Genomic DNA, 115,343 nt, shown 5'->3' with positions numbered 1-115,343 from the left:
TTTCTACCTACTTCGGTAGCGGCATGAACCCCCATTCCGATTTCGTTCGAAATGATGATGATGGTAGCATCGATATCCAGTAATTTATTAAACTCTTCTTTGGCTAAGCGCAATGATTCTTCAATATCATTTTTGGTGTCGATAAAGTAATTGGTAAGCCATAGTGTTACACAGTCTATTACAATAGTACCTCCTTTGGGAATCACTGTAGAGATTTCTTTTTCCTCCTCTATAGAAGTCCAACGCTCATCGCGATCTGCAATGTGCCGATCGATACGTTTGCGATGATCTCCGTCCCAAATTCTTGATGTGGCCAGGTAATAAGGGGTGTCGGATAACTGTAGTGCCAGGTTTTGCGCATAGCTGCTCTTGCCAGAACGTTCTCCCCCTGTAATGTAATACAACATTTTTTTGGTTTTAAAGAGAGCAAAGGTAGTTCTATAAATTATTTATTTGTTAAACTGATCACAAATTCCATAAAATATAATACATTCGCGCAGAATTTTGGTTCTGAGGCACTTTTCGAAGTGTTGAGGATTAAAAGGGAATCAGGTGAAAAATTTATGTTGACAATCACTATTAAATTTAGGAATCCTGAGCTGTTCCCGCAACTGTAAGCTAAGCCGATGATCTAGATCGGTGCTTGTTATTACTACTGCAATAGAACCACTGTCGTTTACCAAGGTAACGATGGGAAGGTAAATAACAAGACGCAAGCCAGGAGACCTGCCAATATTCAACAGTATCAAACTTTCGGGATAAAGGTTTGGGTATGGGTAAACTACATACTTTTTTCCCTTAATTTTTTAAAATTAAGATAGTTAAGCAATGAACACAAGAATGTTTTTTGGGGCAGCATTTTTACTGCTGGGTTCTTCTATGGCGATAAGTCAGGAAAGTCAGGAAGACCAAAATGTAAACGAATTAGAGGAAGTCGTGATTTCTGACTCTAAGTTCGGATTAAAAAGAGAGCAAAGTGGTAAAGTAATTACGAAGATTACCACAGAACAATTGGAGCAAAGCAAAGGACAATCGGTAGCAACTGTATTGAACCGTGTTGCGGGTATCGAGATTAATGGAAATACCAGTGCTCCTGGTCAAAGTCTTGGATATTTTATCCGAGGTGGGCGTAATCGACAAGTAGTAATACGAGTAGATGGAGTAACCGTAAGCGATCCTTCTACGATTACTGGTGAGTTTGACTTACGATTGTTATCTGTAAATCAAATTAAAGAGATTGAGATCCTGAAAGGAGCTTCTAGTACATTATATGGATCTGGAGCGTCTACGGCTGTGGTGAATATTATTACAAAAACCGGGAGTAAAGAAAAGATATCTGCAAACTTTCAATCGAGTTTAGGAACCAATCAATCTCAAGACGATCAGGATTATGATATTAATGAGTTTGTAAATCTAGCTTCTATTAATGGAACTGTTGGTAAGGTAACTTACCTGGCAAGTTTTAGCAATCACTTTGCAGAAGGCTTATCTGCAGCAGAAAAATTACCAGATGATACTTCGGACATTACTTTTGAAGATGATGCCTATTCGAAGTTTAATGTGAATGCAAGAGTAGGGTATGAGGTAAACGAACGATTAAAAATTGATCTTTTTGGAAGCTTGGATCAATATAATAATGAGTTTGATGCAGGGGCAGGAGCTGATGCTAATAATGATGCTTTTAGCAGACAGCTACGAGCAGGTGCGGCTGCAGAATATAAGTACAATAAAGGGAGTTTGGTGTTTACCAACAGTTACTCTTTGTTAGATCGTGACTTTTTTGCCAATACGTTTGCTACCAAAAACGAGAGTAGGTTTTATTCTTACGATTTGTATAACAAGTACAACTTCAATAATATGTTTTATACGGTTATAGGGGTGAACGGATCTAACAATGATTATAATGGGTTTAGTGCATCTGCAAGAGGGCAAGAATTTGTGCAAACTATTAATGATGAGGTAGCAGATTTTGATATTATTGACCCTTATGTAAATGTAGTGTATGTATCTGATTTTGGATTAAACGTGAATGCCGGAGCAAGATTAAATATTCATAGTGAGTACGGTACACACCTGGTTTATAGTGTAAACCCGTCGTATACATATAAATTTGATGAGAGTTATATCAAAGCTTTAGCGTCATACTCTACCGCTTACATCACTCCATCCTTATTCCAACTGTACTCGACTAATTTTGGTAACCAGGAGTTAGATCCTGAAGAGAATACTACTCTAGAGGCTGGTTTGGAGTTTTCTTCAAACAAGAAACTACGTATTAGTGCAGTGTATTTTAAGCGTGATGAAGAAAATTTTGTAGACTTTGTAGATACAGGAGGTTTTGTATTTCAATACCAAAATATTGATGCAGACTTTAGCACAAGTGGTTTAGAATTTGAGATTAGCTCTAGATTACTGGAGGATAAATTATCATTGGCAGGTAACTTTACCTATACCGATGTAGATGAAGATCTTTCTCAAATTAGAATCCCTGAGATTAAGGTAAATGCGAATGTTGGATATCAATTTAGCAAAAATACAAGCACGGCTATTAATTTTCAGTACAATGATGAGAGAGACGATAGCTTCTTTAATCTGGCTACTTTTGCTTCAGAACCGATTACTTTGGATTCGTATGTATTAGTTGATTTATCGATCAACCACAGAGTGTCTAAGCATGTAAGTCTGTTTGCAGCTTTAGAAAATATTACCAACGAAGACTATCAGGAAATTTTTGGATTTAGTACTCGTGGTAGAAATGCCAGATTTGGATTGAATTTGGATTTCTAAGGAATAAAAATAACCACAATAAAAAAACGCCATTCTGATCACGAATGGCGTTTTTTGTATTCTATAAGGATTCCTTATTCTTTAGTAGTTGTTCTAGAAAATGGACTTTCATCAAAATTCAGGAACATTTGTTGATAACCAGGAAGCTCTGATTCTGGTTCCCACAAGATATCATTATTAATGAATCCTGTTTTGTTGGTGTCTTCATTCGCAACCGTAGCACCAGTAATTAGATCTAATGCCGTTTTTAAATGAGGTTCATCTACGTCTCCAAGTACTCCAATATCCTCTCCGGCTAATACTCTATTGATTTCAAAATAATTAACATCTGGAAATAAACCAGCAGCATAATCGGTAACATCATTTGCGTTAGCATTTTGTGAAACCAATGGCTGTATAGCATACGTATGATCTGGGTTTAAGTTAGCTCCGCTTCTGAAGAAGTTATCAGTATCATAAAATGTAAGAGATGCTTGATATTTTCCAGAAGTAGTCTGACCAACCTGAATTACGTCTATATAAGGATCTAAGCCATTGATAACTAATTCGCTGGCAGATGCACTAGTACTAGATGTTAAAACATAAACTCTTGTTAAACCTAATGTATTAAGAGGAGTTCCGTCTAAGGTTACATTAGTAAAATTATCAACCAAAAGATTCGGAGCATCCACTTGAAACTGTGCTTGCAATTCTGGGTTCCAGTTCGTCTTGTTAAAAACTTGTCCGTTAAATTGTCCTGTAATTAAACTAGATAATATTACTGCACTAGATACTCGACCACCACGGTTGTATCGCAAATCCAATACTAAATCGGTAATACCATCTGTTTGAAACTGACCAAAAGCATCATTTAGTTGCTCATCAAAAGGTGCACGGAAAGAATTATACATCATATACCCAATTTTTTCTCCATTGTAATCTAAAGTGGCTGAGACAAGAATTGGATTCTCTGTTATTTCTGCTTTTGTTAACGAAATAGTTTGTCCAGTAGAAGTTGCACTGGTACCATTATAGGTAACAATATCAATACTATAAGTAGCAGGACTAAAAACAGCGCCAAAATCACTTGCTGTGGTTAAGTTTACACCATCAACAGCACTAAAATACATTCCTCTAGTCACTCCTTTGGCAGCTGCATCACTTCCTGGAACTATGTAACGCACATATCCTAACACATTATTGGTGTTTGGAATGGCGATAAGACCAAAACTCATACCATTACTGGTTACAATACCTTGATTTTGGTTTTCCCAAACCACATAATCTGGAATGATGAAACTAAAGGGATCTTCATCAAAGACCTGACCATTTGCAGTTATGGTTCTTGTTGATTTTAAAGCATCATAGGTTTCTTCCGGAGAACCAAACCCGTTTAAAAACTGAAATAGCTCTTGCTCATTTGCAAATCGGTCATTGGCTAGATCATTAACGCTTGTTTTGTATAAATACCAAGTATTCATAGCGCGCCATATAAATTCATCCAGATCTTGATCTGGGTTATTAATGACTACTGGTTCTGGTTCAGGGGTCGGATCTCCATCATCACTTGAACAGGAAAAGATCAACAGCAATGAAAATAGATAAAGGGGTAATAATTTGAATTTGATTGTATTCATAGCTTTATGTTAAATTTTTGTAAAAATATGGTTTTATCCAATACAACGCAATACTAACAACTGTTAATTAGTGTGTTAATGCTGAGGATTCGTTAATCATACATTAACTCGTAAACAGGAGAAAACATATTGCTATCTCCTACAATTTTGAGCTGAACAGTCTGATATTTTGCAGCAATTCTTGTGCCAGATATTGCGTCAAGAGCAGCGCTCAAAAGAGGTTCATTGGGATCTCCAAGTACGCCTAGGTTTGCAAAATCTTCTGCGATCTCAACTTCTGGAGCAAAGCCATCAAAATAATCTGTAAACCCTACAGAATTAATGGATCGCAGTACCAAGGGTTGCATGGCATAAGTGTGTCCTAAATTGGCGCCTTGTCTCCCAAAATCTGGAGAATCATAAACAGTAATAGAAGCTTGAAATTTTCCCCTTGTACTTTCTCCCACCTGGATGACTTCTATATACGGGTCCAAGCCATTAATCACCAATTCGCTTGCAGAAGCTGATCTCCCGGTGGTTAAAATATATACTCTGGATAGGTTTAGATTGTTAATAGCTTCTCCGGTTCTTATTTCTTGGTTAAAGCGGTTAATATCTGCAAATCGATCTTGTAATTCGGCATTCCATTCTTCTACAGTAAATACTTCGCCATTAAATTGACCTGTGATCATACTCCCCAAATCTACCGCAGATTCTACAGATCCTCCACCATTATATCTTAGATCTAATACCAAATCTGTAATCCCTGCAGATTTTAAAGCTCCTATTGCTGCATTCAACTCATCGTCAAAGTCTGCCGTAAAGGCATTGTACATGATATATCCAACTAGGTTTCCTCCCACATCAATGGTTTTGGAAATAAAAACGGGATTTTCAATATATTGAGTTTTGGTTAATGATATTGATGTCCCTGTTGGAGTAATATTGGTCCCATCAAATGTTGCCAAACCAATGGTATACGAATCCAGATTGATCAAGGCTCTAAAATTATCCTGAGTAAGTTGTGTGTCATTGATGGTATTAAAAATATGACCCCGTTCTACACCCTTGGATGCTGCATCTGTGTTAGGTAATACGTAACGTACGTATCCAAAAACATTAGAGGAACCATCAGGGTATCTCACCAGACCAAACTCCATCCCATTGTTCATGGTTAATCCGTCAAAAGCCTGTTCTAAGGCAATATAATCTGAAACCAAAAAGCTAAATTCATCTACGCTCGACTGTAAGGCATCGAATATGGCTTCAGGCGTGTCAAAACTGTTTAGGAAATTATTGTATTCTTCTTCTGAAGAAAATCGATTGTTGGCCAAATCAGGAACATCAGCTTTATAGAGATAGAAGGTATTCATCCCTTTCCAAATAAAATCCTTGATTTCTGCAGCACTAGCCACAGGGATAACATCATCATTATCCTCAAAACATCCAGTAGCTATACTTCCGAGAAGAAATACAACCACAAAATATTTGAAGTACTTCATAGTATCTTTTTTATATATAGCGTTAAAAATAGGGACTTTAGTATAAATTAAAAAAAGATTGTAACAAATTAGAGTGATGGTCGTCTCCCTTATATAAAGCTACCAAAAACTGATAGAACAGTACGGAGTTTTACATCAACCAATCAAAAAATGAAAGAAAAGGCATTTATAACGCTTACCAATGGTTTTAAAGATAAGCTATTCCGTTTAGCTAAGCGGTTGCTGGTGAGTAATGAGGAGGCAGAAGATGCTACGCAAGAGGTTTTGCTGAAGTTATGGAAGAACAAAGGTAAGATGTCTGAATATAAAAATGTAGAAGCTTTTGCGATGACGATGACCAAAAATTACTGTTACGATAAGTTGAAAGCCAAAGAAACAGGCAACCTAAAAATTGTACATAGTAATTATAAGGATGAACGACCATCGTTACAAAGACAAGTTGAAGCAAAAGATAGTTTGGATTGGGTAGGTAAAATCTTAAATGGTTTGCCGGAACAACAGCGAATGATTATCCAGCTTAGAGATATAGAACAATATGATAATGCAGAAATCGCAGAGATGTTAGGGATTAATGAAACAGCAGTGAGAGTAGCGTTATCAAGAGGAAGAAAAAAATTAGAGAAGAATTATTAAAAAAACACAATTATGGAGTTGTCTAATATTGAAAAACTACTGGAAAAGTACTTTGAAGGCGAAACGACCATTTCTGAAGAAAAAGAATTAAAGGTTTATTTTACCGGAGAAACTGTGCCGTCGCATTTGGAGAGATACAAAGATTTATTTCAGTTTTTTTCAGCAGAGAGCCATATAACCGCTACCAGGGATATTGATATTCCGGTTCAGAAAACCAATTGGTACAAGTGGGTGGGGGTAGCAGCATCTGTTGCAATTATTGCAGGGCTGTTTTTTACCAAGACACCAACCCAACCAGAGGAGTTAGGAACCTATGAAGATCCTGAAATAGCATTACAAGAAACCAAAAAAATCCTCAATATGGTTTCGCAATTAATGAATGAGGGTAAAAAGGACCTGGTGTACCTTAATGAATTTGAGACTGCCAAACAAAATTTGGTATACCTCAATGAATTTGAAAACACCAAGAACAAATTAATAAAGTAAAATACAAAAATCCATACTCCGGATCAATAACACACAACCGGAATTAAATGTTAGTAATTATGAAAAAGTTAGTAATAGTTTTAGTTTTTGCCATAGCACCCTACATAACAAACGCGCAAGGGGCATTTGATAAGTACGAAAATATGAAAGACGTATCGTCTGTAATCGTAACCAGTAAAATGTTTAAGCTATTAAGCAAAATCGATATAGAGAGTAACGATGCAGAGGTTCAAGAATATATGAACCTTGTAGAAAACATTAAGAATATCAAAGTATTTGCTACTGATAATGATGAAATTGGGAAGAAGATGAGAGCAGATGTTTCTAAATATTTGAAAGGATCTACTCTAGATGAGTTGATGAGAGTGAATTCTGATGGTAAAAATGTGAAATTCTATTCAAAACCTGGTAAGGATGAAGATCACGTAAGCGAATTATTTATGTTCCTTGATGGTATAGAAGAGAATGGTGATGGGCCTGATACAGTGGTGTTAACCATCACAGGAGATATTGACTTGAAACAAGTTTCTAAGATCGCCGATCACTTAAATGTACCTGGTGGAGAAGAACTTAAAAACGTAAAAAAGAATAAGTAATAGGTATTTATATATCCGTTGTCCTTTTGAGTGGTGTTGAATCATTGGTTTGATACCACTCATTATGGCAACATCATCATCAATCAAAAACAATCAACTACTCCGAGTAATCGGAACCAAAAAAATGAAAATCATGATACAATTAATCAGAATCGCTTGCCTTGCAGCCGCAACACTTCTAGTATTTGCTAGCTGTAGCAGCGAAACATCATTACAACAATATTTTGTAGATCACCAGAATGATCAGGATTTTATCGCGGTAGACATTCCTTCTAGTCTATTAGATAAAGATGAGGTAGAACTTTCTGCAGATGAAAAAGAAACTTTAGAAAGTATAAAAAAGGTAAACTTCCTGGCATTAAAACTTACAGATGAGCTACAAGGAAGATATGAAGAAGAAAGTGCTAATATCAACAAGATATTAAGCAATGAAAAATATGAAACGCTGATGCGTATGGGCTCTAACGGTACTAAAGCTACCATTAAGTTTCTAGGGAGTGAAGAAGAAATCGATGAAGTGATCGTATTTGCTACCAATTCTGAAAAAGGATTGGCTCTTGTGCGAGTATTGGGCGATAATATGAAACCTGAAAATATTGCCAAATTAGCAAAGTCCATGGATAAAATGGATCTAAGTGCATTCAAAAAGATAGCAGAGAACTTCGATTAGTGGTCAACTGCCATTCATCACATCAAAAAACAAGAAAAGCTTTGTCATCACCGACAAAGCTTTTTTATTTCGTACACTTCGACTCCGTTTGTCGTACACTGAGCGTAGCCGAAGTGTACATTGTTCATTAAATTGATAATCATCTTGTGGTACACTGAGCACGGCCGAAACGCACTTTTATTTGATAAATGTTACTATACAATATGATAATTGCGGCGGTACACTGAGTGTAGTCGAAACCCATATTTGATTGGTTAATCCTGTATGCAATATGATCATTGCGGCGGTCGCTGAGCGTAGCCGAAACCCTTGTTTGATTGGTGAATCCTGTATGCAATATTATAATTGGGGCGGTCGCTGAGCGTAGCCGAAGCGACTATATCCCCGTATAATTTGCAGGGGTCACCTGTTTCAATTCAGATTTTATGGCGTCAGAAACCTCTAAAGTATCAATAAAACTAGCGATAGAGTTTTGATTGATCGCTTCATTGGTTCTGGTTAGTCCTTTTAAGGCCTCGTATGGATTTGGATACCCTTCTCTACGCAAAATAGTCTGGATAGCCTCAGCTACAACCGCCCAGTTGTTCTCCAGGTCCTCAGCAAACTTTTCTTCATTCAGTAGTAATTTGTTCAATCCCTTTAGCGTGGCTTGAAAAGCAATAATTGTATGCCCAAAAGGAACCCCTACGTTTCTCAGTACTGTGCTATCGGTAAGATCACGTTGCAATCTGCTCACCGGTAGTTTGGCAGAAAGGTGCTCAAACAGGGCATTGGCAATACCCAGGTTTCCTTCACTGTTTTCAAAATCAATAGGATTAACTTTGTGTGGCATAGCCGAAGAACCTACTTCTCCTTTTTTGATCTTTTGTTTGAAATAATCCATAGATACATAGGTCCAAACATCTCGATCCAGATCCAAAAGGATGGTATTAATTCGTTTTAGTCCGTCAAATAAAGCAGCCATATGATCGTAGTGCTCAATTTGTGTGGTAGGGAAAGAGTGATGTAATCCTAATTTCTCTTGCACAAAGTCGGTTCCAAACGCTTTCCAGTCAATATCAGGATAGGCAACTTTATGTGCGTTGTAATTTCCTGTAGCACCACCAAATTTTGCAGCACTTGGGATATCTTTTAGAAGATCAAACTGCGCTTCTAATCGTGTAACGTATACCTGAAACTCTTTTCCTAAACGAGTAGGAGAGGCAGGTTGTCCGTGAGTACGAGCCAACATAGGTACAGCAGCCCACTCATTCATCAACGATTTTAATTTTTCGAGCACCTCAAAATATTGAGGAATATATACATTGCTCATCGCTTCCTTAATACTTAAAGGAATTGCAGTATTATTTACATCTTGTGAGGTTAATCCAAAATGGATAAATTCCTTATACTCCTGTAAACCTAAGGCATCGAATTGCTCTTTGATAAAATACTCTACCGCTTTTACATCGTGATTGGTTACTTTTTCGATGTCTTTGATAGCTAACGCATCTTCACTAGAAAAAGTGGTGTATATTTCTCGTAATTTGTCAAATAGGGTAGTGTCTACATCTTTAAGTTGAGGTAATGGTAGTTCGCATAAAGCAATGAAATATTCGATTTCTACCAATACGCGATACTTGATTAATGCTTCTTCGCTAAAAAATGCACTCAAGGCATTGGTTTTTGATGCATAGCGTCCATCGATAGGAGAGATAGCTTGCAAAGGAAATGTAGACATAATGTTGTGTTTTTTTGAAAGGTGCAAAGATAAAATATAAGATTTGATTTACAGTTGATGACAGAAAAAGAATTTAAAGACTTCTTTGTCAGTTATCTGAGTTTTTTAAGAATCATTCTCGATCGAGCCTTATAAGCAGCACTTCCCGAATTATAATTGTTTTCCAGCGTTGTTTTTAGTTCGGGGTGTACCCAATCAAACTCGGTGCCCAAAAGATAAAGAGAGGTCATAGAATAGGCTTGTGGAGCCACTTTTTGGTCCGTAATCATCCAATCAAAACAAGTTTCGGTTATTTTTTCACGATGATTTTGGGTAAGATGCTGTCTAACCTCAGGTTTTTTGGCTTTGTAATAGGCAAGAATGAGGTACTCATAAATCTTGGCCATAGGTCGCACTGCAGGATGTTTGTAGACTTTTGGGACCAAATCTACCAGTTGATCCAAATGGGGGAGAATGGCAGTCAAATTCTTTTTGCACAAAAACTCCAAACCCCAGGAGGCTCTGCACGAAATCTCTTCGTGTACCTGGGCGCAGATTTGCAACAACTCCGGTAATAACTCTGTGTTGTCCAGGATGAGATGAGCAAAATCGTTTCGTTGTTCTCGTGAGTGGTTGATGGATTGTATATGTTCTTCTAGAGATATCATAATTACCTATATTATAGGATAAGGATTGCAGCAAGAAAAATAGGAAAAAATGAATTGAAAAAGGAGTAGAATAGGAGATAGTTCTTTCAAAAAACATACATTCTAATAATAATTACTTGTTAAAAGCGTTATTGTTGCTGTAACCGAAGACCATCAAATATAGCAATCATGCTCAAGAACTTTTTTATCTTACTACTGCTAGCCCTTGTGATTTCGCAGTTTTTGAGACCCGATAAAAATGAATCGAGTTATGATAGTATTACGGCTTTTGAAGAACAGGTAGCGGTCACTCCAGAAGTTCAAACGATTTTAGAAAGTCAATGTTATGATTGCCATAGCAATGTGACACGTTATCCATGGTATATGGAGGTAAGTCCAGTTTCTCATTGGATGGCATATCAAATTGAAGAAGGAAAAGAACATTTCAATGTTTCTGAATGGGAATCCTATACCGAGAATCAAAAAGATCATAAACTCGAGGAGTTCATCGAAGAGATTGAGAAAAAAGAAATGCCGTTAAAGCCATATACCTGGATTCATGGTGAATTGTCCAATACTGACGCCGAACGGTTAATCAGTTGGGCGAAACAACGTAGAGAAAAGCCCATAATTCCAGAAGAAGATACTACAAATGTTAAAGAAATAGATTCATTACAAGTAGAAACATCCAACACCCTAACCACTAAATAAACAGATACAACAATTTGCTTATTTTGAAAGCGCCTGTCATTCTTAGCCTGCAATAATGCAGGCTTCGAGTGACATTATTTTTATAAGAACAACTCTTTTGATTAATCTTTTAAAAGTTGTTCAATTACTTTGGGTACTCCAGTAGAAGCTTTTTCTGCAATTACCGTCAGTTTCTCTGATGGAGATACCGCCGGGTTAGGATCGATAAAATATACAGGAGTTTGATAGGGAGCATATTGCAATAGGCCAGCAGCAGGATAAACCTGCATCGAGGTCCCAATAATAAGCAATACATCGGCTCTTTCGGTAATGGTGATGGCTTTATCCATCATCGGCACATCTTCGCCAAACCACACGATGTGAGGCCTCAGTTGGGATTGATGTTCGCATAGATCACCTAGGTTAAGGTCTTCTTTCCAATCTAGTACAAGGTTTTCATCAAACTGACTTCTTACTTTTAATAATTCCCCATGCAAATGAACGACTTGTGAACTCCCAGCTTGCTCATGAAGATTGTCAACATTTTGGGTAATGATGGTAACATCATGGGTTTCTTCTAGAGTCACCAAGGCTTTATGGCCTGCATTGGGCGCTACGGTAAGCAATTGCTGCCGTCTTTTGTTATAAAAGTCAAGTACCAATTCGGGATTATTGCGCCAGCCGATAGGGGAGGCGACTTCCATAATGTCGTGTCCTTCCCAAAGACCATTGGCATCTCTAAAGGTGCTAATACCGCTTTCGGCACTAATTCCTGCTCCTGTAAGTACTACTATTTTTTTCTTCATATATAATAGGTATCTGTATAGATAGGATAAAGCTATTTAAAATGTTTTAGAAACCCCGGAAAACCAAGATCATTTTTTAAGACAATTTAATGAGCTATTTGGGGACTTAAAATTGTAAAAAACTAGCTGCATTTGGTATCAGAAAAACGTTGAAAAGGGCAATACTTGTGTTAAAAAACTATAAAATCATACCCTTCGTCTATGATTTTTGCTGCCTCAACCCTTATTTTTGCGTCTTTTTTGAAAATAACATACTTAAACCCTGTTTTTTCCGTTTGAATACCGGTTATTTTTCATCGATAAAAAGCTAATATAACCCGACAAAATACAATTTGTAACTAATTGATTTCAAATGGTTTCCGTATTAATATTACGGTAAAACCGTATCATAAAAAATTCGAAAAATCCTATCTTGTAAGTAGAATAATGCAGTGCTTATTTACCAACGCCAATTTACTAATCTCATACCCTATGAAATATCCCTATGTAATCATTGATAATGATCAAAACGTCGTGGACACTATCCAGATCGCCCTAGAAGAAAAACCGGATTATATTTGCACCGGAATTGCAAAAAATGAGCAAGAAGCACTAGACTTAATTTTGGAAAGAAGACCTCGCTTAGTCTTTCTGGAGCCAGAGGTTCCTGGAGATAATTGCGAGAAGACAAAATATGCTTTAACCACAGAATTGTCTAAGTATATGTCTAGTATGCCGGAGTTTATCGTGGTAACCAAAACGTCTGACTATGCGATCGAGGGAATACGTAATCGTATATTGGATTATATCTTAAAACCATTAAGCAAAAGCCAGATTACCAAAACCTTGATGCGTTTCGAAAAAGATTTCGATCATCGCACAGATACTACTTTATGTTTCAAATCGTATGGGGATTATCGTTTTGTAGACGTAGAAGAGGTGTTGTATTTGAAGGCAGATAACAATACAACGGACTTTATTATGAGTAATGGGAGTAAGGTAGAAGCATTTAAAACATTGAAACATTTTCAGGAATTATTACCTGATCATTTTGTAAGAATTCACAACAGTTATATCATTAATACACGTTATGTTTCTCGTATCCATTTCGGGAAAGCAAAATGTGCGATAAAGAATACAAATGATATGATTCCATTTTCAAAATCCTACAAAAATACGGTAGAAGGGATCAAGGATAATTTGGCAAAGAATAGCTTGGTACAAGTTTGATATTAACATAGCTTTATTATAACATTAACCGATAGATAACTACTTCTATCGGTTTTTTTTGTTAAAACCACTTTTGCTAAAATCTTTTAACAATTGTAGGAAAATACGTATATATTTTCTAATTTTTCAAAATCTGTTCATCTACCCGTATAATCGGTCCATCCACTTCTAACTTCCGTCCATCCACTAAACGTACCTATTTATTCTGGGCGCGCGCGGGATTTTGGCCTACATTTGTAGTGTACAATCAAGGTTATCAAGTAGTTACAATTTTAATTACTATTAATCATAAATTATTTATCACGTGCACAGTGAGCCCCAGAATAAAAATGATTTTTTTAAAATCACCCCCGAAAGCTTAAACAACTTTCGTTTTAAAATACAAGTATTAAACTATAAAAAGACAACAACTATGAAAACTATAAAGACTTTATTCGCAATATTATTTTTAAGTACATTTTTTATCGCATGTGAGGCTGATTCTGTAAATGAGGAAGTTGGAATTGATAATCTAGAAGTATTTGGATCGGAAGATGCGAATGATCAACCATTAGACCCAACGGCTTAATCAATAAAATAAAATTCTCCTAAAAATATAAAAGACTACAATTATGAAAACTATAAAAGCTTTATTCGCGATATTATTTTTAAGTACAATGTTCCTTTCTTGTGAAGCAGAATCCATAAATGATGAAGTAGGTATTGAGTTCAATGAGGAAACCTACAGTAATGAAGATGCTAATGATAATCCGTTACCTCCAACCAAGTAAAAGAAGTAATTTACTATATTATTGTTTGAATGATTTTTAAACAAAAAACTAAAAGATCTAATCAGTTGATTAGATCTTTTAGTTTTTTGTTTAATTTTATATTGTAAATTGAATTCCTTTGTTTAATGAGAAATTGTCTTCAGAAATATTTCTTGATTTTAATATCGATATTGTTATCTGGATCTTGTGTGAAAAATAATGAAAAAATTATTTCCCAAGATGAAACGAATAAGATGACTGAAATGATTTCTAATTATATTATTGAGGCTAAAGAAGAATCTAATTCTAAAGAAGAGAGGATCTCTGCAGCTAAGAATGCTTTTTTCTGGTCATCCAAGTTGCCTGACAATATTCAAAAAAGAGAAAAACAATCTGAAATTGGATTTATATTTTATGGACTCAGGGAGTATGAGCAATATAAAAAGGCGAATCTAGATATACTAGCACTATCCAAAAAGATTAATGATTCTTTTGGGATTGCTAAAAGTTATAGTAATCTGGGTTCTTACTACGATGTAAAAAGTGCCAAAGATAGCGCTTTTTACAATTATGTTAATGCTGATAATATTTATTCTAATTTTAGTAGAAAGTTCCCTGAAGATCACGGTCTTCCTTTGTTTAATATGGCAATTATCCAGAGAAGTTTTAAAGATTATGTGGGAAGCGAATCGAGCATGATTAAAGCTTTAAGGAAATTTGAAGAGGCAAAAAACAATGCTTACATATATTTTGCATATAATTATTTAGGAATAATTTCGAAAGATCTTGGTAGATATCCTGATGCAATTAAATATTACCAGAATGCTTTAGAGTATGCAAAAAAAATGGAAAATGGAAAATATAGGGAAATTCAGGCGTTGAATAATATTGGAGTAGTTTTTAAGAATCAAAAGGATTATGATCAGGCTATTGAAAATTACGAAGAAGCTCTGAGCTACACGGAAATTTTAGATAAGAATAAAAAGTTTTATGCTTTACTTTTAGATAATATTGCTTATGCTAGATTACTGGCTGGTGAAAAGGAGAATGTCTTAGGTTCATTTGAAAAAGCTATGTCTATTAGAGATAGTTTAAATGATAAACAAGGGTTGTTGACAAACAACCTGCATTTAGCTGAGTATTATAGCCTGCAAAATAAAGATACCATAGCTAGGAAATATGCTTTAGATGCAAAAGAAATTGCTAATTCTATTAATTCAAAAAAAGATGTATTAAAATCCTTACTGTTATTAAGTACCGTATCAATGGATACCGAAGCTTTGGGGTATGCTAATACTTACATTAAATTGAATGATAGTTTACAAAACCAAGAAAGATTAAGTAGGGATAAATTTGCTAGAATCCAATTCGAAACAGATCAAATAGAAGAAAAAAACCTAAAAATCAGTAGAGAAAATGAAATCCTTATCATCGCCATTTTAGGATTAACGGCTCTGTTCTTATTAGGATATATCATATTTAGACAGCAGCAAAGTAATAAAGAGCTATTGTTTGCACAAACCCAGCAAGAAGCTAATCAGGAGATCTATCGATTACTGCTCAATCAACAAATCAAACTAGAAGAAGGGCGGCAACTGGAGCAACAACGTATGTCTGAAGAATTACATGATGGAGTATTGGGTCGATTGTTTGGGGTACGTCTTAGTCTGGATGGTATCAACCAGCGGGCCAACGATGGCTTTACCGAAGCTAGAAACAAATATATAGAAGAGCTCAAATCCATAGAAAAGGAGATTCGTTTGATCTCTCATGATTTAGGTACAGAATCTTTACCATCTGATGTGGCCTATATCGATGCCGTGGAAAGTTTGATTAGTGATCTGTGTGATGTGAACAAAATTAATTTCGAATTTAATAATGACGAAAATATCGATTGGGAACATATCGATGATCAGAAAAAGGTCAACTTATTCAGGATTTTACAGGAATCTTTGCAGAATATTTTTAAACATGCACAAGCAGAAAGTATAAAAATTAATTTCGATTATATAGAAGATAAAATAAATCTTACTATCTTGGATGATGGAATAGGATTCAAGAGTGCCAAGGTCAAAAAAGGAATTGGTCTAAAGAATATCACCTCAAGGGTCAGTCAAATGAGTGGAGTAGTTCAGTTTTTAAGCAATACCAATGCAGGAACAACAGTGTCAGTTAGTGTTCCAGTTTAAAAATGTCGAACAACAATTCTTTATGAACCGTTATACTATTTAATTTCTTTTGTAGTTAAATTAGGATAACCTTCGTTTTGAAGACTAATAAACATAAATTTTTGAAATGAAAAAAAAGCTAAAAGTTCTTATGATTGATGATCACCCTATGATCATCGAAGGGTATAAGAATACCTTGTTAGGAGAAAATCAAAAAGAGTATCAAATCAAAATCGATATTGCATCCAACTGTGATGATGCATACGATAGAATTGTAAAGGCCGCAGAAGGTACTCCTTATGATATGCTTTTTGTAGATATTAAATTACCCCCCTCAGAAGATGGACGTATCACTTCTGGAGAAGATCTAGCTAAGCATGCCAAGGAGTTATTGCCAAAAGCCAAGATTATCATATTAACAATGCATCGAGAGGATCATAGAATTCACAATATCCTAAAGAATATTAATCCAGCTGGATTCTTAATTAAGAGTGATCTTACTTCTAGCGAGCTATTGTTAGCCTTTAATAATATTGTAAAGGGAAAAGCGTATTATAGCGCTACAGTGAATGATCATTTCAGAAAAATGATGACCAACAAGTTCTCTTTAGATGAAAAGAACTTAAAAATATTGTATCACTTATCACGTGGGGTAAAAACCAAAAACTTACCTAATTATGTAAGCTTATCTTTAAGTGCTATAGAGAAAAGAAAGAATCAAATCAAAGAGATGTTTTCTATTGCCAAGGCCGATGATCAAAAGTTGTTGGAAGAAGCAAGAAAAAGAGGATTTATATAAATCTGATCTCTCAAAATATAGGAAAAGGCTATCATTTATTGATAGCCTTTTTTGTTTGTTAAGATGTGTTGTTTTTCAATGGTTATACTTCGAAGGGAATTGGCTTAGTTATTAGGATCACCAATAATTTCTTAGTGGATTTCAACCTAATTTTATAGCTTATTTCGTACTTCGTTATGTAAGAAAAAACTGGTTTTGTCAGGGTAACTACGTTAAAACCGTATTTTAAGTAGAACTTTTTTTGCGAATTTCGTAATTATCTATACTTTTACCTCCATAATTAAAACCTAAAACACACATTTTATCAAACTCAATTAAACGCTTATAGAAAAAAATACGCTTGCAACTACAACTTGATTTTCTCCCCCACTCATTACAGATAGTGCATACCCAGTTTATGTCGTTGTAGTCCTTTTCTATGTTTCATGTAAGTTTCCGATAAAATTTTTTAGGTAAAGAAGTTTGAGTACAATGTATTGCTCCCCAAAGATATATTGTATATGTAGCAGATTTTTCCAGTTATTCCTGGAATAGCTGTGATTAAAATGAGTAAGTATTAAATATCATACATAGTAAGGACGTATCAGTACAACTGTATTTGTTGTTATTCTTGGTCATTACTCAAAAAAGATAAAAGACTGCTTTACCAAGTTCAAAGATTGTTGAAGTGATAAAGTAGTTCAATTGAATAGGGAAACAATAATTAAATAGAGCACATTGTCAAAAGGAATTTAAATTTATGGGGGAAATTTACATGACTAAAAATCGACTAGTATTGGTAGTCGCAATACTTTGGGGGGTTACAATGAGTTATGGTCAGACAACCGATACCGATGGGGATACGGTATTGGATACTGTAGACCGAGATGATGATAACGACGGGATTTTGGATACTGCCGAGTGTCCAGCTCAATACGCTACTTACGATAGTTCGGTAATCTCTGGGACTACTGGTCCTGTAGAAACCATTACAGGTATAGATTTACCATCGCTAAATACTTCGGCAACCTTAACTGTTACCGAAGATGGAGGAGATCTTATTGACTTGGCCATTGGATCTCCACCCATTGGAGTGTTTAATGGTGTAGAGCATACACCTATGCCCAATACTACTGTAGAAAGTATATCCATTCGGGCTGATAATCAAAATACAGCAGGCAACGATGTAGATTTTGTATTGACCTTTGATCGGCCGATTTTCGAAATCATATTTCAATTTCGAAGTGTAGAACGATCCAATTATCAATTCACAGGAACCCAACATACCGAAGAATTGGTATCTTCAAATGGATTAATGACCTATGTGGCGGGAACAAGAACACTAGATAACACGAACAACCCTGTACCACCAGAATTTGGAGGTAGTGGAAGTCTCAGAATTACCGCTACAAGTCCCACTGGGATGACACAAATTGAATGGTCTTTTGTAGATAATCCTATCAATCCAAATACAGCAGATATCAGTTTAATAACTTTTTCGGCAGAATGTGATTTTGATGGAGATAATATTGTGAACCGTTTGGATCTGGATAGTGATAATGATGGGATATATGATGTAGTAGAAGCAGGCGGAGTAGATGCCGATAACAATGGAACTCATGATGACAATGACGATAATGCAAATAATACAGCCACCAACGGAATACCTTCTGATGCTAATTTTGGTACAGGGATCAACAATCCTATAGATACGCTAGCCGATGGTAGTGATGACTTTGTGAATTTGGATAGTGATAATGATGGATGTAGCGATGCCAATGAAGCTTATGATAGTGCTACAGCAGATGGGGGAGATACCGGAGTATTTGGAGTAGATCCCGCTAGTGCAACCACCATAGTCAATGCCAGCGGAGTTGTTACTGCAGCACTACCATATGCAGCGCCTGCAGATAGTGATACGAATACAACTTTAGATTTTAGAGAAGATGGTCCCGATAGTGATAGCGATGGAATAGTGGATGCTTGTGATCTGTTTTTGAATGATGTAGATGGCGATGGAGTAGGAGATAGTGTGGATAGAGATGATGATAACGATGGGATTCTGGATGTAACCGAAAATAGCTTATCTATAGATCCGTTAACCGATGCTGATGGTGATGGCGTTCCTGTATATCTGGATGATGACGACTCTGTAGCCACTGGAGCAGGAATTGGAAATGCCAACGGAATTGTAGAACCCGCTTTTGATGCAGATGGAGACAATGTACCGAATCATTTTGATTTGGATTCTGATAACGATGGAATTCCAGATAACGTAGAAGCACAAAGTACCGGAGGCTATATGGCACCTACAGCAACTACACCTGCAGAATTTGTTACCAATAACGGTATCAACAATGCATATGTAGTGGGGCCTGGACTTACTCCGGTAAACTCTGATGATCCAGCAGATATCACACCAGATTATTTGGATACCGATAGTGATAATGATACCGTTCTGGATATTGTTGAAAATGGAGATACAGACAATAGTATTGTTGTCTTTGCCGATGCCGATGGTGATGGGATTGATGATCTTTTCGACACGGTAGATAATAGTGTCGTTTGGGATGTAAATGATGCTGTAACCACAGGAACAATTGCAGATTTACAAACCGTATACGGAGATTTTGATAATGATGCAGCACCAACTCCTGTCGTATTAACAAGTGATCTTTCTTTTAGAGATAATTGTCAGATTAACGCTGGAGTAATTGCGACAGATCAGACCATTTGCGAAGGAGATGATCCTGTGGCTTTTACTGAAACTACAGCAGCGAGCATTGATTTTGGAGCAATAAGTTACCAATGGCAGAGTAGTACTACAAATGCTACCACTGGTTTTACAAATATCGCAGGAGCAAATGGTAACACATTCGATAGTCCTGTCTTAACTCAGGATACCTGGTTCAAACGAATAGATACAAATACCTTAAATGGTGTTTCTTGTGCTGTAGAAACCAATGTAATAGCAGTTACTGTGAATAATATTACAGCTGGTGTTATTGCAGCCGATCAGACCCTTTGTGAAGGAGATGATCCGGTGGCATTTACAGAAACTACAGGTACTATAGCTGATGGTGGTATTAGCTACCAGTGGCAAAGCAGTACCACAGGTGCTACAGGGCCATTTGCCAATATTGCCGGAGCAATCAATCCAGTGTATGATAGCCCAGTGTTGACTCAAGATACCTGGTTCCGAAGAGTGGATACCTCACTTCTAAATACAGTTAGTTGTACGGCCATTACCAATGTAATTGCCGTTACGGTAAATAATTTTACGATAGGGACGATCGCAGGAGATCAAACACTGTGCGAAGGGGATGATCCAGTTGCTTTTACCGAAACTGCAGCTTCTGTAGTCGATGGAACCTTAACCTTTCAGTGGCAGAGCAGTACAACCAATGCTACTACCGGTTTTACAGACATAGCAGGAGCGACAAGCAATACTTACGATAGTCCTGCATTGACACAAGACACTTGGTTTAGACGAGTAGATACTAATACTTTAAATGGAATACCTTGTGTAACAGAAACCAATGTAGTTGCTGTTACGATCAATAACATTATAGCTGGCACAATAGCTGCTGATCAAACCTTTTGTGTAGGTGGAGATCCGGCTGCATTTACGGAGACTAGTGGTGCTGTAGCAGATGGGAGTATTACGTATCAATGGCAAAGCAGTACAGCAGGACCAACCGGGCCTTTTACAGATATTGCTGGAGCTACGGGAGCTACTTATGATAGCCCGGCCTTGACTGAAGATACCTGGTTTCAAAGAGTAGATACATCCACATTTAACACCGTAGCATGTAGTATGGAAACCAATGTGATCGAAGTTCAAATTAATACCATCGTTGCAGGTGTAATAGCAGCGGATCAAAGCGTTATTGCAGGAGGTGATCCTGAGGCATTTACCGAGACAACCCCTACGATTGCGGATGGTGTGTTAACTTATCAATGGCAAGTAAGTACCGTTAGTGCTACTGGTCCTTTTACTGATATCCCTGGTGCAACAAATGCTATATACGACAGTCCCGTATTAACAGTAGATTCATGGTTTAGAAGAATAGATACCAGTACACTTAATGGAGTGGTTTGTACAGAAATCACAAACGTACTTCGTATCATTATTGATAGTGATGGAGATGACGTGCCTGATGCGGTAGATATGGATGACGATAATGATGGAATTACGGATATTGAAGAACAAAATGGAGATCCCGCTTTGGATACTGATAATGATGGTTTGGTAGACCGAGTGGATATCGATGCTGATGGGGATGGTGTAAATGATGTAGCTGAAGCTGGTCATGGACAAATTGATATGGATGGAGACGGAAGATTAGAAGGACCATTTGGAAACGATGGTGTTCCAGATGTGGTGCAGGATGATCCGGATTCGGGATTGGTAAATTATACACTTCAAGATACAGATAATGATACCACTGATGATTTCCAAGATATCGATGATGATGGAGATAACGTAGCTACTATCAATGAGAATCCTAATCCAGATGGAGATGGTAATCCAGATACCGGAGAAACTCAGGATACAGATTTGGATGGTATTTACGATTATTTGGATATCGATGATGATGGGGATGGAATCTATACTGTTTTTGAAGATTACGATAATGATAATAATCCGCTAAATGAAGATACAGACAGAGATGGCGTTCCCGATTTTATAGATGTAGATGATGATGGAGATGGGGTATTTACACAGTTTGAAGGAGTAAATGCAGATGGGGATGGAAATCCGAATACGGGAGAGCTCATGGATACCGATTGTGAGATCGATAACAATTGTGATAATACTCCTGATTATCTGGATAATGATGACGATGGAGATGGTTTGTTAACCAAGGATGAAGATCCAGATCTGAATGGAGATGGAGACCCTGAAGATGCTGTAGATACTGATGGAAATGGTACTCCGGATTATTTACAACCAAATGATAATACGGTTCCTGAAGGTGAAGATGGTATCACGGTATTTACAGGAATGTCGCCCAATGGAGACGGACTTAATGACGTATTTATTATCCAAGGAATTCAAGGTTTGCAAAACAGAGTAGAAATCTTTAATCGTTGGGGAGGAAAAGTGTTTGAATCGGATAACTACGGTAGAAATGATAATTTCTTTAGAGGTATGGCTTCTTCAGGAATAACGGTTAAAGAAAACGATCAATTACCAGTTGGAACCTATTTTTATGTGTTAGAATATGTTCTGGAAACTGGAGAACAAAAAAGCAGAGCAGGATATTTATATATTAATAGATAAGCAATAAAATCACAGCCCTATAATCGAAAAATAGAATATGTGTATGAAAAAAATACTAACTTTAGCTGTACTCCTTTTGACAATTTTTATTGAACAAGTTCAAGGGCAGCAGGATGCACAGTATACGCAGTATATGTACAATACGATTAGTGTAAATCCGGCTTATGCTGGTAGTCGAGGCGTTTTGAGTATTATGGGTCTTCACCGCAGCCAATGGGTTGGATTGGATGGAGCTCCCCGTACTCAGACTCTAACCTTGAATACTCCTATTGGTGATTCAGAACGTTTGGGATTGGGACTCTCGATTGTCAACGACGAGATAGGTCCTACTGATGAGACCTTTATAGGAGTTGATTTTTCATATACGATTCCTACTTCTGAGTATGGAAAGTTGAGTTTTGGATTGAAAGGAGGTGCTCATTTGTTGAATGTTGATTTTCAGGAATTGACTCAGTTCAATCAAAACGATGCTTTGTTTGAGAATAATATTGATAATAAATTTAGTCCTCAGGTAGGAATTGGGGTGTATTATCACACCGATAAGTTTTATCTGGGACTTAGTGCTCCTAATTTGTTAGAGACAGATCATTTTGATGAGAGTACTACAAGTAGCTCTAGTGAAGCGGTTAGTTTTTTGGCCGAGGAGCGTATCAATTACTATTTGATAGCGGGCCATGTTTTCAATATTACGGATGACCTCAAATTTAAACCAGCATTATTGAGTAAATTAGTTTTTGGAGCACCGTTACAGGTTGATGTTTCAGCGAACTTTTTGTTATATGAGCGTTTAACTTTGGGAGTTGCTTATCGCTGGAGTGCTGCAGTGACGGGTCAGGTTGCTTTCCAGATTTCGGATTCGATGATGATTGGTTTTGCTTATGATAGAGAGACCACCGAGTTGGGGCAATCGCAGTTTAATGATGGGAGTTATGAGGTGATGTTACGCTTTGAGTTGTTTAAGAAATACAATAGAATGCTGACTCCAAGATTCTTTTAATAGTAGAGATATTATAACCTAACCATTGATATGAAGAGAGATTTACTTTCAGTTGTTTTAGTTTCCTTAGTTATGCTATCGGTTTCTTTTGGTCAAGAGAAGAAACTAGCCAAGGCGCAGGGTCAATATGATCGATATGAGTATATCGATGCCCAAGAGACCTATCTAAAGATCATAAAGAAAGGCTACAAGGATGCCGATTTGTTAAAGAAGTTGGCCAATAGTTATTATTTCAACAGTGAATATGCAGAGGCACAGAAATGGTATAAGGAGCTAATTGATGATTACAGTAGTGAGGCAGAGGCGGAGTATTATTTTCGATATGCTCAGACCTTAAAAGCTGCTGAGCAATATGATCAGGCCGATGTATACATGAAGAAGTTTACCGAACTGGCAAATGATGATAATCGGGTTAAACTATTTGGAGATCAACCTAATTACTTAGAAAGGATCGATTTTCAATCGGGTAGATTTGATATAGAGAACTCTTCTATCAATTCTTCGTTTACGGATTTTGGTACTGCCTTTTATGATCGTTTTGTAGTTTTTGCTTCCTCCAGAGATACGCTGATATTTAAAAAGACAGTACATCAATGGAATAATGAGGCCTTTTTGGATTTGTTTCAGGCCGAATATGATCCTACCAATGGAGAGTTATCCGAGATCAAGAAGTTTAACGGTACGATCAATTCAGAGTTTCATGAGTCTACCCCGATCTTTACCAAAGATGGGAGTACAGTATATTTTACCAGAAACAACTACGTAAAACGCAAGTACGGTAAGGATAAGAAAGGAACCAATAAGTTAAAGATCTACCGATCGTATAAGAACAGTCAGGGAGGATGGACTACTCCACAGAGTTTATCCTTTAACAGTGATGAATACTCTACAGCCCACCCGGCTTTGAGTATAGATGAACAGACCTTGTATTTTTCATCCGATATGCCAGGAGGTAAAGGATTGTCGGATATCTATAGTGTTGCCATCAATGGAGATGGTAGTTTTGGAGAGCCGAAGAACTTAGGAGATACGATCAATACCGAAGGAAAGGAGACCTTCCCATTCATCAGTAAGAACAATGATCTTTATTTTGCATCAAATGGACATTTAGGATTAGGAGGGTTAGATGTTTTTGTAACTCGTTTAAACCCACAAACCGAAGAAGAAGCTTTGGTGGTTAATATCGGTAAGCCGGTCAATAGTCCCAAGGATGATTTCGCTTTTATTGTAGATGATGAATCCAAGCGAGGTTATTTTTCTTCCAACCGAGCAGGAGGAATAGGTAGTGATGATATCTATAGTTTTTTACAGTTAGAAGACCTGCGTAAGTTTTGTAAGATTGTTATAGCCGGATTAGTGACAGATAAAGATACCAACGAGCCACTTACAGGAGTAAAGGTATCGGTTTATGATAGTGCCAACAACTTGATCGAAAGTATAGAAGTAGGAGAGGGCGGAAAGTACACTACCGATGAGTTAGAATGCAGTACCAAATACTTTGTAAGAGCCGAGAAAGAAGAATATACCACCACAGAAAAGCTGGTTACTACCCCAGATACCAAACAAACCCTTGATGTTCCTTTAGCCTTAGAGAAGAAGATCAAATCAGCAGGAGTTGGGGATGATCTGGCTAAAGTATTATCCTTAAAACCGATCTATTTTGATTTTGATCAATCTTACATCAGAGAAGATGCTAAGATAGAATTGGCCAAAGTGATCGAGGTGATGGCTCAATATCCACAAATGAAGATAGAGGTACGCTCACATACGGATAGTCATGGTAATGATGATTACAACTTGTACTTATCCGAGAAGAGAGCCAAGTCTACGGTTGATTATATGATTGGTAAAGGTATTTCTGCAGATCGTTTGAGTGGCAAAGGATATGGAGAAACCCAACCGGTTAATGACTGCGGCAATGATAGCAACTGTACCAAAGATCAATATCAACTCAACAGAAGAAGTGAATTTATCATTTTGAAATAGCCTCAGCGATAGTATTAATATTGATAATTCAGAATGCACCTATAGGGAATTAAGTAAATGTGGTTTTTCCGTAGAATAGCATAGTACAATAAATAATTTGTACTATATCCCTCTTTTATTTTTGCTTTTTTGTCTGTTAATCAGTTTCTTAAATGTTTTGTTATGGTATAACCGTAATTATTTTGATGCTTAGTAATGTCTATGTTTGAAGTTTTATATATACATTTATATTGTTAAAAAAATGTCATCTAATATTCAATTAATTGCAGTAGTAGATATATCCTCAACATACTTGTTAAAAATATAAGCACCCCTTTGTTTTAGTAAGTAGTTTATTACTGTTAGTATAGTTGTTTTTACATCGTCCAAATGCAGGATCTTAGTGTTTACTTTGATCTTATAGTTTTATATGATTAAGTGATCTTGATTAATATAGGAGGATATGCTGTAGGTGATGTTTGTTTCCTTCCTCAATTTTAGGGTTGATTTACAAATCCTTTAATCAATACTACTTATCGTGTATATAGTACATGCTAATTAACAAATGAATTTTAATTATTAAAAAACAACCTTGTTCATTGCATAATTTTGGCGAGTCTGCAAGCAAGGGTCTGAATAACTATTAGTTCAAACCAAATCAACCATTATGAAGGAAATAGTATCTGCTACAAAACGAAAATCTTATTCTTTTCTCTCTGTAGATGTTTTTGAAATATGTTTTAATAGCAAGATTCTTAAAACCAACTGTAGTAAGTATGTATATAGAAATTTTATCATGCTAACTAGTTTTTTGATATTGCTATTCATATATCTTGGTTTGGCATTTTCTTTTTTACAAGGTTGAAGCAAACCTTGAGATGGATATAAAGGATAGAAATAATTGATATCAGCTATCAAATTGTTCGGCAATACAAAATGAAACAATCCAATCATTATTTTCTTTAATTATTAAATGCTGGACGTGAATTTCACACTTAAAAAAATCGATTTAAACATTTTTTTGAAGGATAAATAACGTTTTTTTAGTTTTTTATATGTGAAATATAAGTATTTTCTTACTTTTTTTGTTAAAGTTTGCTCTATTTATAATAAGACTATTGTTGATTTTTGGTTGTAACCACCTGATTTATATTTGTTTATAAAAAATTTAAGGTTTACCCGTAATTTTTTTGATGTTTTAAAATGCTTATAATCAGTCTTTTATGTATAATTTTATTCCAAGGAAAAAGTACAGATAGTATTTAAAATACGAAGGAAAAATTGGTACCAATAACAATAAAATGATCTTAGTAGATTAAGCATTGTTTTTTTCAAAGATGTACTTAATAAATTGATAATAATGATTTTTTACTGAAATAAAGTTTTGGCGAGCCGGCTTTAGTAAAAAATGTGAATAACGATAGATATAAAGAAGTTAACCAGTATGAAATAAAACTTTCCTAAAATCTGAATGTTTGCTATCACATGTATAGAGAATAAACTTCAGATTGTAATTTAAAATTTTGTTTTTGCGTTGGTAAGCGCACTGTATATTCCAGGAAGTTTTAAAATATAGTTTACTCCTTATTTCACATTTTCACCATCGTTATTCTTGATTATTAATAATTCCATTAGACATATGTCTTGAGTGTCTTTAACTGTTCAAGAATAAACCATTTTAAAAAAATTAAATCATGAAAGAATTATTGAATCTTGAGGGAGTAAAAACTTTAAATCGTAATGCGCAGAAAAATGTTCGCGGAGGTGATTATGTAATGGACAGTTGTTTTGATTTTTGTCCAGGTACAGTTCAAGGAAACATTTTTACTGGACAATGTACATGCATTACAGGATCTTAAAAATATTTGGTATTTAATTGAAAGACCTTTCCTAATTTAGGAAAGGTTTTTAATTTTTGTGCTTTTAGGATTAATCCCAAAAGCATATGTTCTCAATTCTTAAGATGATATCATTTATATAGTACTCTTTTCGATAACAAACCTAGTTTAATTGCTTGGTTGTTAGCTTTTTCGGTTTTTGTATGGTTTTGCCTTATTAATTTTGAGGTTTAAGTTTTGTGATTAAATGAGTATTATACATAAATTTAGGAAAGAAAAGAAATCTTGTTTTTTACAAGTGTTTAAAATTATCGTGCAGTACAAAATATTGTTTTACAGATCTATGTTAGTCCCCTATATAGATTACTTCTTTAACAATTAGAAATATAAATCGCTGCTGGAATATTTTTTAGATAAATGCTACGTCAAAATGTTACCAAATCATGTCGGAGACATGTTTTGGGTTGATAACTATTGATAATCATTGTCTAAAATGTCTTTTATGTTTACTTCAACTTATTACTCATTAAAAAGATGTAAATGGAATTCCATTTACAAGAATCTACTATTGTATGAACATATCGTTATTCAATCAATATCATGTTCTGTCTTCCATAGAACTAGAATAAAGAACATCATGTGATCAATTTGTTAACGTGCTTTAATGATAATTAGTAGTGCGGTGACAACATCTTTTCCCCTATACAGGATTTTACATTGAGAACAAAATTCAAAATATATGCATCGTTTAAATATTTCCTTCTTACTAGTACTTTGTTTCTTTAAATCTTTTGTTTTCGTAGCGCAAAACGATCGTACTAACTTGACCTTAGAACTCTACGAAAATTTTCATCTCCAAGATCAGTTATTTAGCACTAACGGTAATGAATTGTTTTTAAAAAACGTTGATCAAGAACGACAAATATTACCTTCCTTTAGTCTTGCCAAAAGCACATTTAGCACAAAATCACCTTTAGATCCTCCTACATTAGATCTGGATGAAATTACACCAGGCGATGATTACGAATTCTTCTTAGAACCTACAACTGGCAATGTTTTTCGAACTACAAGAGGTAATGTAGCAATCACCTCAGATACAGGGACTATATCAAGTGCAACAATAACTGTTACAGGTAATATTGATGCTAACGAGCTTTTTGCAATTCCTGCAGATGCAGGAGGATTCGATATCTATTTTTTTACAGCAAGTAATACCAATACATATAATCGAGCAGGAGGGTTGGTTATTCAAGTCGCTCAAACAGGAACTAGTTTTACTATTACAGAAACTTCAAATACACCAATACCCAATGCAATTTTAGAAGATTTTTTAGAAATAATTCTCTATGGAGATTTGAATTCTCCATATACAGAGGGGTTGAGAACATTAGATTTTACCCTTAATGATACTACCGGTGGTTCTACAACATCACAAACACTTATTCATGTTGTTGTAGCTCCTGATGCCGTGGATGATGCAAATAGTGTTAATGCAAACTCGGTGACTCCTATTACTGGTAATGTATTGACTAATGATACTGACAATACAACAGGAGGAGATGTGTTAGCAGTATCCGAAATAAACGTTTTTCCTTCTGCTGTAGGGACAACATATAATACACTATATGGTTCTATAACTGTACAATCTGATGGATCATATTCATACTTGGTAGATACAAGTAGTCCAGCAGTAGCGGGATTGACAAGCAGCACATCGCTGGATGATATTATAGCGTATACTGTAGAAGATAGTAGCGGTGCTTTTGATTACGGGATTCTGACCATTACGATTAATGGAGTAGATGATCCCCCTGTTGCTGTAGATGATAACAATAGTGTAAGTGTGGGAGTAGTAAATACAGCTACAGGAAATGTAATTGATGGAGATGGATCAAGTGGACAAGATTTGTTGGATAGACCCTTATCAAGACTTATATGGGAGAACGAATTTACAAATGGAGCTGCTGTAGGAGGGCAAACCAGGACTATAGGCGGAGTAAATATAGATTTCACCTCATTGGATCCAAGTGGGGCGGGAAATGCATTTAATCAAACTTCTCAAAACACCTTAACCAATGGAGGGCATACCGGGTATTTGTTATTCAATATAGATCCAGCAACCAATCCAGTCTCAGATACTCAGCTGATTATAGATTTTGATCAAGAGGTTTTTAATGTCGGGTTTTTAATAACAGATATTGATTATTCTCAAGGTACAATTTGGCAAGATCAGGTTACAATTCAGGGATTCTCTGGTGGCTCGCCAACACCAGTAAATTACAATTTTATTAGAACTGGTGGAATTGTAGAAGCAGGATCAGATACTTTTTATGGAACAGGGACTGCTGTAGAGGAGGATGCAACGGGAAATATTAATGTCGCATTTCAAGCACCGATAGATCAATTAGTAATCTCATATAATTATGGGCCTAATGTTACTGATGCCGATCCTGGAGGGCAAATAGCTGGAGTATCCGATATTTTTTGGCAAGGAGATAATGTAGTATCAATTTTTGCAGTTAATGGGAATCCTTTAAATGTAGGAAATTCTATAGCTACAATGTACGGTTTTCTTACTCTAAATTCAGATGGATCTTATACCTATGTGTTAGATCAAAACAATCTTGCAGTAATTGGGCTTGCCGCAGGAGCTACATTAATAGATACTATACCTTATACATTAAGAGATGCAGCCTTAAATACAGATTCGGCAAACCTAATCATAACCATTGTAGGTACTCTGGATACAGATGGAGATGATATCCCTGACGAAGTAGACCTGGATGATGATAATGACGGGATAACCGATACATTAGAAAACGACATAGGAGTCGACCCTTCGGCAGATGCAGATAATGATGGGATCTTAAATTTTGAAGATGCTGATAACAATGGGAGCGGTGGAGCTCCTACCTGTACCGATGGAAATACCGACGGAATATGTGATGATTTAGATACTGTTTTTGACCGAGATCAAGATGGAGTTCCTAACCATTTGGATTTGGATAGCGATAACGATGGAATTTATGATGCCGTTGAAGCTGGGCATAACCAAACACAAGTAAATGGTGTGGTTTCGGGAGCTGTTGGAACTGATGGTATTCCTGATGCGGTTCAGGGCGTGGGAAATGAAAATAGCGGAACAATTAACTATACATTGACCGACAGTGATACAGATAATGATGATAACTTCTTAGAACTGGATAGTGATAATGATGGCTGTAATGATGTAATTGAAGCAGGGTTTACCGATAATGATAATAATGGATTCTTAGGAAATGGGACTTTTGGTTCAGGTTTGACAGTAGATAGTAATGGAGTTGTTACCTCTGGAAGTGATGGATATACTGGGACAAATTCAGATGTGGTCACTCCAGGAACTGCTCCGTCAATAACTACTCAACCTACCAACTCAGCTATATGTCCTAATACCAATACAACATTTAGTGTTGTTGCAGCTAATGCGGATACATATCAATGGCAGTTATTTAATGGATCAACTTGGGATGATTTAACTAATTCAGGGATTCATAGTACGGTTACGACCACAACATTAACCATAACGAATGCTCCAGTTGCAGCTGATGGAAACCGTTATCGCCTTATTGCTTCCAGTTCTACATATTTGTGTACTGTAGCAACCTCAAATGAGGTGGAACTTACTGTTGAAGATGTTACAGATCCAACAGCGAGCAATCCATCACCGATCACAGCACAATGTGCCGCACCTACACCAGATATCACCGTCGTAACAGATGAGGCAGATAACTGTGGTACGCCAACGGTTGCTTTTGTAAGTGATGTCAGTGATGGGAACAGCAACCCGGAAGTCATCACCAGAACCTATAGTGTTACGGATGCCGCTGGGAATAGCATCAATGTGACTCAGACAATCACGATTAATGATACTACCGATCCAACGGCAAGTAATCCATCACCGATCAGTGCCCAATGTGCCGCACCAACACCGGATGTTACTGTCGTTACTGATGAAGCGGATAACTGTGGTACGCCAACGGTTGCTTTTGTAAGTGACGTAAGTGATGGGAACAGCAACCCGGAAGTCATCACCAGAACCTATAGTGTTACGGATGCCGCTGGGAATAGCATCAATGTGACTCAGACGATCACGATTAATGATACTACCGATCCAACGGCAAGTAATCCATCACCGATCAGTGCACAATGTGCTGCACCTACACCAGATATCACCGTCGTAACAGACGAGGCAGATAATTGTGGTACACCTACGGTGGCTTTTGTAAGCGATGTCAGTGATGGGAACAGCAATCCCGAAGTCATCACCAGAACCTATAGTGTGACGGATGCCGCTGGGAATAGCATCAATGTGACTCAGACGATCACGATTAACGATACTACCGATCCAACGGCAAGTAATCCATCACCGATCACAGCACAATGTGCTGCACCAACACCGGATATTACCGTCGTTACTGATGAAGCGGATAATTGTGGTACGCCTACGGTGGCATTTGTAAGCGATGTAAGTGATGGCAACAGCAACCCGGAAGTCATCACTAGAACCTATAGTGTTACGGATGCCGCTGGGAATAGCATCAATGTGACTCAGACGATCACGATTAATGATACTACCGATCCAACGGCAAGTAATCCATCACCGATCACAGCACAATGTGCTGCACCTACACCAGATATTACGGTCGTTACTGATGAAGCGGATAACTGTGGTACTCCAACAGTTGCTTTTGTAAGTGACGTAAGTGATGGCAATAGCAACCCAGAAGTCATCACCAGAACCTATAGTGTTACGGATGCCGCTGGGAATAGCATCAATGTGACTCAGACGATCACGATTAACGATACTACCGATCCAACGGCAAGTAATCCATCACCGATCACAGCACAATGTGCTGCACCAACACCGGATATTACCGTCGTTACTGATGAAGCGGATAATTGTGGTACGCCTACGGTGGCATTTGTAAGCGATGTCAGTGATGGCAACAGCAACCCGGAAGTCATCACTAGAACCTATAGTGTTACGGATGCCGCTGGGAATAGCATCAATGTGACGCAGACAATCACGATTAATGATACTACCGATCCAACGGCAAGTAATCCATCACCGATCACAGCACAATGTGCCGCACCTACACCAGATATCACCGTCGTAACAGATGAGGCAGATAACTGTGGTACGCCTACGGTGGCTTTTGTAAGCGATGTCAGTGATGGGAACAGCAATCCCGAAGTCATCACCAGAACCTATAGTGTGACGGATGCCGCTGGGAATAGCATCAATGTGACTCAGACGATCACGATTAACGATACTACCGATCCAACAGCAAGTAATCCATCACCGATCACAGCACAATGTGCTGCACCTACACCGGATATTACCGTCGTTACTGATGAAGCGGACAATTGTGGTACGCCTACGGTGGCATTTGTAAGCGATGTAAGTGATGGCAACAGCAACCCGGAAGTCATCACTAGAACCTATAGTGTTACGGATGCCGCTGGGAATAGCATCAATGTGACTCAGACGATCACGATTAATGATACTACCGATCCAACGGCAAGTAATCCATCACCGATCACAGCACAATGTGCCGCACCTACACCAGATATCACCGTCGTAACAGATGAGGCAGATAACTGTGGTACGCCAACGGTTGCTTTTGTAAGTGATGTCAGTGATGGGAACAGCAACCCGGAAGTCATCACTAGAACCTATAGTGTTACGGATGCTGCAGGGAATAGCATCAATGTGACTCAGACGATCACGATTAATGATACTACCGATCCAACGGCAAGTAATCCATCACCGATCACAGCACAATGTGCCGCACCTACACCAGATATCACCGTCGTAACAGATGAGGCAGATAACTGTGGTACGCCTACGGTGGCTTTTGTAAGCGATGTCAGTGATGGGAACAGCAATCCCGAAGTCATCACCAGAACCTATAGTGTGACGGATGCCGCTGGGAATAGCATCAATGTGACTCAGACGATCACGATTAACGATACTACCGATCCAACGGCAAGTAATCCATCACCGATCACAGCACAATGTGCTGCACCAACACCGGATATTACCGTCGTTACTGATGAAGCGGATAATTGTGGTACGCCTACGGTGGCATTTGTAAGCGATGTAAGTGATGGCAACAGCAACCCGGAAGTCATCACTAGAACCTATAGTGTTACGGATGCCGCTGGGAATAGCATCAATGTGACTCAGACGATCACGATTAATGATACTACCGATCCAACGGCAAGTAATCCATCACCGATCACAGCACAATGTGCTGCACCTACACCAGATATTACGGTCGTTACTGATGAAGCGGATAACTGTGGTACTCCAACAGTTGCTTTTGTAAGTGACGTAAGTGATGGCAATAGCAACCCAGAAGTCATCACCAGAACCTATAGTGTTACGGATGCCGCTGGGAATAGCATCAATGTGACTCAGACGATCACGATTAACGATACTACCGATCCAACGGCAAGTAATCCATCACCGATCACAGCACAATGTGCTGCACCAACACCGGATATTACCGTCGTTACTGATGAAGCGGATAATTGTGGTACGCCTACGGTGGCATTTGTAAGCGATGTCAGTGATGGCAACAGCAACCCGGAAGTCATCACTAGAACCTATAGTGTTACGGATGCCGCTGGGAATAGCATCAATGTGACTCAGACGATCACGATTAATGATACTACCGATCCAACGGCAAGTAATCCATCACCGATCACAGCACAATGTGCCGCACCTACACCAGATATCACCGTCGTAACAGATGAGGCAGATAACTGTGGTACGCCTACGGTGGCTTTTGTAAGCGATGTCAGTGATGGGAACAGCAATCCCGAAGTCATCACCAGAACCTATAGTGTGACGGATGCCGCTGGGAATAGCATCAATGTGACTCAGACGATCACGATTAACGATACTACCGATCCAACAGCAAGTAATCCATCACCGATCACAGCACAATGTGCTGCACCTACACCGGATATTACCGTCGTTACTGATGAAGCGGACAATTGTGGTACGCCTACGGTGGCATTTGTAAGCGATGTAAGTGATGGCAACAGCAACCCGGAAGTCATCACTAGAACCTATAGTGTTACGGATGCCGCTGGGAATAGCATCAATGTGACTCAGACGATCACGATTAATGATACTACCGATCCAACGGCAAGTAATCCATCACCGATCACAGCACAATGTGCCGCACCTACACCAGATATCACCGTCGTAACAGATGAGGCAGATAACTGTGGTACGCCAACGGTTGCTTTTGTAAGTGATGTCAGTGATGGGAACAGCAACCCGGAAGTCATCACTAGAACCTATAGTGTTACGGATGCCGCTGGGAATAGCATCAATGTGACTCAGACGATCACGATTAATGATACTACCGATCCAACGGCAAGTAATCCATCACCGATCACAGCACAATGTGCCGCACCTACACCAGATATCACCGTCGTAACAGATGAGGCAGATAACTGTGGTACGCCTACGGTGGCTTTTGTAAGCGATGTCAGTGATGGGAACAGCAATCCCGAAGTCATCACCAGAACCTATAGTGTGACGGATGCCGCTGGGAATAGCATCAATGTGACTCAGACGATCACGATTAACGATACTACCGATCCAACAGCAAGTAATCCATCACCGATCACAGCACAATGTGCTGCACCTACACCGGATATTACCGTCGTTACTGATGAAGCGGACAATTGTGGTACGCCTACGGTGGCATTTGTAAGCGATGTAAGTGATGGCAACAGCAACCCGGAAGTCATCACTAGAACCTATAGTGTTACGGATGCCGCTGGGAATAGCATCAATGTGACTCAGACGATCACGATTAATGATACTACCGATCCAACGGCAAGTAATCCATCACCGATCACAGCACAATGTGCCGCACCTACACCAGATATCACCGTCGTAACAGATGAGGCAGATAACTGTGGTACGCCAACGGTTGCTTTTGTAAGTGATGTCAGTGATGGGAACAGCAACCCGGAAGTCATCACCAGAACCTATAGTGTTACGGATGCCGCTGGGAATAGCATCAATGTGACTCAGACAATCACGATTAATGATACTACCGATCCAACGGCAAGTAATCCATCACCGATCAGTGCCCAATGTGCCGCACCAACACCGGATGTTACTGTCGTTACTGATGAAGCGGATAACTGTGGTACGCCAACGGTTGCTTTTGTAAGTGACGTAAGTGATGGGAACAGCAACCCGGAAGTCATCACCAGAACCTATAGTGTTACGGATGCCGCTGGGAATAGCATCAATGTGACTCAGACGATCACGATTAATGATACTACCGATCCAACGGCAAGTAATCCATCACCGATCAGTGCACAATGTGCTGCACCTACACCAGATATCACCGTCGTAACAGACGAGGCAGATAATTGTGGTACACCTACGGTGGCTTTTGTAAGCGATGTCAGTGATGGCAACAGCAATCCCGAAGTCATCACCAGAACCTATAGTGTGACGGATGCCGCTGGGAATAGCATCAATGTGACTCAGACGATCACGATTAACGATACTACCGATCCAACGGCAAGTAATCCATCACCGATCACAGCACAATGTGCTGCACCAACACCGGATATTACCGTCGTTACTGATGAAGCGGATAATTGTGGTACGCCTACGGTGGCATTTGTAAGCGATGTAAGTGATGGCAACAGCAACCCGGAAGTCATCACTAGAACCTATAGTGTTACGGATGCCGCTGGGAATAGCATCAATGTGACTCAGACGATCACGATTAATGATACTACCGATCCAACGGCAAGTAATCCATCACCGATCACAGCACAATGTGCTGCACCTACACCAGATATTACGGTCGTTACTGATGAAGCGGATAACTGTGGTACTCCAACAGTTGCTTTTGTAAGTGACGTAAGTGATGGCAATAGCAACCCAGAAGTCATCACCAGAACCTATAGTGTGACGGATGCCGCTGGGAATAGCATCAATGTGACTCAGACGATCACGATTAACGATACTACCGATCCAACGGCAAGTAATCCATCACCGATCACAGCACAATGTGCTGCACCAACACCGGATATTACCGTCGTTACTGATGAAGCGGATAATTGTGGTACGCCTACGGTGGCATTTGTAAGCGATGTAAGTGATGGCAACAGCAACCCGGAAGTCATCACTAGAACCTATAGTGTTACGGATGCCGCTGGGAATAGCATCAATGTGACTCAGACGATCACGATTAATGATACTACCGATCCAACGGCAAGTAATCCATCACCGATCACAGCACAATGTGCCGCACCTACACCAGATATCACCGTCGTAACAGATGAGGCAGATAACTGTGGTACGCCTACGGTGGCTTTTGTAAGCGATGTCAGTGATGGGAACAGCAATCCCGAAGTCATCACCAGAACCTATAGTGTGACGGATGCCGCTGGGAATAGCATCAATGTGACTCAGACGATCACGATTAACGATACTACCGATCCAACAGCAAGTAATCCATCACCGATCACAGCACAATGTGCTGCACCTACACCGGATATTACCGTCGTTACTGATGAAGCGGACAATTGTGGTACGCCTACGGTGGCATTTGTAAGCGATGTAAGTGATGGCAACAGCAACCCGGAAGTCATCACTAGAACCTATAGTGTTACGGATGCCGCTGGGAATAGCATCAATGTGACTCAGACGATCACGATTAATGATACTACCGATCCAACGGCAAGTAATCCATCACCGATCACAGCACAATGTGCCGCACCTACACCAGATATCACCGTCGTAACAGATGAGGCAGATAATTGTGGTACACCTACGGTGGCTTTTGTAAGCGATGTCAGTGATGGCAACAGCAATCCCGAAGTGATCACTAGAACCTATAGTGTTACCGATGCTGCTGGCAATAGCATCAATGTGACTCAGACAATCACCATTAACGATACTACCGATCCAACAGCAAGTAACCCAGCGCCTATTACAGCACAATGTGCTGCACCAACACCAGATATTACTGTAGTTACCGATGAAGCAGACAACTGTGGTACGCCTACTGTGGCATTTGTAAGTGATGTCAGTGATGGGAATAGCAACCCAGAAGTCATCACCAGAACTTATAGTGTGACGGATGCTGCAGGAAACAGCATCAATGTGACGCAGACAATCACGATTAATGATACTACTGATCCAACGGCGAGCAATCCAGCACCAATCAGTGCCCAATGTGCTGCACCTACACCGGATATTACTGTGGTTACAGATGAAGCGGACAATTGTGGTACACCTACGGTGGCTTTTGTTAGCGATGTCAGCGATGGAAATAGCAATCCCGAAGTGATCACCAGAACTTATAGTGTGACGGATGCTGCAGGGAATAGCATCAATGTGACGCAGACAATCACGATTAACGATACTACCGATCCAACAGCAAGTAACCCAGCGCCTATTACAGCACAATGTGCTGCACCTACACCGGATGTTACTGTAGTTACTGATGAAGCGGATAATTGTGGTACACCAACCGTTGCTTTTGTAAGCGATGTCAGTGATGGTAACAGCAATCCCGAAGTGATCACTAGAACCTATAGTGTTACGGATGCCGCTGGAAACAGTATTAATGTGACTCAGACGATTACGATTAACGATACGACAGATCCAACAGCGAGTAATCCAGCACCGATCAGTGCACAATGTGCTGCACCAACACCGGATATTACCGTCGTAACAGACGAGGCAGATAACTGTGGAACTCCTACGGTGGCTTTTGTTAGTGATGTCAGCGATGGAAATAGCAATCCCGAAGTGATCACCAGAACTTATAGTGTGACGGATGCCGCAGGCAACAGCATCAATGTGACGCAGACAATCACCATTAATGATACAACAGATCCAACAGCAAGTAACCCAGCACCGATCAGTGCACAATGTGCTGCACCAACACCGGATATTACCGTAGTTACTGATGAAGCGGACAATTGTGGTACTCCAACAGTTGCTTTTGTAAGTGACGTAAGTGATGGCAACAGCAATCCCGAAGTGATCACCAGAACTTATAGTGTTACGGATGCTGCAGGAAACAGCATTAATGTAACTCAGACGATTACCATTAACGATACGACAGATCCAACGGCAAGTAACCCAGCACCGATTACAGCACAATGTGCTGCACCCACGCCGGATATTACTGTGGTTACTGATGAAGCGGATAATTGTGGTACACCTACGGTGGCTTTTGTAAGCGATGTCAGTGATGGCAACAGCAATCCCGAAGTGATCACCAGAACCTATAGTGTTACTGATGCCGCTGGGAATAGCATCAATGTGACGCAGACGATCACCATTAACGATACTACCGATCCAACAGCGAGTAATCCAGCACCGATCAGTGCACAATGTGCTGCACCTACACCAGATATTACGGTCGTTACTGATGAAGCGGATAACTGTGGTACTCCAACAGTTGCTTTTGTAAGTGACGTAAGTGATGGCAATAGCAACCCAGAAGTGATCACCAGAACTTATAGTGTGACGGATGCTGCAGGGAACAGCATCAATGTGACTCAGACGATTACGATTAACGATACTACCGATCCAACAGCAAGTAACCCAGCGCCTATTACAGCACAATGTGCTGCACCAACACCGGATATTACCGTCGTTACTGATGAAGCGGATAATTGTGGTACGCCTACGGTGGCATTTGTAAGCGATGTAAGTGATGGCAACAGCAACCCGGAAGTCATCACTAGAACCTATAGTGTTACGGATGCCGCTGGGAATAGCATCAATGTGACTCAGACGATCACGATTAATGATACTACCGATCCAACGGCAAGTAATCCATCACCGATCACAGCACAATGTGCCGCACCTACACCAGATATCACCGTCGTAACAGATGAGGCAGATAACTGTGGTACGCCTACGGTGGCTTTTGTAAGCGATGTCAGTGATGGGAACAGCAATCCCGAAGTCATCACCAGAACCTATAGTGTGACGGATGCCGCTGGGAATAGCATCAATGTGACTCAGACGATCACGATTAACGATACTACCGATCCAACAGCAAGTAACCCAGCGCCTATTACAGCACAATGTGCTGCACCTACACCGGATGTTACTGTAGTTACTGATGAAGCGGATAATTGTGGTACACCAACCGTTGCTTTTGTAAGCGATGTCAGTGATGGTAACAGCAATCCCGAAGTGATCACTAGAACCTATAGTGTTACGGATGCCGCTGGAAACAGTATTAATGTGACTCAGACGATTACGATTAACGATACGACAGATCCAACAGCGAGTAATCCAGCACCGATCAGTGCACAATGTGCTGCACCAACACCGGATATTACCGTCGTAACAGACGAGGCAGATAACTGTGGAACTCCTACGGTGGCTTTTGTTAGTGATGTCAGCGATGGAAATAGCAATCCCGAAGTGATCACCAGAACTTATAGTGTGACGGATGCCGCAGGCAACAGCATCAATGTGACGCAGACAATCACCATTAATGATACAACAGATCCAACAGCAAGTAACCCAGCACCGATCAGTGCACAATGTGCTGCACCAACACCGGATATTACCGTAGTTACTGATGAAGCGGACAATTGTGGTACTCCAACAGTTGCTTTTGTAAGTGACGTAAGTGATGGCAACAGCAATCCCGAAGTGATCACCAGAACTTATAGTGTTACGGATGCTGCAGGAAACAGCATTAATGTAACTCAGACGATTACCATTAACGATACGACAGATCCAACGGCAAGTAACCCAGCACCGATTACAGCACAATGTGCTGCACCCACGCCGGATATTACTGTGGTTACTGATGAAGCGGATAATTGTGGTACACCTACGGTGGCTTTTGTAAGCGATGTCAGTGATGGCAACAGCAATCCCGAAGTGATCACCAGAACCTATAGTGTTACTGATGCCGCTGGGAATAGCATCAATGTGACGCAGACGATCACCATTAACGATACTACCGATCCAACAGCGAGTAATCCAGCACCGATCAGTGCACAATGTGCTGCACCTACACCAGATATTACGGTCGTTACTGATGAAGCGGATAACTGTGGTACTCCAACAGTTGCTTTTGTAAGTGACGTAAGTGATGGCAACAGCAATCCCGAAGTGATCACCAGAACCTATAGTGTTACTGATGCCGCTGGGAATAGCATCAATGTGACGCAGACGATCACCATTAACGATACTACCGATCCAACAGCGAGTAATCCAGCACCGATCAGTGCACAATGTGCTGCACCTACACCAGATATTACGGTCGTTACTGATGAAGCGGATAACTGTGGTACTCCAACAGTTGCTTTTGTAAGTGACGTAAGTGATGGCAATAGCAACCCAGAAGTGATCACCAGAACTTATAGTGTGACGGATGCTGCAGGGAACAGCATCAATGTGACTCAGACGATTACGATTAACGATACTACCGATCCAACAGCAAGTAACCCAGCGCCTATTACAGCACAATGTGCTGCACCTACACCAGATATCACCGTCGTAACGGATGAAGCGGATAATTGTGGTACACCAACCGTTGCTTTTGTAAGTGATGTCAGTGATGGGAACAGCAATCCCGAAGTGATCACTAGAACCTATAGTGTTACGGATGCCGCTGGAAACAGTATTAATGTGACTCAGACGATTACGATTAACGATACGACAGATCCAACAGCGAGTAATCCAGCACCGATCAGTGCACAATGTGCTGCACCCACGCCAGATGTTACTGTAGTTACTGATGAAGCGGATAATTGTGGTACACCTACTGTGGCTTTTGTAAGCGATGTCAGTGATGGTAACAGCAATCCCGAAGTGATCACTAGAACTTATAGTGTGACGGATGCTGCAGGGAATAGCATCAATGTGACTCAGACGATTACGATTAACGATACTACCGATCCAACGGCGAGCAATCCAGCACCAATCACAGCCCAATGTGCTGCACCTACACCGGATATTACCGTCGTTACTGATGAAGCGGATAATTGTGGAACTCCTACTGTGGCTTTTGTTAGTGATGTTAGTGATGGCAACAGCAATCCAGAAGTGATCACTAGAACCTATAGTGTTACGGATGCTGCAGGGAATAGCATCAATGTGACTCAGACGATTACGATTAACGATACTACCGATCCAACGGCGAGCAATCCAGCACCAATCACAGCCCAATGTGCTGCACCTACGCCGGATATTACTGTGGTTACTGATGAAGCGGATAATTGTGGTACACCTACGGTGGCTTTTGTAAGCGATGTCAGTGATGGGAACAGCAATCCAGAAGTGATCACTAGAACCTATAGTGTTACTGATGCCGCAGGCAACAGCATCAATGTGACTCAGACAATCACGATCAACGATACTACAGATCCAACGGCGAGCAATCCAGCACCGATCAGTGCTCAATGTGCTGCACCTACACCGGATATTACCGTCGTAACTGATGAAGCGGATAATTGTGGTACACCTACGGTGGCATTTGTAAGCGATGTCAGTGATGGCAACAGCAATCCAGAAGTCATCACTAGAACCTATAGTGTGACCGATGCCGCTGGCAATAGCATCAATGTGACTCAGACGATCACCATTAACGATACGACAGATCCAACAGCGAGTAATCCATCACCGATCAGTGCACAATGTGCTGCACCTACACCGGATATTACGGTCGTTACTGACGAGGCAGATAACTGTGGAACTCCTACGGTGGCATTTGTAAGCGATGTTAGTGATGGCAACAGCAACCCGGAAGTAATTACTAGAACCTATAGTGTGACGGACGCTGCAGGTAACAGCATCAATGTGACGCAGACGATCACCATTAACGATACAACAGATCCAACAGCGAGTAATCCAGCACCGATCAGTGCCCAATGTGCTGCACCTACGCCAGATATTACCGTCGTTACTGATGAAGCGGATAACTGTGGTACACCTACTGTGGCTTTTGTTAGTGATGTTAGTGATGGCAACAGCAATCCCGAAGTGATCACTAGAACCTATAGTGTTACTGATGCCGCAGGCAACAGCATCAATGTGACTCAAACGATCACCATTAATGATACTACCGATCCAACAGCAAGTAATCCATCACCGATCAGTGCCCAATGTGCTGCACCTACACCAGATATTACCGTCGTTACCGATGAAGCAGATAACTGTGGTACACCAACGGTGGCTTTTGTTAGTGATGTGAGTGATGGCAATAGCAATCCCGAAGTGATCACCAGAACCTATAGTGTTACTGATGCCGCTGGGAATAGCATCAATGTGACGCAGACGATCACCATTAACGATACAACCGATCCAACAGCAAGCAACCCATCACCGATCAGTGCACAATGTGCTGCACCTACGCCGGATATTACCGTCGTTACGGATGAAGCGGACAACTGTGGTACACCTACTGTGGCATTTGTAAGTGATGTCAGTGATGGGAACAGTAATCCAGAAGTGATCACTAGAACCTATAGTGTGACGGATGCCGCAGGAAACAGTATTAACGTGACGCAGACAATTACCATTAACGATACTACCGATCCTACAGCAAGTAACCCTGCACCGATCACAACACAATGTGCTGCACCTACGCCAGATATTACTGTGGTTACCGATGAAGCAGACAACTGTGGTACACCTACGGTGGCATTTGTCAGTGATGTAAGTGATGGGAACAGCAATCCCGAAATGATCACCAGAACTTATAGTGTGACGGATGCTGCAGGAAACAGCATTAATGTCACTCAAACGATCACGATTAATGATACTACCGATCCAACGGCGAGTAATCCAGCACCGATCAGTGCCCAATGTGCTGCACCTACACCAGATATCACTGTCGTTACTGATGAAGCGGACAATTGTGGTACGCCTACTGTGGCTTTTGTAAGTGATGTAAATACCAGTGTTGGAATAATTACTCGAACTTATAGTGTGACGGATGCTGCAGGGAATAGTATCAATGTCACTCAAACGATTACCATTAATGATACGACAGATCCTACAGCGAGTAATCCAGCGCCGATTACAGAACAATGTGCTGCACCCGCACCGGATATTACCGTCATTACTGATGAAGCAGATAATTGTGGTACACCAACCGTGGCATTTGTAAATGATGTTAGTGATGGCAACAGCAATCCGGAAGTGATCACCAGAACTTATAGTGTGACAGATGCAGCAGGAAACAGCATCAATGTAACTCAAACGATTACCATTAACGATACCATCGACCCGGCTATTGCTTGTCCTTCAGATATTACTCAGCAAGTAGATATGGGGTCATCATCTGCAGTCGTTAACTTTTCTCCTCCGGTAGGAACGGATAATTGTTCAGGAGTATCTACAACTCAAGTAAGCGGGTTGCCATCTGGATCAGCTTTTCCTGTTGGAGTAACTACGAATACATTTGAAGTAACGGATGGAGCAGGGAATACTGCTATTTGTAGTTTTGATGTTATTATTTCGGCAGAAATTATAGCTAATGATGATGAAGTACTCATAGATGGAGATTTAGGAGGGAATTCTATAAACGTTGTGGATAGCAACGACCTTTTAAATAATAATGGAGCTATGCTCGGAGTCAATGTGTCTATTACCAACATTGTGGACCCTGATCCTTCAGATGGTGTAAGTTTGGATCCATTAACTGGAGAGATATTAGTATTACCAGGAACGCCTTCCGGAGAATATAATATTACCTATACTTTATGTAACACAATCGCACCTATTGTATGCGATGATGCTGTAGTTAGTATTACAGTTACCAATAGTTCCAATGCAAATTTATCACTCACAAAAACGGGTAGTTATATTGATAGTAATGGAGACAATACATTGAATGCAGGAGATGAAATACACTATGCTTTTACAGTTGAAAATAATGGAAATGTCGATGTAAATGATATTCTTCTAATGGATGAGTTAGCAGGTATAACAGTGGTGGGAGGACCAGTGGATTTAGCAGCAGGCGAAATTGATGTAAACAGTTTTAGCGCAATATACGTATTGACTGAAGAAGATGTTTTAGCCGGAAATGTTTCTAATCAGGCAACTGTTGCCGGAATTACACCCAGCGGACAAGAGGTGGTAGATGTTTCAGATGACCCTTTGAACAATACCAATATAGATATAGATGGAGATGGAGATTTTGAAGATGTTACCATTACTTCGATTGGATTTGATGAAGATGTTACTATATATACAGGATTTTCTCCAAATGGTGATGGTGTGAATGATGTATTAGTGATTAATGGAATTGAGCAGCTAGAAAACAAACTGGAAATTTTTAATAGATGGGGTATTATAGTTTATGAAGCTGAAGGGTACGGAAGAGATGGCAATTTCTTTGAAGGAATCTCAAATGGAAGAACTACAATTAAAGGAGGAGACCAACTACCAGTAGGGACCTATTACTATGTGCTCGAATATGTGCTAGAAACGGGAGAACAAAAACGGAAAGTAGGCTTTTTATACATTAATAGATAATTAGGGAGGTTATGCATATTTCTCTGTATTGCTATTCTGAATATTAAATTGAATTGAATGAAAAATATACAATTAATTAGTATTGCCGTTTTGAGTTTGGTATTTCATATTACTTATGCCCAACAAGATGCACAGTATACACAATATATGTACAATACAATAAGTGTAAACCCTGCCTATGCTGGAAGCCGAGGAGTAATGAGTGTCATGGGATTACATAGAAGTCAATGGGTAGGCCTGGATGGAGCTCCAAGAACCCAAACGCTAACCCTGAATTCTCCAATAGGAGAGAACGAACGTCTTGGAATCGGACTTTCTGTGGTCAATGACGAAATAGGACCGACGAATGAGACATATATAGGAGTCGATTTTTCGTATACTATTCCTACTTCAGAGATAGGTAAGCTAAGTTTTGGGATTAAAGGAGGCGCACACTTACTGAATGTTGATTTTCAGGAATTGGTACAGTTTAATCAAAATGACGCGCTGTTTGAGAATAATATTGACAATAAGTTTAGCCCTCAGGTAGGAGTAGGGGTCTACTATCACACTAATAAGTTTTATTTGGGGTTAAGTGCTCCAAATTTATTGGAGACAGATCATTTTGACGAAAGCTCTACCAGTAGTGATAGTGATGCAGTTAGTTTTTTGGCTGAAGAACGCATCAACTATTATTTAATCGCAGGTAATGTTTTTGATATTACAGATGATCTGAAGTTTAAACCCGCATTGTTAACCAAATTGGTTTTTGGTACTCCGTTACAAGTAGATGTGTCTGCTAATTTCTTAATGTACGAACGCTTGACTTTAGGAGTTGCCTATCGATGGAGTGCAGCCGTAACTGGACAAGTTGCGTTCCAAATATCAGATGCTATGATGATCGGATTTGCATATGATAGAGAAACCACAGAATTAGGTCAATCACAATTTAATGATGGAAGTTATGAAGTAATGTTACGATTTGAATTGTTTAAGAAATACAACAGAATGCTAACTCCTCGTTTCTTTTGATGTATAACTTGAAAATAGAGAGTATAGCAATAAGCCTTGATGATAAAGCAAATCAGTGAATTTATTCTGATTAAATAAAAATAAGATAGCATATGGATATATTAGTACAAGATAAAAACCGCATTTTTCATGAGTATTTCCCTGTTGATGAGGGGTAAACTTTAAATAAAATTAAATTTTACGGTTTTAACGTAACAATTGTGAGGTTCAAAATTATTTAAGTTTAGTAAAATGTACTTATCTTTAAAAAGTATTATGTTATTGGGAACAGAAAGTAATATCAAAGGGAAAGGAAAGTTTATTTTTTGCGCCACCTTGAGCTTTCTTAAATTCAATTATTTTTAGTGCGTAAGTGTACAAAAGATAATGTTCTTCTTAAGAAACGATTTTAGGAAGAAGGAAGTAAGAGGAATACGAAAACATATATTGTGAAATGAGTCAAAAACAGTTTCTTTTTTCGATACTGTTATAATGAATGATATGTTGTAAACTTTAGATTTCTGATTAAGTGTTTAGCATAAGCAGTTAATTAGAAAACTAAAAAACAACCCCGCTATTTGTAAAACTTTGGCGAGCCAACAAAAGCAGGGTGTGAATAACGATTAATAGTAAATTAACCATTATGAGAGAATTATTACTTCTTGTGTTTACCAATTTCTTGGTACTTCTTCATAAAAAAATATTCCTCATTGCAGAGAAATGTAAGTGCTTTCAGCATTTTCTAATGTGTTCGAAAGATAGGAATTCTGTAGGTTTTTTACGGAGTATCCGTAATATTTTTAAGATTTTCTTAACAAGATTCTTTTATATATCGCCTTCTTTATTGTTTGGTCGTTTTGATAAGGCTAAATCCAACGAATTGATGGTGAATACAATATCCTTATTGACACATATAATAGTACATAAAGTTCCATTTTCTAAAAACAGATTAACAATGGATACGAATTGATAGTAGGACAAAATATAAGTTCTGTATGAGAATGCAGAACTATAACGATGCATTTTGACGATGTGTTTACTTTAAACCCCCCGGCTTTAGGGGTAATTCTGGGGGTTTTACTTTGAAAAAAATAAACCACAAACATATTTAACTTTTAGTGTTTTAGTAAATTAAATGTAGATTTTAGGAGACTCGCCCGACATAATGATCGGGCGAGTCTATTTATAAAAGTATTTATCATTCAATTTTATATTTTAGCATTTATGATAGATACCGATCTTCTCACATATTTAGAATCTTTTCTTACACCCAGACGACTTGGGTTGTACGATAGTGTATTGAGTAAAAGAACTAACCATTTTACAGTAGCGATAGAAGATGTGTACCAATTGCATAATACGAGTGCTGTAATACGGAGTTGTGATGTTTTTGGGGTGCAAAATGTTCATGTCATTGAAGAGGTAAACCAAAAAAGAATTGATAGAGAGATCGCAATGGGAGCTCAAAAGTGGGTAGATGTTAATCAATATGCTACTACAAAAGATTGTATACAATCTCTCAAAAAACAGGGTTATCAAATCGTAGCCACAACTCCTCATGAGGATTCCAAAGTTTTGGAAGACTTTGATATTGCAAAACCTTCGGTTTTCTTTTTTGGTAGAGAACAATTTGGGCTTAGCGATCTTGTTCTGGAAGCTGCAGATACCAATCTACACATTCCTATGGTTGGCTTTACAGAAAGTCTCAATATTTCGGTATCAGCAGCAATCATATTGCAACATGTGACTAACAAGTTAAGACAATCGGATATCGTTTGGCAATTGTCTGAAGAAGAAAAGCTCGAGAAACGAATGGAGTGGGCCAAGAAAGCAATCAAAAGTCATGAAAAAATTATTGAACGTTACTACAAAGGTCAAGAATCATAGAAAGCTTTGAGATATTACTTTGCAACCTATTTTTAGAGAATACACATAATTAGTACTAACATTCACATATTTTTTTGAATACCCTATAAAATGTAAAGTATATTGTAGTTGCTAACATCTAAAATCGTACAAAATGATAAACTGGTTCGAAATTCCTGTAGCAAATATGCAACGCGCAAAAACGTTCTATGAAATCGTTTTTGACCTGAAAATTACCGTTCATAAAATGGGAGACCTTGAAATGGGTTGGTTTCCTAACAAAAGTGCTTCAGGGATGGCTACAGGTACCTTGATTCGTGCTGGTGATCATTATAAACCAGGCAAGGATGGGGTGTTGATCTATTTCTCATGCGAGGATGTAGCTAATGAAATTGGTAGAGTCGCAGAAGCAGGAGGACAAGTCATTGCTGAAAAAAAACAAATTTCAGAAAGCAATGGATACATGGCTTATTTTATCGATTCTGAAGGTAATAGAATAGCCTTGCATTCTATGCAATAAACCTTTTGGGCGTTAAAATAATTGGGACTATTTTCTGTCTAATATTTTATACTCTTCATAGCATTCGCTAATAGCATCCAGAATTTGAAGGTCATTTGCAAATTTTATGAAGTCGGCAGAGTAATTACAGTTTCTCAGGATTTCATCAATATCCAGGCGCTCTATTTGCAATAGAGCCATCAAGGTAGCTCTGTCAAACTTATTTTCAAGAAGATTTCGTATCTCGTCGTCCTTTTTCATTTTGCGCAATTTTCGCAACTCTTTAGAACGTTTACTGAATATATTATAGAGAAAATCGGCAGGATTAAATATAGCACCCAAAACTTTATTTACAGCTCCCGGTTGTCTGCTACCCCCTCATAACCAGAGTTAAGTCCAGAAATACTGTATCGATAATTGTTATAAACCGGAATACGTTTGGCATCGATCTCCAAATATCCTGTTAGTTGAACATCGGCCACCACGACCTCTTCCAAAGCAATACCAAGCTCTGTCATTTTGATCTTTACATCTCCAAATTTAATCCAGTCGTTGGTTACTCTTACCTTCAAAGGTTTGTATCCGATATAAGAAAAGTATAAGGTGTCGTTTACTTTTGCAGGAATGGTAAAATCCCCTTCGCTATTGGTAATGGTCCCGATAACCTGGCTTAAGTTTACGATATGCACATTTTCCAGCACTTGATCATTGGCCGCATTCAATACCTTACCAGATACCTCTCCAGTGGTTTCCTGACCATAAGAAATGATACCAACTATAAGTGTAATATAAAATATTAGTTTCTTCATATATTATATATGACGTTCATTGTACATGAAGATAACATAAAAATCGGGCCAAAATTCATATAAGGTTGTTAATTAACCTCAAATTTACCTTCGATCTCTGCGTTTTCTTCGATCTCTTCTTGAGGAATCATTATTACTACGTCCCTCATTTTTACTGAATTTATTTCTTCCTTTAGGTTTGAACCCTTCGCTTCTTCTTTTACCCTTGAAGCCGCCTCCATCTCTTTTTCGTTTCCCGCCTTTTCGACCTCCTGGAGCTTTTGAGATTTCTACATTTACCTTGCGACCTTCCATTTTGAAGTCTTCAAAAACAGCCAAAACCCGATCCTGATATTCTGAAACCGTATTAAAGAAAGAGAAATTTTCTTTTACATCGACACGGCTTAGAGAATTACTGTCTAATTCTAACACTTCTTTCAAGAAGTCCTTTAATGTCATCCAGTCAAATCCATCTTTTTCTCCTACATTGATAAAGTATCGTGTAGTTCCATTTGCACTATGACCATGATCACCATCACCACCAGCGGCATTAAGATCTCTAGTGTTTTTATAATAATTATGGAAACGCGTAAACTCTACAGAAAAGAATTTCTTAATTAATTCTTCTTTTGAAAAACCTTCCAGAACCTCATGAATTGAAGGTAAATAAGGGTCAATTTCATGATTGATTTCAGCTTTTCCTATATCACTAGCCAAGTGAAATAGCTGTACCTGACAGATTTCTTCTCCACTTGGAATTTCTTTCTTCTCAAAACTCTTTTTGATGATACGCTCAATCGACTTGATCTTTCTGAGTTCACTTTTGGATACGATCACCATAGAAACACCACTCTTTCCCGCACGTCCGGTTCGACCACTACGGTGGGTGTAGGTTTCTATTTCGTCTGGCAATTGATAGTTGATTACGTGCGTTACATCGTCTACATCAATCCCACGAGCAGCAACATCAGTGGCAACCAGCATTTGGATTTGCCTATTTCTAAAACTCTTCATCACCAAATCTCTTTGATTCTGACTTAGATCACCATGTAATGCTGCAGCATTATATCCATCTCCGATAAGATTTTCTGCAACTTTTTGAGTATCTCTTTTGGTTCTACAAAAAATAACAGAAAAGATATCAGGGTTCGCATCTGCCAAACGTTTTAAAGCAGCATAACGATCTCTGGAATTCACCACGTAATATTCGTGAGATACATTTTTAGACCCGGTATTTTTATGACCAACAGTTATTTCTATTGGTGCGGTCATAAAGCGTTTGGCAATAGAAGCTACCTCTTTGGGCATTGTCGCCGAAAACAACCATGTATTTTTATCTTCTGGCGTATGGGATAATATCGCATTGATATCTTCAAAGAATCCCATGTTTAGCATTTCGTCAGCTTCGTCTAGCACACAATATTCTACATTAGAAATGTCAACCATTTTTCGATTGATCATATCCTGCATACGACCTGGAGTGGCTACCACGATTTGTGCACCTCTCTTGATCTGTTTTGCTTGTTCAGAAATGCTTGCTCCTCCATATATTGCTACAGTATGAAGCTCAGGGATATATTTAGAATAATTCTTCAGTTCGTTTGTAATTTGCAAGCAAAGCTCACGTGTAGGAGATAAGATCAATCCTTGTGTAATTCTACTCTTGTGATCGATTTTTTCGATTAGCGGAAATCCAAAAGCCGCAGTTTTACCGGTTCCGGTTTGCGCAAGAGCAACGATATCCGTATCGTCATTCAGTAAAATAGGAATTGCCTTTTCCTGAACCTCACTTGGGGTTTCAAATCCCATATCATTCACCGCCTTTATAATATCTTCACCGAGGCCTAAAGCTTGAAATTTATTCATGTTTATAAAAATAAGCCGCAAAGGTACGGTTTATTATTGGTCTATAACAATAACGGGATACTTATTATAGTGTTGCAATATATTTTTATATCACTAGAAGATTATTAACTCGATATGTATATTTTTATCGTTTAGGAAATATGTGCGAAATTTACTTAATGATCTCAATTTCAAAAAGTTTGTCCCAGTTTTTCCCCGTAACAAACAACTGTTTGGTGTCTGCTTTGTAAGCAATACCATTCAATACATCCAAATCCTCGTGTTGCGTAACTTTACTTCTAAGATCTCTAAGATCCACCACAGCTTCGATGGCTCCATTCTTTGGGTTGATAATGGTAATACTTGTTTTTAGATTAGATTTATTCGAAGATCCTTGTCGCGGCCAAGTATTCGCATAGATTTTTCCATCAACCCATTCCAATTCGTTAAACTTGGTTTTTATTCCTTTATTGGTCACCACCTGGATGTGTTCTTTTTCTGCTAGCGTCTCAGGGTCAAGAATCCAAATCTTTTCTGTACCATCGCTTTTATAAATTTGTTTTCCGTCGTTACACAATCCCCAACCTTCTTTGCTCTCATTGTAGGCAAAGTTTCCGGTTTTACTCATGGTATTGAGATCATATATGAATCCTTCTTTGGCTAACCAGGTTAGTTGAAAGATTTTATTATTTAATATCGTAATTCCTTCAGCAAAATATTGATCAGGTACTTCTTTTTTTACCAGTACTTTCCCAGTAGTAAGATCAACTTTGCGCAATGAAGATTTTCCTTTTTTACCTGTACTTTCATATAAGGTGTCTCCAACAAATTCTAATCCTTGAGTAAACGCTTCTTGATCATGAGGATATTCTGCAATGATTCTATACTTATATAATTTTGGAGAAGTATTGGTAAGCAATGTTACTTTTTTGGTGATGGTATCTACATTCCCATTATAGAAGACTTGTGCCTTTAGAAGATGAGTCCCTAACTTTTCGTCGTCAATTTTTTCTGAAAAAGAATACCCAGCGGATGCAGGAGTTTTTTGATCACCAAAAAGATAGGTTACCGAATCAATAGGGATATTTTGATCATTTTTTAGGCTAGCTTTTAAGGTTTCACCGATCTTAAAAATAGCCTGATCGTTCTCTGTAGTGATCGAAAAATAGTTTTTTTCTTGTCTTGATTGCTACCGCAAGAAAAAACTATAGTGCTTAATGCAATGGCGACGAAGTAGTTACAGATTTTCATGATTGTGATTCTTATTTGAGGCAAGATATTTATTTTAATTGGGTTTAAAAAATGGTTGTTTTATCTATTAAAGATCGTATCTTTGCAGCGGCAAGTCCTACACAACCAGCTCCTGTTGAATCCTCCAGGGCGGGAACGCAGCAAAGGTATACGGTCGTAGCGGTGTGATGTAGGTAGCTTGCCTTTTTTTGTGCCTTTTTGTGAAATCTCACACTTTATATTTCCTCTTTTTTTATGCACAATTCGTTAAGCAGAATTGTATATTTGCGATCATGAATTCAGATCAAAAAACTACTGTTGTTCTTATCACTGGAGGCTCTTCGGGGATAGGGAAATCTATCGGAACCTTCTTGACCGAAAAAGGATTTGTGGTTTACGGTACAAGTCGTAACCCTTCTAAATTTCAAGATTTCAAGCCTTTTTCCTTATTGCAATTAGATGTGGCAGACAAACAAAGTATACAAGGTGCTGTTGCTGAAATTGAAAAACGTCATGGTAAATTGGACATTTTGATTAATAATGCAGGTGCAGGAATTACAGGTCCGATAGAAGAAATTCCGGAAGAAGAAATCCTAAATAATTTTACGACCAATTATTTTGGAGTGATTAATGTAACCAAAGCGGTATTACCACTGATGCGAAAGCAAGGGAAAGGATTGGTAATTAATGTTACTTCTATTGCTGGATATATGGGATTGCCTTATAGAGGAGTGTATAGTGCATCAAAAGCGGCTTTAGAAATCACTACCGAAGCCTGGAGAATGGAATTGAAACAGTTCAATATAGAAATGACAAACATTGCGCCGGGAGATTTTGCTACTAATATTGCAGCAGGAAGATACCATACTCCTTTATTAGAAGATTCTCCTTATCATCAAGCGTATGGCAAGTCATTGTCTTTGATGGACGAACATGTTGATGCTGGTAGTGATCCTATGGATATGGCAAAAGCAGTATATAATGTTATTGGTGCTAGTAAACCCAAGGTGCACTACAAAGTAGGAGCTTTTATGCAAAAGTTTTCTATTGTGTTGAAGCGAATATTACCAGATAAAGTCTACGAGAAATTATTAATGAATCATTACAAATTGTAGTACTTCTTTTTGAGAAATAAATAGCTGGATAATAGGAGTTAATTTCAATTTTGAATATTTATCTTCGCAACCAGAAAGAAATACAATAACTAAACACAACAAATTAAATATCACATTATGAAATTTTTTATTGATACTGCAAACTTAGACCAGATTAAAGAGGCAGAGGATCTTGGAGTTTTGGATGGAGTAACAACCAATCCATCTCTTATGGCAAAAGAAGGTATCACGGGTAAAGAAAACATTATCAATCATTATAAAAAGATATGTGAGATCGTTACCGGAGATGTAAGTGCAGAGGTAATCTCTACAGATTTTGAAGGAATGATCAAAGAAGGTGAGGAGCTTGCTGCATTGCATGATCAAATCGTGGTAAAAGTACCAATGATCAAAGAAGGTATAAAGGCGATTAAGTATTTTAGTGATAAAGGAATCAAAACAAACTGTACATTGGTATTCTCACCAGGACAGGCGTTATTGGCAGCCAAAGCCGGTGCAACTTATGTATCTCCATTTATCGGTAGATTGGATGATATCTCTACAGATGGATTGAATCTTATTGCAGAAATTAGAGCAATTTATGATAACTATGGTTTCGATACGCAAATTTTGGCAGCTTCTGTAAGACACACGATGCATGTAATCGACTGTGCTAAGATTGGTGCAGATGTAATGACTGGACCACTTTCTTCAATAGAGGGATTATTGAAACACCCTTTGACAGATATTGGGTTAGCAAAATTCCTTGCAGATTATCAAAAAGGAAACTAAAACAGCATTACTATAAAAATGAAGAGAGCCACTTTCGAGTGGCTTTTTTTATTACTCCAAACTGGCTAATCTTGTGTATTGCATCAACTGCTTTTCGAATACCGAAGAAAATAGATTGGCTTTGGCATTGATAATTCTGCCTTCCTGGTCTACCAGGATTACCTTGTTGGTAGAATGAATTACCAATTCTTCTGAAGAACATTTAGGATATTTGAACTCGTATTCTTTACCTAAATTATAATGGTGTCTTTTGATCGTCTTTAACCAATTTTTGGTTTGTTCGTCATCCGTATTGATGGCGATAAAATCGATTTCAGGATATAAGGCACTAAGGTATTCTGCTTTTTTGTGTGCTCTAACATAGTGATCTTTACTTTCCATAGACCAGAAATAGAGCGCAGTAATCGACTTGTTGAAAAGAGAAGAGAGCTTTATTTGTTCTCCATTGGAAGTAATCAGATCTTGATCGGGGATCATATTACTGGGTTGCAATCGGCCGATAGCTCTTGCCAATTTCTTTAATTCTCGCTGTGATTTCTTATTTGAGCTTACTGATAAGTAATGTTTTAATACCTTTTTGGAATCGTAATCCTTTTTACTGTACAATAAAAAATTGGTGGTAACTCTTCTCAAAAGGTTGTTTTTGATATATGGGTGATCAATGACGCTATCGATAAGATCTAATTTGTAAATCACACTACCAACACGTCCCTTATATTTAGAATGTTGATTACTATATTTCGATAATGAAGCATTAGTAAAGTAGTAATTCAAAAAACGATTGTATGAATATAGCTTCTTAAGGTCGTTATCGTTGTAATTGATTTCGTTGCGATAGTCAAAAAATGAATCGGGTAGATCTTTGGCCATATCCATGCCTCCGATACCATATCTACTATGAAAATACAATTCGTGTCGAGTATAGTAGTCAAAAACAAAACTAGCTTGTGTCAGCTTCTTCGCCAAAGGACTTAATTCGTACTTGTCTGTAAATCGTTTGTAGCTATTTAGCTTGATACGTAATAAGGAGTCTTGATTTTTTCTGAAATAATTAGGAGAAAGTTGTAGTCCAGATCTTTTTAACCGTTCTCTTTCTACTTCATTCTGAAGATAGATATCAACCAAAAAATTGTTTTTTCTGGCACCGTCACCAGTAAAAACAAGAGACTCATCAAATTCTAAGGTATTCAAACGAATAAGAAGACTATCTCCCTTTTCTAATAAAACCAATTGATTTTCCGGTTTATGTCTAAACGCATACACTCCTTCTTCCAGATCCTCTATTTTATGAAAAAACCTATTGTTTTTATCAAGATATAAGGTGTCACCCGGCTCGTCACCCTTGGATAAGATAACATAGTTGATGTTCGGGTTTACAATTTCCCCACCAAAATAGGTGTAGTTTCTAGGCTTTTTCTTTGAAGAATCACAGCCGCAAAACGCTACAGACAATACCGCAGTATATATCAAATATTGTAAAGGAAAGAGCTTCATTTTGGGTGTCTAAATTATCGAACTATTTCGCCAAAAATAGTGGGAAACCGTATCTACGTTTGTTAAGGATACGTTAATTCTTTACTAATTAGGATATTATTAGAAGTTTAGCGCTCGATATCCTTCTTTTTTGAAACATTAATTATTTCTGGAACCTACTTTTTTGTATCTCGTAAAAGCTGATAATTTAATGGTAGATTGTTTCTAGATCTGAAAGCATTTTTCTACTTTTGCGGCGAATTCGAACTTACAATTTATTATATCATGTTATCAGTTTCTAATCTTTCGGTTCAATTTGGTAAACGCGTGCTTTTTGACGAGGTAAACGTATCATTTACGCAAGGTAATTGCTACGGTATTATTGGAGCAAACGGAGCCGGGAAATCTACATTTCTAAAAATCCTTTCTGGGGTGTCTGAGCCTACTTCGGGTCATGTACATCTCGAACCAGGAAAAAGAATGTCTGTTTTAGAGCAGAACCATTATGCATATGATGAGTTTTCTGTACTAGAAACGGTAATTATGGGTAATAAACCTTTGTACAAGATCAAAAAGGAAATAGATGCCTTGTATGCAGATTATACCGATGAGAATGCTGAGAAGATAGGAGAGTTACAGGTAGAGTTTGAAGAAATGAACGGTTGGAATGCGGATAGCGATGCAGCTGCTTTGCTTTCAAATCTGGGAATCAAAGAGGATTTGCACTACACACAAATGTCTGATCTGGATACCAAACAAAGAGTACGTGTCTTATTGGCACAATGTCTTTTTGGAAACCCTGATGTATTGATAATGGATGAGCCTACCAATGATCTGGATTATGAAACAATCAATTGGTTAGAGAACTTTTTGGCGAATTATGACAATACGGTGATTGTAGTATCTCACGACCGTCACTTCTTGGATGCAGTTTGTACACATATATCTGATATTGATTTTGGAAAGATCAATCACTATAGTGGTAACTATACATTTTGGTATGAATCTTCTCAATTAGCAGCAAGACAAAGAGCACAGCAAAACAAGAAAGCTGAAGAAAAGAAAAAGGAATTGCAGGAGTTTATCGCCCGTTTTAGTGCCAATGTGGCAAAATCTAAGCAAGCGACTTCTCGTAAGAAAATGATAGAAAAACTAAATATTGAGGATATCAAACCATCAAGTCGTCGTTATCCTGCGATTATTTTTGAAAGAGACAGAGAAGCCGGAGATCAGATTCTGAACGTAGAAGGATTAGCAGCTAGTATTGAAGGAGAGTTGTTGTTTAAAGATATTGACATTAATCTGGCTAAAGGAGATAAAGTAGTAATATTCTCAAGAGATTCTAGAGCTACAACAGCATTTTATCAAATACTTAATGATAAGCAAAAAGCTGATGCAGGAACATATTCCTGGGGAATCACAACAGCACAGTCTTATTTACCAGCAGACAATAGTGAATACTTCAGTAATGACTTAACACTTGTCGATTGGCTACGCCAATGGGCAACTACAGAAGAGGAGAGAGAAGAAGTGTTTATTCGTGGATTCTTGGGTAAAATGATTTTTAGTGGAGAAGAAGCTTTGAAAAAATCAAATGTCCTGTCCGGAGGAGAAAAAGTACGTTGTATGTTATCAAAAATGATGATGACTAGAGCCAATGTGATTATGTTGGATGAACCTACAAACCACTTGGACTTAGAGTCTATTACGGCGTTTAACAATTCTTTGAAAAAATTTAAGGGAACGGTACTGTTTACCACCCATGATCATGAGTTTTCGCAAACCGTTGGTAATAGAGTGATAGAACTTACACCCAACGGTGTAATTGATCGTTATACTACTTTTGATGAGTACATGAGCGATGCCAAAATAAAGGAATTAAGAGATAAGATGTATGCGGTAAATGTATAGACCATCTCTTTATAGAAGAAAGAAAAAGCCTGCATTTGCAGGCTTTTTTTATATCATTAATCCTTCAAACTTGAGATACATATAATCTTTTATGGTGGATTCTAAAGTGTCTTTACTTTGTGTAAAAAACTGATCGTCCGTAATGAGTTGCATAATAAAGTATTCGTCTAATTTAACCAAAAGATCTACAGAAACAGGCTTAAACATATCGCTCTGTATACCCAAAAGATAAAATTGTTTAAAATCCTGAAGCAGGCTGTGCAAGAAATCCTCAATGATTTTCCATGCAGTAGGATAGTGCTGTTTTAATTGCCTCAGATAATGGGCAGAAATGTCTTTGGCACCTTCAGCCAGAATACCGGCTAGCTTACCATATTTATAATTGGGCTCGATAATTTCTTGGGTAATCTCATTTTTATAGTTGTACAATCGGTCTATACGAACTTGAGTGATATACTCAAAAATTTCTTCCTTAGTAATAAAGTATTGATAAATGGTAGATTTGCTTTTATTCATTAATACGGCAAGATCGTCCATAGTCAAATTACCTAAGTCGGCCTGTTTAAGTTTAGGGAGTATGGCTTGGGTCCATTGTTCGACCTTTTTGTTTTTGTCCTTTCTGTCTTTGGATAGCGATTTCCTTCCCATTTTTGCTATTTTGATAAAATCGAACTATATTTATCAAATAGTTCGAAAAAATATTTTCGTTTCTCAAACATAATCAATTAGTTTATGAACAATCAAGCGGTATGGCAAAAATATTCGGGAAAAGTAGCTTGGCCTACGATATTTTTGTTTGTTGGACTTTTGATAGGATATGTCATGCTCACCTATTTTTATGTAAATGGATTATCAGGAGTTTGGACATCAGTAATAGGAGCATTGTTGGCTTATGGGATGTTTACCATTGCACACGAGGCAAGTCATAATAATATATCCGGGGGTGTAAAGTCTTATGTATTTTTAGAGAGTATGCTTGGATGGATCTCTAGCGCTTTGCTCTTGTTTCCTTTCAGTGCATTTAAAGTAATTCATCTTCGACATCATGCGCATACCAATGATCCTGCAAAAGATCCAGATCATTACGTTAACGGGAAAAATGCATTTTCAATTTTCTTTAGATGCCTTACATTAATAGGACATTACTTTGGTTTGACCCTAGGAGAAGATAGCAAAGCCGATCCTGCTATGCGATCAATTCGTAAGCAGTCCATAGTTTTTATTACATTCCTTAGCGTCACTTTAATTGGATTAATTGCTATAGGAGCAGGGTTAACCTTGTTATACGTTTTTATATTGAGTGCACTAATTGCTGCGCCTATTCTGGCATTTTCATTCGATTGGATACCTCATTACCCACATAATAATCTGGATAAGTATCATAATACCAGGGTGATTACTATTCCTGGGTTAGAATTTATTTCCTTGTATCAAAGTTATCATTTGATGCATCACTTGTATCCCAGAGTTCCCTTTTATAATTACAAAAATTGCTTCTTGGATTATGAAAAGAAACTATTGAAAGAACAATCAACAATTGAGGGATTCAGAACTCAGGATTCTGGATTGATGAAAAGAAAAAATACCTATGTAGACCTAATTAAAGGAAGTACATGGAGTTACATTCTTGAGGTCGAAAATGTATTTCAGGAAACACACGATGCGATCAAAATAACGTTCAAGAATTTGGATCAAATTCCATTTAAGTTTAAACCAGGGCAATATGTTGTGATTTCAGATTATGTAGATGACGTATTGGTAAGTAGATGCTATTCTATCTGCGAAAACCCAAATACCGGGAAACTGTCGATTGCCGTAAAAGGTGTACCGGGGGTAAACTATCCAACCATTTGCTGACTAATGTACGGGAGCATTCCAAATTAAAAGTATCAGGTCCTTTTGGCAATTTTACATTACCAGAAACAGTAAAGCAACCTGTTGTTTTGGTCGCAGGAGGAAGTGGTATTACACCAATGTTGTCTATTTTAAAAACATTTCTAGATAGTAACAATCACCATATCACCTTGCTTTATGGATGCAGGAGCGCAGAGGATGTGATTTTTAAAGAAGAATTAGAACAATTGGCAGAAGTCTTCGAAAGCAGATTTAGTTATATTTTAAGTTTTGATATGCTTGACAGCAATCGACAATATGAATTACTGAAATTTATCCCGTCGGACTCATTGTGCTATATCTGCGGGCCAAAACCTATGATGGATGCTTCAAAAGAGGCGTTGGCAAAACTGGGAATTGGAAATGACCATATTAATACGGAAGAATTCGCTATAGAAACACCAACGCTTTCAGGGATTACAAAGGAGGTGTCTTTTATCATGTACCAAGAGGAGATTTCATTTTCTGTAGATACTGAGGAAACCATTTTAGAAGGGGCAATTACATCACAAAAAGAGATTCCGTATGCTTGCGGGATGGGGCAATGTGGGACTTGCAAAACCAAACTCATCGAAGGAGAAGTACATTGGAAGAAAACCAAGGATATTGCTCTTTTGGAACATGAAAAAGAGCAGGGATATATTTTACCTTGTATTTGCAGTCCTAAAACCACTATAAAGCTAAATGTATGAAAGAGGAAAACTATGATTATATCATTATCGGAAGCGGGTTTGGAGGATCAGTAAGTGCACTACGCCTCTCCGAAAAAGGGTACAAGGTATTGGTAATCGAAAAAGGGAAGTGGTATGAACCTCAAGATTTTCCAAAATCTAACTGGAACCTAAAAAAATGGTTGTGGATGCCTTTTTTTAGATGGTTTGGTATCATGAAAATGTCTTTTTTTAAACATGTAGTTGTGATTTCTGGTACTGGTGTTGGAGGAGGTTCTTTGGTCTATGCGAATACTTTGCCAGTTCCAAAACAAAAGTTTTTTACTTCAGGAAGTTGGGGGGCACTAGCAGATTGGCAAAAGGAACTGGCTCCTTTTTATAAAACAGCTTTGCATATGCTGGGCGCGCAGAAAAATCCTGTTTTTTTTGATGGAGATAAAACGTTGAAGGAGATTGCAAGTAATATGAATATCGAAGATAAATTTGAAGCGACTGATGTAGCTGTATTCTTTGGAAAACCGAATGTAACTGTACCAGACCCTTATTTTGATGGTAAAGGCCCTGATAGAACGGGATGTAATTATTGTGGAGGGTGTATGACAGGATGTCGAATAGGAGCAAAAAATACTTTAGACAAAAACTATTTGTACTTGGCGCAACAGCTGGGAGCAGAAATATTGGCAGAACAAGAAGTGTATAATGTGATCCCAAATACCAATGGATACGAAGTGAAATGCAAATCATCGACACGATTTTTTAAATCCAAAAAATCAATACAAGCCAAAGGAGTTATCTTTTCAGGAGGAGTTTTAGGGACAGTGAAACTCCTTTTAAAACTGAAACAAGGTTCTTTGCCTAAAATTTCAGATCGATTGGGGTATGATATTCGTACTAATAATGAAAGTTTGATCAGTGTGACCAATTTAGACGGTAAAAAAGACATGTCCAAAGGAGTGGCTATTGGTTCCATTTTAAATACTGATGAAAATAGTCATTTGGAGATTGTAAGATATGCTAAGGGATCCGGTTTTTGGCGCTTATCACATTTGCCGCTGACTCATGGTAAAAATACCATTGTTAGACTGGCTAAGATGATTACTAGTTTTATCAAACACCCGCTGTCTTATATCAAACTGTATACAGTTCGGGACTGGGCAAAAAGTACCACAGTACTATTGTTCATGCAAACCTTGGATAGTACCTTAAAATTTAAGCGAAATCGCTTAGGAATTATGAACACTAAGGTAGCCGAAGGAAAAAAACCATCTGCTTTTATTCCAGAATCCTTACAATTAGCCAAGACTTATGCCAGGGCAGCTATGGGAAAAGAAACCGTATTTGGTTTAGAACCTTTGGCAGGGATACCCTCTACAGCACATATTTTGGGTGGTGCCGTGATGGGCGAAGATAAAACCAAAGGGGTAATCGATAGGGATAACAAAGTGTTTGGATACGAAAACATGTACGTGTGTGATGGCTCTATGATTTCTGCAAATCCAGGAGTAAATCCCTCGCTATCTATTACCGCAATTTCAGAAAGGGCGATGCATCAAATTCCTTCAAAAAGTTAATCTTGGGGAGGTTGTTGAAAATGCCTAAAGATCAAATAAGCTCCAAAAATGATAAAGATAATAATAGTAATGGATCTAAAATTCCATTCTCCTTCTTGTTGAATATGATTGTACAATCGCAAGCTACCCAACAACACCAAAGAGATACCGATCATAAGGTTCCAGGTGCGACGAGGAGTTTTGTTGTTCTCTTCTTCCATACAGAGTTAGGATAGGCTCTTTTCAATAATAGGAAGGGCTTCTTCTATATCTACTTTCTTTACAAAAAGCTGGATGTGATCCGGGATTCCACCACCGAAACCAGCCATCATACCTGATTTCATATCGTCTCTTGTGATCGAGTTAATTCCGCGATCTTGTAAAACAGTTTGTAGAAATTGTACATTGATCAAACTACCAGTATAGACTCTTTCGTATTCGCTTTTGGGGAACATAGGATGAATTTATGCGTTAAAATATTTACTATTCCATATAGCGGTGTTGAAGTTTTTACCTAATGCAAAACCATAAAACAAAACAACCGCCGCTACGGATTTAAACATAAAGAAAAAAATCATAATAAAGGTAGAAGTGTCACTAGTTTTGCTAAACAGTCCATTAGGAACCATAAGGGTAAGTAATACGCTTACCAAAAAGGTAAGAATTAGTAAGTTTTCGAAGCTTTTAAAGAACCACATCATTACTTTGCGCAACGGATGTAGATCATTCCCCCATTTATGTATCAAATAGAAATACCCATTGCCCATAGGAGCGAAGAGTAGGGGGTCGTCTGCATTTTCCAGCTTAAATAATTTTGAAGGTGCTATGATTTTAAACCCTTTGAGCTCTATATCATGTTTTTTTTCTAATTCTTTGATTGCTGAAACCGCTGAATTGGGAAGCTTTCCTTTAAAATATTTTGAATCCAAAAACCGTAGGCGATAATCAATACAGATCTTTTTAATTTGATCAATATGGTAGATGCGATTCGTTTCTAGCTGATCAAAATCAAAATCGTTTTGTATTTCTGGAACATCGGCATCCAGATTTTCCAGAATTCTCTCTTCATGCTGAGCATCTTCGAGAAGTACTTGTTGCACTTGTGCCCTCCAGCTATCTGCATCAAAAGCTTTATCTCTTACTTTACTCAGTTGTTTTTGAATATTTGTTCTTGGCAATAGCATAATCCTTTCTTTTTCTTAAGCCCTACTAAATTAAGGATTTACCAAAAGTTTTAAAAATATTGAAACGGCAATGTTTTGAAAAAGAGAAGTTTTAACGGTTGTTGAAGGTCAAAATAAAAAAACCAACTACAAAAAAGTAGCTGGTTTTATCCAGTATTTTAATTTTATGTTTATCTAAATTCTATAAAAATATAGACCTATTTTGATTTTTTCTTAGTGGTCGTTACTGGAATTTCTCCATAGCTTAGGCTTATACTTTCAATAGGTTCACCATCACCATTTGTGCCACCATATATTGTTTTTGTATTCTGAATTCTAAAAGTTGCAAATTTTTCTAACATGTTTTTTGTTTTAAGATTAAATGATAAAGATAATAAATTTGCTCCGCAAGGTTTGTGTACTTTGCAGAGCAGATTCACTGTTTTTTAATTCGCTCCGTAATTATAGATGTTCTTTTTAAGGACTTTGTCGTTATGATCCGTTACATACTCAAGACGTCCAAAATCATCATAATAAAAATTGGTTTCCTGCATTCTTTCATCTATAGAAGTAATTATTCTTCCATTGGAATCAAACAGGTTTAAGTTTATCATTGAGTTTGGTAGTCTATCATAAAGTTTTAATAATTCTGTTTTAAGTTGGATGTTATTTAGGTTCTGTAATTGGCTATAACTAACATCTAAAGAGTTGATAACATCTTGATAGGTAGCATTAGAAATTGAAGCAACCTTATTGAATCCACTATTCCCATACAGCATTGCATTAAAAATACCATTTGAATTGTTGATTTCTAAAATATTTCCTTTACTATCAAAAGCTGACATTTTATTGTCGGCACGTAATTTTTGTGCATTAGGCCCTGAAATATTCTCAGCTAGATTTATTTTGCCGTTATCTTCGGACCAAACAGCACGACTTACAGATTCTTCATTTCCATCAATTATGTTTTTTGTTTCATAAGGATAACTAATCATGTTTTTGTCCTTCATGAAGTTGTATTGTTCATACCCCAATTTTATCGTTGATTTTTCTAATAAACCTTCACTGTTGGTTTTTTGAGTAGAAGTTAATATACCAATGTTGTTGTAAGAATTGGAGGTGGTATTTTTAATCAATTTATTGCCAGAAAAACGTAACTCTTCGTATTGTTGAGTTATTCTTGAATAGTATCCAGTTCCTACTATTTTACTGGCGGAATTTATATGGTTTTTAAAATATTTCTTCCAGGTGGAACTTGATTTTTTTACCAAGGTAGAAACTCCTTTGAAAGTTTCAGTTCTTAAAGGGAAACCTCCTAAAGTAATATCATTTTTTCCATTGTTAAAGTAGCTAACAGTTTTGCCTAAAGTCGAAGAGCCTAAGCCCTTATTGGTCATCGTTACCTTGCCATAAAAAACAGTTTTGTCATCAGGAAGAGCATTGAAATCATCATAAGTATATTGGGTTTTTCTCACTTGCCCTCTATCATCATTTATTTGAATTTCTGATACGACTATGTCATAGATATTTTGACCTATTTGATTATCAATAATTCTATTAAATTTTTGGTTGTTATCAAGGAAGGTGTTTCTTCCAAAGTAAGGACGGTTTCCTCCAAAATTGACAGTTCCCCAATTTTGAATTCCTTGATGGTAAGTATCTAGATTTTCCTGACCAAGTAAGATTGATTTTAAAGCTCCATCCTTTTTATCAATATAAAACATTGAAGCGCGATAAAAATCACCATTTCTACTTTCTTTGAATTCTGCATATACGTAATCATATCCTCCAGAAGCAGCTTTTGTAGTATATTGATATGGATTGTAATCGCCAATATAACTGATTCCAGTATTTGTTCTTCTGTAGATTGCTTGACCTGAAATAAACAGATCGTTGGCCATAGCATATGCAGTAGGTTGTTCTATATTACTATATGTTGAGTTCAAAGGAGTTTGTGTCCATTTATTGGAAGAGGAATTTGGATTATAAGTGGATAGTACATGAGTATATGATGCCCCATTGACTGATTCTCTAGAAAGAACTGCGTTTTCAGAGATAGCAAGCAATGATCTGGCATTTAAGTTTTGAATATCCCAAGAAACACCATTAAATCTTACAGCTTTTATAGGTGTTAATGGACCACTATCCCATTTTCTGTGTAAAACAAATAGTCCTCCTCCTGCACTAGTAAGAGGAAACCGATCTTCAACAGTTCCTAATACATTACTTTCTACGGCTACTACATTAAAGTTTTCATCCCATCTAATAAAAAACTCAGGGTTGTGATCAGCTACAAAACCAGTCATCGAATTGGATGGATAGAAAAAACTAGCTTTTGATATTTGACCAATATAGGGATCTAAACTAGAGGACCAAGATTTAGTATTCCATTTTCTTTCTGCATCCAAATAGTGTACATAATAATTGTCGGTATGGGATCTACCAGTTAAATAATCCGTCCCCCCATCTTCATCTAGGATAAGAATAAAATTATTATTCGCACCATAAAAGTACTGTCTATTTCCAAGGTTCAAAGTGCTTGTATCCCATCTATTACCATTCCATAAATATTTGTACACTCTTCCGGTTCTGCTAGTGCCCAATGCAACAAAATCTTCTCCAGACATTAAAGCAGGTTCTTCATCTCCATCATTAGCCTCTAGAAGAAGGTTTGAATATGAATTTTCACTCCATGTAATACCATCTTGATTTAGATGAAAAAGATATAAACTACCTCTGTCTGTTCCTTTATCATAAACTAACATCGCATAATAATCCTCCCCAAAAGCGAATTTTACATTGTTCATATAAAAATCATTAAAAAAACCGTTAGTTCTAAATTGAACTTTTCTTGGTATTTTGTATTCTGTTCTTTTCCATCGAGAGCCTGTCCAGAAGTCTCTAACTAATCGAACGTTTTTATCTCCATTTAATGGATAATCATTCGGGAAACTATAATTACCTTGTACTTCTAGTTTTAAAGAGTAATTATCGCCAACATATCGTGCTATAGTTGTATAAATTCCTGTTAGAGATCCAGCTATCCAATAATCATTATTATTTTGAAATAACAATTTTTTAGAATAGTTGTAAGTTGTTGATCCACCCATAGGAGAGATTACTTTTTTTAGCCCTCCTTTAAAATCTCCTGATAAATAATATTCAAATTCTTGCGAAGGTAATCTAGTTCCAGAAGGACTTATTTCTGTAATACTCGTAAGATATCTTTTTTTATTGTTTACCGAACTTTCATTACTAATCAAATAACCGAGATCATGAGTTAATTGCAAATTGTTTTTACGGTCGTATATTCTAATGTTTTGTAAAAATCTCTTCTCATATCTTTCTTGATAGGCATCTGGTTCACTTTGTTCTTTGTGAGGTTCATAATATTCAAATGATTGTTTGTTATCATAGGCAAATACAACGTTTTGGCCATTAGATGAAGACACCTTTTTAACATAAGAAGCTTCAGTATGTTTTAAACCAGAGGTGTTTACTCTTTGTTCCGTTTTTTCATAAGTGAACAATATTTGATTATTAAATTGATCACTTATTTTATTAATGTTCCATGCGATTGTGTGTTTTGAAGTTCCACTAGTTTCTTTCGAATCACCAATCCAGTTACCCCACGCGATAAGATTTTCTCTTGCATTATCGTTTTGCCCGTAAAAATGCTGTATTCCTTTTTCATCAGTTATTACCCAGTAGTCTAGAGTGGTTTCTACAAATCCGTCACCTGTTGGACCACCAAAGTTAAAATCAATATTACTTTTATAATATTTTATTTTATATGGAGCGTATTTTTCCATTTCAAACTCCCAAATTACATTTCCCCTAGTTAAAGCTGGAGGAACGGTTTTTTTTGTACAAATTAACTTGGTGTTATTTGTTCCATCTAACAAGTAAAAAGTATCGTCCTCTCTATTACCAGTTTGTTTAGTATCTGCAACAATTCTTGGCATTTGTAATGACCATCCTACACCTAAAATACCTGTAGGTTCATACTTGTTTTGTTTTTGTGCCTGATCAAATACATTTTCTCCATTATATGACAATGATATTGGAAATGAAACAGAATTAGCACTAATGTTCGCAATCGGAACAGAGGTTGATACTTTACCTGTAGAACTTGTTACAGAACTTTGAGCATCTTGCTCGATACCAGAACCAAATTTTGGTGTTGCAATATCATCTACGGTTGGATTTCCACTTTGAGATAAACCTAAAAGGGGAAGTGTTATGAATAGTATTATATTGAATATTTTCATTTTGTTTTTTATTCTTATGTTTAATAATAGAATTATTTAGGTTTAATATTCAGCTATAAATTCGTACTCAACCTCATTGCATTTGATTTTAAATTTAGAATTGATATTTTCTTCTAAAAAATCAAAATGATCAACTGGAAAAAAATCAAATACGATTAGCTGGTTTTCTTCAGAGATATATACATCTGAAGAACTAAAATTGTCTGATAATTTGTTTTCTATGAAAACAAATTCGGTTACTTCCTTAAAAATTAATCTGATAGTTTCGTATTTAAAGTTTTTCTTAACATTTGCACATGTTATAACTATTTCAATCTGTTTGTTTTGATTAATTTTTTCTTGTTTTATTGAAGTAATCCAAGAATCTGAAAAATTAGAATAAGTGTCGATTATATTTTGTATCATTTTTACCAAAATCTTAAAGGTATTTTTACGAAAGGTACATGATTTTGTGGTAGGTGTCCAGAAGAAATGTTTCCAGGGATACTATTAAAATGTCCATGAACAGCTCTCATGTTATGTGGTTTAAAGTTAATTTCGAATTCTACTTTGCCGCTATCATTATAAAAATGTCTTGAAATAGGTTTTCCATTTGGAGTTAGGTATTCATATACTGAATTAGGAGTTCCTGTACCTGAATTTGGTTTTACTGTTCCAGAAAATTCTCTATAAGATGGTCCTTGTAATCTGTCATAATTTAAAGAAATGTTACTCGCATCACCTCCGGCAATTCTATCCATCTCTCCCAGAGTTAAAGCTCTAGGTTTATTTTGCTCTGTTGTCGTTGGGTTATTTTGTGTTTGTGCTTGCTCAGCTCTTTGCGTTTTTATTTCCTCAATTTTTTGAGCACGTTGCTGTTTATTGATATACTTAGTAGTATTTTGATGTGCTGCAGTAAGAGCTCCAGTAGCTAGTCCTGTTGCAAAGCCTTGTAAACCTGAATCAAATGAGTCTTCCAAACTGTTACCCGTTGCCAGAGAGAAACCTGTACCCAAAACAAATCCCGTAGTAGCTTGTGCAGACATTTGAACGGTAAGATCTCTTAGTAGCTGATTTTTAATACCGCTAAATGCACCTGAGAACTGTGTCTGGATTACTCCTCCAAAATAGTTTCCAACGCCCGCGGTAAGTGCCCCAAATCCGGTGTCAAACAAGAGTTGGGTGGGATCAATTGTTCCTGTTTGATCATATTGACCATATGCAGAATTACCGGCTGCTAGAATTGCAGCAGTTCCCAAACCTCCTGTATAAGTAGCGGTAAGGCCAGCTCCAAATCCAATACCGAAATAGGCAAACCCATCACCCCAACTATCTATGTTTCCAGCGATAGCTTGTCCTACAACATTTCCAATACCAGTAACGAGTCCAACGATAACATCATCAATAACAAATATTTCACCATTAGGATCTATTCCTATAATCCAGTTGTTACCCATTGCCAGATATGGACTTCCAAATTGATTTTGTGGGTCGGTGTTCATCCATCGCCCTAAACCTGGATAGTACATTCTGGATCCAAAATCATAAATACCCAGATTGTGCTCATTTTGCATTTCTTTTCCTTGAAAAGAGTAACTATAGCTAGATGCAATTCCAGATAATAACTGACCTGAATGAATCATACCCAAGGGGTAGTATCCAGAATTAGATATGATTTCATTGGTGGTTATAGTATTATCACTGTTAGTGTCTGTATAACTTAATCTTACATTTCCTATATGATCAGTGAAGGTATATGCATACTTAAATGAATGATTGTTACTTGAAGATGTGTTATAGGCATAACCTTCGGAAATAGGAAAAAATTTGAGAGTATTGTTTTCATATTGAAACCCACTTAAATAATATGTACTTTTTGGAGAGCCCCCAGCAACATAAGTTTTTGCAAGTTTTTCACCAGCAGAATTATAGGTGAATAATAGTTGTTTTCCATCTGTAAAATCTATTCTGGAAACTAGATCAAGATGATTGTAGTGAATTTTGCTGATTTCTCTGTTTCCATCTTTGATTAGATTTCCGTTATCATCATATTCGTAATCTCCCAGAGCATTATTACGATCGGTAAACCCTGTAAAAGGTAATGCTGTATCCTGAATGTTGATAAGTCGGTTACCGTTATCATATTTATATTGTAGAGCATCAATAGTAGTAGGAGCAGAAGTATTTGGGTTTACACCTTTTCTAGAAAGTCCCAATATGTTTCCATTAGCATCATATCCGGAAATTGTTGTGCTATATAGCCCAAGGGATTCATTTAGATTATTACCTTGTACATATTCTGCAATTTTTAGACGATTCAAATTGTCATATGTATAAGAGTACGCCCTTTTGGAATTATCAAATTTTGATCTCCATATAGTTTGAGAGGCATTTCCATTGTAACGGGCTAAGGCAGAAGCCTGACCCTCGGCAGTTTGATCATATTTGATTTTGAAAGCGAAAAGATCATCACCTAGATTGTCGACATTGTTTATTTCTGTCAGCCACCCTCTGATATTATATTTGTAAGCTATGTTTTGAAGGGGATTGGTTGATGAAATTCCACCAACACCCTTGTTGTATAACATTCCTAGCTCATCATATTCATAACTAGCAATATGTTCTTCTTGTTGATCGTTTATTTTTTGATGTTGAGCAATAACTCGTTCACTATGATCATAATCAAAATTGTCAGTAACAGTTAGTAAATTCGAATTGGATGCTTTTTTATGCTCTGTAATATTTTCAATGGTTTTACCTCTAAAATCAAGCTTAGATGCTAAGGAGGTAAATCCACCTAAGTAATTTTTGGTATATGTTTTAATACTTCGTCCTTTTTGATCATAATAGATATACGACTTCGTCCAAGAGTTAGACCCCAGAGTTTTTATCCAATTAGCAGTGGGTAAACCTTTAGTTTTTGTAGTTACAGCTTGCCCTTCGATGTTAGTTGGGGTATTTGGCTTATTTGGGTCATTGAAATTATAATCATCAAAATAGTTAACTCCTAAAACTTCAGTAATCCCAGTTGTTGGAAATGCATTATTGGAATAATTTATAGACACCCCTCCAATGGAAACAGAAGAGCTCTGTCTTTTTTCTATGTTGGACTTATTTGAAGATGAAGAAAAGAAATTGTCTACATCTGTTTGTAGATCTTTTCTAGACTTTGTACTGCTATATTTTCCAGAGTAAACTACTCTACCAAACGCATCAAACTTTGTAAATAGCCATAGATTGTTCGCTCTTAAATTAGCATCTTGAGTAAGAATTGGTCTATCTAGTTGGTCATATATTACATACTCCCATTTTTTGCCTGGAACTTTTTGACCTATTTCTCTATTGTAGTCATCATATTCATATTGATAAGCTAAATCTAGAACTACTTCATTGTCAGTAGGGAATGAAATGTTGCCAACTGGTACTTCAAAAGAAAAGCCAAGTGTTGTAACTGATGTGGGGTATCCGTTTCGTTTGATACAAAAATATCCATCTTCGATATAAGCTAGATAATTGCTTGACGCCTGCACGCCAGGAATAATTAATCCAAGTTCGATGTTAGGAATTCCGGAATGTAGAAAAGCAATTCTTCCTTCTTTTAATGTAGAACTATTAAACCCGGCACTTGCACTTATTCTCAAAATATTATTTTGTATGGAAGCACTAGCGGATCCACCACCGCCACCAGGAAAATAATCAGGCAAAAGTTTTGTGTAATTCCAAGAGAAAGATCCAGAGGCATTTAATTCTCCAAACGCTCTTGCAGATGCTTTTGGGGGTAAAATAAATTTAAGCCTTCCAAGATCATCATAGATATAATTGGTAACTAATTTTTCGGCACTATTTCCTAGTGTGCTTCCATTATCTTCATAGATTACTTCAGCTATTATTCTGCCATTCTTATCGGTAAAAATTTCTTTAGTATTTAATTTTCCATCAGAAGGCTGCCAGTTTTCATTTTTAATAGTGTTTTTGGAAAGTTCATTTTCATCGTAGAAACCACTAGTTAAGGTACCATCGCTGTTTATTGAGTAAAAATTGACTTCTTTTTTGAATTGGTAGAATATGAAAGCTTTTTGGTATGATCCGTACTTAATGCTGGATTTAACTTCCATGACTCTCCAGGTTCTGCGATTTCTTCAACTCTATTGAGAGGTGATAATTCAAAACGTCTTTGCGCATATGGATTTGAGTCACCATATTTATCATCATAATATGTTGTTACAAGTCCAATTGGATTCTCAACAAAATTTCCTGAGTTTTGAGTTGTTGGAAATGGAAGATAGGATTTACTGCTTCTGCCTGCTTCATCATATTCATAGTGTTGAACAATATCCTTTCCGTTAGGTGTTTGACGTATTGCAACATCTTGAATAGGTCTTCCTAATCCATCATAATATGTGATGCTACTTAAAAAATCATCATCGACTAATGTTAGATTTTCAATTTTTAAGCTCACACTTCCTGTTAAATGAGCTCCAGGAGATAGTGTAATGGATTGATTGGCTGCAAAATTTTCATTACTCCTAGGAGTACTTATTGTTATGCTGGGTGTCGATGTTGCATTTCCAACAATAGCATCCAGTTGACTAGTGGTCATTGCTTCTTTGGGAACCACCGATGCCGTGAAGTTTTTGTCTAAGGATTGCGCATGTAGCGAAAGCGTTAGAATACTAAATATTAAAATTAGTTGATTTCTCATAGATAGATATTCTTCTTTTAGTTTTGATTATTTTTTAAAATTAAATGTTCGATTTTCTCTAATCTCTTCTCCAGATCATTGTTCCTTAATTCTAATTGTTTATTTACTTTTTCTTGATTTGTTAATTTTTTCTCCTGTTCAATAGTATACAAAGTCAATTCTTCAATTTTCTCCAGAAGTTTTTTGTTCATTTCCCCAAGCTCAATACCGTTTTCCTCTACTTCTTTTGCAGATGGGATATTTTGCAGATGTCCTTTTTCTTTGATATGGTTTTCAACTTCTAGTAGAGTAGGTAGGTTATACTCCTTATCAAAAACGTAATCGGCCCAATTGGTTTCAACTTTAATTTCTTTGGCCCTAATTTTACCGTTTACAGCTAGTTTCCAACCATTAGGATTGGTAGTACCAATTCCTAAATTTCCATTGGCAGTCATGGTCATCATCTTTGTGGTATAACTGGTCCATAAGAATAAAGGTCGATTTGCGATCGGGCCATTGGTCCTACGGGCATCAAAATTTACTACAGCATTCCCACCAACATCATTCCCTTCAGAAGTGGTACCCATAAATTGAATCGAGTATCTGTTGTCGGACTGATGATGTCCTTTAATAACCGGAATAAATTGATTAGGTGAGCCAGTCGAATTTGCAATTTGCAAATAATCATTGGGAGCATCGGCTATTCTATAGCGGGTTAAACTTTCGGTTTGACCACTTGTAGAAAGGATATCTAACCTAGCTGCGGGATTTGGTGCTCCCAATCCCAAATTTCCATTGTGTAATAATAATAAATCGTTTTCACCATAGTTTAATCGTCCAAATTGAGCACTAAGTAAAACTGATCCACCGCCATTGGGTAAGGTCCCATCAAATATATCTCCTCCTGTCCAAGCAGATTGATTGAGATATACTTTTAGCGCTGCAATGGCTACTTTAAAATTAATTTCTAAATAGGCCTTGGTGTCATCGTAAGTGATTCTTGCATCAGACCAATGACCTGCATCACTTACTGACGAAATATTCAGCCCGCCATAGGCCGACCAACCTTTCATCCATGAGATTTTGCTTACTCTGGGAGATGTGGCACCACCTTCGGTGTGTATAGTGATTTCGTTATAACCTCGGCCGTATGCGCCATCAAGTCGTGCTATACGTTTCCATCCAGGGCCATCGACTACTACGGTTTTTTTAATTTCAGTTTGTCCATGTATCAGGATCGAGGTTAAAAATAATGCTAGGTATAGTGCTCTTTTCATATCAGTTTTGTAATTGGTTTAGGATGCGATCGATTTTTTCTTCTAATAAATTGATTCTTTGTTTTTCTGATTTTAATTCAGCTTTTAAATGATTGTTTTGCTCTTCCTGTTCTTTTATTTTTGCTTCCTGAGCAATAGTGTAGAGGGTAAGTTCTTCGATCTTCTCCAGTAGTTTTAAGTTCATTTCCTTAAGATTCACACCTTCTTTTTCCATTTGCTTTGCAGAAGGAATATTCGGTAAGTGCCCTTTTTCTTGGATATGTTGAGAGACTTCATCTAGAGTTTTCAGATCATAATCATCTAAAAACACATAATCGGGAGCTACAGCTCCGGCTAAATCTACTTTTACTTCTTGTGTGTGTATTTTCCCTTTGACGGTGAGTTTTGAATCTGGAGTAGTAGTACCAATTCCTAAGTTTCCTCCATTAAAGTAACTGGTCCCGTTTGAAGTGATATAAAATTTGTGTTCAAAGCTAGAATTACGCCCCGCAATATATCCATGATTTTGACCATTTAGCGCGAGTAAATAGCTACCTCCTTTTTGTACCACAATAAATTCCTGTGCACCTATGTTACCATTTACATCAAGCTTTTTTGATGGAGTAGTGGTTCCAATACCTACATTTCCATTAGTTTTTAAGGTTATTTGATCTTTGCCATAACCTGCCATTAAACGAAGATCATGATTACTTTCTGTACCAAGTCGACCAACAACTCCATTCCAATTAGATCCATGAGAAAATATCCCAGTCTTTACTCCTGCGGTATTGCTGGTAGCTAAAATTTTAGAATGACTAGCTCCATGTACGTCTAATGCTCCATGCCAATTTTGAGCATTACTTGGACTTTTTGTTCCAACACCAACATTTCCTTTGTTGTTAATGCTAAACAGTGCTTTTGTAATTTGATTTCCGGAATTATGTGATAAACTAGATGTTAAAACATCATGGTTGTTAATGTTATCTCTTCTATAAACAACGAATGCATCCGATCCGCTATAAGGCCTTCCTGCAAACCATTCATTTTGTCCACTATTATCATACATGAACATTCCTAAACCTCTTTGGTTAATACTACTACTATATGCTTTTAAAACCAACCCTGCATTTATTGCTCCTGTATGATCTCCTGAAATGGTTAGTTCTGTTGAACCTGGAGATTTCAACTCCAGTAAACTACTGGGAGAGGTTGTGCCTATACCCACCTTACCTGTATTTGGAAATGTGTTTTGAGCAGAAACAATGGTTATAAACAATGCGAAAACTGCGAATAATATTTTTTTCATGAATCTTTGTGATTGACTATTATTGGATGAATTATTAGTTTTCTAATTTTTTTTCAAGGGCTTGGATTCGTTTTTCCTGGGCAATCGTGTAGAGGGTGAGTTCTTCGATTTTTTCAAGAAGAAGTTTGTTCATCTCACCCAATTCAATACCATTTTTTTCAACTTCTTTTGCAGAAGGAATATTTTTTAAATGCCCTTTTTCTTGGATGTGTTTTTCAACTTCTAGTAGAGTAGGTAGGTTATAGTTATCTTCAAAAACATAATCGGCCCAATTGGTTTCAACTTTAATTTCTTTGGCTCTTATTTTACCGTTTACAGCGAGTTTCCAACCATTAGGATTCGTAGTTCCGATTCCTAAAGAACCATTTATAAATTGAGTTCCTTCACTGTGCACAACCCTGGTCCAAATCCCGGTTCCATCTACTTTAGTACTTCTAAAGTACATTCTTGGATGTACAGAATTGTTTTTAATAACAATTTGCCCGTTATATCGATATTGAGAATTATTAGAACTATGGTTCATGTTAATTCCCCAAAACCATTGGTTGGGTTCAGGAGCGTTAGTTGCATTATAACTCTGATAAAAACCACTTTCCCATAGATTATTCCAATTATTGGTGTCATTAGGGTCTAACAGTAACAATTTCTGACCCTTTATGGTTCCTTGTACTTGTAGTTTTTCTGTTGGAGATACTGTACCTATACCAACATTGCCAATTTGGTTTATCATTATTCCTTCTGTCAGTCCCGATGTTGAAGTATTCGCTACACGAAATCTCCATCCGTACCCGTCTTTATAGAGTAATAAGGAACCATTATATTCAGCATTTAACCCTCGTCTTTGCATCTCGATAGTTGCTACTCCGTCCGTACCTCTATGGTTCATAAACCATGTAGATACGTGTTTGTTTCCAGAGGTCACTCCTTTTGAAGAAAGAATCAAATTAGCACCTTGATAATTACCTATTCCTGTTCCTTCTATATGAATGCTTGGATTAGCGCTTGAAGTTCGAATGTTACCATCAGGTTTGAAAAATACGCGATGAATATTATTAAAGGCAAACCCTATTCCTTCAGTTTTATGAATGTTAATTCCGTATCCTGTGTTATCAAGAGTTCCGATAATAGGATCATTTGCAGCAAAAGTATTTGCTAACCTTATTTCATTACTTACTCGTAGTACAGGAGTCACAATTTCCTTATTTGTAATAAGTTCAGTGTTGGTTTCAGTAAATTGTGCATGTACATTAGAAATATAAGTGAAAGCAAAGCTTACAATAAGTGCGACTGTTTTTTTCATTGATTTGTGATTGGATGTTGCTGAATGAGATTTGTTTTTAAAACAGGGATCTAATAGATAGTGTCTTCAAGAGTAGAATTGTTACTACGTGTTTTTTATTTTTTTTAACTTTCATTAAATGTGTTGAAAACCTGAGTTTTGAGATGTTAACTTTTTTAAAACACATTGAGAATTCTTCTGAAAAACAAAAAAGCAACTACCTTAAGTAGTTGCTTCTTTACAAACAGAAATTAGTATCTAAAAACTAGATAATCGTAGATTGTCCTACATGAATATTTTCAAAATTGATGTTCGAATCTTCTGGATTCAGGATATAATCGGCGATAAAATCACCTACTTTTTCAGTGGTCAACGGATTAACCTTATTTAGATCAGGTGTAGTCAAATTAAGCTCTAGTGCCTTTTCTACAGCATCTCTTATGGCATTGGCCTCACCTAATAAATCAAAATGTTCTAATAGCATAGCAGCTGATAAGATGGCAGCTATTGGATTTGCAATTCCTTTTCCTGTAGCTTGCGGATAAGATCCATGGATAGGCTCAAACATGCAACAAGTATCACCAACAGAAGCAGAGGCTAACAAACCGATAGAACCACCAATTACACTGGCTTCGTCAGAAATGATATCTCCAAACATGTTTTCGGTAAGGATAACATCAAACTGACTTGGATTTAGTATCATTTGCATGGCAGCATTATCGACGAATAAAAAGTCTAGCGCTACATCTGGATATGTTTTGGCAACCTCAGTCACTGCTTTTCTCCATAACCTGGACGATTCTAATACATTAGCTTTGTCAACAAGGGTTAACTTATTTCTTCTTTTTTGAGCAGCTTTAAAAGCCAGGTGAGCAATACGCTCAATTTCTTCTTTTGAGTATTCGCACAAATCAGAGGCAACGGTGCCCTCATCATTTAATTCTTTTTTTCCGAAATAAATTCCTCCAGTTAACTCCCTGTAGATTGAAATATCGGTACCTGTAATAATTTCAGGTTTCAGAGGAGATTTATCGATTAAGGTGTCGTATGCTTTCACGGGCCTGATATTAGCATACAGGCCTAGTTCTTTTCTTAGCTTTAGTAATCCTTGCTCTGGGCGAACAGGAGCACTTGGATTGTTGTCATACTTAGGATCTCCGATAGCTCCAAAAAGCACGGCATCTGTATCCACACATAGTTGTAAAGTTTCCTCGGGTAGGGGATTGCCGGTTTTGTCGATTGCTATGGCTCCCACCAAGGCGTCTTTGAATATAAACGTATGATCAAAACTATGCGCAACCGCCTCAAGCGCTTTGATGGCTTGAGCTGTTACTTCTGGTCCAATACCATCTCCCGATAATACAGCAATATCTAATTTCATCTTTTTCTGTTGTTTTGTCTTTTGGACAGGTGTACGATTTCTTTAAATTTATACTCTTGCAGCTTCAAAAGCTTCTATTTCTGATTTGTTGCTTATTAAAAAATCAATATCGTCATACCCATTCATCAGGCATGTTTTTCTGTAACTGTTAATATCAAAATTTGCAGAATTCCCTGAATCAAGTTCGGTAATCTTTTGTGCTTCAAGATCTACTTCAATTTGAGTTTCAGGATTTTTTTCAATGGCTTGCAATAAGGATTGTAAAAACTCTGGAGTAACCTGAACGGGCAATACTCCGTTATTTAACGCATTTCCTTTAAAAATATCTGCAAAAAAACTGGATACTACTACCTTGATTCCATAATCATGAATAGCCCATGCGGCATGCTCTCTACTAGAACCACAACCAAAATTATCTCCTGCCACCAGGATACTACCTTTGTATGTAGGGTTGTTAAGTACAAAATCTGTATTGGCACTACCATCTTTATGAAAACGCCAGTCTCTAAATAGATTTTCTCCAAATCCATCACGACTAGTAGCTTTCAAAAAACGAGCAGGTATTATTTGATCCGTATCTATATTTTCTATAGGTAATGGGATAGCCGCCGAAGTTAGTTTGGTAAACTTATCCATCTTAATTCAATTGTTTAGTAATATCAATAATCTTTCCTTCAATCGCGGTTGCTGCGGCTACCAGTGGACTAGCCAAAATAGTTCTGGCTCCTTGTCCTTGTCTTCCTTCAAAATTTCGGTTGGAAGTGGATACGCAGTATTCTCCTTCCGGAATTTTATCATCATTCATAGCCAAACAAGCCGAACATCCAGGTTGACGTAGTTTGAAACCAGCATCCTCAAAAATCTCATTCAGTCCTTCGTCTACAATTTGTTGTGCCACTTGTTGCGATCCAGGAACAAACCAGGCAGTTACATTATCTGCTTTTTGTTTTCCTTTGATATAACTGGCAGCTACTCTAAAATCTTCAATTCTACTGTTTGTGCAGCTTCCTATAAATACATAGTTCACTTTTTGATCCAATAGAGATTGTCCCTTTTCAAAATTCATATAATTTAATGATTTTTCGAAAGAAGCACTGTCTTGCACAGGGATAGTTTCTGATATTTTGATTCCCATTCCAGGATTGGTTCCGTAAGTCACCATAGGCTCAATATCTGCAGCATCAAAATGATATTCTTTATCAAATACAGCTCCTTCATCGGTAGGTAATGTTTTCCAATACGCTACTTTTTTATCAAACTCTTCTCCTTTTGGAGCAAATTCTTTTCCTTGGACATAATCAAATGTAGTTTGATCTGGTGCGATCATTCCACCACGAGCTCCCATTTCTATACTCATATTGCAAACGGTCATACGACCTTCCATAGACATTTCTTCGAAAACATTACCTGCATATTCACAAAAATATCCAGTACCTGCGTTGGTCCCTAATTTTGAAATGACATATAAAATCACATCTTTGGGAAGTACACCTGGTTTCAAAGTACCGTTTACATTTACTCGTAGGCTTTTTGGCTTTTGAAGTAATAAACACTGGCTAGCAAATACCTGAGCTACCTGACTAGTTCCTATACCAAAAGCAATGGTTCCAAAAGCACCATGTGTAGAGGTATGACTATCGCCACATACCATGGTCATACCGGGTTGGGTAATCCCAAGCTCAGGAGCCATAACATGTACGATACCATTGTACTTATGTCCTAAGCCATAAAGTGTAATATTGTTTTTCTCGCAGTTTTTAGAAAGTTGGGCCAATTGATTTCTGGATAACTCATCTTTGACTGGTAGATGTTGATCTACTGTTGGAGTATTGTGATCTGCAGTAGCTACAATCTGATCAGGTCTAAAAACTGGGATTTCACGTTGTTCCAGTTCTGAGAATGCCTGTGGACTGGTAACTTCATGAATAAGATGTTTATCGATATATAAGATTTGAGGTCCGTTCTCAATTTCTTTGACAACATGGGCGTCCCATACTTTGTCGAATAATGTTTTTTTCATCAATATTTTTTTATACAACTGCGGCTGCAGCAATATTCGAATTTTTCATGATCAAATGGATGTCATCATCCAATACTTCTTTTTTGTGGTCTGCAAAGTTTAAAAACTCTTTATATACATCATCCAGCTGAAGCTTCGTTAATTCGTATCCAACTTTTTTGGCTCGATACGCTAAAGCGGCTCTACCACTTCTGGCAGTGAGAACAATTGCTGATTCAGTGACTCCAACTTCAGCTGGATCTATAATTTCGTAAGTTTCTCTGTTTTTGATAACACCATCTTGATGAATACCAGAACTATGTGCAAAGGCATTGGCTCCAACAATAGCTTTGTTAGGTTGTACTACCATACCCATATGGTGAGATACCATCTGACTGCTTTCATACAACAGTTTTGTATTGATATCTGTATTCAACGATAAATAAGGGTGTTGTTTCATGATCATAACGACTTCTTCTAATGAAGTGTTCCCTGCACGCTCTCCAATACCATTAATGGTACATTCAATTTGTCTGGCTCCATTAATGGCTCCTGCAATCGAATTGGCAGTAGCTAACCCAAGGTCGTTATGACAATGGCATGAAATCACCACATTATCAATACCTTTTACATTTTCCTTAAGATATTTGATTTTGGCACCGTATTCTTCTGGCAAACAATAACCAGTAGTGTCTGGTATATTAAGAACGGTCGCACCAGCTTTGATCATAGCTTCACAAACTCGTGCTAAAAACTCATTATCGGTGCGACCAGCATCTTCTGCATAAAATTCTACATCTTCAACAAATGATTTGGCATATTTTACTGCCGCAACACCTCTTTCTATTACTTTATCTTGTGTAGAATTGAATTTGTATTTGATATGAGAATCAGAGGTTCCGATCCCCGTGTGAATTCTTGGTCTTACTGCATGTTTAAGGGCTTCGGCTGCAACTTTAATATCGTTTTCTACAGCTCGGGTAAGTCCGCATACTGTAGCGTTCTTGACTACTTTTGCAATCTCATTAACCGAAGTAAAGTCTCCAGGACTGGATACTGGAAATCCAGCTTCGATAATATCTACTCCGAGTAAATCTAGCTGTTCTGCAATGATAAGTTTTTGTTTTGTGTTTAACTTACATCCAGGGACCTGTTCTCCATCTCGAAGGGTAGTATCGAAAATTTGTACTTTGTTATTACTCATAAGAATTGCGCGAATTATAAATTATGTGCTTTGTTTTAAAAACAACATCATTTTAAAATATTCTTAAAAGATGTTTCTTTAATCTCTTACGAATTTATATTTTGGGAATTCAAAAGGGAAGTATTTGGATTGCAGTTTTACAATGGTAAAATGTTTTAATGAAAAGTTAACTTTCTTTTAATCAATTAATTACAATATATTTTCTTACAATGACTAATGATCAAAAAGATCCTTTGTTTGTTTTAATCAAGTCACTTTCCAAATCCGAAAAGCGACAGTTTAAAGTGTATGTAGGGCGTTTGGGAGTCAATACAGATTCAAAATTTTTAGCTTTATTTAATCATTTGGATAAAAGTGATATGCTCGACGAAGATTTGATCGTAAAGAAAGGAATTGTAAAAAAACAACAGCTTTCTAATCTCAAGGCTCATTTGTATAAGCAGATTTTAATTAGCCTTAGATTAAGTCCACTTCATCAAAATATACGATCTCAAATTAGAGAACAATTGGACTTTGCTTCCATACTATATCACAAAGGGTTGTATAAACAGAGTTTGAAAATTCTTGATAAAGCTAAAGCGCTTGCCAAAGAGAATGAGGAGCACAATATAGCTTATGAAATTGTAGAGCTGGAAAAGATTATAGAAACTCAATATATAACCCGAAGTATCAATAACCGAGCAGATGAGTTAACGGTAGAGGCAAAGATGTTGAGTATGAAAAATGTTTTGACCAGCCGATTGTCTAACCTTTCTCTCCAGTTGTATGGTTTGATGCTAAAAAGTGGCTATGTCCGCAATGATAAAGAGCACAATGTAATCACCAATTACTTTCATGGTAAATTGCCAAAGTACGAGTGGGGAATGTTAGGCTTTAGAGAAAAGCTGTGGTTGTATAAGGCACACCTTTGGTATAGTTTTATTGTTCAGGATTTTTTATCCTGTTATAAATACTCTAAGAAATGGGTGGATTTATTCTATGAGCATCCTAAGATGATTGGATTAAACCCGGTGTTTTTCTTACGTGGAAATCACTATTTATTAGAGTCATTATATCTAATCAAAGATAAAACACAATTAAAGTCGATGCTTACTGAGTTTGAAGAAGCAATAGCAAAAGACACTTTTCCTAGTGATGATAATATCGAAGTATTGTCATTCCAATTTATATACAACAATAAGCTGAATGTTCATTTCTTGGAAGGAACTTTTGAAGAAGGGGAGTACCTGGTCAAGGAAATTCTTCAAGGAGTCGAGAATTTTAAGAATAGGTTAGATGACCATCACATCATGGTGTTTTATTATAAAATTGGTTGTCTGTACTTTGGTATGGGGCAACATAAAAAATGTATTGAATACCTAGCCAAGATTATTAATAACAAATCCCTTAAAATGAGAGAGGACTTGATGTGCTTTTCCAGAGTACTGAGTCTTGTTGCTCATTACGAAGCAGGAATGGACTATCATTTAGAAAGTCAGCTAAAAGAAACGTATCGTTTCTTGATCAAAATGGATGACTTGCACGAGGTCCAAAAGGAAATGATTAAGTTTTTACGAAATTTAGGAGATATTTATCCGCATCAAATCAAAGATGAATTCAGGAAGCTTCATAAACGATTAAAGCAATACGAAAATCACCCATATGAAAAAAGAGCCTTCCTATACCTTGATATTTTGTCGTGGTTAGAAAGTAATATCGAAGGGAGACCTGTAGCTGATATTATCAAAGAGAAAGCAAAAGGTCTTGTCCGTTGACAGTATAGATATGTTAGTCAGTAATACGATATTAGTAAAGATTAAGTTATTTTAGCCGTATTAATAAATAAACTCTTCAAGTAAACTAATGAATCAAGATATTTGTAGCTACAGAATATGAAATACGGATATGTGTTGGTAAAAATATTACCTTTTCTTTTCATACTCTCTTTGGGTTCTGTAACAGCACAAATAAGGGTTGATGATAGTTCTTTTAGTGATCAACAACTTATTGAAGATGTTTTGATTGATAGTCCTTGTGCAAGAGTAGAAAATATAATATCATCTACAGGAACTTCAGTAGGAGTTAATGGAATTGGTTATTTTGAGGCCAATGGTTCAGGTTTTCAAATTGAAAGAGGTATTGTTTTGAGTACTGGTAACGCGGCAAGTGCAATGGGACCAAATGGGATAGAACCTTTAAGTGAAGGGGGAGAAACCTGGAGAGGAGATAATGATTTGGGTCGAATCACTAACACGAGTCCATTATTTAATGCGACCTATATTCAATTCGATTTTATCCCGAGTATCGATTTTATTACTTTCGATTTTCTATTTGCTTCGGAAGAATATGTAGGCATATTTCCTTGCATTTTTTCTGACGTTTTTGCCTTTATTCTTACAGACTCTTCAGGCAATTCTAGAAATTTAGCTGTAGTACCCGGAACAAATCCACCAACTGCAATTAAAGTTACAACAGTAAATGCTGGTGTGGACCTAAACAATGATGGAGATTTTGAGGATACGATAGAAGACCAGAATGAGTGTCCACCTAGAAATCAAGAATTTTTTGGTCGAGTAATTGCGCCGGGTACAGATGCGCCAATTGATTTTAATGGATATACGAAAGTATTAAAAGCTTCAGGGAGTGTGATTCCCAATGAACGATATACTATAAAAATGGTCATAGCCGATAATTTAGATCCAGGATTAGATTCTGCTGTTTTTTTGGCAGCAGGAAGCTTTAACATCGGCGGAGATCTAGGTGAGGATAGAACTATTGCCAATGGTAATCCGGGATGCGAGGGCACCCCTATAATACTTAATGCAACAGTTGGGAGTAGTTCAAGCTATTTTTGGTTTAAGGACGGAACTCCAGTCGGACCAGGAGACGGAACCACAATACTAGACGGAGGGGCGAGGCTTGAAGTGACTCAAGATGGATTTTATAGTGTGGATATTGATGTTTCTGGTCTTTGTTCATCTTCGGATTCCGTAGAAATTGAATTTGCTACTCCACCAGTGATTACTAGCTTACCCAATGATCTTGACTCTTGTGATCTGGATAATGATGGTATTTCTTCATTCGATTTGACTACGAATACAGCCTTGGTATTAGGAGGTCAAGATGCTACAATTTACGAAGTGTCGTATCACCTTACTCAAGAAGATGCAGAAAACTACACAGGGGTAAGTTCAACCAATACGATTACTAACCCGAGTGTCTTTATGAACACTTCGGCAATACAAACAATTTGGTTAAGGATTGCAGAATCGACACAAACATGCTATAAGGTAACCTCATTTACGATTGAAAGTATTCCTGTCGAACCTATAATTTTAGAAGAACGATATGTTAGGTGCCTGAATGCTGATGGAAGCCTTATAAATATATTTCCCCAAGATATAGAGGTAAACCTAGATACCGCTCAATACACTTTTCAGTGGTATATAGGGACTCAGGCAATAGCAGGTAACGAAATTATAGGTGAAACCAATGCTACTTTTTTTCCTGATGCCTCTGGCCAATATAGTGTAGAAGTTACTCATATAATTAATGGATGTTCTATTTCCAAAAGCATTAATTTTGAAGATTCATATCCACCCGAGGGAGTTAGGGCAGAGGCAATATCTGGAGCATTTTCTAATAATGTTACTGTCGAAGTTTTTGTAGAAGGAAATGGTAATTATGAATTCCAAATTGATGATAGTGACTGGCAAACGTCCTCTATTTTTAATGGTGTGACTATTGGAGAACATACAATTACGGTAAGGGATATCGAAAGATGTGGGGAAGAATCAACAATTATAAATGTAACATCCGGATATCCTGAATATTTTACTCCTAACGGAGATGGTTTTCATGATGTATGGAATATAGAAAGTACGCAAAATGTTACCATTAACCAGGTTTTGATTTTTGATAGGTTTGGGCGACTTTTAAAAACTCTTGGATCTCAAAGCAATTGGGATGGAACGTCTCAAGGGCGTCAGTTACCATCTAGTGAATACTGGTTTAAAGTATTATATACAGAACAAGGTGCCCTTAAAGAATTTAAATCTAGTTTTACATTATTAAGATAATTATAAAATTTGTCACAGAATAATCAACACTTCAAAAATATATTAGAGCTTAATCTTGCGATGCTTTTGATTAGTACTTCGGGAGCTTTGGGACGATATATAGAGATGCCTGTTCCGGTAATTATTGGTTTTAGAGCTATACTAGCAGGCATTTTGCTTTTTGTTTTTTGTAAATGGAAAGGAATCTCACTTAGTACTTCTAGCAAAGACCGTCCAACGATTATATTGAGCGGTATTTTGATGGGATTGCATTGGGTAACCTACTTCTATGCACTTAAACTCTCGAATGTAGCGGTAGGAATGTTGTCCATCTTTACTTATCCAGTGATCACGGCACTTTTGGAACCTGTTTTGTTAAAAACCAAATTTCAAAAAATACATCTTCTATTAGCGCTTTTGGTCTTGTTGGGAATTTATTTTTTAGTTCCCGATCTCAATTTTGAAAATTCATATACCAAAGCGGTATTTTTTGGGGTGTTATCCGCATTGTGCTATTCGTTGCGTAACCTGATTATGAAAACCAAAGTAGGGAGTTATAATGGATCTATGTTAATGTGGTACCAGTTGGTAGTGGTGAGTATTGCATTGTCTCCTTTCCTTTTCTTAATGGATAGTTCAGGAATCAAAGAACAATGGTTGCCTACCTTAACTTTGGCATTGTTAACCACAGCAATCGGACATACCCTGTTTTTGGGGAGTTTCAAACGGTTCTCGATCACTACAGCGAGTATCATCAGTAGTGTACAACCGGTGTATGGAATCATTATTGGTATGATTTTTTTAAAGGAAATTCCAGTATTATCCACTGTTATTGGGGGGCTTTTGATTTTAACCTCCGTGGTGATAGAAAGTGTTAGGACTTACAAGTAATAGTGTGGATGTTTACACAACACAATGATCCCAAATAGGATCTGAAGGGGGAGGAGCAAGAATGGTTAACGGTTCTTTTTTGACCGGATGTACGAAAGTAAGTTTTCTAGCATGCAAATGTATGCTGCCATCTTTATTACTTCTATCTGCTCCGTATTTTAAATCTCCTTTGATTACAGATCCGATAAAAGATAACTGAGATCTGATTTGGTGATGTCTTCCTGTATGCAAGAGTACTTCTAAAAGATAATAATTATCCAACGCTTTTAGTATTTGATATTCCAAAATAGCCTTTTTGCTATCAGGAACCTCTTTGATATGTGCATAGGATTTATTTTGCTTCGGATTGCGCTTTAGCCAATGTGTTAGCATTTCACCCTCCTTGGGTGGTTTGTTTTTTACCACTGCCCAATATGTCTTTTGCGCTTCTTTGTTAGCAAACAATTTATTTAATCTAGGAAGGGCCTTACTGGTTCTTGCAAAAACAACGATGCCACTAGTAGGTCTATCCAGACGATGTACCACTCCCAGGTACACATTACCAAGTTTGTTATATTTTTCGGCGATGTACTCTTTTACAACTTCACTTAATGGTTGGTCTCCTGTTTTATCTCCTTGTACGATGTCACCTGGCCGTTTATTGACGGCTATAATATGGTTGTCTTCATACAAGACCTGAAGGTTGTTCTTTGTAGAGATCGTTTTAGACAAAATTTTCTTTTGAAATGTAATTAATTTGACCTTATAATGGCTTCAAGCGTACTACTATTAATAGCATTTGGGGCACCTACTTTTATAATTTCAGTATCCTTATATACCAAACTGATTTGATCTTCGCTTTTGTTGATTTTTAAAGATTGGATCGTATCTTTTAGTTCTCCAGAGGGTAGATCAAACTTTCTTTTGAAAGTAAAATTTTTATTCTCTATTTGAAGCACGAATCCAAGATAATCAAATATCCGGTTGATACCATTGATAAGCATTTTGATCCCAATATATCCAAAAACAGAAAGTACAATTCCGTTGATAGGAGATGAGAAACTCAGTAAAAAAATAATACCGAAAACTCCTAACACCGATAATATGGTTCCTAATACAATCGCGATAACATCAATCAAAATAGCCCTTCCTGAGCGCGTTATGGTATAATTACTTTGATCAATAGATGTAACATCAAAGCCTAAGTTTTTAATATAAACTAGGCTTTGAATATTTTCTTTTTCTTCGGAAATGTTTTTTGATAAATTAGAAATAAAGGAATGGATTTCCTGATTTTTTCTGGATTGTGTTTCTTTTAAGAGCTGTTCTTTGGCAACATGAGATAAAGAATCTAATAGTTGAAGAACTTCAATTAATTCCGAGTCACTAAAACTTGAATACTGAGTCATCTTTTCGAATACTAGTATTGCTCATTTTCGTTAGGAAAATCCACTGATTTTACATCACTCACATATTGTTTGAATGCATTGGTCATCTCGGTATACATGTCCAAATAGCGACGTAAAAAACGAGGGTTAAACTCGTGAGTCATACCTAACATATCGTGAGTTACCAGTACCTGACCATCGACACCATTTCCGGCTCCAATCCCAATAACAGGAATACTGATGCTTTCTGCCACTTCTTTTGCCAGTTTTGCAGGAACTTTTTCAAGTACAATAGCAAAACAACCTATTCTTTCCAGCATAAGCGCATCTTCCTTTAATTTTTCAGCTTCTTCTTCTTCTTTGGCTCTTACCGTGTAAGTTCCAAATTTGTAAATCGATTGTGGGGTCAATCCAAGATGCCCCATTACAGGAATTCCGGCATTTAGTGTTCTCTTGATAGATTCTTTCACTTCTTTACCACCTTCCATTTTTACGGCATGAGCTCCGGATTCTTTCATAATTCTAATAGCAGATCGCAAAGCTTCTTTTGGATCACTTTGATAACTACCAAAAGGAATGTCGACAACAATTAATGCTCGGGTAATAGCTCTTATTACTGAAGAAGCGTGATAGATCATTTGATCCAATGTAATAGGAAGTGTCGTCTCATGACCTGCCATTACATTAGATGCAGAGTCTCCAACTAGAATCACATCTACACCAGCACCATCAACAATTTTGGCCATGGTATAATCATATGCGGTAAGCATAGATATTTTTTCGTGGTTAGATTTCATCTCAACAAGAGATTTTACGGTAACTCTCTTGTAATCTTTCTTTGCTGTGGACATAGTTATGTGTGTTTAGTGCTGCAAAAGTAATCATTTAGGGATATCGCGGCAAATGTCTTGTTAAGACTGCCTTAATCTTTTACCCAACTACGAATAAAAGCTTACATTTACGAGAATCAAAAAATGATCATTATGAATAAATTTACGGTTTGTATTATTACAGCTTTACTCATTAGTATTCAATCCTTTGCCCAAGATAAAAAAGCTAAAGATTACAAAGAGGAGGTAAAGTCCACCATCTTAGAGTTTTTTGATGGTTTCCATAAAGGTGATACCGCAAAAATGAAGAAAACCATAGATCCTCAAATGGTTTTAAAAACCGTAGTAAAGGATAAAGAAGGAAATATCAAGACTGCTCAAACCAATATCGATAAATTTTTGGGTGCTATTCAAAACCGACCAGCAGAACAAAAATGGGATGAACGTTTACTTTCTTTTACAATTAAAGCCGATGGTAGTATTGCTAATGTCTGGACACCTTATGAATTTTATCTAAATGATAATTTTAGTCATTGTGGAGTCAATGTCTTTCAACTATATCACGATGGTTCCTCGTGGCGCATTATGGCTATTGCCGATACCAGAAAGCGAGAGGGGTGTAACTAGATGATACTAATAAGAAAAGGGATTAGATTTCTTAGTGCATGTAAGCCAATAGACCATGTAATACCGTTTTTTATTTTAAATATTCCATAGATAGAGCCTGAAAAAATACGAGGTATAGTGAGTAAGAGGATGACCAAATTAATCTCTGAAAGTGTGCCATAGTTCAAAGCATGCGATACCCCAAATAAGAGGGAAGAGACAATAAGTAATGTGATCATGACACCCTTTTTTTAAGAAATTTGGCGGTTTGCAATAGGAATTTCTTTTCAAACAGTTTTGATTTTAATAACAAGAATATACCAATCATCAAAATTCCAATACCTGAATACGTATAATACCAGGTAAATTGTGAACCTAATGTGAGAACTAATATCAACCCAATAACTCCACATGGAAATAGTAACAGATCTGATTTGTTAGGTTTGATAAGTGTTCGAAATACAAGTTCTTCAAGAATAGGCATAACTAGTACAAGAGAGAAAAACAGTTCGATCGGATTTTTTTGAAAAGCATTTTGTTGTTGTTTGCTTTCGTATATCGTGAAATCAATACTTGCTACATTCTCATTCAGTATCTTTTGAAAAATCACCCAGGACATAGTAAAAACAAATAGTACAATGCTATAAAGAATAAGTTGTTTGACTTTAAGTCCAAGGGCTTTATTGGATGGATTTAACTCTTTTTGAGCGGATTTTCTAGTTGTTGTTCTTGTTTTTGTCTTTTTGGGAGTTGTCTTTTTAAGAACTACCTTTTTTGCAGTTGTCTTTTCGGGAATTGCCTTTTTTGCGGTTGTTTTTTTAGGATCAACCTTTTTAGCAGATGTTTTTTCAGAAACAGACTTTTTAAAAGTTGTTTTTTTAGGAGCTACCTTTTTAGTGGTTGCCTTTTCGGGAGCTACGTTTTTAGCGGTTGATTTCTCAAGAGTAGCCTTTTTAACTGCTGTTTTTTCAAGAGTTTCTTTTTTAGGATTTGTCCTTTTGGGAGTTACCTTTTTAGCAGTTGTTTTTTCAGGAGTTACTTTTTTAGGTTTGGTGTTTTTGGGGCTGGTTTTTGGGGCTGGTTTTTTCATATGTGTCAGCAATAGCTTAAACGTACTTTTACAATTGTGATCTCTTTTTTGGTTTGTATAATTTCTTCTAATTTAGGTCTTTAAAATTAGAATATCCAAAACCAGAGTAAGAAATACGTTAAAATAGTTTGGCTAAAACACTTGAAGACAAAAAACAACTAGTTATTTAATATATAAAAGATTATAGAATAAGAAAGCTGTGAACGAAATATATTAACAGTCACTCAAACTTACTTTGACCGCCAATCCTCCTTCACTAGTTTCTTTGTATTTGGTATGCATATCCTGAGCTGTTTCCCACATGGTTTCAATCACTTTATCCAAGGGTACTTTGGCATTCGCGGCATCGGTATCCAATGCCATTTCGCAGGCATTAATGGCTTTTACTGCACCCATTGCGTTTCTTTCGATGCACGGGACTTGTACTAATCCGGCGATTGGATCGCAGGTAAGTCCTAGATGATGCTCCATAGCAATTTCGCTAGCCATCAAGACTTGCTCGGGAGTACCTCCCATAAGTTCTGTTAGTGCACCAGCAGCCATTGCCGAAGAAACTCCGATTTCTGCCTGGCATCCTCCCATCGCTGCAGAGATGGTTGCTCCTTTTTGAATAAGCTCCCAATCTCACCTGCAACTAGCATAAATTGTTTTACATCATCAAAATTGGCATCGTGATTTTCGATCACCATATAGTACATCATCACTGCCGGAATTACTCCAGCACTTCCATTAGTGGGTGCGGTTACCACACGACCCAGAGAAGCGTTGACTTCGTTTACTGCCAAAGCAAAACAAGAAACCCATTTTAATATCTGACGAAATTTAACTTCGGTATCTCGAATAGCTTCAATCCATTCTTGAGGAGAGGTATACTTAGTATCCCCGATAAGCTTTTTATGAGTGTCAAAAGCTCTACGTCTGACATTAAGTCCTCCAGGGAGTGTGCCTTCAGTGTGACAACCGGTATACATCGATTCTAGCATTACATCCCACACTGCTTGTATTCTTTGATCGATTTCTTCCTCAGTTCGCAACGATCGCTCATTTTCTAATACAATCTCGGACACTTTTTTGCCCTTTTCATGACAATAACCCAAAAGATCGGTTGCTTTTTGAATAGGTAATGGGAAGCCCTGGAACTCTTCCATTTTCTTTTCTTTTCTTTTCCGTTCTTCCTTGATTACAAAGCCACCACCAATTGAATAAAAAGAAGAGGATATTTTTTGACCATCAGTAAGGTGGGCATGAAAAGTAATAGCATTGGGGTGAAATTCTTTAAACTCTTTATTGAACACGATTTGCGTTTCAGGATCGAATGTCACCCAAAGCTCGGTATTGAAATGAATTTTTTTCTCAGTATTAATGTTGTTGATAATGGATGATATCGAAGATACATCTATAGTCTGTGGATCGTATCCGCAAAGTCCAAGCATTACCGCAATATCGGTAGCATGACCTTTACCTGTAAGCGATAGAGATCCAAAAAGATCAACAGTGATGGCTGTCACATTTTCGAAATGGCCATCTTTTTTTAATTCTGCAATCCATCGACGACCAGCACGCCATGGGCCTAGGGTATGAGAACTAGAGGGGCCAACTCCTATTTTCAACATGTCGAAAATACTGATGCATTCCATAATTCGTAATTATTGAAATATTAACAGGGGTAAATATAGGTTTTTGATAAAGAAAATACTTGTTTTTTGAAGAATAGTTAATGCCGTTTTTCGAATCCTTAAAAAAACCTTTTGGCGGATCAATGTATAGGTTTAGTGACAACCTGTCATATAAATCGTAATGGCACAAAGATTGACCTTACAGGTTTGAATTATTACGAACAACAGTATAACAATTTAGTATAAAGATGAGTAAAATAATAGGAATAGACTTAGGGACAACCAACTCTTGTGTTTCTGTAATGGAAGGTAATGAGCCTGTAGTAATCCCTAATGCTGAAGGTAAAAGAACAACACCTTCTGTAATTGCTTTTGTAGAAGGAGGAGAAATTAAAGTAGGTGATCCTGCAAAACGTCAGGCAGTTACTAACCCAACAAAAACAATCTCTTCTATCAAAAGATTTATGGGTAATAAGTTCTCTGAGTCTTCTAAAGAAGCGCAAAGAGCGGCGTATAAAGTGGTTAAAGGTGATAACGATACTCCTAGAGTAGATATCGACGGACGTTTGTATACTCCACAAGAGTTATCGGCGATGACTCTTCAGAAAATGAAGAAAACTGCAGAGGATTACTTAGGACAAGATGTGTCTAGAGCGGTAATTACTGTACCAGCATATTTTAATGATGCGCAACGTCAGGCAACAAAAGAAGCAGGAGAGATTGCAGGTCTTAAAGTAGAAAGAATTATCAACGAGCCTACGGCTGCGGCATTGGCTTACGGTTTGGATAAAAAAGGTACTGATCAAAAAATCGTTGTATTCGATTTTGGTGGAGGTACACATGATGTTTCTATCCTTGAATTAGGTGATGGAGTATTCGAAGTACTTTCTACAGATGGAGATACACACTTAGGAGGAGACGATGTAGATCAAAAAATAATCGATTGGTTAGCTGAAGAGTTTAAAGGAGAAGAGAACATGGATCTTCGTGAAGACCCAATGGCACTTCAACGTTTAAAAGAAGCTGCAGAAAAAGCTAAGATTGAATTATCTTCTTCTTCGCAGACAGAAATCAACCTTCCATATATTACAGCAACAGCAAGTGGACCTAAACACTTGGTACGTTCGCTTACAAAATCAAAGTTTGATCAATTAATAGATGATTTAGTAAAGAGAACGATTGAGCCTTGTCGTACGGCACTTAAAAATGCAGATTTATCGACTAGTGATATCGACGAAATTATATTAGTAGGTGGATCTACACGTATTCCAGCAGTACAGGAAGCAGTAGAAAAATTCTTCGGAAAAGCGCCTAGTAAAGGAGTAAATCCAGATGAGGTAGTTGCTATTGGAGCGGCTATTCAGGGAGGAGTTTTAACTGGAGATGTTAAAGATGTATTATTACTAGACGTAACTCCATTATCTCTTGGTATTGAGACTATGGGTAACGTAATGACAAAGTTAATTGATGCCAATACAACTATCCCTACCAAGAAATCACAAGTGTTCTCTACGGCAGCAGACAATCAGCCGTCTGTAGAAATCCATGTGTTACAAGGTGAGCGTCCTATGGCAGCAGATAATAAAACTATCGGTCGTTTCCACCTAGATGGAATTCCACCATCACCTAGAGGTGTACCTCAGATTGAAGTTACTTTTGATATCGATGCCAATGGTATCATCAAAGTGTCTGCTACTGATAAAGCGACTAATAAATCTCAGGATATTCGTATTGAAGCTTCTTCAGGATTAACAGAAGAAGAAATCGAAAGAATGAAGAAGGAAGCAGAAGCAAATGCTGAAGCGGATAAAGAAGCTAAAGAAAAAGCAGATAAGCTTAACGAAGCTGATGGAATGATCTTCCAAACTGAAAAGCAATTGAGTGAATTTGGTGATAAATTATCTGATGATAAGAAAAAGCCAATCGAAGATGCTTTAGAAGAGTTGAAGAAAGCGTATGAGTCTAAAGATATCGCAGTAATCCAACCTGCTCTTGATACAATCAATGAAGCTTGGAAAGTAGCTAGCGAAGAAATGTACAAAGCACAAGCAGAAGCACAACAAGGGCAACCTGGTCCTGATGCTGGTGCAGGAGGAGATTCTTCTGGAGGTGGATCTGAAGGAAGTGATGTAGAAGATGTAGACTTCGAAGAAGTAAAGTAAGAATAGTTAGCCTATTCATATATTAAAAAAGAGAGCCGATTCCGGCTCTCTTTTTTTGTTTCATTAGGAATTCATTAACAAAAGAATATTCTTTTTTTAACAGCACTACCCAATACTCCAACATGTGATCTTTTTTACTTTTGATATTACTTAATCATATAAATTATCGAAAATGAAAAAAGTTTTTTTAGTATTGTTTTTAATGGGGGCATTAACAACAATGAATGCTCAAGAAGTTGTTTTTGGAGTAAAAGCCGGGGTTAACTTTTCTAAGTTTGGAAAGGATGCAGATGCAGACGGTAGAACAAGCTTATTTATAGGTGGTCTTGCCGATTTTACCATCAACGAACAATTTCATATCCAACCAGAGCTTTTGTATTCTTCAGAAGGTTCTGAGGATATCGAAGCGAATTTTATTAGAGTATTAGGGATTGGAAAGTATTACCCTGTTGAAGGTTTTAGTTTGGAAGCTGGTCCACAGTTTGGTATTCGCGTTTCTGCGGATAATGCAATTGAAGATACAACCAAATCGTTTGATTTTGGATTGTCTTTTGGAGCTGGTTATGAGCTAACAGATATCGGTTTGTTGTTCAACCTACGATATAATGCCGGTATTGCTAATCTTTCTGATGTAGATGGTTTTGATACCAACTTAGGAACATTTCAGTTAGGAGTAGGGTATAAGTTCTATTAATAGAAATATCCATATAAAATAAAAAAGCATGGTTTCGGCCGTGTTTTTTTATGCCTGTATTCTTCTTAGTGCTTCTTTTGTAGAAAGTGGTTTTAATACGGTTTTGGATACAAAATCCTGAACTGCCGTAGGATTCACTTTTGAATATTCTCGCAATGCCCAACCAATCGCCTTTTTGATAAAAAACTCATTCGAAGATTTATGGGCCTCGCACAAGGAAAATAGTAATGCTTTATCCGTTTGTTCTTTATACCCAAGTTGAAAAAGAATAGCACTTCGATTGAGCCACATATGTTCTGATCTGGAGAATGCTGGGATCACAGTAGTTATTTCATCAGGAAATTGAAGCAGATAATTCCCCAAAATATGTTTGGCGATAAAATCCACAGTATCCCACCAAGAATGTGTCGTAATTAGCTTCTCGATAAGTACGATATCTTCTTTTCGATATTTTTTCTTTAGCGTTTGATCGACGAGTTCTATGGCGCAAAGATGTAATTCTCTTTCTTCCATAGCATATAAATGGAGCACCAACTCTGAACAATTTTCTGGGGTTATCGATCCTTTAAAACCGATAAGCGTTTCTTTCAATATAGCCTTTCTTATAGGAGCTTTTACACCATAAAACGGAAAGCGGTTTTTCATATAGGCTTTCATGGCAATAGCATTATCTGGATCAGATTGCTCTTGTAGTTTAGATTGTAATGTGCACAAAAAATCCATGATAACAAGATACACATTCTATAGTATAGAAGAATCAAGTCAATATAGAAATTATGATAGTAAATTTAATCGGTTTGTATGCTCCATTTTTTTCCAAATTCAAAACTTTACCGGATAGCGCATGACCAGTTATCGTAATTATTGTACCCACTCCATAGGATAAGGCACCATATCCAAGGATTGCTGTATTTCCTACTAACAATGCTATGGTTCCTATACATACGGCACCAACTCCTCCAATCATTGCAGTATAACCAATGACAGTAATTATGGTAGGAATCGTTCTTTTTTCCTTCAGTAACTTAATCTTTTTGATGTCCTTAGCAGGTATTTGTATGGGAGTTTGTTCTTTGGATACGATTGTTAAATGCCCGTTCTCAAATTTTTTAAAGACACCTTTACTACTTTTACTATTGTTTGTCCAGAATTTGAAGGTGTTTCCTGTCAATAGTACTACTTCCTTGTCCGAACCATTCTTTTTAATGACTAAGCTATCCGAGTTGAAATTATATATAGGATTATATTCAGAATTTTTAGAAAAACCACGAACGTAAACACTGGATAGTAAAATGATATATACTATTGGAATAATCTTTTTCATAAATAAAAAGGAGATAGGTATACTTTTTATCTATAGATACTCCCAAAAGCAAAAGGTTGCTTAAAACCCTACTGCCGTGTCGTCACCTCTTTTATCGGCTCCGCCCTCCAAACTTCCATCGGGTAATGCCAGGATGCCATCAACCTTACCAATGATTCGAGATTCCTCTTCATTGATTTCATATCCTTTAGCATTTAAGTTTTTTAGTATAGCTGGATCAAAGGAATTAGGTTCAAAGACCACTACATCTGGTAACCATTGATGATGAAAACGAGGAGCATTAACTGCATCTTGCATGGTCATACCAAATTCTTTTACATTTAGAATAGTTTGCAATACCGAAGTAATAATAGTAGATCCTCCAGGAGTACCAACGGTCATCCAGAATTTTCCATCTTTCTCCACAATGGTAGGTGTCATAGAACTTAGCATTCTCTTTTCGGGAGCAATAGCATTAGCTTCAGCACCGATAAGTCCAAACATATTAGGGGCACCAGGTTTAGCACTAAAATCGTCCATCTCGTTATTGAGGAAGAAACCTAAATCATCCACATATAATTTAGAACCATAGGCCCCATTTAGAGTAGTAGTTACAGAAATTGCATTTCCAAAAGTGTCTACAATCGAGTAATGGGTGGTTTCGCTACTTTCATAACCAGGGATTGCTCCGTGACTTATGGCTGTCGATGAGGTCGCTCGATCAAAACTAAAATCACTCATTCTATTTTTTAGATATTCTGGACCTAAAAGAGTGTCAACCGGTATATCTACAAAATCTGGATCACCCAAATAGAAACTACGATCTGCATAGGCTCTTCGCTCAGCTTCGGTAATTACCTGTATTGCTTTTAGACTGTTATGGCCATAGTCTCCTAAATCATATGGAGCTATCATTTTCATGATTTGAGCCAGACATATACCACCACTAGAAGGAGGTGACATCGATATGATATCTAGATCTTTGTATTTAAATTGAATAGGATCTCGCCATTTGGCTTCATATTTATTTAGATCTTCAATGGTCATAATACCTCCGTAAGATTGTATAAAATCAACCAATTTCTGACCTGTTTCTCCATTATAAAATTCATCTCTACCATTCTCGATAATACGCTGTAGGGTATTTGCCAAAGCAGGATTCTTTAAGGTGTCGTTAGCATGATATCCTTTTAGAATAGGTATGGTATCTTTATTGGCCTTCAAGAATAGCTCTTTGTAATGTTGAAATCGTTTTTCTTGTTTTTCTGTCACTACAAATCCTTGATTAGCCAGTTCTACTACAGGAGTCAAAATATCCTTTATGGGCAGTGTCCCAAACTTTTGATGTACTTCAAAAATCCCTGCGATGGTACCAGGAACTCCAACAGCTAATGCTCCTAGCTGGCTTTTTTCGGGAATATGATCTCCATTCTCGTCAAGATACATGTCTTTTGTAGAAGTTAAAGGAGCTTTTTCTCTGTAATCCAAAGCACCAGTGTCTCCATTGGCCATGCGATACACCATAAAACCTCCACCTCCTAGATTTCCAGCATAAGGGTAGGATACAGCCAATGCCATTTCTGTAGCGACCATGGCATCAAAGGCATTACCTCCTCTTTGCATAATAGCGGTTCCGATTTTTGAAGCTTCTTCTCTTGCCGATACTACCATTGCTTTTTGAGTAATTACACCTCTTACAGGTGTTTTAACTATAGGTTTTGGTGTTTCTTTGCAAGAAAAGCACACTGTCAAAAGGCAAAAGGATAAGAGTAGTCTCATAAGGTTTTCATTTCGTTTTTGGTGAAAAGCTCTAATTCTTTAAAAAAAGCTTGAAATTCTTGATCAAAATCAGCATAATAGGCCTCGAGTTCAACGACTGCAAGGTTCATCTTAGAACGATTTTTTGTCCTGCGATTCATACCCGAAAGCACACTGCCAATGCCTGATATACTAGCATAACTTAATAACCAGTTATCACCAATCATATAGGGTAAGAAGTTTTGTACTTTCTTCGGTAGTATGTCATAGTTGTCTTGTAGTAGTTCGTAAAATTGAAGCGTGTATGTTTCCAAAGGAATTTCAGAATATTCCTCCCAACGTGCTGCTAGAAAATGATCATAAAAAATGTCAACAATAACAGGGCTATAACGTCCGTATTTTGGGTATAACCGTTGAGCACTCTGCTTCACAATAGGATGAGTATCGGTATAAGAATCGATTTTGCGATGTAAGATGATACCTTTGCTGATTTGCTTAGGATATTCTAAATATTTTTTGCCTTTGACGGAGTCAGCGATAAAATTACCAATTTTAAGTTCGGGGTCTTCTCCAGAAAGATAAATATGAGCTAAGAAATTCATTATCGAAATTTACAATTTTTTAGAAATGTAGTGTTGTTTTTTTGTAAACTTTAATAGTATAGTTGTAGTAATGTTTCTTAGGATGTACATTTGCCCTCAAATACAGAATTAATATAATATTATGACATTAATCAAATCAATTTCAGGAATACGTGGTACCATAGGAGGAGGAGTAGGTGATAATCTTACCCCAATCGATGCTGTAAAATTTGCTTCGGCATATGGGAGTTGGTTAAAAAAGGAAACCAACAAAGAGCACCCAATAGTGGTAGTAGGAAGAGATGCGCGTATTTCGGGATCGATGATTCAACAACTGGTAATGAATAGTTTGGTTGGGCTTGGGATTCATGTAGTTGATTTAGGGCTTTCAACCACTCCTACTGTTGAGGTTGCTGTACCTATCGAGAAGGCAGATGGAGGAATCATTTTGACAGCTAGTCATAATCCTAAACAATGGAATGCGTTAAAGCTTTTGAATGGGAAGGGAGAATTTTTAAATGCCGAAAATGGAAAGAAAATACTCGAGATTGCAGAAAACGATGACTATACATTTGCAGAGGTTGATGATCTTGGAAGCATTACGGTAAATGATACCTACATAGACAAACATATTGATGAGGTGTTAAACCTTTCTTTGGTGGATGCAGATAAAGTTAAAGCTTCTGGATTCAAAGTAGTAGTAGATGCAGTAAACTCTACAGGAGGGATTGCAGTGCCTAGGCTTTTAAGAAAAATGGGAGTAGATGTAATCGAATTGTACTGCGAACCCAATGGACATTTTCCGCATAATCCAGAACCTTTGAAAGAGCATTTAACCGATCTGTCTGCTTTGGTAGTAAAAGAAAAAGCTGATTTTGGATTGACCGTAGATCCAGACGTAGATCGTTTGGCTTTTATGAGTGAAGATGGAGAAATGTTTGGAGAAGAATATACACTGGTAGCTTGTGCAGACTTTGTATTAGGTAAAACACCGGGGAATACGGTTTCGAATTTATCTTCAAGTCGTGCTTTAAGAGATGTTACAGAACAACATAATGGTTCGTATGAAGCTAGTGCAGTAGGGGAAGTAAATGTGGTTGAGAAAATGAAAGCCAATAATGCCGTTATCGGAGGAGAAGGAAATGGTGGAATTATCTATCCAGAGCTACACTACGGAAGAGATTCTCTAGTAGGTATTGCCTTGTTTTTAACTCACTTGGCAGAAAAGAAATGCAGCGTTAGTGAATTGAAGAAAAGTTATCCGTCTTATTTTATGAGTAAAAATAAGATTCAGCTTACTCCAGACTTGGATGTAGATGGTATTTTGAAAGGATTTCATAAAAAACATGAAGCTGAAGAAGTGTCTACTGTAGATGGTGTAAAAGTTGATTTTGCTGACTGCTGGGTACATTTAAGAAAAAGTAATACAGAGCCAATCATTAGAATCTATACCGAAGCTAAAAGTCAGGACGAGGCTGATCAATTAGCCGAAGATACTATAAAGACATTAAAGGAAATTGCAGGAATCTAGAAAGATTCCCCCAAGTAAAAATAAAAAAAGCGAGATTTTCATCTCGCTTTTTTTGTTAATCTATAGTGGCTCCTTTTGGAGGTTTAGTATTTCTATGCTTCCAACGCTTATGGGTCCATAGATAGTATTGTGGTTGTTCTTTGATTTGCTCTTCGAGCATTTTGAGATAGGTTTTTACTACAAAATAGTCATCACACTTAGAGGCGTCCTCGGTAATGGGAACGAATTTGGCCTGATAATAACCTCTCTTTACTTTTTCTACTTTCAAAAACATTACCGGCATTTCTAATCTTTTGGCCAATACTTCTCCTCCCATAAATGCAGGTACTTTGATTCCCATAAAATCTGTCCAATATGTGGCATTGTATATTTTTGGTGATTGATCAGAAACCAAACCGTAGGCGCAAACTCTACCTTTTTCTATGTCTTTGGTGATCTCTTTCATAGCTCTACTACTGGTGATTAATTTCGCATCAAACCTGTTTCTCATTCGATGTACCAATCGATCAAAATATTTGTTTTTGATCTTTTTATACACTCCAGCAATTGGGAGGTTTAATGTAAAATAAGCTGCAATAGACCATTCGTAACTTGCATAGTGACCAAATAACACCATAATACTTCGTCCTCGTTTTTCAAACTCTTGAACGGTATTAGGATCTATAATTTTAAAGCGCTTTACCAATTCTTCTTCGGAAATAGATAAGGTTTTGATCATTTCAAGAAACATATCGCACATGTGCTTATAAAACTGTTTCTCAATTTTTTGAATTTCCTGATTTGTTTTTTCAGGAAAAACCAAAGTCAAATTCTCACGAACTGTCTTTCTTCTATAACGTACAACATAATATACCAAAAGATAAATAAATGTGGATAAGGTATAAAATAGCCTCCATGGTAACTTTGAAATTATCCATAAAAAAGGGTAGGCGATACTATAGACTACTAACTGCATAGAATTAATTCATAAAGCCCACAAAGATATGATTATTGCAATAAATTATCATAAACTTTTGTCAATTAGCATATGTGCGATCACTTTTAAAAAAGAGGGTAAAATATATGTATATTTGAACAAAATTCGAATTGAATGGGGCAACTAGATATTGTAGTAATAGTAATAATTGCTGTAAATGTATTAATGTCATTAAAAGGTTTTAATGACTTTTCTTTTTTCGAACGATACAAGTTTAATATTGGAGGGATACGTCGTGGAGAACAGATAAGAATGCTCACCTCGGGGTTTTTGCACGTGGATATGACGCATTTGTTTTTCAATATGTTCACGCTGTATTTCTTCGCTCCGGTTGTGGTTGGTTTTTTGGGGAATGTGAAGTTCTTGATCGTATATTTTGGAAGCCTTATTTTTGGTAATTTATTTTCTTTGTTTTTCCATAAAAACGAATATCACTATAGTGCCGTTGGGGCTAGTGGTGCAGTTTCTGGGATTATTTATGCGGGAATACTGTTTAGACCCGATATGAGTTTATACCTGATGTTTATCCCCATACCTATACCAGCCTATATTTTTGGTATCGGGTATTTGTTATATTCGATATTTGGAATGAAAAACAGAATCGGTAATATTGGGCATGACGCTCATTTTGGAGGAGCCGTTGGAGGATATGTCATCACTTTAATATTAGCTCCTTGGATATTATATGATAATACGTTGATGGTAGGACTTTTAGCAATTCCGATTATTATATTGTTTGTTTTACAGCGTTTAGGTAAAATTTGAAACATACATAAACAAAAAAACGATCTCATTTGAGATCGTTTTTTTGTTTATAATCTTTTTAGCACTATAGAGCTTTTTCTCCTAATAGTTCTGATATCTTTTGTTCTAAAGCAGGACCTCTTAAATTTTTAGCAATTACCTGTCCTTGTTCGTCTATAATAAACGTAGCAGGTATAGATCGCACTCCATATGCTCTTGCTATAGGATCTTGCCAGAATTTAAGGTTAGATACGTGGTTCCAATCCAGATTGTCATCAGCAATAGCCTTCGTCCATGATTCTTGTTTCTTATCCAAGGAAACTCCAATAATATTTAATCCTTTGTCATGATACTTATTATAAACACGAACTACATTAGGGTTCTCTAGTCTACAAGGCTTACACCAGGATGCCCAAAAATCGATAATGGTAATTTTACCCATAGACTCTTTTAGAGAAAGTGTTTTTCCTTCTGGATTCGGAGCAGAAAAATCATCTACCATAGTACCGATATCTATTCTTTTTTGCATGGATACAGCAACAGCATTATTAATAAGTCGATCTAAGTTTTTACCTAGTCGTGAAGTTTTTAACGTATCTGGTAAATTGGTGAATTTGGCTTTAGCATCTTTGGCAGATAGTGATTTAAGGTTCAATAAATCTGTAAGCGCCATTACACCAATTAGTGAGTTCGGATTATTGTCTGCAAAATCCTGACGGAACTGAATTTCTTTTTCTTTCAACTCTTCCTGTTTTGTGGCGAGTCTTAACGCTTTATCAGCTTCTTTCAGTTTTGAAGCTATTTGATATTGTGTATTGAGATTAACACGTTCTTCTCCAAACTTCTTAATATTGTTGATATATTTGAATAATAATTCATTCTCCGGACCTCCTTTGATGATAGAAGATCGTAAACTATCCTTATAAATAGTCATATGAAAAGGATGGTTCTCGGCAATATATAAAACATTACTTCTCAAATTTTGGAAAGTCAAATAGTTGAAGTCATTAGCTTCAGGAGCGGGTAAGTCGATTTTAAATTGTCCTTTTTGAATAGTTGCGGTATCGATCACAAGTGGTCTTCCGGATTGACTAATAGAATTGATGTACACCTCGGTGCCATCTTCAAAACCCTGTGTTTCAGCAGTTATTGAATATCCTTTTTCTTTAGTTTGACAAGCTACAAGTAGGAGTATAGCAGCAAATAGAGCGATTCTTTTCATTACGTGTTAATTTACAGGTGATAAAAATAAAGAATACTACCTATAAACACCAAAAATTAACTTTTTGATATAAAAACATATAGTGTTTTTTACCTTTTTTTGGCAAAAAAATGGGGTTTTGGTGTAACAAAATGGCTACTAAACGAGTCTAATGGGTAACCCCATTATAATTTTGAACTATAATCAACAATAAATTAAAATCTGGAAATTGAGTCCAAGTTTTACAACTATGATCGTCTTAATAAAAATTGGAAACGTTTAAATATACCCGAAAATAGGTATTATTAGGGTGTTTTTGTTTTTTGGTGTTTGATATAGTAAAGAAGCATAACTTTAAGGATAGAATAATTTTAATTAATTGTTAATATCTGTTTAGTGAGCTAAGTTTGTAGTATTTTTGTTAAAAATATCGTAATTGATGAATTATGAGGGTGTTAGAGCAGGATTTTCCTTTAGACATATGGATTAGCTTTTCGAAATTTTTTGAACAATACCGAAATTTTTTGAATAGCGACAGCGTACTCCTTAGGGAGAGGGCTTCTCATATCCTGAAGTTAGCAGAAGCGTATCCTGAATTAGATGAGGGGATTAAGGAAGAAGAAAAGGTGTTGGAACTGCTTCCGCAGATCGATATGATCCTTGAGGATTCGTTTGCGCAGGTGCTTCAACAAAATGAAATCAAAATCGCAACTATTCCTTTTCATAATACCGTGCTTAAATCTACTAAGCGCTTTCAAAATATTATAGCAACTGCAGGAGAAGATTTTGAACCTCAAATTAAGAATTTGGATGAGGATCACTATTACATCATGGGATGTAGCATTATTCTTAACAATTATTACGGATATAAAATCGATTTCAGAAGACCGTTCTTTTATGATATTCCTGATGCGTTAGGCATCATGAGACATTATAGAATCATGTATAACGGGGATTTTATTGAAATCATCAAAACTGATAAAGCCAAAGAAATCACCGATGCCGATGTGGCCGAATTGTTGGATAACTTCGATAATATCGAAATTTGGAAAGAGAAGTTTCCACCAAGTAGTTGGGTTTTTAAAGGAATCGTAATTGCGAACATGTTTGATGTTACCACCGATGTTTCTTTATCTGATTTCAAAACGAGCTTAATCAAATACGATAAAACTCAGGGTGATTTTGTTGGAAGTTTTCAGGATATTTTCAGATCTATCTTTAACCTGAAAGAAATCAAAGTTGGTTTTTCTAATTATAATCATGAGGACGAAGTTTTTGAACGTGTACCTTTCAAAAATATAGATAGTTATGTGTTGTACGATAAGTTTTCGGACAGTTGTCAGTCGGCTTTATGCAAAGGTACCTATTACTATATGTTCGAAAAGTCTACCTATTTCGCCATTTCGGATGTAAAGAAATTTCAGCAGTCTACTCCCAAAGAGAAGATGTATAAGAATCTGGTAGCACAAGGAATTAATAGTGCTATTATTGCTCCGATCAAAAGCGAAGGCAAATTACTAGGGATTTTGGAAATCGTATCTCCAAACGTACACGAGCTAAATAGTATCAACGCCAATAAATTACAGGATGTGATGCCATATCTGGTAGATTCTGTATTGAGATCAAAATCGAAAGCTGAGAATGAATTGGAGTTGGTGATTCAGCAAGAATGTACGTCGATCCATCCTAGTGTACACTGGAAATTTAGACAAGAAGCAAAACGTTTTATGCGTGCGATTGTAGAAGAAAATCCAGTTTCATTTAGAGAGGTAGTCTTTGAAGATGTGTATCCTTTGTATGGTCAAATTGATATCAAAGGTTCTTCTGATGCTCGTAATCATGCAATACAAAAGGATTTAGTATTGCAATTAAGAGGAATCTCCAAAGTAATCAATAGGGTAATAGAAATGGATCCGTTACCTATCTATGAGCAGTTAAAATATAGAGCAAATAGCTATATCAGTGTTGTTCAAGAACAGTTACAGGTAGACAGTGAACAAACTATTATCAACTTTATTAAGAAAGAAATAACTCCGTTATTCAAGCATTTGAAAAAGAAAAATACGGATTTATCGGATCTTATAGATGAGTATGATAATCTGTTGGATAGAAGCTTAAAAACGGTATACAAACATCGTAAAGCTTATGATGAATCTGTGATGTTGATCAACAAAAAGATGGCATCCTTGTTAGATCAGAAGCAAGATGAAGCTCAAGGAATGTATCCTCATTATTTTGAACGATTTAAATCGGATGGGGTAGAGCATAATATGTATATTGGTGAGTCTATCACCAAACAAAAGAGTTTTAATAAGATCTATCTCTATAATTTAAGACTTTGGCAGTTGCAGGTAATGTGCGAAATGGAAAATGCTTATTATCAAATGCAAAAAGATCTTCCGGTTGCGCTAGATGTAGCTTCTATGGTTCTTGTCTTTAATACGTCTTTATCTGTAAGATTTAGAATGGATGAAAAACGATTTGATGTAGATGGCACCTACAATGCGCGTTATGAAGTGGTGAAAAAACGAGTGGATAAATCCAAAATCAAAGGGACAGATCGACGTGTTACCGAAAAAGGGAAGCTAGTTGTTATCTATTCGCAAAAAACAGACGAGAGGGAATATATTAAATACATCAACTTTTTACAATCTAAAAACTATCTGGAAGATGAGATTGAAATTGTAGAGTTAGACGATCTTCAAGGAGTTACAGGTTTAAAAGCATTGCGAGTTAATATTCTATATCATAAAAAAGAAAATGATAAAGAGTATTACACCTACGAAGATTTAATGAAGGAAATCAGCAAATAAAAAATCTTTTCGTTTTACTGAAGGGTGTTGAATGCGATAAAGAAGCTCAATACCGAGGTTACGATTCCTATGATAAATACGGTATACGTTACCCGAAGTATTTTGTATTTTCGGTGTAATACTTTACCTAAAAAGTACAAATCCTTGATCATGGTGTCATAGATGTAGTCCTTATCTTCCATAAGTTGATGCATTGCGTTTTTGTAATCGGTCAATGGCATCTTATGGAAATTACCAAAGAATAACAGGTTCACTTTCTTTTCCTCAATTTCTTTTTGAGTAAACTCTCCGCTAGTAATATTAGGTCGTGTAGCAAGAACAGAAAGAACAATCGAAACGATACTAAAAAACAAGAAAATTAAGGTTGGGTAAATCAGATATTGATTAGAAGGGTTGTCTAATTTTGGAATAAGGTTAGATAACGCCAACGATATGATAATAGCGTTCACCGAAAGCAGAATATTGGCCTTGGTATCTGCAATATCACTAAGTTTAAGATGGTTTCTAAGCGTTACCCTGAATGCGGTCTGTATCCCTTTTTCCGGGCTTTCTTCTTTAAGAAGCTTCTTTAGTTTGTCTTTTTCTTTTTTTCTGCTTTCTTAGGCGTTCCTGTTCTGTTAGCATTTTAGCTAGATTAGCCTCTTTTCTGGGTTTCCAGTGTTCTTTGGCATAGTCTGTATAATAATGATGTTTGTTTTGAAATAGCTCAATATTGGCTTTTAACCATTCCGAAGAACTAAGGTTTTTTACATTATTTAACTTAAATTCTCTACGTAACAACTCACTGGTTTCTCCGTAATAGTCTTTAGCAAAATGGGAAGCATCTGCGTCTCTTATGATTTCCTCCATAAAATTAGTAGGATGATGTTCCATTTTTGTAGCCAAAATTTGCTCAGATACTTTTTGGATAATGTCTTGAGATACATTTTGTTGACTTAAAAAAGACTTGGCAATGGTAACACTGTGTTCTTCATGATTATCTGTGCTTTTAGAATATCCGGTATCATGCAACAAAGCAGTTAATAACAAAACTTCTTGATCTTCCTTCGGTAAATTGGTGTTATCAAGGATTTCTTTTGTACTTTTAAATACTCTTTTGGTATGATCATAATTATGATATATGCAAGAATTCGGAAGTTCTTTTTCAAAAAGTTCCAAAACGAATTTATCTGTTTTTTCTAAAAGAGAAGACATATATGTAGATTTTCGATCACCAAAATAATTAAAAAAAAGAGATTGTACTCCAAACAATGAATAAATATACTAAGATTCTCATTATTTATACCGTTGCGTTATTTAGTTCTTGTGCAACATATTCTCCTCAGTATAAAGTCGAAAATTTTTCAAAAAAATACCTCAAAAATCTCTGGAAAAGAGATTTTACCTTATAGGCGATGCGGGGAATGCTCAATTGGGTGAAACTACTCAGGGTTTAGCCCTTCTCGAAAAAGTATTGGATACTACGGAAACCAAGGATGATTTCTTACTCTTTCTGGGTGACAATATTTACCAAAAAGGAATGCCCAAAAAGGGAGAAGAGGATAGAGAAGAGGCGGAACATAAGATGAATGTGCAAATAGATGTGGTCAAAGAATTTCAAGGCAAGTCTATTATCATACCAGGAAATCACGATTGGTATAATAAAGGAGTAGAAGGATTAAGAAGGCAAGAAAAATATGTGATTGATCAACTCAACAATGATAAAACTTTCTTGCCAAATCAAGGCTGTCCTCTAGAAAGCATAAAGATTAGTGATGATGTACATCTTCTAATTATAGATACGCAATGGTACTTGGCAAATTGGGATAAAAACCCAACCATCAACGACGATTGTGAAATTAAAACCAGAGAGAAGTTTTTTACAGAACTAGAAGGGGAATTTAAAAAGCACAACGAAAAGACAATTGTAGTTGCCATGCATCATCCTATGTACACCAATGGACCGCACGGAGGGAAATTTAGTTTTGATAAGCATATTTTTCCTTCCAAAAAGAAAATACCTCTGCCAGGTCTGGCGTCTTTGGTCGCAATGATGAGATCACAAGGAGGAGTTTCTCCACAAGATGCTTCAAACGAATTGTACAATAAATTTATGCGTAGATTGGCTACAATGGCCAAAGGATTAGATAAAGTAGTTTTTGTTTCTGGACATGAACATTCACTACAGTATTTAGAAGGGGAGGGCTTAAAGCAAATTGTATCAGGTTCTGGCTCCAAAGTGTCAGCAGCTGCGCTAGGAAAAGATGGTTTGTTTTCTTACCCAGGTCAAGGATTCGCAATTTTGGATGTTTTTACAGATGGTTCCTCTAATGTTCGTTTCTATGGCGGAGAAAAAGAAAAACCAGAATTGGTGTTTCAAACTGATGTATTTGAAAAAGACCAAGAATATGATACTAGTGATTTGAATACTTCTTTTCCTCAAGAAAAGACCGCTTCGATATATAATAAGGAAGAAGTAAAGAAATCAAAATTCTATAAATCATTTTGGGGAGATCACTATCGTTATGTGTTTGGTACTGATATAAAAGTTCCTGTAGCAACTTTAGATACATTAATGGGAGGTTTCCGTATCGACCGACAAGGAGGAGGACAGCAAACTAGATCTCTTAGATTAATAGATAAAGAAGGTAAGCAATATAGCTTAAGAGCACTGCGAAAAAGTGTGACTCAGTTTTTACAAAAAGGAGCTTTTAGAAACACTTACCTAGACGATGGTTTTGAAGACACATATACCGTAGATGTACTGGCCGACTTTTTTACTTCAAGTTATCCGTATGCCTTTTTGGCGGTAGATGATTTGGCAGAGGCTGTAGGAGTTTATCATACAAATCCAGAAGTATATTATATTCCTAAACACCCTGCTTTGGGTAAGTATAATGAAAGTTTTGGCGATGAATTGTACTTTTTGGAAGAGCGTCCAGGAAAAGAGTTTAAAGATGTAGCTTCCTTTGGAAATCCAGATGATATCGAGAGTACTGATGATATGTTGAAGAAACTCAGAAAAGATGAAAAGTACACTTTGGATGAAGAAAGTTATATCAGAGCCCGACTTTTTGATATGATTTTGGGAGATTGGGATAGGCATCCCGATCAATGGAGATGGGCCGAGTTTGACACTGAAAACGGAAAGATATACAGACCGATACCTAGAGATAGAGATCAGGTGTTCTGTAATTATGATGGCCTCATTTTAGGATTGGTCAAATTTGTGTCACCATTATCAAGAAAATTTCAATCTTATGACGAGGAACTTAAAAAGGTAAGATGGATCAATTTATCTGGCTTGCGATTAGACCGAGCGTTAATTCAAAAGTCAGATGAGAAGATTTGGATCGATCAGGCAAATCATATCAAAACCATGCTTACCGATGAAGCCATCGAAAAAGCATTTGAAGATATTCCTTCAGAATTACAAGATGAAACGATTCAAAACATAAAACGATTTTTAAAGAGTCGTAGAGATAGTATAGAAGATATTGCTACTCGCTATCATGAGTATCTTACTAAGCATGCAATTATTACTGGAACAGATAAAGACGATTATTTCGAAATTACAAGAAAAAATAAGGCGACTACCATAAAGGTTTCAAGAATCAAAAAGGGTGAAATTGAACCTCCGTATTTAGAGAATACATTCAGTTCTAAAGAAACCAAAGAAATCTGGATTTATGGATTAGATGATGATGATCAGTTTGTGGTCAATGGAAAAGGGAGTAACCCTATAAAAATTAGAATTGTTGGAGGGCAAAATAATGATCAATATACTATAGAGAATGGCAGAAAGATCAAAGTGTATGATCATCGATCAAAACCAAATACCGTTAATAAAAAAGGCGGAGCTCGAATACGATTGACGGATATTTATAATTACAACATTTACGATTACAATAAGGTGCGTAATGCCAACAATACAATAACACCTCTTGTTGGATTTAACCCAGATGATGGATTGAGCGTAAGTATTTCGGACATATATACCGTTAATGGTTTTAAAAATAATCCGTACCATAGTAAACATCGTTTACATGCAGGGTATTATTTTGCTACTGAAGGTTATGATATTACCTATTCTGGAGAGTTTATGAACGCCATTGGGAATTGGAATATTTTGATCAATGGAGTATATACCAGCGAAAATTTTGCACAGAACTTTTTTGGCTTCGGAAACAATACTCCCAACTTTGATGATGATCTTGGTTTGGATTTTAATCGTGTCAAGACTAGTATATGGTCCTTTGGTTTAGGAATGTCTAGACGAAATAATTACGGAAGTCGTTTTGCGATTAATGCGAACTACACGGGGATAGAAGTGCAGGATACTCCGGGAAGATTTATTACTTCAGGATTAGGATTTATCATTGGAGATCCAGACTTTTTTGAACGTAAGTTTTTTGCAAATCTTGATCTTCATTATACCTATGAGAGTTATGATAATAAAGTTAATCCTACCCGAGGGATGAAGTTTGATCTACAAACTGGAACAACTACCAATGTAGAAGATACCGATCTTACTTTTGGATATATAAATACCAATCTCGGTTTTTATAGTGCCATCTCTCGAAATAGAAAATTGGTGCTTAAAACAGATGTGCTCGCACAGGTCAATATCGGAGATGATTTTGAGTTTTATCAAGGGGCAACTTTGGGAGGAACCAAAGGGTTACGAGGGTTTCGAGAAGAACGTTTTACAGGAGAAAGCGCACTGGCATTTAGTGGAGATCTACGATACAGTTTTGATCGCTTTAAAACAGGGCTATTGCCATTACAGATTGGAATTTTCGGAGGATATGATATCGGAAGAGTCTGGTTAGATGGTGAGGATTCTGACCGATGGCATGATTCTTTTGGTGGAGGATTTTGGGTGAATGCCGTAGATGCAGTAGGAGGGCAGCTGGGATTGTTCAACAGTGATGATGGACTCCGATTTACTTTTGGTTTCGGATTAGATTTTTAAGACACTACTGGCTTAAAAGGTATTCGTAAAGCGAGGCTTTGTGATGCTTGGTTTTTTCGTTGGTGATATAGAGTGTAGAATCATTTTTAAAACACACCCCTTCCTTTTGGGAATAGTGATTTAATTTTATCTTTTGAATCGATCCTCCAAACAAGTCATCTCCCTTAAAGTCTGAAAGTACAAACAGTTTATTGTAGGTGAGTAAAACAATGGTATCTCCACTTCGGTTTACAGTAGCTCCTGTAACAAAACAATCGGCATTGTCTTTACACGTGCGGTAAGTACCTATAAGTTTAGCTACATGTTTTCCTGGCGATGCAGGAAGCTTATATAATTTGGTAGTTCCTTCAAATTTAGAACTTCTATTTTTTGTAAAAAGATAAAGGTGATTGTTGAGATGAATAAAAGCCTCAATGTCATAATTGAAATTCTTCTTTTTGGGAGGGAATTTCTTTTGATCTTCCAGAGAGAACCAAATTTTTTCAACAGAAATGTTCTTATCTAATACACCTGCAACCCGATAGATTACAAGGTCTTTACGATTGTTGTTATTGTTGCCAAAATCTCCTATGTAGATATTATTTTGGGTATCGTAGGCAAGATCTTCCCAGTCTACATTTTGGGTGTCAGGAAGTTTAATTTTATCCAAAATAGTTCCTTTTTCGTCTAATCGATATAAGATGTTTTTGTTACCAGAATCATTGATAACATAAAGATGATCCTTGCCCAAACTGGTAATACCCGAAACTTCATGAACAGTATTGGATAGGGTATTGATTTTTATTAAATCCGTAGATGTATTGTTCTGGCAACTCATGGTGCAAGTTGCCAGAACAATAAGATAAAATGCGAATAGTATTTTAGTTTCTTTGATTCCAGGCATTGAGCATCCAACTTGATTTTTCAAGGTCTCCGATATAGGTTCCGGTAATGTCCAACGTTCCGTCATCTTTACTGTTTTCTGCAGCAGCAGTTACTTCTTTAAGTTGTTGTAACAATACTTGATAATCTGCCAATACAGCTGATACCATTTCCTGGTCAACAAGATTTGTATTTGACTCCTTAATGTTTGAGGTGTCAAGGTAGTCGGTAAAGTTGCTTATAGGCTTACCTCGTAGGGTTAAAATTCGTTCTGCAATCTCATCAATTTTCAGTTTAGCATCTTCATAAAGTTCTTCAAATTTTTGGTGAAGTTCAAAGAAATGAGGGCCTGTGATATTCCAATGAAAGTTTCTCAGTTTTTGATAATGCATATGATAATCGGCTAGTAGCTTGTTGAGCGCACTAATTGTATTTGAATTTTCCATAGTTTTTGTCTATTAATTTTTTAAAATCAATACAAAATTATTATAGTTTAACTGCTTATCTCAAATTTATAATAGTTAATAGTGATAATAAGATTATCCAATTCGATTTGTGATTTCTTTAAGAATTAAGTCCAGATACTCAGAATCGTGCGGTACGTATCCTTGATTTTGTAATGGTCTTTTTCTGATTTCTTCAAATTCCTCAATTCCTAATAATTGTATGTCCGAAACTTCTTCTTTTTGTAATGTAAGTTGAGTAATAGGTGTTTTCAATTCAGATACATAAATATGATGAAATTCATTATCAATAATTCCAGGAGCGGGTCTCTTTTGAGAGGGGTAGATTTTCAAAAAATCCAATTCGTGATCCATGATTGATAACCCTATTTCTTCCTGTATTTCACGAATAGCAGATGTTTTTGGATCTTCTCCAGCGCTAATATGCCCAGCCACAGAAATATCCCAAAGACCGGGATAGGTGTCTTTATTTCCCGCTCGTTTTTGAAACAACAATTCTTTGTGTTGCGTGTAAAACCAAATATGGACACTCGCATGATATAGACCTAATCGATGTGCTTCAGATTTAAGCCGTACATCTTCTGTAGCTTCACCATGCTCATTTAATATGTCGATCAGTTCGTCAGCCATTATATTTGCATTAAAACAAAAAAGGGCATTTGCAGTCAAACACCCTTTTATCTTTAGGTTATATGCTTATTATTTTCCAAAATAACTAAAGGTTTCTCCTGCTTTTATATTCAAAAGACTTTCATAGATCAACTTTATTACATTTTCTACATCATTTTTATGTACCATCTCTACCGTAGTATGCATATATCGCAATGGCAAGGAAATTAACGCTGAAGCTACACCTCCGTTACTATACGCAAAAGCATCTGTGTCTGTTCCAGTCATTCTACTAGAAGCCATTCGTTGAAATGGGATTTTTTTGTCTTCAGCGGTTTGGATTAATAATTCTCTAAGTCGGTTTTGTACCGCTGGAGCATACGAGATTACAGGACCATCACCAATTTTGGTTTCCCCTTGAGTCTTTTTCTCAATCATTGGGGTAGTGGTGTCATGACAAACATCGGTCACAATAGCTACATCTGGTTGTATAGTATGAGTAATCATTTCTGCACCGCGCAATCCAATTTCTTCCTGCACCGAGTTAGTGATATAAAGTCCAAAAGGAAGTTTCTTTTTGTTTTCTTTTAAGAGTCGAGCTACTTCAGCAATCATAAAACCTCCCATGCGATTGTCTAGTGCACGACAAACAAATTTGTCTTTATTAAGGATAAAAAACTCGTCGGGATAGGTGATTACACATCCAACATGTACTCCCAATTTTAGTACTTCTTCTTTTGTAGAGCAACCGACATCAATGCAAATATTGTCTAATTTTGGTGGTTCTTCTTTTGCTCTGTTTCTTGTGTGTATCGCCGGCCATCCAAATACACCTTTTACAATCCCTTTTTTGGTGTGTATGTTAACTCTTTTTGAAGTAGCAATTTGATGATCACTTCCTCCATTTCTAATGACATAGATTAATCCGTTGTCGGTAATGTAATTCACATACCATGAAATCTCGTCAGCATGACCTTCGATGACTACTTTGTATTTTGCTTTCGGATTGATAACACCTACAGCAGTTCCATAAGTATCCGTGATGAAATCATCTACATAAGGTTTTAGATAGTCCATCCATATCTTTTGTCCTTCCCATTCATATCCCGTCGGAGCAGGATTGTTCAGGTATTTTTCAAGAAAAGTCAATGACTTTTTGTTTAATATGCTGCTTTTTTTAGCCATAGTAATGTATAATCTAATTTAGTTTTCACGAATTTAATAATATTCACATATATTTTACGCTATAGAATATGTTAATTACTAATTTTGGAATAATTTTGGAAGACCTAAATTTACTATGTTAAGACATTTGTGCGTTATATGGATGGTTTGTACCACTAGTATGCTCTTTTCTCAGGAGAAGGGAAAGACGCCTATTGATTCTACCAAAATTGATTCTACCCGATACGTACAGTACTATATTATTGAAGGTGATACCATTCCTCATGAAGCTATAGATCTGGATGAAGTAGTAATTCTTGGCCGGTTAAAGTTTAAAGATAATCTGTCCAGAAGAAAGTATTTGATTTTACGACGTAAAACCAGAAAAGTATATCCGTATGCAAAGTTGGCGGCAGATCGACTAACAACACTCAATGAGCGATTAGAATCAATTGATTCCAAAAGAGCGCGTAAAAAATATGTAAAAAGACTTCAGAAATATATGGAGGAGGAGTTTACCAAAGAATTAAAAAAACTCACGCGTACAGAAGGTCAGATTTTGGTAAAGTTGGTTAATCGACAAACAGGTAAGACTATGTTTGAGTTGATCAAAGAATACCGAAGTGGTTGGAGAGCCTTTTGGTATAATAATACAGCCCGCCTTTTTGATATATCCCTCAAAGAAGTCTATGACCCTATAAATGTGGAAGAAGACTATTGGATCGAGGATATTTTACAGCGAAGTTTTCAAGCTAATGTACTAAAGGAGCAAAAAACAGCGCTGGATTTTAGTTTTTATGATTTGAGGAATAAATGGTCTGATCCCGGCGATAGTAAGACTGCAAAACAATAATCTAAGAAAGTAGTTTACAATTCTTACACTTTGAGTTTTTAAGAAGTTTGAAAATTCTAAAAAAATACATCTCCGTTTTCATAAATTTTATTATCTTCGCTTTCTATCTTTTTTAAAATCAGCCTTTTCGAAATTTCTTTAAAAAAATCTTCAAAAAATTCATTGTTGATTAAGAAAGTATGCTTAGGTTTGCAGCCGCTAAACGGGGAAGAGATTTGGGATAGTGATTGTGTTTAGTTTAGTTCATTGACAGCTTCGAAAAAAAACTTTTTAAAAATATTTCAAAAAAGTTTTGGTGGATAAAAAAGGGGTTGTATATTTGCACCCGCTTTGAGAGAGAGAAGCGAAGTTCATAAGAGAAATTACAATGGTTTAGGGTTGGTTTTGGCTAGCTAAAAATAGGGTTCGATTCCCTTAGTAATGACGAAGTTTTAGGATGCTATTAATAGTGGCATTTGAATCTAAAGAAGTTCATAGACATATTGATTGACAGCGCGTACGATTTTTGGTTTTATTACTGAGAATCGAAGCAAATAAATTAAATCGAAAGACTAGAATCATCTATTGAGATAAGAACCGATTAATTCTGTGTTGTATTGTTTTTAGATAGATAATATTTAAGAATAAACGATGAAGAGTTTGATCCTGGCTCAGGATGAACGCTAGCGGCAGGCTTAACACATGCAAGTCGAGGGGTAACAGGAGATTGCTTGCAATCTTGCTGACGACCGGCGCACGGGTGCGTAACGCGTATAGAACCTACCTTATATTGGGGGATAGCCCAGAGAAATTTGGATTAATACCCCATAGTATGCTGAATTGGCATCAGTTTAGTATTAAAGATTTATCGATATAAGATGGCTATGCGTTCTATTAGCTAGTTGGTAAGGTAACGGCTCACCAAGGCGACGATAGATAGGGGTCCTGAGAGGGAGATCCCCCACACTGGTACTGAGACACGGACCAGACTCCTACGGGAGGCAGCAGTGAGGAATATTGGACAATGGAGGCAACTCTGATCCAGCCATGCCGCGTGCAGGAAGACTGCCCTATGGGTTGTAAACTGCTTTTATAGAGGAAGAAACCGCTCTACGTGTAGAGCTCTGACGGTACTCTACGAATAAGGATCGGCTAACTCCGTGCCAGCAGCCGCGGTAATACGGAGGATCCAAGCGTTATCCGGAATCATTGGGTTTAAAGGGTCCGTAGGCGGGCTTATAAGTCAGTGGTGAAAGTTTGCGGCTCAACCGTAAAATTGCCATTGATACTGTAGGTCTTGAATCATTGTGAAGTGGTTAGAATGTGTAGTGTAGCGGTGAAATGCATAGATATTACACAGAATACCGATTGCGAAGGCAGATCACTAACAATTGATTGACGCTCAGGGACGAAAGCGTGGGTAGCGAACAGGATTAGATACCCTGGTAGTCCACGCCGTAAACGATGGTTACTAGCTGTTTGGACTTCGGTCTGAGTGGCTAAGCGAAAGTGATAAGTAACCCACCTGGGGAGTACGTTCGCAAGAATGAAACTCAAAGGAATTGACGGGGGCCCGCACAAGCGGTGGAGCATGTGGTTTAATTCGATGATACGCGAGGAACCTTACCAGGGCTTAAATGTAGTCTGACAGCTTTAGAGATAGAGTTTTCTTCGGACAGATTACAAGGTGCTGCATGGTTGTCGTCAGCTCGTGCCGTGAGGTGTCAGGTTAAGTCCTATAACGAGCGCAACCCCTGTTGTTAGTTGCCAGCGAGTAATGTCGGGAACTCTAGCAAGACTGCCGGTGCAAACCGCGAGGAAGGTGGGGATGACGTCAAATCATCACGGCCCTTACGTCCTGGGCCACACACGTGCTACAATGGCCGGTACAGAGAGCAGCCACTTAGTGATAAGGAGCGAATCTATAAAGCCGGTCACAGTTCGGATCGGAGTCTGCAACTCGACTCCGTGAAGCTGGAATCGCTAGTAATCGCATATCAGCCATGATGCGGTGAATACGTTCCCGGGCCTTGTACACACCGCCCGTCAAGCCATGGAAGCTGGGGGTACCTGAAGTCCGTCACCGCAAGGAGCGGCCTAGGGTAAAACTAGTAACTGGGGCTAAGTCGTAACAAGGTAGCCGTACCGGAAGGTGCGGCTGGAACACCTCCTTTCTAGAGAATTTAGAAATGGTACGACTCAGAAGGTTTTTATTCAAGGAGTTGATTTTAGTTTTTCGGCTGTCAATTAAATATTAAGGGATCGATTGTTTTATTAGGCAATTGATTTTTACTAACGAAGTCTCATAGCTCAGCTGGTTAGAGCGCTACACTGATAATGTAGAGGTCGGCAGTTCGAGTCTGCCTGAGACTACGAAATAAGTTCATTTTATATTGAATAAGGAAATTTTAGAAGTTGTGCTACTGTCAACTAATATTTGGCTACGGTCAACTTTATAAGACGGGGAATTAGC

Annotated in this window: 77 protein-coding genes, 2 tRNA genes, 1 rRNA gene, 1 other RNA gene, 3 pseudogenes and 1 riboswitch (2 of these 85 only partly in view); of the genes and pseudogenes, 40 read left to right on the top strand and 44 right to left on the bottom strand. The window is 37.2% G+C overall.

Annotation, left to right across the window (positions count from 1 at the left end; all coding sequences use genetic code 11):
* Positions 1-407: the 5' portion of a bifunctional adenosylcobinamide kinase/adenosylcobinamide-phosphate guanylyltransferase gene (locus tag AC0L3Q_RS15125; protein WP_473280609.1), read on the bottom strand. 106 nt of this gene lie to the left of the window's left edge; only the first 407 of its 513 coding nucleotides appear in the window; the start codon lies at positions 405-407; its stop codon lies beyond the left edge, outside the window.
* Positions 408-488: 81 nt separating this feature from the next.
* Positions 489-748: riboswitch (cobalamin riboswitch) on the top strand.
* Between the two features lie 80 nt (positions 749-828).
* Here AC0L3Q_RS15125 and AC0L3Q_RS15120 point away from each other — a divergent pair.
* Complete coding sequence (locus AC0L3Q_RS15120; RefSeq protein ID WP_473280607.1) at positions 829-2,787, top strand: TonB-dependent receptor plug domain-containing protein; 1,959 nt, start codon at positions 829-831, stop codon at positions 2,785-2,787.
* 74 nt (positions 2,788-2,861) lie between these two features.
* Here the strand turns inward: AC0L3Q_RS15120 and AC0L3Q_RS15115 are convergent, their stop codons facing one another.
* Both AC0L3Q_RS15115 and AC0L3Q_RS15110 read right to left on the bottom strand, forming a co-directional pair.
* Complete coding sequence (locus AC0L3Q_RS15115) at positions 2,862-4,403, bottom strand: S41 family peptidase (protein WP_473280604.1); 1,542 nt, start codon at positions 4,401-4,403, stop codon at positions 2,862-2,864.
* A gap of 92 nt (positions 4,404-4,495) precedes the next feature.
* Positions 4,496-5,884 (bottom strand): S41 family peptidase, encoded by a 1,389-nt coding sequence (locus AC0L3Q_RS15110; protein WP_473280601.1) that lies wholly within the window; start codon positions 5,882-5,884, stop codon positions 4,496-4,498.
* Positions 5,885-6,034: 150 nt separating this feature from the next.
* On the opposite strand from AC0L3Q_RS15110, the pseudogene AC0L3Q_RS15105 reads away from it, so the two are divergent.
* The 4 genes and pseudogenes from AC0L3Q_RS15105 (at position 6,035) to AC0L3Q_RS15090 (ending at position 8,269) form a co-directional block, all read left to right on the top strand.
* Positions 6,035-6,543: pseudogene (locus AC0L3Q_RS15105) on the top strand (RNA polymerase sigma factor).
* A complete protein-coding gene (locus AC0L3Q_RS15100) occupies positions 6,530-7,003 on the top strand; it encodes a hypothetical protein (RefSeq protein ID WP_473280600.1) in 474 nt (157 codons plus the stop codon). Before AC0L3Q_RS15105 ends, AC0L3Q_RS15100 begins: the two are co-directional and overlap by 14 nt.
* A 59-nt stretch (positions 7,004-7,062) precedes the next feature.
* Positions 7,063-7,599: a DUF4252 domain-containing protein gene (locus AC0L3Q_RS15095; protein WP_473280598.1), complete on the top strand. Its 537-nt coding sequence runs from the start codon at positions 7,063-7,065 to the stop codon at positions 7,597-7,599.
* 64 nt (positions 7,600-7,663) lie between these two features.
* A complete protein-coding gene (locus AC0L3Q_RS15090) occupies positions 7,664-8,269 on the top strand; it encodes a DUF4252 domain-containing protein (RefSeq protein ID WP_473280596.1) in 606 nt (201 codons plus the stop codon).
* Positions 8,270-8,645: 376 nt separating this feature from the next.
* Here AC0L3Q_RS15090 and purB read toward each other — a convergent pair whose 3' ends face one another.
* Positions 8,646-9,989 carry an adenylosuccinate lyase gene (gene purB / locus AC0L3Q_RS15085; RefSeq protein ID WP_473280594.1) on the bottom strand — a complete coding sequence of 448 codons (1,344 nt, stop codon included), beginning with the start codon at positions 9,987-9,989 and terminating at the stop codon, positions 8,646-8,648.
* Positions 9,990-10,081: 92 nt separating this feature from the next.
* The gene (locus tag AC0L3Q_RS15080) at positions 10,082-10,636 is read right to left on the bottom strand and encodes an adenylosuccinate lyase (RefSeq protein ID WP_473280591.1); all 555 of its coding nucleotides are present in this window, start codon (positions 10,634-10,636) and stop codon (positions 10,082-10,084) included.
* A gap of 168 nt (positions 10,637-10,804) precedes the next feature.
* Between AC0L3Q_RS15080 and AC0L3Q_RS15075 the strand changes: the two genes are divergently transcribed.
* Entirely contained in the window at positions 10,805-11,326 is a 522-nt protein-coding gene (locus tag AC0L3Q_RS15075) for a heme-binding domain-containing protein (RefSeq protein WP_473280589.1), read from the top strand.
* A 101-nt stretch (positions 11,327-11,427) separates the two neighbouring features.
* On the opposite strand, the gene AC0L3Q_RS15070 is transcribed toward AC0L3Q_RS15075, so the two are convergent.
* The gene (locus tag AC0L3Q_RS15070) at positions 11,428-12,111 is read right to left on the bottom strand and encodes an SIR2 family NAD-dependent protein deacylase (protein WP_473280587.1); all 684 of its coding nucleotides are present in this window, start codon (positions 12,109-12,111) and stop codon (positions 11,428-11,430) included.
* 471 nt (positions 12,112-12,582) lie between these two features.
* On the opposite strand from AC0L3Q_RS15070, the gene AC0L3Q_RS15065 reads away from it, so the two are divergent.
* From AC0L3Q_RS15065 to AC0L3Q_RS15005, 13 genes are all read left to right on the top strand, one after another.
* Positions 12,583-13,320: a LytR/AlgR family response regulator transcription factor gene (locus AC0L3Q_RS15065; protein WP_473280584.1), complete on the top strand. Its 738-nt coding sequence runs from the start codon at positions 12,583-12,585 to the stop codon at positions 13,318-13,320.
* Between the two features lie 412 nt (positions 13,321-13,732).
* The gene (locus tag AC0L3Q_RS15060; protein WP_473280581.1) at positions 13,733-13,888 is read left to right on the top strand and encodes a hypothetical protein; all 156 of its coding nucleotides are present in this window, start codon (positions 13,733-13,735) and stop codon (positions 13,886-13,888) included.
* A 43-nt stretch (positions 13,889-13,931) separates the two neighbouring features.
* Positions 13,932-14,090: a hypothetical protein gene (locus tag AC0L3Q_RS15055; protein WP_473280579.1), complete on the top strand. Its 159-nt coding sequence runs from the start codon at positions 13,932-13,934 to the stop codon at positions 14,088-14,090.
* 233 nt (positions 14,091-14,323) lie between these two features.
* Positions 14,324-16,258 carry an ATP-binding protein gene (locus AC0L3Q_RS15050; RefSeq protein ID WP_473280577.1) on the top strand — a complete coding sequence of 645 codons (1,935 nt, stop codon included), beginning with the start codon at positions 14,324-14,326 and terminating at the stop codon, positions 16,256-16,258.
* Between the two features lie 106 nt (positions 16,259-16,364).
* Entirely contained in the window at positions 16,365-17,036 is a 672-nt protein-coding gene (locus tag AC0L3Q_RS15045) for a response regulator (RefSeq protein ID WP_473280574.1), read from the top strand.
* Between the two features lie 739 nt (positions 17,037-17,775).
* Positions 17,776-22,302, top strand: coding sequence for a T9SS type B sorting domain-containing protein (locus tag AC0L3Q_RS15040; protein WP_473280572.1), 4,527 nt, complete (start codon positions 17,776-17,778; stop codon positions 22,300-22,302).
* 43 nt (positions 22,303-22,345) lie between these two features.
* Positions 22,346-23,299 carry a PorP/SprF family type IX secretion system membrane protein gene (locus tag AC0L3Q_RS15035; RefSeq protein WP_473280570.1) on the top strand — a complete coding sequence of 318 codons (954 nt, stop codon included), beginning with the start codon at positions 22,346-22,348 and terminating at the stop codon, positions 23,297-23,299.
* A gap of 30 nt (positions 23,300-23,329) precedes the next feature.
* Positions 23,330-25,285, top strand: a complete 1,956-nt coding sequence (locus AC0L3Q_RS15030; protein WP_473280567.1) for an OmpA family protein — start codon at positions 23,330-23,332, stop codon at positions 25,283-25,285.
* A gap of 1,673 nt (positions 25,286-26,958) precedes the next feature.
* Positions 26,959-27,123: a hypothetical protein gene (locus AC0L3Q_RS15025; RefSeq protein WP_170864661.1), complete on the top strand. Its 165-nt coding sequence runs from the start codon at positions 26,959-26,961 to the stop codon at positions 27,121-27,123.
* A gap of 802 nt (positions 27,124-27,925) precedes the next feature.
* On the top strand, positions 27,926-44,665 hold the full coding sequence (locus AC0L3Q_RS15020; RefSeq protein ID WP_473280564.1) for a T9SS type B sorting domain-containing protein: 16,740 nt from the start codon (positions 27,926-27,928) through the stop codon (positions 44,663-44,665).
* A 57-nt stretch (positions 44,666-44,722) separates the two neighbouring features.
* Positions 44,723-45,676 carry a PorP/SprF family type IX secretion system membrane protein gene (locus AC0L3Q_RS15015; protein ID WP_473280562.1) on the top strand — a complete coding sequence of 318 codons (954 nt, stop codon included), beginning with the start codon at positions 44,723-44,725 and terminating at the stop codon, positions 45,674-45,676.
* 1,203 nt (positions 45,677-46,879) lie between these two features.
* A complete protein-coding gene (locus AC0L3Q_RS15010; protein WP_473280560.1) occupies positions 46,880-47,542 on the top strand; it encodes a TrmH family RNA methyltransferase in 663 nt (220 codons plus the stop codon).
* 133 nt (positions 47,543-47,675) lie between these two features.
* Positions 47,676-48,041 (top strand): VOC family protein, encoded by a 366-nt coding sequence (locus tag AC0L3Q_RS15005; protein ID WP_473280558.1) that lies wholly within the window; start codon positions 47,676-47,678, stop codon positions 48,039-48,041.
* 27 nt (positions 48,042-48,068) lie between these two features.
* Here the strand turns inward: AC0L3Q_RS15005 and AC0L3Q_RS15000 are convergent.
* The 3 genes and pseudogenes from AC0L3Q_RS15000 to AC0L3Q_RS14990 all read right to left on the bottom strand — a co-directional run bounded on the left by AC0L3Q_RS15000 (position 48,069) and on the right by AC0L3Q_RS14990 (position 51,572).
* Positions 48,069-48,829 (bottom strand): annotated as a pseudogene (locus AC0L3Q_RS15000) (carboxypeptidase-like regulatory domain-containing protein).
* A gap of 84 nt (positions 48,830-48,913) precedes the next feature.
* The gene (locus tag AC0L3Q_RS14995) at positions 48,914-50,674 is read right to left on the bottom strand and encodes a DEAD/DEAH box helicase (RefSeq protein WP_473280556.1); all 1,761 of its coding nucleotides are present in this window, start codon (positions 50,672-50,674) and stop codon (positions 48,914-48,916) included.
* A gap of 151 nt (positions 50,675-50,825) precedes the next feature.
* Positions 50,826-51,572 (bottom strand): glutaminyl-peptide cyclotransferase, encoded by a 747-nt coding sequence (locus AC0L3Q_RS14990; protein WP_473280554.1) that lies wholly within the window; start codon positions 51,570-51,572, stop codon positions 50,826-50,828.
* Between the two features lie 420 nt (positions 51,573-51,992).
* Between AC0L3Q_RS14990 and ffs the strand changes: the two genes are divergently transcribed.
* The 3 genes from ffs (at position 51,993) to fsa (ending at position 53,769) form a co-directional block, all read left to right on the top strand.
* Positions 51,993-52,091: signal recognition particle sRNA small type (gene ffs / locus AC0L3Q_RS14985), an RNA gene on the top strand.
* Between the two features lie 85 nt (positions 52,092-52,176).
* Positions 52,177-52,998: an SDR family oxidoreductase gene (locus AC0L3Q_RS14980; protein ID WP_473280552.1), complete on the top strand. Its 822-nt coding sequence runs from the start codon at positions 52,177-52,179 to the stop codon at positions 52,996-52,998.
* Between the two features lie 117 nt (positions 52,999-53,115).
* Entirely contained in the window at positions 53,116-53,769 is a 654-nt protein-coding gene (fsa, locus tag AC0L3Q_RS14975) for a fructose-6-phosphate aldolase (RefSeq protein WP_473280550.1), read from the top strand.
* A gap of 51 nt (positions 53,770-53,820) precedes the next feature.
* Here fsa and AC0L3Q_RS14970 read toward each other — a convergent pair whose 3' ends face one another.
* Positions 53,821-55,263, bottom strand: coding sequence for a peroxiredoxin family protein (locus AC0L3Q_RS14970; RefSeq protein ID WP_473280548.1), 1,443 nt, complete (start codon positions 55,261-55,263; stop codon positions 53,821-53,823).
* Between the two features lie 264 nt (positions 55,264-55,527).
* Between AC0L3Q_RS14970 and AC0L3Q_RS14965 the strand changes: the two genes are divergently transcribed.
* On the top strand, positions 55,528-57,153 hold the full coding sequence (locus AC0L3Q_RS14965; protein WP_473280546.1) for an ABC-F family ATP-binding cassette domain-containing protein: 1,626 nt from the start codon (positions 55,528-55,530) through the stop codon (positions 57,151-57,153).
* Positions 57,154-57,201: 48 nt separating this feature from the next.
* Here AC0L3Q_RS14965 and AC0L3Q_RS14960 read toward each other — a convergent pair whose 3' ends face one another.
* The gene (locus AC0L3Q_RS14960) at positions 57,202-57,801 is read right to left on the bottom strand and encodes a TetR/AcrR family transcriptional regulator (protein WP_473280544.1); all 600 of its coding nucleotides are present in this window, start codon (positions 57,799-57,801) and stop codon (positions 57,202-57,204) included.
* Between the two features lie 84 nt (positions 57,802-57,885).
* On the opposite strand from AC0L3Q_RS14960, the gene AC0L3Q_RS14955 reads away from it, so the two are divergent.
* From AC0L3Q_RS14955 to AC0L3Q_RS14945, 3 genes are read left to right on the top strand one after another with little or no spacing between them, the layout of a single operon-like run.
* Positions 57,886-59,010 (top strand): fatty acid desaturase family protein, encoded by a 1,125-nt coding sequence (locus tag AC0L3Q_RS14955; protein WP_473280541.1) that lies wholly within the window; start codon positions 57,886-57,888, stop codon positions 59,008-59,010.
* Complete coding sequence (locus tag AC0L3Q_RS14950) at positions 59,004-59,738, top strand: 2Fe-2S iron-sulfur cluster-binding protein (protein ID WP_473280538.1); 735 nt, start codon at positions 59,004-59,006, stop codon at positions 59,736-59,738. Before AC0L3Q_RS14955 ends, AC0L3Q_RS14950 begins: the two co-directional genes overlap by 7 nt.
* Positions 59,735-61,288 (top strand): GMC oxidoreductase, encoded by a 1,554-nt coding sequence (locus AC0L3Q_RS14945; RefSeq protein WP_473280536.1) that lies wholly within the window; start codon positions 59,735-59,737, stop codon positions 61,286-61,288. Before AC0L3Q_RS14950 ends, AC0L3Q_RS14945 begins: the two co-directional genes overlap by 4 nt.
* On the opposite strand, the gene AC0L3Q_RS14940 is transcribed toward AC0L3Q_RS14945, so the two are convergent.
* The 15 genes from AC0L3Q_RS14940 to AC0L3Q_RS14870 form a co-directional block, all read right to left on the bottom strand.
* Positions 61,285-61,488 carry a hypothetical protein gene (locus AC0L3Q_RS14940; RefSeq protein WP_473280534.1) on the bottom strand — a complete coding sequence of 68 codons (204 nt, stop codon included), beginning with the start codon at positions 61,486-61,488 and terminating at the stop codon, positions 61,285-61,287. The genes AC0L3Q_RS14945 and AC0L3Q_RS14940 overlap by 4 nt on opposite strands.
* Before the next feature lie 6 nt (positions 61,489-61,494).
* Complete coding sequence (locus AC0L3Q_RS14935; protein ID WP_473280531.1) at positions 61,495-61,722, bottom strand: putative signal transducing protein; 228 nt, start codon at positions 61,720-61,722, stop codon at positions 61,495-61,497.
* Between the two features lie 9 nt (positions 61,723-61,731).
* On the bottom strand, positions 61,732-62,451 hold the full coding sequence (locus AC0L3Q_RS14930) for a hypothetical protein (protein WP_473280530.1): 720 nt from the start codon (positions 62,449-62,451) through the stop codon (positions 61,732-61,734).
* Positions 62,452-62,648: 197 nt separating this feature from the next.
* Positions 62,649-62,792: a hypothetical protein gene (locus AC0L3Q_RS14925; RefSeq protein WP_473280529.1), complete on the bottom strand. Its 144-nt coding sequence runs from the start codon at positions 62,790-62,792 to the stop codon at positions 62,649-62,651.
* Positions 62,793-62,876: 84 nt separating this feature from the next.
* Positions 62,877-66,701, bottom strand: a complete 3,825-nt coding sequence (locus AC0L3Q_RS14920; RefSeq protein ID WP_473280526.1) for a SpvB/TcaC N-terminal domain-containing protein — start codon at positions 66,699-66,701, stop codon at positions 62,877-62,879.
* A 42-nt stretch (positions 66,702-66,743) separates the two neighbouring features.
* The gene (locus AC0L3Q_RS14915) at positions 66,744-67,106 is read right to left on the bottom strand and encodes a hypothetical protein (RefSeq protein ID WP_473280523.1); all 363 of its coding nucleotides are present in this window, start codon (positions 67,104-67,106) and stop codon (positions 66,744-66,746) included.
* 2 nt (positions 67,107-67,108) lie between these two features.
* Positions 67,109-70,795 carry an RHS repeat domain-containing protein gene (locus AC0L3Q_RS14910; protein ID WP_473280521.1) on the bottom strand — a complete coding sequence of 1,229 codons (3,687 nt, stop codon included), beginning with the start codon at positions 70,793-70,795 and terminating at the stop codon, positions 67,109-67,111.
* Positions 70,705-71,382, bottom strand: coding sequence for a DUF6443 domain-containing protein (locus tag AC0L3Q_RS14905; RefSeq protein WP_473280519.1), 678 nt, complete (start codon positions 71,380-71,382; stop codon positions 70,705-70,707). Before AC0L3Q_RS14905 ends, AC0L3Q_RS14910 begins: the two co-directional genes overlap by 91 nt.
* Positions 71,383-71,399: 17 nt before the next feature.
* Positions 71,400-72,638, bottom strand: coding sequence for a hypothetical protein (locus tag AC0L3Q_RS14900; protein ID WP_473280516.1), 1,239 nt, complete (start codon positions 72,636-72,638; stop codon positions 71,400-71,402).
* A gap of 1 nt (position 72,639) precedes the next feature.
* Positions 72,640-73,923: a tail fiber protein gene (locus AC0L3Q_RS14895; protein ID WP_473280514.1), complete on the bottom strand. Its 1,284-nt coding sequence runs from the start codon at positions 73,921-73,923 to the stop codon at positions 72,640-72,642.
* 34 nt (positions 73,924-73,957) lie between these two features.
* Positions 73,958-75,223, bottom strand: coding sequence for a hypothetical protein (locus AC0L3Q_RS14890; protein WP_473280511.1), 1,266 nt, complete (start codon positions 75,221-75,223; stop codon positions 73,958-73,960).
* 244 nt (positions 75,224-75,467) lie between these two features.
* Positions 75,468-76,583, bottom strand: a complete 1,116-nt coding sequence (leuB, locus tag AC0L3Q_RS14885) for a 3-isopropylmalate dehydrogenase (RefSeq protein ID WP_473280510.1) — start codon at positions 76,581-76,583, stop codon at positions 75,468-75,470.
* 48 nt (positions 76,584-76,631) lie between these two features.
* The gene (leuD, locus tag AC0L3Q_RS14880; protein WP_473280507.1) at positions 76,632-77,219 is read right to left on the bottom strand and encodes a 3-isopropylmalate dehydratase small subunit; all 588 of its coding nucleotides are present in this window, start codon (positions 77,217-77,219) and stop codon (positions 76,632-76,634) included.
* A 1-nt stretch (position 77,220) separates the two neighbouring features.
* Complete coding sequence (leuC, locus tag AC0L3Q_RS14875) at positions 77,221-78,603, bottom strand: 3-isopropylmalate dehydratase large subunit (protein WP_473280505.1); 1,383 nt, start codon at positions 78,601-78,603, stop codon at positions 77,221-77,223.
* Positions 78,604-78,613: 10 nt separating this feature from the next.
* A complete protein-coding gene (locus AC0L3Q_RS14870; protein WP_473280502.1) occupies positions 78,614-79,786 on the bottom strand; it encodes a 2-isopropylmalate synthase in 1,173 nt (390 codons plus the stop codon).
* Between the two features lie 209 nt (positions 79,787-79,995).
* Between AC0L3Q_RS14870 and AC0L3Q_RS14865 the strand changes: the two genes are divergently transcribed.
* The 3 genes from AC0L3Q_RS14865 (at position 79,996) to AC0L3Q_RS14855 (ending at position 84,714) form a co-directional block, all read left to right on the top strand.
* Complete coding sequence (locus tag AC0L3Q_RS14865) at positions 79,996-81,540, top strand: hypothetical protein (protein WP_473280499.1); 1,545 nt, start codon at positions 79,996-79,998, stop codon at positions 81,538-81,540.
* Between the two features lie 117 nt (positions 81,541-81,657).
* Complete coding sequence (locus AC0L3Q_RS14860) at positions 81,658-83,844, top strand: choice-of-anchor L domain-containing protein (RefSeq protein WP_473280496.1); 2,187 nt, start codon at positions 81,658-81,660, stop codon at positions 83,842-83,844.
* Between the two features lie 9 nt (positions 83,845-83,853).
* The gene (locus AC0L3Q_RS14855; RefSeq protein ID WP_473280493.1) at positions 83,854-84,714 is read left to right on the top strand and encodes a DMT family transporter; all 861 of its coding nucleotides are present in this window, start codon (positions 83,854-83,856) and stop codon (positions 84,712-84,714) included.
* A 12-nt stretch (positions 84,715-84,726) separates the two neighbouring features.
* On the opposite strand, the gene AC0L3Q_RS14850 is transcribed toward AC0L3Q_RS14855, so the two are convergent.
* From AC0L3Q_RS14850 to panB, 3 genes are read right to left on the bottom strand one after another with little or no spacing between them, the layout of a single operon-like run.
* Entirely contained in the window at positions 84,727-85,425 is a 699-nt protein-coding gene (locus AC0L3Q_RS14850) for an RluA family pseudouridine synthase (protein ID WP_473280490.1), read from the bottom strand.
* Positions 85,426-85,445: 20 nt separating this feature from the next.
* Positions 85,446-86,102, bottom strand: a complete 657-nt coding sequence (locus AC0L3Q_RS14845) for a hypothetical protein (protein WP_473280488.1) — start codon at positions 86,100-86,102, stop codon at positions 85,446-85,448.
* 11 nt (positions 86,103-86,113) lie between these two features.
* On the bottom strand, positions 86,114-86,932 hold the full coding sequence (gene panB, locus AC0L3Q_RS14840) for a 3-methyl-2-oxobutanoate hydroxymethyltransferase (RefSeq protein ID WP_473280486.1): 819 nt from the start codon (positions 86,930-86,932) through the stop codon (positions 86,114-86,116).
* 132 nt (positions 86,933-87,064) lie between these two features.
* On the opposite strand from panB, the gene AC0L3Q_RS14835 reads away from it, so the two are divergent.
* Positions 87,065-87,538, top strand: coding sequence for a nuclear transport factor 2 family protein (locus tag AC0L3Q_RS14835; protein ID WP_473280484.1), 474 nt, complete (start codon positions 87,065-87,067; stop codon positions 87,536-87,538).
* Here the strand turns inward: AC0L3Q_RS14835 and AC0L3Q_RS14830 are convergent.
* The 3 genes and pseudogenes from AC0L3Q_RS14830 to AC0L3Q_RS14820 form a co-directional block, all read right to left on the bottom strand.
* On the bottom strand, positions 87,535-87,756 hold the full coding sequence (locus tag AC0L3Q_RS14830; RefSeq protein WP_473280481.1) for a CPBP family glutamic-type intramembrane protease: 222 nt from the start codon (positions 87,754-87,756) through the stop codon (positions 87,535-87,537). The two genes, AC0L3Q_RS14835 and AC0L3Q_RS14830, sit on opposite strands and share 4 nt — an antisense overlap.
* Complete coding sequence (locus AC0L3Q_RS14825; RefSeq protein ID WP_473280479.1) at positions 87,753-88,607, bottom strand: hypothetical protein; 855 nt, start codon at positions 88,605-88,607, stop codon at positions 87,753-87,755. Before AC0L3Q_RS14825 ends, AC0L3Q_RS14830 begins: the two co-directional genes overlap by 4 nt.
* 213 nt (positions 88,608-88,820) lie before the next feature.
* A pseudogene (locus AC0L3Q_RS14820) lies at positions 88,821-90,244 on the bottom strand (L-serine ammonia-lyase).
* A gap of 227 nt (positions 90,245-90,471) precedes the next feature.
* Here AC0L3Q_RS14820 and dnaK point away from each other — a divergent pair.
* Together dnaK and AC0L3Q_RS14810 are read left to right on the top strand one after the other, a co-directional pair.
* On the top strand, positions 90,472-92,385 hold the full coding sequence (dnaK, locus tag AC0L3Q_RS14815; RefSeq protein WP_473280477.1) for a molecular chaperone DnaK: 1,914 nt from the start codon (positions 90,472-90,474) through the stop codon (positions 92,383-92,385).
* A 172-nt stretch (positions 92,386-92,557) separates the two neighbouring features.
* Positions 92,558-93,079, top strand: coding sequence for an outer membrane beta-barrel protein (locus AC0L3Q_RS14810; RefSeq protein ID WP_073321900.1), 522 nt, complete (start codon positions 92,558-92,560; stop codon positions 93,077-93,079).
* Positions 93,080-93,127: 48 nt separating this feature from the next.
* On the opposite strand, the gene AC0L3Q_RS14805 is transcribed toward AC0L3Q_RS14810, so the two are convergent.
* Genes AC0L3Q_RS14805 through AC0L3Q_RS14790 form a run of 4 tightly spaced genes read right to left on the bottom strand, consistent with a single transcriptional unit; the run spans position 93,128 to position 96,742 of the window.
* The gene (locus tag AC0L3Q_RS14805; protein WP_473280475.1) at positions 93,128-93,802 is read right to left on the bottom strand and encodes a DNA alkylation repair protein; all 675 of its coding nucleotides are present in this window, start codon (positions 93,800-93,802) and stop codon (positions 93,128-93,130) included.
* A gap of 34 nt (positions 93,803-93,836) precedes the next feature.
* Positions 93,837-94,403: a hypothetical protein gene (locus tag AC0L3Q_RS14800; protein WP_473280472.1), complete on the bottom strand. Its 567-nt coding sequence runs from the start codon at positions 94,401-94,403 to the stop codon at positions 93,837-93,839.
* 60 nt (positions 94,404-94,463) lie between these two features.
* The gene (gene ggt, locus AC0L3Q_RS14795; RefSeq protein WP_473280470.1) at positions 94,464-96,161 is read right to left on the bottom strand and encodes a gamma-glutamyltransferase; all 1,698 of its coding nucleotides are present in this window, start codon (positions 96,159-96,161) and stop codon (positions 94,464-94,466) included.
* Positions 96,158-96,742, bottom strand: a complete 585-nt coding sequence (locus tag AC0L3Q_RS14790; protein ID WP_473280468.1) for an acyl carrier protein phosphodiesterase — start codon at positions 96,740-96,742, stop codon at positions 96,158-96,160. Before AC0L3Q_RS14790 ends, ggt begins: the two co-directional genes overlap by 4 nt.
* Positions 96,743-96,863: 121 nt before the next feature.
* On the opposite strand from AC0L3Q_RS14790, the gene glmM reads away from it, so the two are divergent.
* Positions 96,864-98,252, top strand: a complete 1,389-nt coding sequence (gene glmM, locus AC0L3Q_RS14785; RefSeq protein ID WP_473280466.1) for a phosphoglucosamine mutase — start codon at positions 96,864-96,866, stop codon at positions 98,250-98,252.
* Between the two features lie 55 nt (positions 98,253-98,307).
* Here glmM and AC0L3Q_RS14780 read toward each other — a convergent pair whose 3' ends face one another.
* Positions 98,308-99,207, bottom strand: a complete 900-nt coding sequence (locus AC0L3Q_RS14780) for a lysophospholipid acyltransferase family protein (protein ID WP_473280464.1) — start codon at positions 99,205-99,207, stop codon at positions 98,308-98,310.
* A 135-nt stretch (positions 99,208-99,342) separates the two neighbouring features.
* Here AC0L3Q_RS14780 and AC0L3Q_RS14775 point away from each other — a divergent pair, with 135 nt between their 5' ends.
* Positions 99,343-99,993: a rhomboid family intramembrane serine protease gene (locus AC0L3Q_RS14775; RefSeq protein ID WP_473280462.1), complete on the top strand. Its 651-nt coding sequence runs from the start codon at positions 99,343-99,345 to the stop codon at positions 99,991-99,993.
* Between the two features lie 64 nt (positions 99,994-100,057).
* On the opposite strand, the gene AC0L3Q_RS14770 is transcribed toward AC0L3Q_RS14775, so the two are convergent.
* Positions 100,058-101,194 carry a redoxin domain-containing protein gene (locus AC0L3Q_RS14770; RefSeq protein ID WP_473280459.1) on the bottom strand — a complete coding sequence of 379 codons (1,137 nt, stop codon included), beginning with the start codon at positions 101,192-101,194 and terminating at the stop codon, positions 100,058-100,060.
* A gap of 503 nt (positions 101,195-101,697) precedes the next feature.
* On the opposite strand from AC0L3Q_RS14770, the gene AC0L3Q_RS14765 reads away from it, so the two are divergent.
* The gene (locus tag AC0L3Q_RS14765; protein WP_473280457.1) at positions 101,698-103,986 is read left to right on the top strand and encodes a GAF domain-containing protein; all 2,289 of its coding nucleotides are present in this window, start codon (positions 101,698-101,700) and stop codon (positions 103,984-103,986) included.
* 14 nt (positions 103,987-104,000) lie between these two features.
* On the opposite strand, the gene AC0L3Q_RS14760 is transcribed toward AC0L3Q_RS14765, so the two are convergent.
* Positions 104,001-104,447 (bottom strand): Pycsar system effector family protein, encoded by a 447-nt coding sequence (locus AC0L3Q_RS14760; RefSeq protein WP_473286947.1) that lies wholly within the window; start codon positions 104,445-104,447, stop codon positions 104,001-104,003.
* A 94-nt stretch (positions 104,448-104,541) separates the two neighbouring features.
* Positions 104,542-105,180 carry an HD domain-containing protein gene (locus tag AC0L3Q_RS14755; RefSeq protein WP_473280454.1) on the bottom strand — a complete coding sequence of 213 codons (639 nt, stop codon included), beginning with the start codon at positions 105,178-105,180 and terminating at the stop codon, positions 104,542-104,544.
* Between the two features lie 217 nt (positions 105,181-105,397).
* On the opposite strand from AC0L3Q_RS14755, the gene AC0L3Q_RS14750 reads away from it, so the two are divergent.
* A complete protein-coding gene (locus tag AC0L3Q_RS14750; protein WP_473280451.1) occupies positions 105,398-108,940 on the top strand; it encodes a metallophosphoesterase in 3,543 nt (1,180 codons plus the stop codon).
* Positions 108,941-108,944: 4 nt separating this feature from the next.
* Here AC0L3Q_RS14750 and AC0L3Q_RS14745 read toward each other — a convergent pair whose 3' ends face one another.
* The 4 genes from AC0L3Q_RS14745 to AC0L3Q_RS14730 form a co-directional block, all read right to left on the bottom strand.
* Entirely contained in the window at positions 108,945-109,823 is an 879-nt protein-coding gene (locus tag AC0L3Q_RS14745) for a hypothetical protein (RefSeq protein WP_473280448.1), read from the bottom strand.
* Positions 109,801-110,247 (bottom strand): Dps family protein, encoded by a 447-nt coding sequence (locus tag AC0L3Q_RS14740; protein WP_073321934.1) that lies wholly within the window; start codon positions 110,245-110,247, stop codon positions 109,801-109,803. Before AC0L3Q_RS14740 ends, AC0L3Q_RS14745 begins: the two co-directional genes overlap by 23 nt.
* Positions 110,248-110,340: 93 nt before the next feature.
* Positions 110,341-110,895 carry an NUDIX hydrolase gene (locus AC0L3Q_RS14735; RefSeq protein WP_473280444.1) on the bottom strand — a complete coding sequence of 185 codons (555 nt, stop codon included), beginning with the start codon at positions 110,893-110,895 and terminating at the stop codon, positions 110,341-110,343.
* 69 nt (positions 110,896-110,964) lie between these two features.
* Entirely contained in the window at positions 110,965-112,059 is a 1,095-nt protein-coding gene (locus AC0L3Q_RS14730; RefSeq protein ID WP_073321937.1) for a M42 family metallopeptidase, read from the bottom strand.
* A 115-nt stretch (positions 112,060-112,174) separates the two neighbouring features.
* On the opposite strand from AC0L3Q_RS14730, the gene AC0L3Q_RS14725 reads away from it, so the two are divergent.
* The 4 genes from AC0L3Q_RS14725 to AC0L3Q_RS14710 form a co-directional block, all read left to right on the top strand.
* On the top strand, positions 112,175-112,891 hold the full coding sequence (locus AC0L3Q_RS14725; protein WP_473280442.1) for a DUF4294 domain-containing protein: 717 nt from the start codon (positions 112,175-112,177) through the stop codon (positions 112,889-112,891).
* 627 nt (positions 112,892-113,518) lie between these two features.
* Positions 113,519-115,044: ribosomal RNA gene (locus AC0L3Q_RS14720) — 16S ribosomal RNA — on the top strand.
* Between the two features lie 125 nt (positions 115,045-115,169).
* Positions 115,170-115,243 (top strand) — tRNA-Ile (locus AC0L3Q_RS14715).
* 89 nt (positions 115,244-115,332) lie between these two features.
* Positions 115,333-115,343, top strand: a tRNA-Ala gene (locus tag AC0L3Q_RS14710); it runs 63 nt beyond the window's last position.

This window comes from Aquimarina sp. KJ22-3 (assembly GCF_055808215.1).
Note: the sequence above shows the minus strand (reverse complement) of the source record. Positions and strands in the feature narration are given on the sequence as shown.

What these genes read in the sequence shown, in the direction of transcription:
- leuB (WP_473280510.1), bottom strand. Translation starts at nt 76,583, where the DNA reads ATGAAATTAGATATTGCTGTATTATCGGGAGATGGTATTGGACCAGAA.
- AC0L3Q_RS14740 (WP_073321934.1), bottom strand. Translation starts at nt 110,247, where the DNA reads ATGGAAAATTCAAATACAATTAGTGCGCTCAACAAGCTACTAGCCGAT.
- AC0L3Q_RS15010 (WP_473280560.1), top strand. Translation starts at nt 46,880, where the DNA reads ATGATAGATACCGATCTTCTCACATATTTAGAATCTTTTCTTACACCC.
- AC0L3Q_RS14915 (WP_473280523.1), bottom strand. Translation starts at nt 67,106, where the DNA reads ATGATACAAAATATAATCGACACTTATTCTAATTTTTCAGATTCTTGG.
- AC0L3Q_RS14955 (WP_473280541.1), top strand. Translation starts at nt 57,886, where the DNA reads ATGAACAATCAAGCGGTATGGCAAAAATATTCGGGAAAAGTAGCTTGG.
- AC0L3Q_RS14775 (WP_473280462.1), top strand. Translation starts at nt 99,343, where the DNA reads ATGGGGCAACTAGATATTGTAGTAATAGTAATAATTGCTGTAAATGTA.
- AC0L3Q_RS14970 (WP_473280548.1), bottom strand. Translation starts at nt 55,263, where the DNA reads ATGAAGCTCTTTCCTTTACAATATTTGATATATACTGCGGTATTGTCT.
- AC0L3Q_RS14845 (WP_473280488.1), bottom strand. Translation starts at nt 86,102, where the DNA reads ATGACTCAGTATTCAAGTTTTAGTGACTCGGAATTAATTGAAGTTCTT.
- AC0L3Q_RS15025 (WP_170864661.1), top strand. Translation starts at nt 26,959, where the DNA reads ATGAAAGAATTATTGAATCTTGAGGGAGTAAAAACTTTAAATCGTAAT.
- AC0L3Q_RS15080 (WP_473280591.1), bottom strand. Translation starts at nt 10,636, where the DNA reads ATGATATCTCTAGAAGAACATATACAATCCATCAACCACTCACGAGAA.
- AC0L3Q_RS14905 (WP_473280519.1), bottom strand. Translation starts at nt 71,382, where the DNA reads ATGAGAAATCAACTAATTTTAATATTTAGTATTCTAACGCTTTCGCTA.
- AC0L3Q_RS14895 (WP_473280514.1), bottom strand. Translation starts at nt 73,923, where the DNA reads ATGAAAAAAATATTATTCGCAGTTTTCGCATTGTTTATAACCATTGTT.
- AC0L3Q_RS14745 (WP_473280448.1), bottom strand. Translation starts at nt 109,823, where the DNA reads ATGCCTGGAATCAAAGAAACTAAAATACTATTCGCATTTTATCTTATT.
- AC0L3Q_RS15030 (WP_473280567.1), top strand. Translation starts at nt 23,330, where the DNA reads ATGAAGAGAGATTTACTTTCAGTTGTTTTAGTTTCCTTAGTTATGCTA.
- AC0L3Q_RS14755 (WP_473280454.1), bottom strand. Translation starts at nt 105,180, where the DNA reads ATGTCTTCTCTTTTAGAAAAAACAGATAAATTCGTTTTGGAACTTTTT.
- AC0L3Q_RS15005 (WP_473280558.1), top strand. Translation starts at nt 47,676, where the DNA reads ATGATAAACTGGTTCGAAATTCCTGTAGCAAATATGCAACGCGCAAAA.
- AC0L3Q_RS15075 (WP_473280589.1), top strand. Translation starts at nt 10,805, where the DNA reads ATGCTCAAGAACTTTTTTATCTTACTACTGCTAGCCCTTGTGATTTCG.
- fsa (WP_473280550.1), top strand. Translation starts at nt 53,116, where the DNA reads ATGAAATTTTTTATTGATACTGCAAACTTAGACCAGATTAAAGAGGCA.
- AC0L3Q_RS14865 (WP_473280499.1), top strand. Translation starts at nt 79,996, where the DNA reads ATGACTAATGATCAAAAAGATCCTTTGTTTGTTTTAATCAAGTCACTT.
- AC0L3Q_RS15035 (WP_473280570.1), top strand. Translation starts at nt 22,346, where the DNA reads ATGAAAAAAATACTAACTTTAGCTGTACTCCTTTTGACAATTTTTATT.
- AC0L3Q_RS14940 (WP_473280534.1), bottom strand. Translation starts at nt 61,488, where the DNA reads ATGGAAGAAGAGAACAACAAAACTCCTCGTCGCACCTGGAACCTTATG.
- ggt (WP_473280470.1), bottom strand. Translation starts at nt 96,161, where the DNA reads ATGAGACTACTCTTATCCTTTTGCCTTTTGACAGTGTGCTTTTCTTGC.
- AC0L3Q_RS14790 (WP_473280468.1), bottom strand. Translation starts at nt 96,742, where the DNA reads ATGAATTTCTTAGCTCATATTTATCTTTCTGGAGAAGACCCCGAACTT.
- glmM (WP_473280466.1), top strand. Translation starts at nt 96,864, where the DNA reads ATGACATTAATCAAATCAATTTCAGGAATACGTGGTACCATAGGAGGA.
- AC0L3Q_RS15050 (WP_473280577.1), top strand. Translation starts at nt 14,324, where the DNA reads ATGACTGAAATGATTTCTAATTATATTATTGAGGCTAAAGAAGAATCT.
- AC0L3Q_RS15055 (WP_473280579.1), top strand. Translation starts at nt 13,932, where the DNA reads ATGAAAACTATAAAAGCTTTATTCGCGATATTATTTTTAAGTACAATG.
- AC0L3Q_RS15110 (WP_473280601.1), bottom strand. Translation starts at nt 5,884, where the DNA reads ATGAAGTACTTCAAATATTTTGTGGTTGTATTTCTTCTCGGAAGTATA.
- AC0L3Q_RS15065 (WP_473280584.1), top strand. Translation starts at nt 12,583, where the DNA reads ATGAAATATCCCTATGTAATCATTGATAATGATCAAAACGTCGTGGAC.
- AC0L3Q_RS14735 (WP_473280444.1), bottom strand. Translation starts at nt 110,895, where the DNA reads ATGGCTGACGAACTGATCGACATATTAAATGAGCATGGTGAAGCTACA.
- AC0L3Q_RS14730 (WP_073321937.1), bottom strand. Translation starts at nt 112,059, where the DNA reads ATGGCTAAAAAAAGCAGCATATTAAACAAAAAGTCATTGACTTTTCTT.
- AC0L3Q_RS14925 (WP_473280529.1), bottom strand. Translation starts at nt 62,792, where the DNA reads ATGTTAGAAAAATTTGCAACTTTTAGAATTCAGAATACAAAAACAATA.
- AC0L3Q_RS15040 (WP_473280572.1), top strand. Translation starts at nt 17,776, where the DNA reads ATGGGGGAAATTTACATGACTAAAAATCGACTAGTATTGGTAGTCGCA.
- AC0L3Q_RS14935 (WP_473280531.1), bottom strand. Translation starts at nt 61,722, where the DNA reads ATGTTCCCCAAAAGCGAATACGAAAGAGTCTATACTGGTAGTTTGATC.
- AC0L3Q_RS14920 (WP_473280526.1), bottom strand. Translation starts at nt 66,701, where the DNA reads ATGAAAATATTCAATATAATACTATTCATAACACTTCCCCTTTTAGGT.
- leuC (WP_473280505.1), bottom strand. Translation starts at nt 78,603, where the DNA reads ATGAAAAAAACATTATTCGACAAAGTATGGGACGCCCATGTTGTCAAA.
- AC0L3Q_RS15120 (WP_473280607.1), top strand. Translation starts at nt 829, where the DNA reads ATGAACACAAGAATGTTTTTTGGGGCAGCATTTTTACTGCTGGGTTCT.
- AC0L3Q_RS14910 (WP_473280521.1), bottom strand. Translation starts at nt 70,795, where the DNA reads ATGGAAGTTAAATCCAGCATTAAGTACGGATCATACCAAAAAGCTTTC.
- panB (WP_473280486.1), bottom strand. Translation starts at nt 86,932, where the DNA reads ATGTCCACAGCAAAGAAAGATTACAAGAGAGTTACCGTAAAATCTCTT.
- purB (WP_473280594.1), bottom strand. Translation starts at nt 9,989, where the DNA reads ATGTCTACATTTCCTTTGCAAGCTATCTCTCCTATCGATGGACGCTAT.
- AC0L3Q_RS14965 (WP_473280546.1), top strand. Translation starts at nt 55,528, where the DNA reads ATGTTATCAGTTTCTAATCTTTCGGTTCAATTTGGTAAACGCGTGCTT.
- AC0L3Q_RS15015 (WP_473280562.1), top strand. Translation starts at nt 44,723, where the DNA reads ATGAAAAATATACAATTAATTAGTATTGCCGTTTTGAGTTTGGTATTT.
- AC0L3Q_RS14805 (WP_473280475.1), bottom strand. Translation starts at nt 93,802, where the DNA reads ATGGATTTTTTGTGCACATTACAATCTAAACTACAAGAGCAATCTGAT.
- AC0L3Q_RS14810 (WP_073321900.1), top strand. Translation starts at nt 92,558, where the DNA reads ATGAAAAAAGTTTTTTTAGTATTGTTTTTAATGGGGGCATTAACAACA.
- AC0L3Q_RS15060 (WP_473280581.1), top strand. Translation starts at nt 13,733, where the DNA reads ATGAAAACTATAAAGACTTTATTCGCAATATTATTTTTAAGTACATTT.
- AC0L3Q_RS15100 (WP_473280600.1), top strand. Translation starts at nt 6,530, where the DNA reads ATGGAGTTGTCTAATATTGAAAAACTACTGGAAAAGTACTTTGAAGGC.
- AC0L3Q_RS14835 (WP_473280484.1), top strand. Translation starts at nt 87,065, where the DNA reads ATGAATAAATTTACGGTTTGTATTATTACAGCTTTACTCATTAGTATT.
- AC0L3Q_RS14980 (WP_473280552.1), top strand. Translation starts at nt 52,177, where the DNA reads ATGAATTCAGATCAAAAAACTACTGTTGTTCTTATCACTGGAGGCTCT.
- AC0L3Q_RS14890 (WP_473280511.1), bottom strand. Translation starts at nt 75,223, where the DNA reads ATGAAAAAAACAGTCGCACTTATTGTAAGCTTTGCTTTCACTTATATT.
- AC0L3Q_RS14770 (WP_473280459.1), bottom strand. Translation starts at nt 101,194, where the DNA reads ATGAAAAGAATCGCTCTATTTGCTGCTATACTCCTACTTGTAGCTTGT.
- AC0L3Q_RS15045 (WP_473280574.1), top strand. Translation starts at nt 16,365, where the DNA reads ATGAAAAAAAAGCTAAAAGTTCTTATGATTGATGATCACCCTATGATC.
- AC0L3Q_RS15070 (WP_473280587.1), bottom strand. Translation starts at nt 12,111, where the DNA reads ATGAAGAAAAAAATAGTAGTACTTACAGGAGCAGGAATTAGTGCCGAA.
- AC0L3Q_RS14825 (WP_473280479.1), bottom strand. Translation starts at nt 88,607, where the DNA reads ATGAAAAAACCAGCCCCAAAAACCAGCCCCAAAAACACCAAACCTAAA.
- AC0L3Q_RS14930 (WP_473280530.1), bottom strand. Translation starts at nt 62,451, where the DNA reads ATGCTATTGCCAAGAACAAATATTCAAAAACAACTGAGTAAAGTAAGA.
- AC0L3Q_RS14860 (WP_473280496.1), top strand. Translation starts at nt 81,658, where the DNA reads ATGAAATACGGATATGTGTTGGTAAAAATATTACCTTTTCTTTTCATA.
- AC0L3Q_RS14800 (WP_473280472.1), bottom strand. Translation starts at nt 94,403, where the DNA reads ATGAAAAAGATTATTCCAATAGTATATATCATTTTACTATCCAGTGTT.
- AC0L3Q_RS14830 (WP_473280481.1), bottom strand. Translation starts at nt 87,756, where the DNA reads ATGATCACATTACTTATTGTCTCTTCCCTCTTATTTGGGGTATCGCAT.
- dnaK (WP_473280477.1), top strand. Translation starts at nt 90,472, where the DNA reads ATGAGTAAAATAATAGGAATAGACTTAGGGACAACCAACTCTTGTGTT.
- leuD (WP_473280507.1), bottom strand. Translation starts at nt 77,219, where the DNA reads ATGGATAAGTTTACCAAACTAACTTCGGCGGCTATCCCATTACCTATA.
- AC0L3Q_RS14780 (WP_473280464.1), bottom strand. Translation starts at nt 99,207, where the DNA reads ATGCAGTTAGTAGTCTATAGTATCGCCTACCCTTTTTTATGGATAATT.
- AC0L3Q_RS14870 (WP_473280502.1), bottom strand. Translation starts at nt 79,786, where the DNA reads ATGAGTAATAACAAAGTACAAATTTTCGATACTACCCTTCGAGATGGA.
- AC0L3Q_RS14945 (WP_473280536.1), top strand. Translation starts at nt 59,735, where the DNA reads ATGAAAGAGGAAAACTATGATTATATCATTATCGGAAGCGGGTTTGGA.
- AC0L3Q_RS15115 (WP_473280604.1), bottom strand. Translation starts at nt 4,403, where the DNA reads ATGAATACAATCAAATTCAAATTATTACCCCTTTATCTATTTTCATTG.
- AC0L3Q_RS14900 (WP_473280516.1), bottom strand. Translation starts at nt 72,638, where the DNA reads ATGAAAAGAGCACTATACCTAGCATTATTTTTAACCTCGATCCTGATA.
- AC0L3Q_RS14995 (WP_473280556.1), bottom strand. Translation starts at nt 50,674, where the DNA reads ATGAATAAATTTCAAGCTTTAGGCCTCGGTGAAGATATTATAAAGGCG.
- AC0L3Q_RS14960 (WP_473280544.1), bottom strand. Translation starts at nt 57,801, where the DNA reads ATGGGAAGGAAATCGCTATCCAAAGACAGAAAGGACAAAAACAAAAAG.
- AC0L3Q_RS15095 (WP_473280598.1), top strand. Translation starts at nt 7,063, where the DNA reads ATGAAAAAGTTAGTAATAGTTTTAGTTTTTGCCATAGCACCCTACATA.
- AC0L3Q_RS14725 (WP_473280442.1), top strand. Translation starts at nt 112,175, where the DNA reads ATGTTAAGACATTTGTGCGTTATATGGATGGTTTGTACCACTAGTATG.
- AC0L3Q_RS15090 (WP_473280596.1), top strand. Translation starts at nt 7,664, where the DNA reads ATGGCAACATCATCATCAATCAAAAACAATCAACTACTCCGAGTAATC.